Source organism: Streptomyces sp. NPDC005963, from assembly GCF_040638655.1.
Taxonomy (GTDB): domain Bacteria; phylum Actinomycetota; class Actinomycetes; order Streptomycetales; family Streptomycetaceae; genus Streptomyces.
In genome coordinates, this window is sequence record NZ_JBEXVD010000006.1 from 1 (window position 1) to 115343 (window position 115343).

Here is a 115343-nt window from a genome sequence, read left to right on the forward strand (position 1 = left end):
CCTGGGGTGTGGGGTGGTCGGGTGGTGGGGGTGTGGGTGTGGGTGGGTGGGGGGAGTTGGGTGTGGTCGATTTTGCCGTTGATGGTGGTGGGGAGGGTGGGGAGGGTGATGATGTGGGTGGGGATCATGTAGTCGGGGAGGGTTTGGGTGAGGGTGTTGCGGAGTGTGGTGGGGTTGGCTGTTCCGGTGATGTAGGCGGTGAGTTGGGTGGTGTGGGGGTTGGGTTGGTGGGTGGTGATGGTGGCGGTGGTGACGCCTGGTTGGTTGGTGAGGGTGGTTTCGATTTCGGCGGGTTCGATGCGGTAGCCGCGGATTTTGATTTGGTGGTCGGTGCGGCCGAGGTATTCGATGTGGCCGTTGGGTTGTTGGCGTGCGAGGTCGCCGGTGCGGTACATGCGGGTGCCGGGTGGGCCGTGGGGGTTGGCGATGAAGCGTTCGGCGGTGAGGGTGTGGCGGTTGTGGTAGCCGCGGGCGAGTTGGGGTCCTGCGAGGTAGAGCTCGCCTGTGGTGCCGGGGGGTACGGGTTGGAGGTGGTGGTCGAGGATGTGTGTGTGGGTGTTGTCGAGGGGGTGGCCGATGATGGGGGTGGTGCTGTGGGTGGTGTTGGCGGTGAGGGCGTCGACGGTGAATTCGGTGGGTCCGTAGTAGTTGATGACGTGGGTGTGGGGGTGGTTGGTGCGGAGTTCTTGCCAGAGGGGGGTGGGGATGGCTTCTCCGCCGAGGAGGAGGAGGGGGAGGGGGTTGGGTGTGTTGAGGAGTCCGGTGTCGAGGAGTTGGCGGGCGTAGGAGGGGGTGATGTCGAGGGTGTGGATGTGGTGTTGGTGGACGTATTGGGTGACGGTGTGGGCGTCGCGTCGGTCGTGTTCGTCGAGGATGTGGAGTTCGTGTCCGGCGATGAGCCAGAGGAGTTGTTCCCAGGAGGAGTCGAAGGAGAGGGATGCGGTGTGGAGGGCGCGGATGCGGTGGCCGAGTTTTTGGGTGGTGGGGTGGTAGAGGTGTCGTTCGTGGTCGCGGTAGAGGTGGGTGAGTCCGCGGTGGTGGAGGACGACTCCCTTGGGGTGTCCGGTGGAGCCTGATGTGTAGATCAGGTAGGCGGCTTGGTCGGGCAGTATCTCGGCCAGTGGGCCTTCGGCGAGGGTGGCAAGTTGGTTGAGGGTTTCTTCTGTGTCGAGGACGATGTGGGGGATGTGGAGGGTGGTTGGTATGTGGTGGTTGGTTGTGGTGGTGGTGAGGATGTGGGTGGGGTTGGCGTCGGTGAGGAGGTAGTGGAGTCGTTCGGTGGGGTAGTCGAGGTCGAGGGGGAGGTAGGCGCCGCCGGCTTTGAGGACGGCGAAGGTGGCGATGATGGCGTTGGTGTTGCGGGGGAGTGCGAGGGCGACGATGGATTCGCGGGTGACGCCTTGGGCGATGAGGAGTCGGGCGAGTTGGTCGGTTGCGGTGCCGAGTTCGGCGAAGGTCATGCGGGTGGTGCCGGCGACGATGGCGGTTTCGTTGGGGGTGGCGGTGATTTGGTCGGTGAGGATGTCGAGGATGGTTCCGGGTGGGACGGGGTGTTCGGTGGTGTTCCACTCGGTGAGGAGCGCGTGTTCCTCTGGGCTGAGGAGTTTGAAGTCGGCGACCCGCTGGCCCGGGTCGGCCACAGCCTGCTCCAGCAGTCGTAGCAACCGCTCCGCCAACCCCACCACCGACGACCGATCAAACAGATCCGAGGCGTAGAACACCTCAAGGTCCAGTTCGTCGCCGTGGGCGGAGTCGGAGAATGTGATGTCAAGATCGAACTTGGTGACACCCGGGTCCACCCGGTCCACCGTCGTGTCGAGACCGAACAGCCGTTGGACGTCCTGGGTGACCGTGCTGTGCGACACCATGGTCTGGAACAGCGGGTGCCGGGTGAGCGAACGCTCCGGGTTCAGCGCTTCCACCACACGGTCGAACGGCAGATCGGTGTGATCGAGCGCCGCCAGATCGGTGGCACGGACCCGGTCGAGGAGTTCGGTGAACGTCGGGGTGCCGGTCAGGTCCGTGCGAAGGACGACCGTGTTGACGAAGAAGCCGACGAGCCCGTCGAGCGCCTCGTCCCCGCGACCCGCGACCGGGCTGCCGAGGGGGATGTCGTCACCCGCGCCGAGCCGGTGCAACAGCGCCGCCACCGCGGCGTGCACCACCATGAAGACGCTGCTGCCGCTTTCCCGGGCCAACTTCCGCACCCCGGCCGCGAGCTCCGCCGGAACCGCCCGGTGCACCATGCCGCCCGCGTTCGTCGCTACTGCGGGCCGGGCGCGGTCGGTGGGAAGCGTCAACTCCGTGGGTATTCCGTTGAGTTGTGCGCGCCAGTACGTCGCTTGCCTGGCTGCCAACGACAGGTCGTTCGTCGGATCGCCGAGGAGGTTCCGCTGCCACACCGCATAGTCGGCGTACTGCACCGGCAGGGCGGGGGCGTTCGGCGTCCCACCGGCGACTCCGGCCGCGTATGCGTGTTCCAGACCGCTCAGGAACGGCCCCATCGACCATTCGTCGCTGGCGATGTGGTGCATCAGGACCACCAGGGCGTACGCCCCGGCCTCGGGGTCCCGCAGCAGGGTGACGCGCAGGGGCGGTCCCGCCGACAGGTCGAACAGGTGGTTGAGCGCGCTGCGCGACTCCTCGTCGAACCGGGCGGCCGGCGTCTCCACCACCCGCAGTTCGATCGCGGCCTCCGCCATGGAGAGCACGCGCTGCCGGGGTTCGCCGTTCACGTCGACGATGACCGTGCGGAGGGATTCATGGCGTGACACCACGTCCCACAGGGCCGCGTTCAGCGCAACGGCGTTCACCGGTTCGTCGAAGCGGGCCACGAAGGGGATGTTGTAGGTGGCGCTGGGGCCCTCCATCTGGTCGAGGAACCACAGCCGCTGCTGTGCGTAGGACAGGGGCGGCAGCTCCGGACGGTCGGCGGCGGCCGTCAGCGCGGGGCGTCCGGCGGTGGAGCGCTCCCCCAGTCGTAGGGCCAGGGCCGCCACCGTACGCGCCTCGAACACATCGCGGATGGTGCAGTCGGCACCCAGGGTGGTCCGCACCCGCGCGATCACCCGGGCGGCGAGCAGCGAGTGGCCGCCGAGGGAGAAGAAGTCGTCCTCGGGGCCGACGCCCTCCACGCCGAGTACGTCCGCGAAGATCCCGGCGAGGATCTCCTCCCGTGCGCCGCGCGGCCCGCGGCCCGTGGCGCTCGTCAACCCCTCCAGATCGGGCGCCGGGAGCGCTCGGCGGTCGATCTTGCCGTTGGCGGTGAGCGGGAAGGCGTCGAGGACGACCACTGCGGAGGGCACCATGTACTCGGGCAGTCGATCGGCCACCACCCGGCGCAGTGCGGCTGGTTCCAGGGCCGAGCCGTCGACGGCCGTCACGTATCCCACGAGATGGTGCACTCCGGGGCGGTCCTCGCGCACCAGGACCACGGCGCGTCCCACCGAGTCCGGGGAACCGAGTGCGCTCTCGATCTCGCCGAGTTCGATCCGGAAGCCCCGGACCTTCACCTGGTCGTCAGCGCGGCCGAGGAAGTCGATGTGACCGTCGGGGCGTCGGCGCACCAGGTCACCGGTGCGGTACATCCGGCTGCCCGGCTGCCCGTACGGGTCGGCGACGAAGCGCTCGGAGGTGAGCGCGTACCGTCCGAGGTAGCCGCGGGCCAACTGGGCGCCGGCGAGGTAGAGCTCCCCGGGGCGGCCGACGGGTGAGGGGCGCAGTGCGCCGTCGAGGACGTACGCGCGGGTGTTCCAGAACGGGGTGCCGATGTCGGGTACGCCCGTGTGTTCCGGGTCGAGCGTGCGGGAGGTGGCCCAGATGGTGACTTCGGTGGGGCCGTAGACGTTGGTGACCGAACGGGCGGACCGGGCCAACCGTTCGGCGAGGTCGGCGGGCAGCGCTTCGCCGCCGACGAGGACCGTGATGCGGTCCAGCGAGGTGGGGCCGCCGTCTTCGAGCAGGGCGTGCCACAGCGAGGGAGTGGCCTGTACGACGGTCGGGCGGTGGGCGTCGATCAACGAGGACAGGGCGGCGGGGTCGCGAACGGTGTCCCGGTCGGCGAGGACCACGCTGGCACCGTTGATGAGGGGGGTGTAGATCTCCAGGGCGGCGATGTCGAAGGAGATGGTGGTGACGGCGACCAGTCGGTCGCCCGCGACCATGGCCAGTTCCTCGGCCTGCATCTGGAGGAAGTTGGTCAGCGCCCCGTGCGGGACGACGACGCCCTTGGGGCGTCCGGTGGATCCCGAGGTGTAGATGACGTACGCGGGACGGTCGCCGTGGACCTGCCTGCCGGGTGCGGGGTTCAGGTCGGCGAGCTCGGCGAGGGTGTCGGGCGCGTCCAGGACCACGGTGTCCACGCCCCGTACGTCGGGGGCGGCTGCTGCGGAGTCGAGGGTGGTCAGCACGCACACGGGGTGGGCGTCCTCGACCATGAACTCCAGCCGGTCGGCCGGGTAGTCGAGATCCAGTGGAAGGTAGGCACCGCCCGCCTTGAGGACGGCGAGGACGGCGACCAACAGATCGGCGCTGCGTGGCAGTGCGAGTCCCACGATGGACTCGGGGCCCACGCCCCGGGCGGCGAGCAGCGAGGCCAGCCGTCCCGCACGGTCGTTGAGTTCGGCGTAGGTGAGGGTGGTGTCCCCGGCGATGACGGCCGGTAGTTCGCCGTGGGCGACGACCTGTTCCTCGAAGGCGTCGACCACGGTGCGTTCGACGGTGGGGTGTGCGGTGGCGTTCCACTCGTCGATGACCCGGGTCCGCGTGGCGGCGGGCACCAGGTCATGGCTGCCGATGGGTGCGTCCGCGGGTACGGCGGCGACCTCGTCGAGGAAGTGGGCGAACTCGGCGCAGCGTGCGGCGAGGGCGGGTGCGTCGTACGCCTCGGGATTTCCGTCGAACTCGAAGCGTAGGCGCTGTTCGGCCGCGTCGTGGTAGAGGCCGAGAGTGAGGTCGTCGACGGGTCCGGCGGCCACGTTGTGGACCGTGCCTGGGGTGCCGGCGAAGTCGAGGGCGTTGTCGAACGCCTTGACGTTGACCATGGGGCCGAGGAGCCCCCGCTCCCGGCCGACGAGTCCGAGGTCGCGGTGGATGTCTTCGGCGCGGTAGCGCTGGTGGCGGCGGAGCGCCCGGACGTCCGCGGCGACTTGGGAGACGAGGGTGGTCAGCGGGGCGTCGGGACGGACGGAGATCCGCAGCGGCAGCACGTTGACGACCATCGCGGGCACCTTGAGCGCGACGGAGCCCAGACGGGCCATCGCGGGCAGCGACAGCAGGACGTCACGGCTGCCCGTGGCACGGTGCAGATAGGCCGCGAAGGCCGCGGTGACCACGTCGGCCCAGCTGGACCGGGCCGCGCGGGCGATGGCGAACACACCGGCGGTGGTTTCGGCGGAGAGGGTGGCGGTCTCCCGGCGGAAGGCGTGGGAGGCGGGGAAGGTGGCTCCGCTGAGGGGCTCCGGTTCGGGGCGGTCCGCGAGGCGGGTGTGCCAGTACGCGCGGTCCTGTTCCCACTGGGCGGAGTTCCGGTAGGCGTGCTCCTCCTCGATGACGGAGGTGAGCGGGCCGAAGGGACTCGGTGCCGGCTCGTCGCCGCACACCAGTGCCGTGTAGATCTCCGCAGTGCGGCGGCTGAACAGGGAGAAGCCATAGGCGTCCAGGGCGATGTGGTGGACGCGCTGGTACCACCAGGTGCGGTCGGGGCCGATGCGGTGGAGCGCGAAGTGGAACAGGGGTTCGGTCGCCGGGTCCGTCGGTGTGTCCATGTCGGCGCGCATCGAGGCCAGCGCCGCGGCCACGGGGTCCGCGGCGTGCGTGTGGTCGACGATCTCCAGCCCGTGCCAGTCGTAGTCGGTCTGCGGCAACTGGTGCGGTTCGCCGTCCTCGCCGTGCTCCTCGAACCGTACGGTCAACGCGGTGGTCTCGGAGATCGTCCGGCGGACCGCGTGTTCGAAGAGCGTGGTGTCGATGGTGCCGTCGATCTCGATGTACTGACCGACGTTGTAGACGGGGGAGAGGGCGTCGAGCCGCTGGCCGTACCAGACGCCGGTCTGGGCCCCGGTGAGAGGAAGACGCTGGGAAGCACGCTCGGTCATGGGATCTTGCTCCAGGGGTCGGACGCGGCGGGGTCGGTGGGGCGGCCGGTGATGGCCGACGGGGGCGATGGGCACGGGCTGGCCCCGTGGGGGCGGAGGTGCGTCGACCGTCCGGAGCGACGCACCCCCACCCGGTCTACGGGCGGTGCTTCTGGGCCTGTTCGAACGTGTCGTCCGCGGAATCGTCGTCGTCCTCGTCGTCCCACGCTTCCTTGGGGAGCGTGGCCTTGCGCAACCCCGGCACGGTGACGGCGATCGCAACGGCGGTGACCGCGCAGACCACACCGTTGACGACGGCGGCGCCCGAGGGACTGAACCACTTCGCGATCAGGGCGACTTCGGCGTCGCCGACGATGTCCCCGGTGGTGTCCTGGGTCGTGCTGACGCTGACGATGCGCCCGCGCAGCCGATCCGGGGTGTTGTGTTGGACCAGGGCGTATTCGAGGATCTCGTACACCGTGCCCGCGCCGCCGCAGATGGCGAGCATCACCACGGCGACGACGATGTTGCCGCTGAGCCCGAAGCCGATCATCGAGAGTCCACCGACGAACGCCGAGATCAGCAGCAGTCGGCCCGGCCTGGCGGCCCGGGTGAGCCATCCGCTGGTGGCGGAGACGACGACGGATCCGACCGCGGACGCGGTGTAGAGGACGCCGAGCATCACGTCGCCGCCCCCGAACTCCTTGTCGACCATGGCGGGGAACACCACGACCGGCATGGTGAACAGGGCCGTCACCCCACCGAGGGTGAGCAGTCCTCCCACGACCTTGTTGCGCCAGGCGTACTTGAACGCCACCAGCAGCGATCCGGAATCCGCCTCGGCGCCGTCCGTGCCGTCTTCCCCCTCTGCGTCGTCTGCGTCGTCCCGTACGGGCGGCAGTGGCCGGATGCGGGAGATGAGGAAGGTGGTGACGGCGGTGGTGGCGGCGGCGAACGCGAACACCGGGCCCGGCCCCCACAGCGCCAGCAGCACACCACCAAGTAGCGGGGCTGCGATGGAGCCGATCTCGCCCGTGAGCGAGATCAGGGCGCCCGCGGCGGGCAGTTGATCGGGACGGACGAGCGTGGGCGCGACGGCCATCAGGGCCGTCACGCTGACACCGGTTGCGAGGCCGTCCCAGGCCACGCAGAGGAAGATCACCCACACCTTGGGGTCCGGTGACAGGGCGTTCCAGGCCAGTCCGGCGAATGCGAAGGCAGCGGCGCCCCGGGCGTAGACGATGAGCCGCTTGCGGTCCATCCGGTCGGCCATCACCCCGCCCCACAGGGAGCCGATCAACACCGTGACGCTCATGATCATGCTGGTCACGGCGATCTGGAAGATGGACTCGGTCAGGTCGTAGACCTGGGCGGCGAGCGCCACGCTGGCCATGCCGAGCCCGAACAGTGAGACGACACGGGCGATGAAGATGGAGCGGAAGTCGGCGCTGGAGCGCAGGGGTTCGACATCGATGAGGTAGTCACGCACGGGCACGGGGGTCTCCCGTCGCGGTGTCTCTCGTCGAACCGGCGTCAGCGCGGCGGTCGGGGGCGTGGTCCATGGGCTTGTCCGTGATCTCGGTGGAGGCGTCGGTCGAAGGGCGCAGCGCGGCCGGTCGCATCGGTCGCCGTCGAACCGTCCGGCCCGGGGGCAGCACCAATGGGGTGTCCGTCTCGGGGTCGCTGACGATCCGGCAGCGCACCCCGAAGACGTCGTCGACGAGGTCGGCGGTGACGATGTCGGCCGGCGGGCCCTGGGCGACGACCCTGCCGTTTTGCAGGGCGATCACCTGGGTGGCGTAGCGGCAGGCCTGGTTGAGGTCCAGTGCGTGCAGCAGAGTCGACTTGCCGCTGCCGTGCGGGCCGACGATCGCCGTCAGTGCCCCCTCGGGGATGCTGACGCCGAGCCGTTCGGCTGCGGCACTCGGGTCGTACGCCGGCGTCAGGCCGCCGGCCCGGAGCCTCTCACCCATGATCTGTCTTTCCTCCGTCGATTCCCTGCGGTGGGCCCGGCCGTTCGGGCGCGAGCCCGGGCGCTCCCGTGCGAGGGGAGCAGCCGTGCCGCTCGGGATGCTCGAAAGCCTGGTGCAGGCGGCTTGCCGTCCGCGGTGGTCGGCGAACGACGGTCGGGCCGACCGGTTCTGTCAGGTTCGGCGCTGAATCTGACGGTCGGTACTGCGCGTGGTGCGCTCGATGTCCCCAGCGGACGTCGGTGAGCGAGCCGTCAGGCTCCGCCACCGAGGAGGACGGCCCATTCTTTGAGCGTCGGTCGCTCGGCGAGCTCGACGAAGCTGATCCGGGCGCCGTCGGCACGCCAGGTTTCGACGAGCGTCATGAGCCTGATGGAGTCGAGTCCCTGGTCGAGGAGGCTCTCGTCGACCAGTACGTCTTCCGTCTCGACGTACAGCATCTCGGCGACATCGCGCACCAGGCGCTCCAGGGCGAAGGTGCTCTCTCCGGAAGCCTGCGGTCCGGAAGTCTCTGGATGGGCCGTGTCGGCCATCGTCGGTGTTCCTCTCCCTGGCTGGACTCCGCAACCCATCAGCAGAGTTTAGGTTAGGCTTACCTAACTACTTCCGGTCATCCTAAGTCAAGCCGACGGTTCGCGCGAACGGCGACGGTGTACGACCAACTCCCCCTGCTTGTCAGGGTGGTGGGGCGACCGTGATCGTCATGTCGTACTGTGGCTGAATATTAGGCAAGCCTTGCCTAAGTGTCACCGGTCTGTGGGTGACGTGTCCACGGGTGCGCACGGCGCGGCTCGGGCGTTCCGCAGGACCGAGGAGAGGGAACCCATTGACCACGGCTCCGCCGCGTCCCGCCGCCCAACTCTCGTCCCCCGTCGTACGGCAGGCGAACGCTCTGGACGCCGCAGCCCTGCACGCCCTGTCCCGGCAGTTCTTCCGCTGCGGTGCCCTACGGGAGCGCCCAGCGGGCCACTACGCCGCCGAGGCCGCCGACTTCCTGGTCGCCGAACTGCCCGGGGACGCCCCGGCAGGCTGTCTCGGCCTGCGCACCCATCCCGATGAGCCCCACGGGCCGGCAGCGGTGCTCTACAACTTCTGCGTCTCACCGGGCAGTCAAGGCCGTGGAGTGGGATCCGCACTGCTGCGGTCCGCGCTCGCCCAGGCCGCCGCCCGCTCCCTTCGAGCGGTGTTCACGGCCACCACCGGCAGCGGGGAACTCTTCCTGCGCCACGGTTTCACCCCGATCGCCCTCGAACTGGCCCCCCTCACCTGGGTGAACGCCCTCGATCCGCGGCGCGGATCCACCGTGCTCGCCCGCACGCTGAACTGACGACGGACCCCGGGTGCGGACTCCACACCCTCCTGGGGTCCGCTCGTGCCCGGGGTCCACTGTTGCCCGGAAAGAGGTCATGCCGATCGGCCGGCCCTGACGGAATCCATCAGGACCGGCCGGCGGCGGGTGGATCAGGACCGGGCGACCAGACTCGCCGGGCGCATGTCCGTCCAGTGCGTGTCCACGTACTGGGCGCACCCCTCCTTGGTGTCCTCGCCGTGCACCACGGTCCAGCCGGGCGGAACCGCCGCGAACGCGGGCCACAGCGAATGCTGGTTCTCCTCGTTCACCAGCACGAAGTAGCTTCCGTCCGGGTCTTCGAAGGGGTTGGTGGCGGTCATCGTGACATCTCCTCGCTTTTCAGTGTGTTCAGCTGTTTCGGTGTGTTTCAGGGCTGTACGGGTGGATGGAGGTGTGGCTTGAGGTGGTGAAGGTGGTGATCAACTCGGTCAGCTCGGCCGTCAACCGACGGGCCTCCTCCTCGTTGAACACGTGCGCGGCCCAGCGCCAGCGCAATTCGACGCTCGCTCCGATGGTCGGGCCACCGCCCGTGACGACCGTGAGCTCCAAGGGCCCCGTCAAGGTGGGTCCGGCCCCGGGGAGAGCAGCCAGCGCAGCCCGGAGCGCCGCGGCCTCGGCCGTCGGAGCGGGTTTCCAACCGGGCGTGCCGGCCGTGGTGCCCGCGCGCACCCGATGGATCACACGTACTGCGCTGCGTGTCCCCCCGGCCAGCAACGGCGCCGTCTGCGCATTGAGGTGCCGCAGTTGTTGGTGCCCCCGCCCGCCGTCGGGTACGCGGGCCAGGGCCTCGGCCGTACGGGACAACGCCTGCTCCGCCCGTACGTCGGCGGGGGAGGCCCCTGCTGGGGGCACGCGGAACGGATGGACGACGGTGAACCCACCCGCCGTCCGCGCCGGACGGGCCGGGTCGGCGAACTCCCGCTCCACGACGAGCCCGGGGTCGGCATCGCCGCCGTGCAGCCGCGGTTCGTCGTGCGCGGCGACGGCGAGCGCGGTGAGGACCGCGACCTCCCAGCCGTGGGCGTCCGCACCACGGCGAGCGGCACCCGCGACGGTGACCTCGGTGGTCAGCTCGCCGTGCCAGCCGGCCGCTCCACCGATGGACGCAGCGGGCGCCCCGTCGTCCGCGTGCGCGGACAGGGTCGACCACAGGGGCAGTTCCGACATCCGTTCGGGGCCGTTGGCCTCGGCCAACAGCGTTCGCGTCCAGCCGCGCAGACTCTCCACGGCCGGCCCGTCCGTACGTACCCGGTCCGCGAGCAGTGCCTGGTAGGACGAGGCGAGTTCGGGGACGATCACTTGCCAGGAAGCGTCGTCCACCGCCGTCACATGTGCCGTCAGCAGCAGCCGCCCCGACACCCCGGGGCCCGAGTCGAACCACACCAGACGCAGTACGGTGCCCGTCCAGGGGTCGAGCGCCAGGGCGGCCCGCCGCGCCTCTCCGGCGATCAGCGCGGACAGCCGGTCGCCCGTCGCCCGCCCGGTGACCACCCGCCGTACCGTCTCCGGGTCGATCACGGCCGGGGCCAATGCGGACGCCAACACCTCCTGCGTCCACACCTCACCGGCGGCCCCACCGAGACGGTGCAGCCTCAGGCGCAGCGCAGGCTGGGAGCGGGCCAGGTGTGCCACCGCGCGGCGCAACACCACCGGGGAGAGTCCCGCGGGAACCTCCCACAGCGCCGACTCCTGCCGCCGCTCGACGGCGGTGCCCGACTCCCGGAGCCGGTGGGCCACGGGCAGCAGGGGCAACCCGCCCTGTTCCTCGGATGCCGCGTTCCGCTGCGGCGGGCTCTCGGCCACCGCCAACACCGCCCCGGACGGGCGCGGTGCGACCGCCTCGACGGCGTCGGGAGTACGGAGGGCCGACAGCGACCGCCCCGGCTCGCGGCAGAGCTGGTGCAGCAACTCCACCTGCCGATCTGCGTGTTCGGCGAGCGCCGGCACGTCGTACAGCGCCGGATTGCCGTCGAAGTCGAGCCTCAACCGCCCGTCCGCGTACCGCACGGCGGAGATCGACAGGCCGTCCACCGGTCCGGATGCGAGGGTCACGATGTGTCCGGGCACGCCCGCGAAGTCGACCTCGGTGTCGAACGGCCGCAGATTGAGCAGCGGTCCCGGCCAGTGGGGGTCCATGCGGCCGGGCCACAGCTCGCCCACGATCTCCTCGCCGCGGAAGCGCTGGTGGGTGCGGACGGCCGTGAATTCGGCGGCCGTGCGTTCCAACACGGTGGCGAAGGTGTCGTCCCCGCCCAACGCCACCCGTATGGGCAGGACGTTCACCGCCATCCCCGGCACCCGCAGCGCCCCGGGCGCCGAGCGGGCCATGGCGTACATCGCCAGCACCGCATCGCGCGTACCGGTTTCGCGGTGCAGTTGTACAGCGACGGCGGCGGCGATGGCCTCGGCCCAGGTGCAGCGCGACGCCCGGGCCGTGGACAGCACCGCGGCGGCCGTCTGCCGGTCGAGGACCACCGTACGGCGCAGGGCGGTGTCGGACGGCGGCGCGGAGCCTTGGCGGACCGGGGTGAGCGGCGGACCGTCGCCGTACCGTCCCGCCCAGTGGGCCCGATCGCGTGCGTACTGCGCCGACGCCGTGTAGCGGGACTCCGCCTCCACCAGGGTGGACACGGGCGCGAACGGAGAGGCGGGCAGGGGCGTGCCCCGCACCACGGCCGTGTAGACCTCGGCGATGCGGCGGGTCAGCAGGGTCACTCCGTAGCCGTCGACCGCCAACTGGTGGAAGTACTGGAAGAGGAGGTGGTGCCCGGGCCCGACGCGCACCAGGACCGCGCCCGTCAGCGCAGGCGCGCCCTCGCCGGTGCCGAACAGGAGGTCCAGCCGCGGCGGACAGGCGAGCTGCTCGCGCACCAACTCCACGGCAGCCGCCGTCGGGTCGGCCGCTCCCGTCGTGTCCAGCCGCGGCAGCCGCCAGTTCGCCGCGTCGAAGGGGACCGGCTCCTGGAGGAGTCGCCCGTCCTCCTCCCGAATCCGGAAGTGCAGCCCCGGCGCCTCGGCCAGGGTGTGCCGCAGCGCGTCCTGGAGCGCGTCGATGTCGACGGGGCCGATCAACTCGACGTACTGGCCGACGTTGTAGCCGGCGTGATCGGGGTCGGCGCGCTGTGCGGACAGGACGTGTGACTGCGCGGCCGTGAGTTCCTGCGGGCGGGCCGGGGTGAGCGTCGCGTGAGACATCTCGCCTTCCTGGGGAGTCGTCCGAGCGGGTGGGGTCAACGGCCGGGGGCGACGCCGGCCGCCTCGGCTCCCCTGCCTGCCAACGCCTCGTCGTCGAGGAGCGCGGCTGCCTCCGTCCGGGCGTCCACCGGCGGCGCGGCGGGCCCACTGCTCAGGAGCGCGTCACGGATCTCGCCGGAGCGCACGGCCAGCGTCGACAACAGGGACGAGGTGATTCCGTGGGTGTGCTCGGTGACCGCACCCTGGAGGAACACCCCGGCCGATATCCGCTCGTCGGTCACCAAGCGGTGGTTGCGGTCGATGCGCAACCGCCCCTGGCCGTCGGTCAGACAGTGGTCGGCCAGCGGACCGAGCAGTTCCCGCGGGTCGTTCGGGCGGTAGCCGGTGGCGAGCACCACCGCATCGGAGTCCAGGGTGAAGCGCTCGCCGGTGGTCAACGAGGTCACCACGGCCCGCGCACCGTTGGCCATCTCCTCGACACCGGTCAGCGCGGTCGTCCGCAGGATGCGCAACCGCTCGGTGCCCGAGACCTTCTCCTGGTAGACCGTCCGGTAGAGCTGATCGATCAACTCGCCGTCCACCACCGAGTAGTTGGTGTTCCCGTGGTATTCGAGCAGGGCGCGCTTCACCCCCTCGGGCGCGTCGTAGAAGTCGTCCACCGCGGACGGATCGAAGATCCGGTTGGCGAAGGGGCTGTCGTCGGCGGGGCTGTAGCCGTAGCGCGTGAACACCGCGCACACCTCGGCGTCCGGGAAGGTGCGGTAGAGGTACTCGGCGGTCTCGGCAGCCGACTGCCCCGCACCCACGACGGTGAACCGCCGGTGCGGGCGCTCCTTCAACTCCTGCGTACGGAAGAGGAGGTCACGGTTGTGCCAGACATGCTCGCCCAACGTCACGCCCTCGGGTATCTGCGGACGCAGCCCGGTGCCGAGCACCACATTGCGGGTGCGCACCGAGCCCTCGGTGTCGCCCGCAGCACCACCGACCGTCCGCAGCGCCACGTCGAAGTGGCCGACGCGACCGTCCTGGGCCACCGGTCGCAGGGCCAACGCCTCACAGCCGTACGACACCTGGTCGTTGAAGCCGGCCGCACACCAGGCGAGGTAGTCGTGGAACTCGACCCGGGTGGGGAAGAAGCTCTTCTGGTTGATGAAGTCGACGAGGCGTTCTCGCTCGTGGAGGTAGCGCAGGAAGGTGTAGCGGCTCCCAGGATCGCGCATCGTGACCAGATCCTTGAGGAACGACACCTGCATGGTCGCCCCTTCGATGAGCATCCCGCGGTGCCAGCCGAATCCGGCCTGTCGCTCAAGGAACGTCGACCGCAGCAGCTGCTCCGGGGCACAGCGTTCGTTGTGTTCCTGGACGGCGATGGCCAGGGCGAGATTGGCCGGGCCGAAGCCGATGCCCACCACATCGTGGATGGGGGTCTTCCGCTGTGCGTTGCTCGCGTGACCTGCCGGCATGATCGTCCTCACTCGTGGTGGCCTGTGGGTATGGGGGGTTCGGCGGTGTTCGTTGGAGGGACCGCGGGAGTCAGCCGAGGACGGCGGGGAACGCCGCCACGAGTGCGTCGACGTCGTCGGCACCCACGGTCAGTGCCGGTGCCAGCCGCACGGTCACCGGATTCACGGCGTTCACCAGGAATCCCGCCTCCCGGGCCGCCTGTTGCACCCGCGCTGCCACGGGCTCCGTCAACACGACGGCGAGGAGCAGCCCGGCGCCCCGCACCTCGCGCACCAGGGGGTGCCCGATGGCCTCGATGCCGTGCCGCAACCGTGCGCCCGTGCTGCGGGCACGGGCCAGGAGACCTTCGTCCTCGATGGTGTCCAGCACGGCGAGGGCCGCCGCGCACGCCACCGGGTTGCCGCCGAAGGTCGAGCCGTGCTGTCCCGGTGTCAACAGGTCCGCCGCCGCGCCGAAGGCGAGGGTGGCGCCGATGGGCAGCCCACCGCCGAGCCCCTTCGCCAGCGTCACCACATCGGGATCCACGCCGGGGTGTGCCTGGTGGGCGAACCAGTGCCCGGTGCGTCCGGTACCGGTCTGCACCTCGTCCAGCATCAGCAGTGAGCCGTTGGCACGGGTGATGTCCCGGGCGGTCCGCAGATAGCCGTCCGGAGCTGGCAGTACCCCCGATTCGCCCTGGACCGGTTCGATCAGGACCGCGGCGGTCTCCTCGGTGACCGCGGCCCGCAGGGCGTCCGGGTCGCCGAACGGCACGTGCGTCACCCTGCCCGGCAGGGGGAGGAAGGGCCCACGCTTGTCCGGCTGTCCGGTGAGCGCCAGCGCTCCCATGGTCCGTCCGTGGAAGCCGCCGTCGGTCGCCACCAGATGGGGGCGGCCCGTCCTGCGGGCGATCTTGAACGCGGCCTCGTTGGCTTCGGCGCCCGAGTTGGAGAAGAACACCCGCCCGGCGCGGCCGTCGAGCCGCAGCAGCCGTTCCGCCAGCGCCACCGGGGGTTCCGCCACGAAGAGGTTCGACACATGGCCCAGCCGGGCGACCTGGGTGCTCACCGCACGCACGATCGCCGGATGGGCGTGGCCCAGCGCGTTCACCGCGATGCCGCCGGTGAAGTCGAGGTACGCGGAGCCGTCCGCGTCCCACACCACGCTGCCCTCACCGCGCACCAGGGCCATCGCGGGCGTCCCGTAGGTGTCCATCATCACGGCACGCCAGCGCCCGGTGAGCGCCGCCGTGCCACTGCCGTGTGACACGTCGTCGGTGTCGTGCGCTCCGGGCGTCGTGTCCGCCGTCATCGGTCGTCCTTCGTCTTCACATCGTCCGGCAGGGTGTCGGGGACGCCGTTCCTCGGGCCTTTGGCGGCCTTGCGCCCCGGGTGGCCTTCTTCGTCGGGGACCACGGTGGTTCCGGTGGTGTGATCGGCGAACACCTCCCGCAGGAGGCAGTGCGGCACCCGTCCGTCCAGTACGTGTGCCCTGCGCACCCCCGCGCGCACCGCCTGGAGACAGCCCTCCATCTTGGGCACCATCCCGCTCGCCAGCGAGGGCAACAGCCGCTCCAGCGCGCCGGCCGTCAGTTCGTCGATGACCTCGGTGCTGTGCGGCCAATTCGCGTACAGGCCCTCGACATCGGTGAGCATCACCAACTTCTCCGCGTCCAGCGCGACGGCCAGCGCGGACGCTGCAAGATCGGCGTTGATGTTGTAGATCTGGCCGTCGTCGCCCCGGGCGACGGGGGAGACCACGGGGATCCGTCCCCGATCGAGGAGCGCCCGGAGCGTGTCGGGGTCGACGCGGACCACATCGCCGACGAGACCGATGTCGACCGGTTCGCCGTCCACCTGCGCCAGCCGTCGTACCGCCGTCAGGGTGTGGGCGTCCTCGCCGGTCATTCCGACGGCGAACGGGCCGTGGGCGTTGATGAGCCCCACGATCTCCCGCTGCACCCGGCCCGCCAGCACCATCCGGACCACGTCCATGACTTCGGGCGTCGTCACCCGCAGACCGGCCGCGAACCGTACCTCCAGATCGAGCCGGCCCAGCAGCGAACTGATCTGCGGGCCGCCGCCGTGGACCACCACCGGCCGCAGCCCCGCGTAGCGCAACGCGACCACGTCCTGGGCGAAGGCGCGTTTCAACCCCTCGTCCACCATGGCGTTGCCACCGAACTTGATGACGACGACCTTGCCCTGGAACGTCTCCAACCAGGGCAGCGCCTCGATCACCGTACGGGCCCGCGGGGGCGTTGTGCGTACGGGGGGAGGTGAGGGGAGCTTCGCCGGATCGGTCGCCGCGGCCGTCGTACCCGCTGCGCTCATGAGCTGTACGCGCTGTTCTCGTGGACGTATGCGGCGGTGAGGTCGTTGGTCCAGATCACCGCGGACTCCTGTCCGCTGCGCAGATCGACGGTCAGGGTGATCTGGCGCCCGGAGAGGTCGACCTTCTCACGCGATTCGCCCGCTGCTCCGTCGCGGCACACCCAGACGCCGTTGATCGCCACGTCGAGCCGGTCGGGGTCGAACACGGCGTCGGTGGTGCCGATTGCCGAGAGCACCCGGCCCCAGTTGGCGTCCTCGCCGTGCAGTGCGCACTTCAGGAGGTTGTTCCGGGCGATCGAGCGGCCCACGGCGACGGCGTCGCCCTCACTGGCCGCGCCCACCACCTCCACCTCGATCTCCTTGCCGGCGCCCTCGGCGTCGGCGATGAGCTGTCGGGCCAGGTCGAGGCAGACGGTGTGCACCGCCCGTGTGAAGTCGTCCGCTTCGGGGGTGATGCCGGACGCCCCCGAAGCCAGCAGCAGCACCGTGTCGTTGGTGGAGGTGCAGCCGTCCGAGTCGACCCGGTCGAAGGTCGTGCGGACCGCCTCCCGCAGGCTCGTGTCCAGGGCGTCGGCGTCAACGTCGGCGTCAGTGGTGAGCACCACCAGCATGGTGGCCAGCGAGGGGGCGAGCATTCCGGCGCCCTTGGCCATTCCGCCGACCGTCCAGCCGTCCCGGGACACCTGCGCCGTCTTCTCCACGGAGTCGGTGGTCCGAATCGCGACGGCGGCAGCACGACCGCCCTGCGCCGTCAACTGCTCGGTGGCCTCGGCGATGCCGGTGGCCATCCGCTCCATCGGCAGTCGGACGCCGATCAGACCGGTGGAGCAGACCGCCACGTCGTCGGTGCGCAGCCCGAGGGCCTGTGCGGTCAACTCGGCGCTGCGCCGGGTGTCGTCGTCACCCGCCCGGCCCGTACAGGCATTGGCGCCACCGGAGTTGAGGACGACTGCCGCCGTCCGGCCGCGGCGCAGCACCCTGCGGGACCACCGCACGGGTGCGGCCTGCACCCGGTTGCGGGTGAAGACCCCGGCCGCCGCGTACGACGGGCCGCCGTTCACCACCAGCGCCAGGTCCAACGCTCCGGACTCCTTGATCCCGGCGGCGATTCCGCTCGCGAGGAATCCTTGGGCAGCGGTCACACTCACGGGGCGACTCCATTCAGGGGCAGTCCCAGGGTCTCCGGCAGCCCCAGGGCGACGTTCATGCTCTGCACCGCACCACCTGCGGTGCCCTTGGTGAGGTTGTCGATCGCGCTGACGGCTATGAGTCGGTCGGTGTTCTCGTCCAACGCCACTTGTACGTGGGCGCAGTTGGAGCCCACGACGGATGCGGTGGAGGGCCACCGTCCGGGGGCGAGGAGACGGACGAACGGTTCTTCCGCGAACGCCTCCTCGTAGGCGGTGCGCAGTTGGCCGGCCGTCGTCCCGGGGCGGACCCGGGCGGAGCAGGTGGCGAGGATCCCGCGGGCCATCGGGGCGAGTGTCGGCGTGAACGAGACCGCCACCGCTTCACCCGCCGCATCGGAGAGGTTCTGCGCCAGTTCGGGCGTGTGCCGGTGCCCTCCGCCCACATCGTAGGGGGTCATGGACCCGATCACCTCGGAGCCGAGCAGATGGGGCTTGAGCGTCTTCCCGGCACCCGATGTGCCGCTCGCCGCGACGATCACGGCCTCGGGCTCCAGCAGCCCGGCGGCGTAGCCGGGGAAGAGCGCCAGGGTGGCCGCGGTCGGATAACACCCGGGCACGGCGATCCGTCTGGTCTGCCACAACGCCGCGCGTGACCCCGGTAGTTCGGGGAGCCCATAGGGCCAGACGCCCGGATGGTCAGTGCCGTAGAACCGCTTCCAGTCGTCGGGGTCACGCAGTCGGAAGTCCGCACCGCAGTCCACGATGAGCGCGACCGGCCCCAGGGAGTTCGCGAGGGCGGTCGACTGTCCGTGGGGGAGGGCGAGGAAGACCACGTCATGCCCGGCGAGCGTCTGGGCCGAGGTCTCTTCGATCACCCGGTCGCCGAGGGAGTGCAGGTGGGGCTGTACGTCGCCGAGTCGCTTGCCCGCGCTGCTGTGCGCGGTGAGGGCACCGATCTCCACGCTCGGGTGGGCGGTCAGCAGTCGCAGGACCTCACCCCCGGCATATCCACTCGCGCCTGCCACAGCCACGCGGAACGTCATCTCAGGAGTCTTCTCTTCCGATCGCTGGTGACACGGTGTGCACGCCAGCTCCGCCGACGGGAACTTAGCTTAGCCTAACCTAATGTTCCCGCCGGTGGTTCGAGGCGGCACCGCCGAAGGCTCAAGAAGACCTGCGCAGCGGGGTGCCATTCATCACCGCCAGCCCCTGGGCCCCGACGCCTTCAACGCGCCCACCTGGTGTTTTCCTCTACTCCTGGGCTGTCGGTCGGCCCGCACGCCGTCCCGCCTGGTACCCGCCGCAGGTGCGGGGCGAGTGGCCGACCCGCCCCTCCCGCGACGGACTTCACCGCCGGCGCGACCACGCCCCCGTTCAGCGGTTGCACACCCCCGACCGGGTGCAGTTCACACACCCGTCGCCCCACCCCAGTGCTTCTCGCACACAAAGACGCAGCACACGGCCATGCGACACCCATGTGAATCGCACATCCCCACTCATGCGCAACTGGTGACAGCAGCAACTGTCCGGCCGCCCTGGGCGCATGACACCTTCAGTCACGTCAAGCCGAGCCCCACCGGGACGAGCGGGCCCACCGAGACGAGCGGGAAGGAGTACGCATGAACCCCGAGTACGCCACGTACTGTCAGGCGGATCGTGATTTCTACGACGTGCCCCACCGCTCCTCCAACGGCTCCGAGGTCAACGACTCCCAGGCCAATGGTTCGGCCGCCAACGGTTCCCAGGCCAACGGCTCGGCTGCCAACGGTTCCGGCAGCCCGACCGGCTTCTACGGCCCGGCCCGGGAGCCCGCCCCCGAAGGGTGGGAGCGGTCCCGGCGCGGTGATTGGCTCTCGTACAGCCCCCGCGGGCTCCGACTGCCCCAGCAGGGCTGGAAGATCCATATCTCCGCCACCCTGGACAACGCCGAGTCGGTCCTGCGACGCGTCCTCGACTACTGCGTCCCCCGCCGCCTCCCGGTGAAGTTCATTCCCTCACCGCCGCTGCTGCTCCTGCGCAACGCCAAGTACGCGGACCGGGCCGGCAGCGGCAAGTTCCTCACCGTCTATCCGCACTCGGAGGAGAGCTTCCCCGAGGTCTGCGGCGAACTGATGGAACTCCTCGACGGCGAACCCGGGCCGTACATCCTCAGCGACCTGCGCTGCGGCGACGGACCGGTGCACGTGCGGTACGGGGCCTTCGCCCCGCGCTTCTGCCCCGGCCCCGACGGCAGACTCGTACCCGCCGTCGCCGACCCCACGGGCACCCTGGTCCCCGACCCCCGCGGCCCGTCCCTGCGCATACCCGACTGGGTGACGCCCCCGGCGTTCCTCCAGCCGCACATCGAAGCCCGCACCACCGTCGGCATGGACCAGATGCCGTACGAGATCACCGGCGCGCTCCACTTCTCCAACGGCGGCGGGGTCTACAAGGCCCGCGACCCCCGCACCGGCGAGAACGTCGTCCTCAAGGAGGCCCGGCCGCACGCCGGTCTGGCCGCCGACGGAGCCGACGCCGTCGCCCGACTCGAACGCGAGCGCACCGCCCTGGAGCAACTCGCCGGACTGGACTGCGTACCGCAGGTCCGCGGCACCTTCGAGGTCGGCGGACACCACTTCCTGGCCCTGGAACACGTGCCGGGAACCACCCTGAACACCGTCTTCGCCAGGCGTTTCCCCCTCTCCGCAACGCAGCCGGGCGCCGAACAGCTCGCCGAGCACGCCGCATGGGCCAGGAAGATGCACGCCCTGGTGACGGACGCCGTCCACGCGGTGCACGAGCGGGGTGTGGTCATCAGCGACCTCCATATGAGCAACGTCATGGTCTCCGAGGACGAAGAGAAAGTCGTCCTCCTCGACTTCGAGGCCGCCTCACGCATCGCCGACCGGTGCCGCCAGGTCGTGGCCAACCCGGCGTTCGTCGCCCCCGCCGACAGACGAGGCGTGGAGATCGACCGATATGCCCTCGCCTGTCTGCGCCTCGCGCTGCTCCTCCCGCTGACCACGCTCTTCGCCATCGACCGAGCAAAGGCCACCGAACTCGCCCGGGGAACGACACGGATCTTCCCCGTCACGGAGGACGAACTCCGACCCTCGGTGGACGAGATCCTGTGCGACGCCGAGCAGGACGCCAGCGCCCCCGCCACCCGTCGGCAGATATCCGACGGCCCCGCGCACGCGAACACCCCCGAACCCACCGGCCACCCGGTCACCCCCGGCTCCTCGCGCATACCCGACCCGGGCGACTGGCCCCTCAGCCGCGACTCCATGGCACGAGCCATCCTCGCCTCCTGTACCCCTGAACGTGAAGACCGATGTTTTCCGGGCGATATCGCCCAATTCGCCTCCCCGGCCGGCGGTCAATCCCTCGGCTACGGCGCCGCCGGAATCCTCTACGCACTCCATGAAACCGGCGCGCCGACCAGCCCCGAAGCCGAAGAGTGGCTGCTCGCCCGAGTCAAGGAGCCGGCACCCGGCACCCCCATCGGGCTGTACGACGGCCTCGCCGGCATCGCCTGGACACTGCGCCGCATCGGTCACCCCGAGCAGGCCGCCGAAATCGCCCAACTGATCGCCCGCCAGCCCGTCGAAGGGCTCACGGCCGACCTCCACGGCGGACACGCCGGCATCGCCCTGGCCCTCGACGACCTCGCCCGCACCGCCACCGGTACGGAAGCCGCAGCCCTCGCCGCCACCGCCGACCGCTGCACGGCACTCGCCGCACGCGCCCTGCTCAGCGGCCCGCCCTCACCCCGGACCGGGCTGCTCCACGGCGCCACCGGACTCGCGCTCCTGTTCATCAGACGCTACGAGTCGACCGGCGACCCCCAATTCCTCGACCTCGCGGCCACCGCGCTCCACCGCGACCTGGCCCGCTGCCGCCCCGGAGCCGAAGACGCCCTGCTGGTCGTCGAAGGCAAACGGACCATGCCGTACCTGGGAGCGGGCAGCGCAGGGCTCGCCCTGGTGCTCGACGAGTACCTCGTCCAGCGCCCCGACGACGCCTTCGCCACGGCACGGCGGGCGATGCTCCCGGCCTTCTGCTCCGCCTTCTACGTCCAACCGGGACTCTTCCGGGGCGTCGCCGGGCTGATCCTCCAGCTCAGCCGCACCCCCGTCGGCGAACCCGAGCTCAAGCAGCGGACCATCCGCCGCCACATCGACCTCCTCGGGCTGCACGCCGTGCCCTACGCCGGCGAACTGGCCTTCCCCGGCGAGCAGATGATGCGCCGATCCATGGATCTGGCCACCGGCACCGCAGGGTGCCTGCTCGCCCTCGGCAGCGCACTCGGGGACACCCCCGCGGCCCTGCCGTTCCTCCCGCCGCCACCGCGGCCCACAGACCGGTCCCAGCCAGGGACCGTGCACCAATGAGAAAACAACCGTCCCCACGGAAGGAAATCATCATGGCGCTTCTCGACCTTCAGGCCCTGGAGACCCCGCAGGAAGAGGCGTACGGCGACGTCGCCACCGGAAGCCAGGTCAGCCTGCTGGTGTGTGAGTACAGCTCCCTGAGCGTCGTTCTCTGCACCCCGTGACCCCAGGCCGGAGGGCAGGGCGGTAACCGCATTCCGCTCACTGCTCGGCCTCCGGCACTCCGTACGGTCCCGTGGCCCCCAGGCCCGGGACCGTACGTGCGGGCCGGTGCCCGGCGAGAAGCGGAAGGGACTCAACGTGACAGGTAGTCGGCCAGCGGTGCCATCCCCGCCGTCGGCGACGTCCGTACGGTTCCTGGGCACTGGCCGGCTCCCGCTCGCGGCCGTCGCCGTCTGCTCGGCACTCGCCGCACTCGCTGCGGTCGCCCTGCCCGCGGCCCTCGGCACCGCAGTCGACGAACTCGTCACCGAAGGCCGCATTCCCTGGTCCGCCCTGCTGCTGTGCGCCGGGCTCACCGCGGCCGAGGTCGTCCTCGACGCGCTCGTCGCCCTGCTCGGCGGCACCACCACCGCCGCCCTCACCGCCCGACTCCGCACCCTCGTCCTCGATCGAGTGGTGCGCACCGAGCCGCGCCGCGGCGGTGCCGTTCCGGCCGGTGATCTGACCACCCGGCTCACCGCCAACGCCGCGGACGCGGCAGCCGTGCCCGTCACGGCGGCCACCGCCGTCGCTGGAGTGCTCCTCCCTCTCGGCGGGATCGTCGGGCTCTTCCTCATCGACCCCTGGACCGGACTCGCCCTCCTCATCGGCGCCCCTTCGTTCGTGCTCCTGCTGCGCACGCTGATCCGTCGCACCGCGGACGCCGCAGCCGACTACCAGCGCGAACAGGCCCTGATCGCCACCCGACTCACCGAGGCACTGGACGGCGCGGCCACCCTGCGCGCCGCACACACCGCCACCCGTGAACACGCGCGCATCACCGAACCCCTCACGGACCTCGCCGCACACGGCCGGCGGACCTGGCAGATCCACGGCAGCGCCGCGGGCACCAGTGCCGTCCTCCTACCGCTGCTCTCCCTGCTGGTGCTGGCCGTGGCCGGACTGAGGCTCGCCGCCGGGGCGATCAGCGTCGGCGATCTGCTCGCCGTCTCCCGCTACGCGGTCCTCGCCGTCGGTCTCGGCTCCCTGACGGGAGCCCTCGGCGCGATCGCACGGGGAAAGAGCGCCGCAGCCCGGCTGGAACCCCTGCTGACCCTGCCCCCCGTGCCCCATCTCTCCCGATCCCTGCCCGCCGACGGCCCCGGCACCCTGGAACTGCGCGACGTCGACGTGGTGCAGGACGGCCAATACCTGCTGCGCGGCGTCACCTTCAGCGTGCCCGGCGGCACCTCGCTGGCCGTCGTCGGTCGATCCGGGTCCGGGAAGTCTCTCGTGGCAGCCGTCGCGGGCCGACTCATCGATCCCGACAGCGGCACCGTCAGTCTCGACGGGGTGCCCCTGGACACCGTCGACCCGGAGCTGCTGCGGCACGAGGTCGGCTATGCCTTCGCCCGTCCTGCACTGTGGGGCGAGACCGTCGAGGACAGCATCGCGGCCGGCGCCACCCGCCCGACCGACACCCAGATCCGTACCGCAGCCCGGGCCGCATCCGCCGACGGCTTCATCCGACTACTCCCCCTCGGCTACCGAACCCCGCTCGACCGGGCCCCGCTCTCCGGCGGTGAGCGTCAACGTCTGGGCCTGGCACGGGCCTTCGCGCGATCCGGTCGACTGCTGATCCTCGACGACGCCACCTCCAGCCTCGACACCGTCACCGAACGCCAGGTCCAGCAGGCCCTGGCGAGCCACACCGGCCGCAGTACGCGGATCGTGGTCGCCCACCGCATCTCATCGGCCCTCCAAGCCGACCGGGTGCTGTGGTTGGAGGACGGTGAGGTGCGGGCGGTGGGACGGCACGGCGACCTCTGGGCGGACCCCGCGTACCGTCAGGTCTTCCATCTCGCCGCCGTGCCGCCCGCCCCCGCCCCGCCCGCCCCCGGCGCGACCGAACCGCCCGCCTACACCGAAGCGCACTTCAGCGCGGTCCCGGCGAGCCGCCCGCCCGCTGAGAACCACACATCACCCCACCCACAGCGGCGATCCGACCGGGAGGCACCATGACGCCCGATCCGGCGCCCACGGCGTCCGAGCCCGAGCAGGTCAGAGGGGCTCTGCGCAGGGTGATGCGCGAGGGCGTGCCCTTTCTCAGGGCCCGTACCGGTGCCGCGCGCCGGCTCGCCGGCTGGTCGCTGTTGGAGTTCGCCCAGACCTTCATCAGCGGATACGCCGTCGCCCACGCCATCGACCGGGGCTTCCTCTCCGACGCCCCCGCCACCGGACTGCTCTGGCTCGCCGTCGCCGCGCTCGCCACCCTCCCCGCCGCGCTCGCCACCCGCAGACTGTTCGGCGGACTCGCCGACCTGGTCGAACCGTTGCGCGACGGACTGGTACGGCGCTCAACGGCCCGCGCCCTGGCCGGGGCACTGACCGCGGCCACCCCCGCCACCACCCGTTCGCTGTCGCAGGTCACCCACCAGAGCGAGATCGCCCGCGACGGCTGGGCCGGTCTCGTCCTGTCCCTGCGCTCCTTCGTCTTCACCTCACTCGGCGCGCTCGCCGGACTGGCCGCGCTCTCGCCCCGACTGCTCCTGATCGTCCTACCGCCGCTGGTGCTCGGACTGGGGCTCTTCCTGGCCACGCTGATCCCCATGGCCGCACGCCAGAACGCCTACCTCGGATCCGACGAAGCCTTCGCCGCCCACGCGGGCCACACCGCGTCCGCACTGCGGGACATCGCAGCGACGGGCGCGGTGCGACCGACCCTCGCCCGCGCCCACCAACTCGCAGACGAACAGGCCGCCGCGGCGCGGTCGCTCGCCCGCTGGGCCGCCGTCCGCATCGTCGCCCTCGCCGTGTGCTCGCGCATCCCGCCGCTCCTGCTGCTGCTCACCGCACCCTGGTTGATGCGACACGGGCTCACCAGCGGTGCGCTCGTGGGGGCGTTCACCTATCTCACCGCATCGCTGGCCCCCGCCCTGCACGCCCTGCTCAGTGTGCTCGGCACCGCGGGCGGGCGGCTGGTGGTGGTGCTGGACCGCTTCACCGGGGCCGTGGCACTTCCCGAGCCGCCGGCCGGTGCACCGCCGAGCCACGCGGTGTCCGCGGCCACGGCCGAACTGTGCGCCGTGAGCTTCGCGTACGGCCCGGGCGCCCGGCCCGTACTGGACCGATTGGACCTCACGCTCCGACCTGGTGAGCACCTCGCGGTCGTCGGGCCGAGCGGCAGCGGCAAGTCGACGCTCGCGGCCATCCTCGCCGGTGTGGTGTCTCCCACCGGGGGAGAAGTGCGCTGGCTGGGTCGTGCCACCGGTGCATGGGAACCCACCGCCCTGCGCACCCTGCTGCCCCAGCAGGCGTACGTGTTCACCGGCACACTGCGCGACAACCTCCGCTATCTGCGGCTGACGGCAGACGACGGCGCGCTCGTCGCAGCGGTGGAGGCCATCGGCGCGACGCCCCTGCTACGGCGTCTCGGGGGACTGGACGCCGCCGTCGACCCCCAGCAGCTCTCGCCTGCGGAGCGCCAACTGATCGCCCTGTGTCGGGCCCATGTGACCACCACGCCCCTGTTGATCCTGGACGAGGCGACCAGCCATCTCGACGCGGCTGCCGAGGCACGCGCAGAGGGGGCACTGGCCGGGCGGGGAAGGACCCTGGTGGTCATAGCCCACCGGCTGTCATCGGCTGCCCGCGCCACTCGGGTCCTGGTGATGGACGGTACGCACACGGTCTGCGGGACGCCGGCCGAACTGCCCGCCCGGTCGGCGCTGTACCGCGATCTGATGGGGCACTGGTCCCCGACCCCCGAGACCCCCGCGCCCGCGTCCTACGAACCGGATGCACCGGAGCATTCCGTGAGCCCCGTGCGGCAGGGGTGAACCCCGGCAGCTCGTGCCGTACGTCCCTGCGGAAGCGCGATGTGGAGTGGCCCGGGGGCGTCCGCCCGGTGCGCCGGAGCGGGTTGGTCGTCGCCGCCCGGGACGTCACCTTCGGCGGAACCCGGGAACCGGACCCACCGCGTCGAGCTGATCTGGAACCGAACCGGCAGGATCCGGAAGAGGGACCCTAGAGCCAGCCGAATTCCTTCGAGAGTCTTATGGCGTCCAGTCTGTTCCGTGCGCCCGTCTTCCGTATCGCCGCCGCCAGGTAGTTGCGCACGGTACCGCTGGCCAGATGGAGCGCGTTGGCGATGGACGACACCGACTCGCCCTCGGCGGCCATCGCCAGTACGTGCAACTCCCTGGGTGACAAGGGCACTTCCGTAGCCTGTAACAGCCCGAAGGCCAAGGACTGGTCGATATGTCGACCGCCTGCCGCCACCTTGCGCACCACGTCGCAGAGGTTGTCCACGGGGCCGAACTTGTCTATGTACCCTCTGGCACCCGCGTCCGAGGCTCTGCGTAAATCACCGGCCCGATCCCCGCGCGCGAGGACCACCAGCGCCGTCTGCCGGGCGGCGGAACGCCGCAGCGACTCGGAAAGAGTGAGGACTTCCACGGAATCCGGACAGTCGAGGTCCGTCAGCAGTATGTCCGCGGGTTTCTCGTTCATGGCCGCCCGCACGCCCCCCTTGTCGGTCGTGTGCACCTGAATGCCGTGGTGCTTGCTGAGCAGGCAGGCCAACGATGCACGCCATAGGGATACCGCGTGTACTAGCAGAACCGTCGTCATGTGGTGCTCCTTCAGCTGTCAACGTGTACGTACGCTGCGTACGTTCGGTGGGCAACTATCACCAGTTCACCGCAGCCGAGCGCCGCGACACTGACGATCTGCCTAATACCCTCGAAGGGAGGACGTGAGGGGGGCGTGAGAGCGCACGAAGACCTTCGGATGTGCGCCCCTGCTGCGTGTGCCCGCGCCTGTGATGACGACACCGGGCGGACGATCGGGCCGGGGGCGGAACCGCGCCAATTTTCCCGGCTGGTCGACACGGCTCACGACGTCGTCGATCCTCGCGCCGACCTGTGCCACCGGCACATTCCATCTGATGCACGGGGGCGCTCGACGCCGGCGCCACATGCGAGGACGTCGATGGCCGCACCTCCAGCACACCGTTTCGCCACCCCGGACACTGGCGAGAGCCGCCCCGAGGGCCGTTGCCGCCCGCGCAGGGGCGACGTCCGGTCCACGCGGCCCCTGAGCGGGGACGTCGGCTCGCTCCGGGCCCGTGGTCAGGGGGACGGGTGATGGCACCGGGAGATGGCGGGATATGTACCCCTGGTTCCCCCGACTGCGGGCCCTACGCACCCGAAATCCTGCCTCCGGACCTTCTCCGGACCTTCTGGGTCGGTGTGTCGGTACGTATCGTCCGCCCCACCCACCACAGAGAGTTGAGGACGAAGGCTGTCCGCAACTCTGGCTACGGTGAAGCCATGGCCATCGCGAAGCAGCCTCCCGTGCTCACCGCCCGCGCGCTCAACCGCGCCACCCTCGACCGCCAACTCCTGCTGCGCCGTTCACCGCGGGCGCAGCTGTCGGCCCTCGGCGCGGTCGAGCACCTCGTCGGCCTCCAGGCCCAGAACGTCAAACCCCCCTACGTCGCCCTCGCGGCCCGACTCGCGGACTTCGACCCCCGGGAGCTGTCCGATGCGATGGCCACGCGCAAGGCGGCGCGACTGGTCACGATGAGATCCACCATCCACACCCACTCGGCGGCTGACTGCCTGGCCCTGCGCCCCCTGGTGCAGAACGGCGGCCCCGCCCGTGAGCTGCGCATGTTCCGTGCCGGGCTCCAGGGCGTCGACCTCGACCAACTGGCCGCACTCGCGCGCGAACTCGTCGAGGAGGAACCCCGGACCATGAAGCAGCTCCGTGAAGCGCTCCTCGTCCGATGGCCGGACGCCGACCCCCAGTCCCTGTCCGTCGCCGCCCGCTGTCTGCTTCCGTTGGTGCAGATCACCCCCCGCGGCCTCTGGGGCAGCAGCGGCCAGGTCGCGTTGACCACCGCGGAGCACTGGTTCGGGCGGCCGGCGGGACCCGCGGCCACCGCCGATGACGTGGTGCTGCGCTATCTCCGCGCCTTCGGACCCGCTTCCGTCAAGGACATGCAGACCTGGTCCGGACTGACCCGGATGCGGGACGTCTTCGCTCGGCTGCGCCCCCGGCTGCTGGTCTTCAGGGACGAGAGGGGCGTCGAGCTCTTCGACCTGCCCGATGCACCCCGCCCCGACCCGGGCACCCCGGCCCCGGCCCGCTTTCTGCCCGAGTTCGACAACCTCCTGCTTTCGCACGCCGACCGTGGCCGGGTCGTCGCCCGGGACGACCACAAGGCGCTGACCTGGCGCGGCAACCAGGCGTACCCCACCGTGCTGGTGGACGGTTTCCTCGCCGGGATCTGGCAGCTCGCCGAGACCGAGGGGGAGGCGACCCTCACCGTGCAGACCTTCGCCCCGCTCACCGCGTCACAGCGGGTCGAGGTGGCCGAGGAGGGCGAACGGACGCTCACCGCGCTGTCCTCGGCGACGAGTCACGACATCAGGTTCGGCCGCTTCCTGGACTGATCGGGGTGCGCCCGCCCCCCTCGGGCCCGCGGGCGCACCCCGATCCACCGGACCGAGGGGGCACGTACACCTGAGACATCAGGCCCGCGGGCGTGCGGTCTCACCGACGGCGGACGAGGCACGCAAGGCCCCTTCCGCCGGCAGGCTCTCCTCGGTGGCGCCGGTGAGCCGACGGACACAGACCGGTGCCAGGGACGGCACCGCAGCCGCGGTCCGTGCGGGCCCCGGGGCCGTCAGCTGGGGATCGACGATCAGGCTCAGCACCCCCAAGGGCTCGGCGAGCGCACGTACGACCGGCTCGGCGAGCCTGATCCACGCCTGTTCCTCGCCGAGGACCCCGGAGAGTCGCTCACGGCTGGTGAACCCCACGGCCGTCCGCACGCCGAGAGGTGTCCGGAGAAAGCACAGATGGTGGCCCGACACCCGGCCGAGCCGCACCGGGACGTAGAGGGCTCCCGTCGGTCCAGGGCGCTCGCCCTCGCCGCTCTCCGCTGTGTACATGGTTCTCCCTGTCCGTTCTGGATCACGCCGCGGACGAATCCGGCCGAGCAGCCCCGCCGCCGCGCCGTTTCCGTGCCGCCGTTTCGCTCCTCCGACGGATCGCGCAGGAACGTCGACCGCCGGAACTGCGACGCTAGGCCGGATCGGAAGCCCCGGACGCACCCCTGGTACACCCCTGACGCGGCGCTGACGCCCTGGGCCCGATCTTTGACGCCTTCCCAGCGTATGGGAGCAGAGGACCGGCCGTACGACGTCCTCGTACGGCCGGTCTCGGTCTCGGTCCCTCGATCTGCGACGGCGGCTCGATCCGTCGGCTACGGCAGCACTCCTGCCCGCCGCGCCGCCACCACCGCCTCCAACCGGGTGTGCGCCCCCAGTTTCCGCATGGCCGCGCGCAGATAGCCCTTCACCGTCTCCGGCCTCAGCCCGAGCCGCTCGGCCGCTGCGGCGTTCGTCGCCCCCGCGGCGACGCAAGCCAGCACGTCGACCTCGCGGGGAGCGAGCGTCACCGACTGTGGAGGACGCCGGGTGCGGCCGTCCGCTGCGGTGTCCGACCGCACCCCCGCTTCGGCCAGCCGCCCGCAGACCGCAAGCAGCGTCTGGCGCAGTTCCGGGTCGGCCACCTTCGGAGCCAGCGCCCGCAGTTCGCCGTGCACCTCACGGACCTCCTCCCACGCCCCGCGCCCCGCCACCGGCTCCCTGGCCACGGCCAACAGCCCCTGGACCTCGTCGCGGACCACGAGGGCCTGCTCCACGTCACGGGCGGCGGCGACCGCCGCGTCAAAGGTCCGATCACCGAGCGGAACCGGTCTGCGCAGCGCCCCGTACAACACCCCCCGGACGCGTCGGCGGACGACGACCGGCACGGCGAGGACCGAGCGCAGGCCCTCCGTCGACACCGCCGAGTCGTACTCGTGACTGATGTGCCGGGCCTCGCGGTAGTCGGTCACCGCACAGGGCCGGGACAGGGCCATGGACTTGCCGCCCAGACCATTGCCCGTGCAGATCGACAACCCGTGCAGCGCGCTCGTCTGCGCTCCGCTCAGCTGGGCGATCCGCAGTCGTTGGGCATCGTGCAGCAGTCCACCGAAGGCGATCGGCAGACCCGTCGCGCGGCGCAGACGCACCAGCGCCGCCCGCATCTCCACCGCCTCGGTCGGCTCGGACAACACCGTTCCACTCCCTCTGTTTCCGTCTCACCACCCCCGATCGGGGGTGGTGAGACGTAGGTCACTGCTAACACGATGCTACTGAGTGGTGTGGCAATGAGGAGGGCACATGGCTGCAAGCAGCACGACCGAGGAGTTCCGGGTGGCCCGGGACTTCCTGCTGCGGCACCGGGAGGAGTATCGGCACGCGTACGACGGCTTCGTCTGGCCCCGGCCCGAGCAGTTCAACTGGGCCCTCGACTGGTTCGACGCTATCGCACGGGGCAACGACCGGACCGCGCTCCACATCGTGGAGGAGGACGGCACGGAGACCCGCCTCTCCTTCGCCGAACTCTCCGTCCGTTCCGCCCGCACCGCGAACTGGCTGCGGGACCAGGGCATCCGGGCCGGTGAGCGGATCGTCGTCATGCTGGGGAACCAGTACGAGCTGTGGGAAGTGGCCCTCGCGGCCATGAAGCTGCGGGCCGTCGTCATCCCCGCCACCCCCCTGTTGGGCGCCGCCGACCTCCGCGACCGCGTCGAGCGCGGTCGGGCCAAGCATGTGCTCGTGCGCTCCGAGGACACCGAGAAGTTCGCCGACGTCCCCGGCGCATACACCCGCATCGCGGTCGGGGCGACCGTCGACGGTTGGCTCTCCTACGGGGAGGCGAGCTCCGCGGACCCCGTCTTCGAGCCCGACGGCATCACCCGATCCGATGACACGCTGATGCTCTACTTCACGTCCGGCACCACCGCCCGCCCCAAACTGGTGGAGCACACCCACACCTCGTACCCCATCGGCCATCTCGCAACGATGTACTGGATCGGGCTCCAACCCGGCGACGTACACCTCAACATCTCGTCCCCGGGTTGGGCCAAGCACGCCTGGTCCAACCTGTTCGCCCCCTGGAACGCCGAAGCCACCGTCTTCATCCACAACTACACGCGCTTCGACCCCGCTCGGTTGATGTCCGAGATGGACCGGGCCGGCGTCACCAGCTTCTGCGCTCCGCCCACCGTCTGGCGGATGTTGATCCAAGCCGACCTCACCCGCCTGGAGAACCCGCCCCGCGAGGTCGTCGCGGCGGGCGAGCCGCTCAACCCCGAGGTGATCGAGACCGTCCGCAGGGAGTGGGGGGTCACCGTGCGGGACGGCTTCGGACAGACCGAGACCGCCGTACAGGTCTCCAACAGCCCCGGCCAACTCCTCAAGGCCGGGTCGATGGGCCGACCGAGCCCCGGCTACCGGGTGGAGTTGCTCGACCCCGTCACCGGTGCACCGGGCGCAGCGGAGGGCGAGATCGCCCTGGACCTCACCGCCGCGCCCGTCGGGCTGATGGCGGGCTACCACGGCGACCCCGAACTCACCGGGCAGGCCATGTCGGGCGGCTACTACCGCACCGGAGACATCGGCGCACGCGACGTCGACGGGTACATCACCTACATCGGTCGTTCGGACGACGTCTTCAAGGCGTCCGACTACAAGATCTCCCCCTTCGAGTTGGAGAGCGCCCTCCTGGAACACCCGGCGGTGGCGGAAGCGGCCGTCGTCCCCGCCCCCGACCCGCTGCGGCTCGCCGTTCCCAAGGCGTACGTGGTGCTGGCCGACGGCTGGAAGCCCGGCCCGGAGACGGCGAAAGTCCTCTTCGCCCACTCCCGTTCCGTCCTCTCCCCATACAAGCGGGTGCGGCGACTGGAGTTCGCAGAACTGCCCAAGACCGTCTCCGGCAAGATCCGCCGCATCGAACTGCGCGAGCGCACGGCGAAAGGTTCCATCACCACCGAGTACGACGAGGGAGAGTTCCGATGAGTCTCACGGAGGCACCCCCCAGGGAGCGGGGCGTTCCTGGCGCCCCGCTCTCGTACGCCCACGGCACCGGAGTGACCCCGTTGCTCGGGGAGACCGTCGGCCAGCGGCTCGACCGGGCCGTCGCCGCCCATCCGGACCGGGAGGCACTGGTGGACCTCACCAGCGGCACCCGTTACAGCTACGCCGAGTTGGGCACGGCGGTCGACCTGCTCGCGCGTGCCCTCATCGGCATCGGCGTCACCAAGGGCGACCGGATCGGCATCTGGGCCGTCAACTGCTCCGAGTGGGTCCTGGTGCAGTACGCCTCCGCCCGTGTCGGGGCGATCATGGTGAACATCAATCCGGCGTACCGCGCACACGAACTGGAGTACGTCCTCCAGCACGCAGGGATATCCGTGTTGTGCGCATCGCAGCGCCATCGGAACAGCGACTACCGAGCACTCGTCGGCGCGGTCCGTGACCGCTGCCCGGAACTGCGCGCGGTCCACTTCATCGGCGACGGCTCCTGGAGCGCCCTGCTGGCGGCGGCCGGGGCGGTGACTGCCGAGCAACTGGCCCTGCGTGAGTCCGAGTTGTCCTGCGACGACCCCATCAACATCCAGTACACCTCGGGCACCACCGGATTCCCCAAGGGCGCCACCCTCTCCCACCACAACATCGTGAACAACGGCTACTCGGTGGGCGAGACCCTCGGCTGCACCGAGCGGGACCGGATATGCCTCCCCGTCCCCTTCTACCACTGCTTCGGCATGGTGATGGGCAATCTGGCGGCCCTGACCCACGGCGCGTGCATAGTGATTCCCGCGCCCTCCTTCGACCCCGGGGCGACCTTGCGGGCCGTGGCCTCGGAGCGCTGCACCGCCCTGTACGGGGTCCCGACGATGTTCATCGCCGAACTCAACCTCCCCGACTTCGCCTCGTACGACCTCACCTCCCTGCGCACCGGCATCATGGCCGGGTCGCCCTGCCCGGTGGAGGTGATGCGCCGGGTGGTCCACGAGATGCACATGGACGAGGTGTCCATCTGCTACGGCATGACCGAGACCTCCCCGGTATCCACCCAGACCCGCCGCGACGACGACCTGGAGCGGCGTACGGGCACGGTCGGGCGGGTGATGCCGCACATCGAGGTCAAGATCGTCGATCCGGTGACCGGGACGACCCTGCCCCGGGGCGAGGCCGGTGAGCTCTGCACCCGCGGCTACAGCGTGATGCTGGGCTACTGGGGCGAACCGGAACGGACGGCCGAAGCCGTCGACCCGGGCCGCTGGATGCACACCGGGGACCTCGCCGTGATGCGCGGCGACGGCTACGTACAGATCGTGGGACGGATCAAGGACATGATCATCCGCGGTGGCGAGAACGTCTACCCCCGGGAGATCGAGGAGTTCCTCCACACCCATCCGAAGGTCGCCGACGTACAGGTCGTGGGAGTCCCGGACCAGCGGTACGGGGAGGAGATCCTGGCCTGCGTCATCCCCTGTGACCCCGCCGATCCGCCCTCCTTGGACGAACTCACCGCCCACTGCCGCGACCGGCTCGCGCACTACAAGATCCCCCGCCGACTCCGCATCCTGGACGGCTTCCCGATGACCGTCAGCGGCAAGGTGCGCAAGGTGGAACTGCGGGAGCGGTACGGCAGCCCGGAGTCCGCCGACCGGTGAGTGCGGGTGGTTCAGAGCGACCGGCGCATGCACACCCTGGGCCAGCGGTCGAGCCCGAGTTCCGCCTCGTGACGTCTGATCCGCCGTAGTCCCTCGGTCAGTTCCGCGTCCCCGAGTGTGCGAAACCCGAGCCGGGCGTAGTACGGGGCGTTCCACGGGACCTCGGCGAAGGTCGTCAGGGTCAGCGCGGTCAACCCTTCGGCGGCGGCCCGGTCGGCCAGCGCGTCGATCAACAGGCGTCCGAGCCCCCGCCGTGCGGCCGACGGATGGACGGACACCTGCTCGATGTGGGCGGCGCCGTCCACCACCTCGTCCAGGAGGTACCCCAGGGGCGGGCCCTCGTTCGCGACGGCGACCCAGGCGCGCCCGGCCCTTCGATGACCCTCCAACGCTTCGAGCGTCGGGGGGTCGTCGTCGGCGATCTCCACCATCCCGAGGGCGCGGAACGGCTCTCCCGCCGCCCTCTCGATGTCCTGGAGGCGGGGGAGCTCATCGGCCGTGGCGGGGCGGATACGCATGGGCCAAGTATCGCCGAGCGCGGTGGCGGGCCCGCGGGCGGTGGCGGACCCGCGGGCGGTGCGGGTCCGAACCGTCCGCACTGCCGCGCGGCAGCCCCCACAGGCGACGGGACTTTGAAGACCCGACCTAAACCCCGGTGGAGACCAACTCAGCCGCCTGGGTGTTGACCGGTTGGGGGCTCCCGGTGAGGTCCATGCTGAAGAGGGCGACCCCCAGATCGTCCGCGCGGGTGCGCGCGTCGCCCGCGTACCCGGCGAGGGAGAAGTACACGGTGGTCGCCGCTGCCGCGGTCAGCCCCGTCAACCAGAGGCACTCCACGTCGCGCGGTGCGGCGGGCTGGGTGGACGGATTGACCTGTGCCGTCAGCCCGGGGCCGCGGAGGTCTATGGCCGGTGCGAGCGGGACGTCAACGGGGGGTTCGGGCCGGGCCTCGGGGAGGTGGACGTCCTGTTGGACCACTTCGCGAAAGCCCAGCCACTTCAGGTAGAGCTCGGCCATGGTCACCGCGTCGCGCGCCGTGCGGATGGCGATCGGGCGGAACGCGGGCCGGGGCGAGTTCGCCGTCCTCGGCAGCGGTATGTGGGACGGCTGGGGAGCACTCTGGGGCGCCTCGGACGGCCCTGTGTCGACGACGTCTTCCGCGGATTGCACGGGGATGCGCAACAGCGTTCCGCAGGGGCAGCCCAGTTCCGGTTGCGGCCAGTGGTCGAGCCGTCCGCAGTGCCCGCAGCGGACCTGCACCCAGTCCTCGGCCCAGGTGCGGCGGAGGAACCGTTCGGGCACTGCGCCCTGCACCAGGGGCGGTGAGAGGGCGAAGCCGCAGACACAGGGGTAGACCGGCGCCGCGAACTGGTGGTCCCGCAGACACGACGGACAGCGCACCCGCAGTGATTCGGCCATCGAATTGCCCCCAGATCCTGGCTCATCCCGGCAGTTGCCCTGCAATGTGCCCGTCCATCGTCCACTAGGAGGGGGTATTTGGGGAGGGTCTCGGCCATCCCTTGACTCAGAAGCAACCGCATTCTTACGTTGCTGCCCGGATGGCGCGGCTTTTCTGTCGTATGTCTGACTGATGGTGAGGGCCGGCGACCCGGGGGCGCCACGGGCTGGCGGTGGCCCTTCCCCGGACGACGGCCGCGCTCCGCGGACGCTTCGCCCGGATGCACCCACGGCGGCCGGGGAGGCCCCGGTGGTGCGCTCCCGCGGCCGCGCTGCTCGCCGAGGTGATTCCGTTAGGGTCGTACGCGAACACCCCGGGCGCACCGTTGCCGTGACGGCTCGACCGTCCGTGAGCACCCTCCGCCCGCGATCTGCGGGACGGGCTCGCAGATCGTCCCGCCGGGCGACACCCGGGGAGCGGGGAAGCCAGTGAGGGAACGGGTGGTCGGTGTGGACGCGATGGGGGCACTGTGCGACTGAGGGCGGAGTTCACGACCGAACCCTTCGATCTGGACCAGCCGCCCGCTCATGCGGCGGTGGCCCGTGAGGTCATCGAAGCGGCACCGCTGGACGCGGTGGAGGTCGGCCCGTTCGGCAATACGGTGGAAGGCGGCGCCGACGCCGTCCTCGCCGTGCTCGACGCCGTACTGCGCCGCACGTTGGAAGCGGGTGCCACGCGGGTTTCCTTGCAGCTCAACGTCGTGCAGGAGGCCGGCGAATGACGGAGCCGGCCGAGCATCCCCTGCTGGCCGCGGTACGGCCCCTCGTCGACGCCCTGGGCGCCGAGTTCATCGCCCCCGCACGGGCCGGGGTCGACGATGTGCGCCTCGCCTGGGAGGGTGAGGACGTCATCGCCGTACGGCTGCCGGGGCTGTCCGAATCGCTCGATCGGATCCTGGCCGGTCTGGAGCGCCACCACGGAAGGCCCCTGTCCGAGTTGGACCGCAAGGCCAAACAGGACGTGGTGCGGACCTTGGAGATGCGGGGCGCCTTCTCCGTGCGTCACGGAGTGGAGACCGTGGCGAGTGCGCTCGGCGTCAGCCGCTTCACCATCTACAACTACGTCAACCACGCCAATGAGCAGCGGGCCAAAGCGCGGGTGGTGGAGGAGACCCCGCCGCAGGGCGACTGATCGTACGCGCACGAGTTCCCGCCCGGCCGTGGGTACGGGCAGCGACGGGAGGGGCGCGGTCGCGGACGCTGCGCCGCCGCCCGTCCTCCACCGCCGCCGCTTTTTCAACAAACTGTTGACGCCCGTCGGTCGGAGGCGTTAGCTGTGCGCAGGCCGGTTCAAACGCTCTTGCGAACGACGTCCAGGGAGACCTCGTGCCATCGAGCCCACAGCGCCCTCCGGAGGGAGCGGCGACCAGGCAACTTCCGGGACTCACCCGGTTGAACACCCTGGCGAGGCCCGCGGTGCTCGCCCTTCTGCACGAGGTGTGCGCCAGCCCCGGTTGGGCGAGCGCCATCATCGCCCGGCGCCCCTACCAGGACGTCGAAGAACTGCTGGCCGCGAACGATGTGACCACTGCGGCCCTGAGCGCCGAGGACCTGTCGGACGCCCTGGCCGGACACCCGCCCATCGGCCGGCCCCGGGCCGCCGATCCGGTGTCCTCGCGGGAGCAGAAGGGCATGGGCGAGTCGAGCGACGACCTCAAGGCCGAGATGGTAGAGCTCAATCTCCGCTATCAGGAGCGGTTCGGTCATGTGTTCCTGATCTGCGCCACCGGGCTGAGCGGCGCACGGATGAGGGACGCCCTGCGGGCACGGTTGCCCAACAGCCCGGAACGAGAACGAGACGTCGTCCGCTTCGAGTTGGGGCGGATCAACGGCATTCGCCTCCGCGGGCTTGCGGAAGGGCCGTAGGGTCATCCGCCGACCGTTTCAGTCCCCCCGGCCGGGCTTCGGACCCACCGCGGCGGTGCTGACGATCCCCGGGCGGGCACTTCCATCACCCACGGAATGAGGGGCGTTGAGTAGCGAAACCACTGCGTCGGTGTCCACGCACATCTTGGACACCACCCTCGGGCGTCCCGCGCGGGGCGTCCCCGTGCTGCTGGCGGTACGTTCGTCGACGGACGCCCCTTGGCGGGTGTTGGGCGGTGCCACGACCGACGGCGACGGCCGCTGTCAGGACCTCCCCGTCCCACCGGTGGGCACGACGCACGTACGCCTGGAGTTCGCGACCGAGGCGTACCACACGGGTCACGCGGGTGACGGTACCCCCGCATCGGCGTCCGGGGCCGTTCGTGAGGAGGCGGCGTTCTTCCCGGAAGTGACGGTGGCCTTCGCCGTCCGTGCCGGACAGCACTATCACGTACCCCTGCTGCTCAATCCGTTCTCCTACTCCGTGTATCGAGGGAGCTAGCACCCATGCCCGTTCTCGGCCAGAACCAGTACGGAAAGGCGGAGGTCCGAGTCGTCCGCGTGGCGCGGGAAGGTGCCGTCCACCATCTGAAGGACCTCAATGTCTCCATAGCGCTCTCCGGGGACATGGCGGACGTCCACCACTTCGGCGCCAACACCCATGTGCTGCCCACGGACACCGCGAAGAACACGGTCTACGCCTTCGCCAAGGAGTACGGGATCGAATCGGCCGAGCAGTTCGGCATCCATCTCGCGCGCCATTTCGTGAGCTCCCAACCACCCATACACCGCGCCCGAATCCGCATCGAGGAGTACGGCTGGGAGCGCATCAGCGCTGCGGACACCGGTGATGACACGACGGGCGGACACTCCTTCGTCCGCCGCGGTGGCGAGACCAGGCTCTGTGAGATCACCCATGACGGCGAGCGCTGGCAGGTCGTCTCCGGTCTCCGGGACCTGACGGTCATGAATGCGACGGACTCCGAGTTCTGGGGATACGCCAAGGACAAGTACACGACCCTCCAGGAGGCATACGACCGCATACTCGCCACCGACGTGTCCGCTCGTTGGCGCCATGCATGGGAATCCGACGACCAGGCCGCGCCCTCGTGGGACGGCTCGTACGAGAGGGTGAAGAAGAGCATTCTCCGTGCCTTCTGCGCGACCTACTCCTATTCGCTGCAACAGACCCTGTACGCCATGGGTGCCTCGGTCATAGAAGAGAGCCCCGGCATAGAGGAAATACGATTCTCACTACCGAACAAGCATCATTTCCTGGTCGATTTGGAAGCATTCGGTCTCAGCAATGACCGTGAGGTCTACGTTGCGGCGGATCGTCCCTACGGACTGATCGAGGCCACGGTTCTCAGGAACGGGGCCGTCGCGGCGATCCCGGTCGATCTGACAAACGTGTGACGCAACTGGACGCATCCGTTCACGAGGTTCGGGAGAGCCGGCCGGGTCTGCACCGAGGACCGGGGTGCGGGTGGGTTCACCGCCCCCCGGACCGCCCCGATGCACCCCGGCCGCCCCGCCCCGTATCACCGCCCCGATGCACGCCGATCGCTCCCGTTCGAGGGCGCGAACCGGGGAAGAACCGCAGCAGAGAGGACGAGACCCACATGTCGGATTTCCGCATCGTCATCGAGAACTGTGCCATCGCCACGGTGGATCCGACCGACACCGAACACCCGAAGGGCCACATCGTGGTCGCGGGCAACCGCATCGAGGCGGTCGGGCCCGGCCCGGCACCGACCGGACTGCGCGATGTCGTCCGCCGCATCGACGCCACCGGCCATCTCGCAACACCGGGCCTCGTCAACACCCACCACCACTTCTACCAGTGGATCACCCGAGGTCTGGCCACCGACCACAACCTCTTCGACTGGCTGGTCGCCCTCTACCCGACCTGGGCGCGCATCGACGAACCGATGGTGCGTGCCGCCGCCCGGGGCTCGCTGGCCATGATGGCGCGGGGCGGAGTCACCACCGCCATGGACCACCACTACATCTACCCCCGCGGCTGCGGCGACCTGTCCGGTGCGATCATCGGCGCCGCCCGGGAGACGGGCGTCCGGTTCACCCTGGCCCGGGGGTCGATGGACCGCGGCACATCGGCCGGCGGACTGCCCCCGGACTTCGCCGTGGAGACGCTCGACGCCGCACTGGCGGCCACCGAGGAGACCATCGACGTCCACCACGACCCCTCCGCCGACGCCATGACCCAGATCGCCGTCGCCCCCTGCTCGCCGTTCTCCGTCTCCACCGACCTCCTGCGCGAAGGCGCGAGCCTCGCCCGGAGCAAGGGCGTGCGCCTGCACACCCACGGCTCGGAAACACTGGAAGAAGAACGCTTCTGCAAAGAGCTCTTCGGAATGGGGCCCACGGACTACTTCGAGTCCACCGGCTGGCTCGGGCCGGACGTCTGGATGGCGCACTGCGTGCACATGGCCGATGCGGATATCGCGGCCTTCGCCCGTACTGGCACCGGAGTGGCGCACTGCCCGTCCTCGAACGCCCGCCTCGCCGCCGGAATAGCGCGGGTGCCCGACATGCTGGCGGCGGGCATCGCCGTGGGCCTCGGCGTGGACGGGACCGCGTCCAACGAATCGGGCGAACTACACACCGAACTGCGCAACGCACTGCTGATCAACCGTCTCGGCCGCCACGGCGAAACCGCCATGACCGCCCGTCAGGCCCTGCGTCTGGGGACCCACGGCGGTGCCCGCGTCCTCGGGCGCGCGGGACAGATCGGCTCCCTGGAAGTGGGGAAGCTCGCCGATCTGGTGCTGTGGAAGATGGACACGCTCGCCCATGCCTCGATCGCCGATCCGGTGACCGCCCTGGTCTTCGGCGCCGCGGCTCCCGTGACGCTGTCGCTCGTCAATGGAAGGGCCGTCGTCGAGGACAACCGGCTGACCACGGTGGACGAAGAGGAGATCGCGCGGACCACCCGTGCCGAGGCGCAACGTCTGACGGGCATCGCCGGATCCCGGTGAGCCGCAGTGGACCGTCAGCGCCCGGGGGCCGTTCGGCACCACATCGGCGCCCGGGACCGTTCGGCGCCCGCCGTTCGACCGGGCGGCTACCGCACGGAGCCGCATTGTCAGACCCCCGTGCCATGCTCAAGGCATGGATCTTGAACGGGTTTTCGCAGATCTGGACGGCGTGCCCTGGGCCGATCTGGACCATGCCTACGGGCAGGCGGATGACCTACCGGACCTGCTGCGCGCCCTCACCGGCGACGAGGAGCAGGCCACCGAGGCAATCGGGGAACTGTGGGCCAGCATCCTCCACCAGGGCACGGTGTACGCGGCCACCGTGGCGGCCGTGCCCTTCCTGGCGCGCCTTGCCGCGGCTGACGTGCGCGCCGCCGAGATGCTGGTGCTGCTCGGCGGAATAGCCGAGAGCGAGGACGAGTTCGACCTACCCGCCCCCGGCGCCTGCCGGGCGGCCGTCGTAGAGCAGTTGCCGCTGGTCCTCGACCTGCTGACCTCCGATGACGCCGAGGTGCGCCAGGAGGCGGCCTGGGCGGCCGGCCGGGCGGGCTGCGCCTCGGCACTGCCCGGGCTGCGGCGACTGTGGACCGACCGGGAGGAGAAGCACCCCGGCGTCCGGGTGGAAGCACTGGCGGCCCTGGCCCAGCTGGACCCGGAAGGCACCCGGCCGGACCTGCTGACGGCCCTTGCGGAGGAGGAGCCACCGGAGCTGCGGGTCATCGCCGTGATGGCCGCAGTCGACGCCGGAATGCCTTTTACGACCGACCATCACACCACCCTGCTGTCCCTGCTCCCCGCCGCGCCGCACGTCGCCGACCGCAGCGACCAGGAGCGGACCGAACCCCTGCGCCACGTGGTCGACGCACTACTGCGGCGCGACACCGACCGGGACCGTGCCGCCGTCCACGCCCTGCTGGAAGCGGCGCTCGGGCTGACGGAGCCCACTGCTCGGGAAGAGGCGCTGTGGGCCGCCGAGCACGCCTGCGCCATCTCGCGCAGCGCCCCGGCGCGGCTCGCCCCCGCGCTGGTTCCGCTGCTGGGCGACCCCTCGTTTCACCGGGTCGCGTCCCTGCTGCCCATCCTGGACCAACTCGGCAGCCATGCCGCACCGGCGGCACCCGCACTGGCGGTGCTCGCCGCGACGGACGGCGAACTCGGGGACCGGGCGCTGGCGGTGCTGGCCAGGATCGCCCCGGAGCAGGCCGCTCGGCTGCTCGCCCGGGGCCTGGAGGACCGCTCGATCACCCTCGCGTCCGTGACGGGGGCCCGTGGCCCCCGTCCGGGGCTGCTTCTGCCCTATGCACCCGAGTTGTTGAACGCGATCCGCATCAGCCTGTCCCACCTGGCCGCGGCGGACGAGCCACCGAGCCGCGCACCTGTTGAACTCGTCGCACTACTGGCGAGTTGGGGGACAAGGGCCGCCGCCGCCCTACCGGAACTGACCCGGGCCCTGGCTGCCTTCCCCGCTCTGGTTCCGTCCGCGCTCGTCGCGATCTGTCCGCCGAACCACACCGAAGAGGTCGCCGAGCTGCTGCGTGGAGCGGCCCGGGCCGGTGCCGTTGAGGACCGTTGCGCCGCGGCGGAGGCACTCTGGCGGCTGACCGGTGAAACGGACCTTCTGGTCGTCGCCCTCCAGGCCGCCTTGCGCGAGGGCAGCCCCGCAGCGCATCTGGTGGAGACCGCCGGACGGCTGGGGGCGGCGGCCGGGGGGCTCGTCGCCGAGCTGCGGTCCGCGTTGACCCCCGCGGGCGGCGGGCGGACCGTCTACAAGATGAATGCGGACCTCCAGATAGCCCTGGCGCTCTGGCGGCTCACGGGCGACGACGACCAGCCGGTCCGTGTGCTCGGAGCCGTCCTGGCCGAGGCCGCGGAAGGCATGTGGACCCGCTGGCCGCGGGCGAACGCGGCGCGTGCCGCAGCCGAGATCGGGCCCGCGGCCAGGGCGCTCACCCCCGCGCTGGAGGCGCTGCTCAGCGACCCCGTACAGGTGCCCGGGGCGGTGCTGGCGCTGCAGGCCGTGGGCAGCCCCCTCGACGAGACCCGGGCGGCCGAGCTCCTGGTGACCTCAGCCGAGCTGGACGCGGACCCGATGGGAGCCCTGGAAGCCCTTCGGGCACTGGGGCCCGGAGCCCTCGCTCCCGAGGTCATCAGCCGTCTCACGACGCTCGCCGAAGGCGATCTCAGGGTGGTGGGTTCGGGTTCCGCAGCGGACCGCGTCGCCGCCGACGAACGGATGCGGAGCTCGGCGCGCACACTGCTCCTTTCCTGACGTGCCGTTGCACCCTGACCCGGTCGGGGAAGGGGCGCCCGACGTCCACCCCCGTACCCATGGGCGTCGTCGACGCTCATGGGTACGGGGACGGGCGCTCGCCACCCGGTTGGAGCCCGCCCGGTCTGCCCCGTGCCGGACCGGACGGGAGAACGATCCCCTCGCGGTGAGGGGAAGCACGGCCGGGGTGCCGCCAACATCCCGGCCGGGCGGTCACCCCTGCGGATGCCAGTCGGGGCGCCGACCGCTGCGCCCCACCACCCGGTCCAACAGGGGCGCCCCTTCGGGCACGTCGACCACCGGGCCGAAGATCGACCCCCGACCGGGGTCGTCGTCGACGGGCTCCAGCAGCGCGTACGACACGCGCAAACTCGCCTCGTCAGGGGCATACGGTTGGTCGGTCGCCCGGGCCAGGTCCCAGCCGTGCACCACCAGCTCGTTCAGCGCCACCTGACCGGCGAGGGCAGCGGGCAGGTCGATCCCTCCGGCCCGGGTCTGCCCCTCCCAAGCCTCGGGCCGGGACCAGGCGCGGGTCAGCTCGTCGAGCCTGGGTGGCAGCGCGCTCCGCCAGTCGCCCGGCAGCGAGGGCAGCGCCGTCTGGGGGTCGGTGTCGGTCGTGGGGCCGAGTTCCTTGCGCCCGGCATCGCGGAAGGCGCCCGCCAGCCCCACCAGATGGCCCAGCAGCTCCCTGACGGCGTAGTCCGGACAGGGGGTCGGATCGTCGAGACGTGCGTCGTCGACGCCTTCCGCGAGCCCTGCGACCGCATCGGCCGCAGGGCGCAGATCGAGCAGGGGGTTCGCCGGATTCGTGTTCATGCAGACATGACTGCCCGCGCCGCCCGAACTCATCGCGTGGGCGCCGATCGACCGGTCGCCCCACGCTGACGTGCGAGGTCGCCGCCCCTGTGATCCATTGAGTTCCGGTACCCGCACTCCATCGACCGGCCGCGGGGCCCGGACGGAGACGGGGCTGAGCGATGAGGTCGCACACCACAACCGACGCCCCCGACGCCCGTGACGTCCCTCGGGCCCGGGCTCCGCGATGAGTACGTCCGCCGCACGGGAGGCTTCCGCGGAGCCGCCCGAAGGGCCCGGGCCGAAGCGGCGATTCGTCTTCCCGAGCGCACTCACCGTCCTGGCCGTGGTCACCATCGCGGTCTGGGCGCTGGCCTTCGTCATCCCGCCGGGAGCCTATGACCGCAATGACGAGGGCGCGCCCATCGAGGGCACCTACCACCGCGTCGACGGCGGCCAGAGCTTCGTCGACCGTCTCAACGACCTGTTCCTCGCCCCCGTCAACGGCCTCTACGGCATCCAGGACCAGTCGACCGGTGTCGTCGGCCCCGATCTCGCGGGCGAGTTGTACGGCAGCGCCGGAGTGTTCCTCTTTGTGCTGGCCATCGGCGCCTTCATCACGGTCGTCTTCGCGACCGGGGCGCTGGACCGGGGCATCGCCCGGCTGGCCCACCGGCTGCGGGACCGAGGAGCCCTCCTGATCGCCGCGGTCATGCTCGTCTTCTCCCTGCTCGGCACGGTCGAGGGCTTCGCAGAGGAGACCCTGGGGTTCTACGGGCTGATCGTCCCCCTGATGCTGGCCCTGGGATACGACCGGATGACCGCCACCGGAACGATCATTCTCGGCGCCGGTGTCGGAGTGCTCTGTTCCACCGTGAACCCGTTCGCGACGGGGGTCGCCTCCTCGGCCGCGGACATCTCCCTGGGCGACGGCATCGCCCTGCGGGCCGTGATGTGGCTGGTTCTCACCGCGGTGACCATCGCCTACGTCATCCGCTATGCGCGGCGGGTGCGCCGGGACCCGGGCCGATCGCTCTCCGGATTCCTGCCCGGCGACCGAGAACGGGCGACGGCCGAGACCGCGGCCCCACCGGACCTGACCGCCCTCCACAAGGCCGTCCTGGTGGTCGTCACCCTGGTCTTCACCTTCATGATCTTCTCCGTCGTGCCCTGGTCGAGCGCACTCACCGGAGATGCGCAGGCCACTCCGTACGGTTTCGAGCTCGGGTGGTCGTTCCCGGAACTCGCGGCGATGTTCCTGGTCGCCGCGGTACTCGTCGGGGTGGTGGCCCGGATGGGGGAGCAGCGGCTCAGCGCCACGATCACCCAGGGAGCCGCGGACTTCATCTCGCCGGCGCTGGTGATCGTGCTGGCCCGCGGAGTCACCGTGATCATGAACAATTCGATGGTCACCGACACCGTGCTGCACTCCATCGAGGGCGTCGTGCGGGGCACGTCGTCCGGTGCCTTCGCCGTGATCGTGTTCCTGGTGAACCTGCCCCTGGCCTTCCTGATCCCGTCCACTTCGGGCCATGCCACCCTCGCCATGCCGATCCTGGCTCCCCTGGCCGACTTCGCCGGGGTCTCCCGTGCCGTGGTGGTGACGGCCTGGCAGTCCGCGAGCGGTTGGATGAACCTCTGGGTGCCCACCACGGCGGTCACCATCGGTGGTGTAGCGCTCGCCAAGGTCGGCTACGACCGTTACCTTCGCTTCGTCTGGCCGTTGCTCGCCGTCCTGGCGGTACTGATTTGCGGGTTCCTGGTGGCCGGTGCGGCACTGACCTGATCGAGGGCCATCGCCGTGCGCAGGGCGGGCGCAGCGCCGGTGCCTCGGCGAAGCGGAAGCGATCCCACCGGGTGTCGGCCACCCAGCCGGGCGGACATAGCCGGACCGATGCCCTGCAAGTCCCTCAGACTGCGCGGGGGCAGTTCCCGTTGAACGTCAATCGGACTTGAAAACGACCTCTCACCATGCACTATGGGTCTGGACCAATCCGTCTCCTTGCGGAGGTTAGACCGTGCAACGTCCCCCCACACTCCCCGCGTTGGTCTGCGCGGCGGCACTCGTCCTCACCGCCTGCGCCGGCGAGGACAAGGACAACAAGGCCCCCACCACGCCCTCCGGCGTGACCGCGCAGGCGAGCAGCGCCACGTCCGTCCACGTCATGTGGGAGAACTCCTCCGATGACAAGGCCGTCACCGGTTACGAGGTGTTCCAGGGCGGCAAACGGGTCAAGACGCTGCCCGCGGCCAAGAACATGGTGGACATCAACCGCCTCACCCCCAAGACCGCCTACAGCTTCACCGTCCGTGCCCGCGACGCCGCGGGCAACCTTTCCGAGCCGAGCCCTGCCATAGGCGTCAGTACCCCCGAGCCGACCCCCGAGGACAAGCAACCCCCCACCCGTCCCGGTCGGCTCACAGGGGCACTCGACGGCAAGACCCAGGTCCGGTTGAGCTGGGAGGCCGCCACCGACAACACCAAGGTGACCTCCTACGACATCTACCAGGAGGACTCCCGCATCCACAGCGTGTCCGGCACCGAGACCAAGGCCCTGGTCACCGGCTTGCGGCCGGGCACCGTCTACTCCTTCACCGTGCGGGCGCGCGACGCCGGGGAGAACTCCTCGCCGGACAGCAACACCGTCGACCTCACCACGGCGGCGGCACCCGGTAAGGGCGCCAACACGGCACCGACCGATCTGAAGTTCACCGTCCGCAAGGGCGCCGTCGATCTGAGCTGGATGCCCCCGCAGGCCAACGGGCCGATCGAGACGCATGAACTCCACATCAACGGCACGTTGGCGACGACCATCGTCTGGGGCGTCATACCCGAGGGGAAGACGGTGACGCACGAGATGATCGTTCCGGACCCGCCCGGCACCCGGCTCAGCATCAAACTGCGGGCCAAGCTCCCCGACGGCAAGTGGGGTGACTTCTCGGCCCAACGGACCGTGGTCGTGCGCTGACGCGCGCCGTCAGCTCGCACCCTTGTCTCGACGGGGTGTTCGAACGAACCGTGCTCCGACTTCCAGGAGCTCGACAGCACCCCGTCCATCGCCTTCCGTACGGCGCGCCGCCCGCCAGCTGAGCGGTGCGTCGTACGCGAGGCCCTGTTCCCTTGACGGCGACCTCGCCGTCAAGCCGGAGCCCGCCCGGGTGGCCCGGCCCCACGGTCGCCGCTCCGCCCGTTCAGCCCCGCGCGGCGAACGTCACGAAGGCCGCCCAACCCTCGGGGGAGAGCGAGAGGACCGGACCGGTGGCGTCCTTGGAGTCCCGCACGCAGACCGTTCCGGAGCAGGCGGCCACCTCCACGCACTCCCCACCACTACCGGCGCTGTGACTGCTCTTGAACCACAGCGGACGGATCACGGTGCACACAGTCGCTTGGACATCCATCTCTCCCCCAGCAACTTCTCCAGAAAGGCCAGAGATTCGCCCGGGCTGAGCGCCTGGGCTCGCAGCAGTCCGTATTGCTCTTCGAACTCCCGGACCGCCTTGCGCTCCGAGTGGATGCGGCTGTCGGGATACGCCTCGACGTAGGCCACCCGGTTTCCTTCCCTTGCCCCGATCAGATTGAAGGGACCGCCCAATCCGGCGTGTTCCTCCCGGTCCGTCGGCATCACCTGGATCTCCACGTGACGTTCGCGACCGCGACGCAGAATCTGTTCCAACTGGCCCCGCAGCGCCTCCACCCCGCCCAAGGGTCTGCGCAGGACGGCTTCCTCGATCACGAAGCTGACCGTGGGGAGGGGGAGGCGGGAGAAGAGTTCCTGCCTGGCGAGGCGGGCCGAGACCCGCTGTTCGATCACCTCTTCGCCCAGGAGCGGGCGCCACATGGCGAACACGGCCCGGGCGTAGTCCTCCGTCTGGAGCAGACCGGGAACGGCGTGTGTGGCGTATACATGCAGATCGGCCGCCTGCGCCTCAAGGCGGGCCGCGTCTCGGAAGAACGCCGGATACTGCGCCCGCGCGACTTCGTCCTTGCTGGCTTTGAGGACTCCACCCGCATTGAGCACTTCATCGGCTCGGTCGATGAACTTCCCGGGCGGAATGCGCCGGCCCTGCTCAAAGGAGGCGATGGTGGAAGCCGAGTATCCGGTCAGCCTGCCCAATTCCGGTCGCTCAAGCCCTTCTCGTACCCGGAGCAGTTTCAGCTGCTGTCCGAAGACGCACAGGATTCCGGCTCCCGGCTCGCACTCGGAATCGCGTTCCGGCTGCTGATCGTTCATGACCCCCGAACCTCCCGCCCGGAGCCGGTACCGCTCCGCGTCGCTCACAACGGCGTTCCCGACGGGTACGGCCCGTGCCTGCCGGGGCGTCCCCGGGGCCAAGGTACGCACGCACCAGGGGGGTTTTCCGTATGAAGCGAGCAATTCCCCCTACCGGGGGCGTCCCGTACATATGGCAGCTCCCCGGTATTCGTCGGCTGCCCGTGCAGACGCACGAGCAGCCGGCCTTGCCGGCCCTGGAACGCTCGTCACCGCACCCTCCGTCAGGTGTTCCGGGGGCAGGGCGCCGGCGCGTCCCGAGCCCATCGGGGCGGTTGAGCCGTTCGATACCTCATACCCGCCACAGTGGCAGGAAAGTGCCCACATCCCCGTTTGCTGGAAACGATCGTCTTCCTGGACGGTGAGCGATCTTCCCCGTAGACGCCCGACTCGTCCCGATGCCCGATGCCCGATGCCCGATGCCCGATGCCGGGTACCGGGTGGCGCGGGGCAGCGTTCCGGGCGTCGGGACCGTGGAGGACCGTTCGGCTCTCCCTACCCTGTCGTGAGCCGGCGTCCCCCGAACGCCCCCGCCGCATCCGCCTGCCGCCACCACGCGTCGAGTTCGTCCCCGCTCAGCGCGCCCCACTCGGGGGTGTCCTCGACCAGTGCCCGCCCCAGCCGTCTGCCCAGGTCCACCATGCTCCGGCCCGAGGCCGAGCGTGCCGCGTCGTAGCCGCTCAGAGCGGCGGACACGTCACCGTCTGCCGCCCGGAGGGCCGCCTCCAGCAGACTGGCGTCCTGAAGGGCCTTCACCGCGCCCGCGCCGGTGTGCGGACGGGCGACGGTCGCCGCATCCCCCAGCAGGACCAAGCCGCCGCGCACCCCCGGAGCCGCGGTGAAGTCGTACATCGGTTGGACGAACAACTCCTCGGGACGGGTGAGGGTGATCAGGGTCGCCCAGAACGGCGGGAGCCCGGTCTCCACCAGTCGGTACAACTGGGTGCGCGCCGGCCCGTCCAGGGCTCCGGGCGGAACGGAGGCCGGGTCGTCGCCTCGGACGCCCGGGCTGATGGGCGCCGTGGTGTAGAGGACCCAGTTGACGCGCACGTCCCCGTTCGCCCCCGGAATGCGGTAGATGACGACATGGCCACCGCTGAAGACGACGTAGGCGCAGGAGTGCCGCGGCCAGAGCCCGGAGTCGGGAAGCCGGCTCTCCGGGTACGCCCCGCGCCAGGCGAGGTAGCCGGCGTACCGGGGCTTCTCCTCGGGACAGACCGCCGCACGGACCACCGATCGATGGCCGTCGGCGCCGATCACCAGATCGTGCTGCTCGGTCCCGCCCCCGGTGCGGACGGCCACCCCGTCGGCCGATTCGGCGACCGAGAGCACGGGCGTTCCGGTACGGAAGCGCACCCCCTCCGGAATCCTCGAACGCAGTTCACGCCAGAGCGGGCCCCAGTTGTAGGTGCGGAAGGGAAAGGCGTTGCTGCCCAGCACCCTGCCGAGAGGGGCGCGCTCGCCGCGCACGTACCAGTGGCGCTCGGTCAGGGGGATCCACGGGATCGAGGCGTCGAGATAGCCGGCCGCCTCCAGTTCGTCGTAGCGGGCCGCATGTACGGCGACGCCCACTCCGCGGTCGGCGAGAGCACCCGTGGTGCGTTCGTACACGGTGGTGCTCCGACAACCGGCCCGGTGCAGTGCCAGGGCAGCCGCGCACCCCCCGATGCTGCCGCCGACCACGGCGGCGCGTAATCCCCCGAGTGCGTTCGATCCGCTCATGCCGCACATCATGGCAGCGCACCCGCCGTCGGGTGCGCTGCGACTCAGCCGGTCAGCTGCTCGTACGCGGGCAGGGTCAGGAAGTCCGCGTAGCTCTCGTCCAGGGCGACGTGGAGCAGGAGGTCGTGTGCTTGTTGCCAGCGTCCGGCACGGAAGGCGTCGTCGCCCAACTCGTCCTGTATGCGGAGTAGTTCCGCTGCGGCAACTTCGCGCACGAGCGCCGCGGTTGCCGTCTCTCCGTTGTCGAAGACGACTTCGGCATTGATCCACTGCCATATCTGGGAGCGGGATATCTCGGCGGTGGCCGCGTCCTCCATCAGATGGAAGATCGCCACCGCGCCCAGGCCCCCGAGCCATGCCTCGATGTACCGGATGCCGACCTGGACCGCATGGCGCAGTCCGTCGAACGTGGGGGCGGCCTCCAGGGAGTCGATGGCGAGGAGATCGGCGGCCGTCACCGAGACCTCTTCGCGCAACCGGTCCTTCTGGTGGGGGCGATCGCCGAGCACGGCGTCGAAGGAGGCCAACGCGACGGGCACCAGATCGGGATGGGCGACCCAGGACCCGTCGAATCCGTCACCGGCCTCGCGGTCCTTGTCCGCGGTGACCTTCTCCAGGGCGATCCGATTGACCTCCGGATCGCGTCGGGACGGGATGAAGGCCGCCATCCCGCCGATGGCGTGCGCACCCCGCCGGTGGCAGGTGGCGACGAGCAGTTCGGTGTACGCGCGCATGAAGGGCGCGGTCATCGTCACCGCGTTGCGATCGGGCAGGACAAACCGTGCGCCGCCGTCACGGAAGTTCTTGACGATGGAGAAGAGGTAGTCCCAACGGCCGGCGTTCAGCCCGGAGGCGTGGTCGCGCAACTCGTAGAGGATCTCCTCCATCTCGAAGGCGGCGGTGATGGTCTCGATCAGGACAGTGGCCCGGACCGTGCCCTGTGGGATGCCGCAGTAGTCCTGGGCGAAGACGAAGACGTCGTTCCAGAGGCGGGCTTCGAGATGCGACTCGGTCTTCGGGAGGTAGAAGTAGGGGCCCTTGCCGAGGTCCAGCAGACGTCGGGCGTTGTGGAAGAAGTAGAGCCCGAAGTCGACGAGGGCACCGGGCACCCGCCCGCCCTCGGTGTCCTTCAGGTGGCGCTCCGGCAGGTGCCAGCCGCGCGGGCGCATCACCACGGTGGCCAACTCCGCGGCCGGGCGGAGCGCATAGCTCTTACCGCTGCGTTCGTCGGTGAAGTCGATCCGGCGCGTATAGGCGTCGATCAGGTTCAGTTGGCCGCCGATGACGTTCGCCCAGGTGGGTGCGGAGGCGTCCTCGAAGTCGGCGAGCCAGACGCGGGCTCCCGAGTTGAGGGCGTTGACGGTCATCTTGCGGTCGGTGGGACCGGTGATCTCCACCCGTCGATCGTCGAGCGCCGCCGGCGCGGGGGCGACCCGCCAGGAGCGGTCCGCACGGATCGCCGCCGTTTCGGGGAGGAAGTCCAGCGTTCCGGTACGGGCGGTCTCCGCGCGCCGCTGTGTCCGGAGGGCGAGCAGTTCGTCCCTGCGGGGAGTGAAGCGGCGATGCAGTTCGGCGAGGAAGGCGAGGGCGGCCTCGGTGAGGACCTCGTCCTGCCGCGGCACGGGCTCGGCGTCGACGACGGCCAGCGGGGATGTCGCTGGTGTGGACATCGGCTGTCACTTCCTTCAGCGAGGTGGCCCGAGCACGGGCGGAGTTCTCGGGAGAACCAGTGGGCGAGGCTTTTTCTGGATAGTAGTTTCCTCATCGTGGAAGTACAAGATTGTTCTGCCCTACCGGTGCGGATGTCACTCCAGTCGGAACAGGTCAGCCGCCGTGTCGATGTCCGCCGGGTCTGCCACATCGCCGCACTCCACCAGGGTGAGGGTGGATGCATGGGCGGCCAAGTAGCTGCGCGCGCCCTGATCTCCCCGGGCGTCCGCTGCCGCGGCAGCCCAGTGGGCGGCCCCGAGGAGTACCGGATGCCCGCGCCGTCCGCCGTACGTCGCAGTCGCCAGGGTCTCGTGCGAGCCGTACGCCGACCGCACTCGTGCCACGGCGGCCCCGCCGATGCCGGGTTGGTCCACCAACTGGACCAGTACGGCATCGGCGCCCGAGTCCGTCAGGGATGCGAGCCCCGCCCTCAGTGAGGAGCCCATGCCCTCTGCCCAGTCCCCGTTGTCGATCGTCGTGCAGCCGCCGAGAGCGGCTTCGGTGTGCACCCGGGCCCCCGCCGCACCCAGCACCACATGAATCGGTGCACAGCCCCCCTGGTGCAGTGCCGCCACCGCATGGTCGACCAGTGGGCGTCCGCGGTGGCGCAGCAGGGCCTTCGGGCGTCCGCCCAGCCGCCGCCCCCCTCCGGCGGCCAGCAGGAGTCCGGCGATGACGGGTGGGTTCCGCGGCGGCTTCATGGCGACTGCATACCGCATTCCGGCCTTCACCGTGCCCCACCGGCCCCTCCGGATACAGGTGCCCCGGGCGGGCCCCACGAAGGAATCGGATGGTGTTGTGACCCTTTTGCGCCATGTCGTGGGGCAGTTGCAGCCTGATTCACCAATTCGACGCCCCGGGTGGCGCGCATGGCGCGCCATGGCGTTAACTTGCCCGCAACTCTGGGTGGTTGACCGCGGACTGACCGTTGTCAGATCGGTCCCGGAGGGTACGAGGGGGGAGCACTGTGTTGCGGAGTGTGGAGCAGTCACAGATGGCCGTACGTGAAGAGGATCCGCGGGTTTCTGCGCTGGGCGCGGCCGTGTCGCGATTGCGCCGTGAGCTCGCCGGTCATCCGGCGCAGTTCTCGGACCGGGACATCGCGGAGGCCGAGTTGGCGGTCCTGGCGGCGATGGTCGCCGAGCACCGGCCGGACGTGGCCCGGATGCGGCGGTCCCTCCTGCTGATCGCCGGGGCGATCGGTTCGGTCAGCGCGCTCGGCCCTGCCCTGATGGAGGTGCGTTCGGCGGTGGACCTCTTCGGCGGGGTGCCTCGGTAGTGCCGTGAGCCGGCGGGTTCCATGGGGTTCCTCGCGGCCCGATGGCGAGGAACGCCATGCCGTTCTAGCGTGGAGGAATCGTGTCAAAAGCGACTACCTACCACCACAGGGAAACCGATATGGCCGACAAGCCGACTGTCGTTCTCGTACACGGGTTCTGGGGCGGTGCCGCCCACTGGGGGAAGGCCATCGTCGAACTGCGCAACCGTGGCTACGGTTCGCTGCGCGCGGTGGAGAACCCGCTCACCTCGCTGGCCGACGACGCCGAACGCACCCGCAAGATGGTCAAGCAGGTGGACGGGCCCGTACTCCTGGTGGGCCACTCCTACGGCGGTGCGGTCATCACCGAAGCCGGGGACCTGCCCAATGTCGTCGGCTTGGTGTACGTCGCGGCGTTCGCGCCCGATGCGGGTGAGAGCCCCGGACAGATCAGCCAGGAACTGCCTCCGGACGCGTTCGAGAACCTCGCCCCGGATTCGGACGGCTACCTCTGGGTCAAGCAGGACAAGTTCCACTGGAGCTTCGGCCAGGACCTCGACGACGACGAAGCCCTCGTGATGGCGGTCACCCAGAAGGCGCCGCTCGCCTCGACCTTCGGTGACAACGTGACCGACCCGGCCTGGCGGAAGAAGCCCAGTTGGTACCAGGTCTCGACGCAGGACCGGATGATCCATCCGGACAATGAGCGCCGGATGGCCGAACGCATGTCCCCGCGCAAGATCATCGAGTTGGACGCCAGTCATGCATCGCTCGCTTCGCAGCCCAAGGCGATCGCCGATCTGATCGACGAGGCGGCGAACGAGTCCGCTTAGTGCTCCCGCGTCGTGCTGCTGCTGCGCCCTGCCGGACCGTCCCGGCGGGGCGCACCCGGGTTTCGAGACCCGCCAGGGGGCGTGCGCTCGCCAGGGGCCGGTGTCAGCCGGTGGTTCCGGAGGCGGCCAGGGCCTTGGACAGGTCTTCGGCCACCTGCTGGAGCACGGGCACGATCCGCTCGGTTGCGGCTTCGGTCACCCGCCCCGCCGGCCCGGAGATGGAAATGGCCGCCGCGGTCGGGGAGTTGGGGATCGAAACGGCCAGACAGCGCACCCCGATCTCCTGCTCGTTGTCGTCCATGGCGTAGCCCTCGCTCCGCACCCGCTCCAGGGCGGCGAGGAAGCCCTCGGGCGTGGTGATGGTCTTCTCGGTCGCCGCGGGCATTCCCGTCCGGGCGAGCAGTGCCCGCACCTCGTCGGGGGGAGTGTGGGCCAGCAGGGCCTTGCCGACGCCCGTGGAGTGCGGCAGCACCCGCCGACCGACCTCGGTGAACATCCGCATCGAATGCTTGGACGGCACCTGGGCCACGTACACGATCTCATCGCCGTCGAGGAGCGCCATATTGGCGGTCTCCCCGGTTTCCTCGACCAGTCGGGCCAGATGGGGGCGCGCCCAGGTGCCCAGCAGTCGGGACGCCGACTCGCCGAGGCGGATCAGCCGGGGGCCGAGGGCGTAGCGACGGTTCGGCTGCTGACGTACATAGCCACAGGCCACCAGGGTGCGCATCAGCCGGTGGATCGTGGGCAGCGGCAGGCCGCTGCTCACGGAGAGCTCGCTCAGCCCTACCTCGCCCCCCGCGTCGGCCATTCTTTCGAGCAGATCGAAAGCGCGCTCCAGGGACTGGACGCCCCCGCTGCTCGCGGTCTTGACGGCGTCGTTGGTGCTGGCGCTGGACGTCGGCACGGGTGGCGGTCCTTTCGGGCAGACGGGCAAGTGAGCAGCCTACCGGGCTGATCCGGCCGGACGGGTCGCTGTTCGCGCGGCTTCGGGGCCGGTCAGGGGCGTGCGGGGGCGCCCGGGGCGCGGCCGGCGTCGGTCGGCCGTCATCGGGTGTTGTGGGGGATCGCCGCCGTCTTCCCCCGTCGTACGAGCGGTCCTTGAGGGGTGTGCCGGTTCCGCGTCCGGCCGTCGCCCTCGCAGCGGTCGGCGCCCGGGCGTCCCGGACGGCCCCTCTCCACCCGGCGATGCCAGGAGCCTTGACGATCGAGATCTCCCCCCTGAGGATTCATTCAACATTTTGTTGAAGCTCGCCAGGGGGGATGAGCATGAACGATGGGGACGTCGATCTGGTGCTGCGCTCGACGCGGGTGCTCACCCCCGAGGCGGTGCGACCCGCGACGGTGGCCGTGGCCCGGGGCACGATCGTGCGCGTGCTGCCCCACGACGCCCCGGTCCCGCCCGGCGTGCGGAGCGAGGACTTCGGCGACGACGTCCTGCTGCCCGGCCTCGTCGACACCCACGTCCATGTGAACGACCCAGGCCGCAGCGAGTGGGAGGGCTTCGCGACCGCCACCCGCGCCGCGGCGGCCGGCGGCATCACCACCCTGCTCGACATGCCGCTCAACTCGATACCGCCCACCACCACCGTCGCCCATCTGCGGACCAAGCAACGCACCGCGCACGCCCTGGCCCATGTCGACGTCGGATTCTGGGGCGGTGCGATTCCGGACAACACGGCCGACCTGAAAGAGCTCCACGCCGCGGGCGTCTTCGGCTTCAAGTGCTTCCTCTCGCCCTCCGGCGTGGAGGAGTTCCCCGAACTCGACGAAGGGCAGTTCGCCCGGGCCCTGGCCGAAACAGCAGCCCTGGAAGCACTGTTGATCGTCCACGCCGAGGACCCCGGTGTCCTGGCAGCCGCTCCGCAGCGGGGCGGCCACCGCTACACCGACTTCCTCGCCTCCCGTCCCCGTACCGCGGAGAACGCCGCCATCGCCACCGTGATCGCGCACGCGCGGCGTCTTGACGCACGGGTGCACGTCCTCCACGTGTCCTCCGCGAGTGCCCTTCCGCTGATCGCCGCGGCGAAGGAGGACGGGGTCAGGATCACCGCCGAGTCCTGCCCCCACTTCCTCACCCTCACCGCCGAGGAAATCCCCGACGGGGCGACCGAGTTCAAATGCTGTCCGCCGATCCGGGAGGTAGCCAATCGGGACGCGCTCTGGGCCGGTCTGTCCGACGGCACCATCGACTGCGTTGTCTCTGACCACTCACCGTGTACCGAGGGCCTCAAATCTCAGGACTTCGCCACCGCCTGGGGCGGAATCTCCTCCCTCCAACTGGGGCTGCCCGCCATGTGGACCGAGGCCCGCCAGCGCGGCCACACCCTCTCCGAGGTCATCCGCTGGATGTCCGCGGGCCCCGCCGCACTGGCCGGACTCCACCGCAAGGGAGCCGTCGCCGAAGGCAAGGACGCCGACTTCACGGTCTTCGCACCCGACGAGACCTTCACCGTCGATCCCGAACGGCTCCACCACCGCAACCCGGTCACCGCCTACGCGGGCCGCACCCTCGCCGGAGTGGTCCGCTCCACCTGGCTGCGCGGTCACCGCATCGCCATCGGATCGACACCGGGCCCGCCCTCGGGACGACTGCTCGTCCGCGCCGACCCGGTGTGAAGCGCGGTGCTGCTGCGCGCCGAGCGCACCCCGGCTGAGAACGGCCCGACCACCACGGACCCCAGCCACCGCAGAAGGGACCCGGAACATGTCCGATTCGTCCTCCCGGCCTCCGGAGCAGCCGCTCCCCGCGTACACTGGTGCCGCCGCCCCCTTTGGGGGTGGTGACCCCTACGCCGACTACCGCACGGCCGACCTGCCCTTCCTCCACCATCCCGACCTGGCCGCCCGTGAACTCGGGGCCGCCGTCATCGCCGCCAACGACGAGTTCTTCGCCGAACGGGAGAACCTGCTCAACCCCGGCCCGGCCGAGTTCGACCCCGCCCGCTTCGGCCACAAGGGCAAGGTCATGGACGGATGGGAGACCCGCCGTCGTCGCGGCCCCGACGCCGAGCACCCGCATCCCACCGCGGACGACCACGACTGGGCACTCATACGGCTCGGTTCCCCCGGAACCGTCCACGGGATCGTCGTGGACACCGCCCACTTCCGGGGCAACCACCCCCGGGCGGTCAGCGTCGAGGCGACCGCCGTCACGGGCTGCCCCACACCCACGGAACTCCTCGCCGACGGGGTGGACTGGACCGAACTCGTCCCCCTCACGCCTGTCGGCGGACATGCGGCGAACGCCTTTCGGGTCCGCCCCCTGCCGCACGTTGAACGGCGCTTCACCCATCTGCGGCTGAGGCAGTACCCCGACGGTGGCATCGCACGACTGCGCGTGTACGGAGAAGTCGTCCCCGACCCCGCCTGGCTCGGCGCGCTCGGCACCTTCGACGTCGTCGCCCTCGAACACGGCGGCCGGATCGAGGACGCGTCCGACCGCTTCTACTCGCCGCCCGACCACACCATCCGTCCCGGACGGTCCCGCAAGATGGACGACGGCTGGGAGACCCGCAGACGCCGCGACGACGGCCACGACTGGATCCGCTACCGACTCGTCGAACAGGCAGAGGTGCGGGCCGTGGAGATCGACACCGCCTACCTCAAGGGCAACAGCGCGGGGTGGGCCGAACTCTTCGTGCAGGACGCCCCCGACGGGCCGTGGACCGTGCTCCTGCCCCGCACCCGCCTCCAACCCGACACCAACCACCGATTCGTCCTGGCCCACGCCATGGTCGGCCGGCGGGTCCGGCTCGACATCCATCCCGACGGCGGGATCTCCCGACTGCGGCTGCACGGCACCCTCACCACCGACGGCGCCGCCCGTCTGCTCGCCTGCCACCGGGAGACCGGCGGCTGAGTCGAGCCGGTGGCCCCGGCGGCCGGGCCGTCCACGCGGCCCCGCCCCGGGGGCGCACCCGTTCGGGTTCCGCGTGCTGTCGGAAGGAGACCAGCGATGAATTTCGGGCACGTATCCGGTCTCCTTCGATGACCACGTCACCGCCGGCACCGCCGGACGCACCAGGGAAGCAGGCACACGCCATGGCCAAGCTCTCGATCACCGCCTTCCTCACCCTCGACGGCGTCGTCCAGGCCCCAGGGGGGCCAAGCGAAGACCCCAGCGGCGGCTTCGACCTCGGCGGTTGGTCCGTCCCCTACGGCGACGAGGACTTCGGCCGCTTCATGAACGACGTCTTCGACCGCTCCGGCGCCTTCCTTCTCGGCCGCCGCACCTACGACATCTTCGCCGGGTACTGGCCCAAGATGACCGACCCGAACGACCCGGTGGCCTCCCGGCTCAACTCCCTGCCGAAGTACGTCGCCTCCACCACGCTGGAGCACGCCGACTGGGCCGGCACCACCATCATCGGAAAGGACCTCGCCCATGAGGTCGCCGACATCAAGCAGCACACCGAGGGAGAGCTACAGATCCACGGCAGCGGCACCCTCGCCCAGAGCCTGATGGCCCACGATCTGATCGACACCTTCCACCTGCTGGTCTTCCCCGTGGTCCTGGGCAAGGGGCGGCGGTTCTTCGCGGACGGCGCGGTCCCCACCGCACTGCGCCACACCGACGCCCGGACCACCAGCACCGGAGTCGTCATCCACACCTACGAACTCGCGGGCCGCCCCACCTACGGCACCTACGAAGCCTGACCCGCTGGCACCGCGCGGCGCCCCCGCCGTCCACCGGGGCCGTTGCTCCCGGGCGATCGGCATGATGGGGTGGCCCGGGAGGCACCCGGAGCGCTGGAGGCGGACCACGACCGTGCACGGACTGGGCTTCTACATACCTGCCGTCGTCGGAATCGCGATCTTCGCCTTCAAACTGCCCGACCTGCTCCGGGCCCGGCACGACCCCCTGTTACGCGCGGTCGAGGCACTCCTGCTGGTCGCGAGTGCCGTATGGGCCTTCGCAGCACCCCCCACCATCGCCGCGGTGAACCGCCTCACCGGCATCCCCAACTTCTCCGCCCCCCTCGTCTACTGCACCCTCACCGCGTTCTGTGCCTCCTGTCTGATCCTGCTGATCACCTGGCGCGGTGAGGACCCCGAGCGGACCCGACGGGCGACACGGTGGGTCTTCGGCGTCTACTCGACGGTGATCGTGGTCCTGCTGGTGCTCTTCGCCCTCGCGGACGCACCCGTCGAGCGGTTGCGGGACCTGGACACGTACTACGCCACCACGCCGTTCATGCGCGAGATGATCGTGCTCTACCTCCTGGCCCACACCGCGGCAGTCGTCATCACCACGGTCATGTGCTGGCGCTGGTCCAAACGGGTGCAGGGCTGGTTGCGCGCCGGACTCGTGCTGATCGTCATCGGGTACTTCGGCAACATCGGCTACGACGTGGCCAAGTTCGGTGCCGTCGCCGCCCGCTGGAGCGGTCGGGACCGGGACTGGCTCAGCACCGACCTCGCTCCGCCGCTCGCCTTCGTCTCCGCCCTCTTCATCGGCGCCGGATTCCTGCTGCCGCTGATCGGCCAGCGCCTCCAGGCGCGCTGGAGGGACGAGCACACCTACCGTCGACTCGGCCCGCTGCTGCGCGAGTTGCGCACGGCCACCCCCGAACGGGACGCACCCGAGATGGTTCCGGCCTGGGCCCGCGCGGAACTCCGCCTCACCTATCGCGAGGCGGGCATCCACGACCACATCCTGTTGCTGAACCCCTACTTCGACCGGGCGGTCCGTGAGCAGACCGCCCGGGCCGCGCGACTCCAACGCCTGTCCGGCGATCAGGTGTGGGCGATCGGAACGGCCGCGATGCTCGTCGACGCCGTGGGAGCCAGGATCGCCGACCCCGAGGGGCGGGTGTTGGGAGCCGCCGAGGCGTACGGGCCCGAGTCGATCGAGCGGCTCGATGACCTCGTCCGTGTCTCCCACGCCTTGCGGCACCCCCTCGTCAGCGCCGTCCGACGCACCCGCCCCCACCGCAGAACGCCCACGCCCCACCCCCGATAGGGTGCCGGCCTTCCCCGTGTCCCGTACGGCACCACTGGTCTGGCAGCCCGTGCACGGGCGGGTGGGCGGAGGTCGGCCCCTGCTGGGACCGCCCTACTTCAGCCGCTCGGCCATCATGCACATCGCGAACCCCACCACAGCGATCACCAGGTTCGCGAACACCGCCTGATCATCGAGGAACCCCACGTTCTCCGTCAGCAGACGGGTGACGGCCATCAGATCGAACCAGCCCGTCAGCTCGTGCAGGACCCCGCACCCGCCGAGGAACACCAGGAGCCCGCCGACGCCATCGAGAGTCTTCTTCATGCCCACGATCGTGGGCGCGCGCACGAAGCGCCCGCATCGGTCCCCGGGATCACACCGCCCACCCAAAGTCCCTTCCCCGTGCAACTTTGGTCGCTGCTGCGCCCCGCCCCCTCCGCACCCCGCGTCCGCCTGCGTAGATTCACCGACATGACACGCACGGAATACCGCTGGCTGCTCCCCTCCGCCATGGCGGGCGGCCTCGATACGGAGCTGGCGGGCGAACAGTTTGGCCCCGGCTCCGGGCGGCGGCCGGCCAGACCCCGGCGCACCGTGCGCGACTGGATCGTCGATACCGCCCTGTTCGTGCTTGCGGCACTCGTCGGCATGGCCGCGGCGGACGTCAGCGATCAGATCAACGACTCCGAACTCGTGGTGCTGGTCGACCAACTCGCCGGCATCGCCGCCTGCTGCGCCCTGTGGCTGCGCCGCCGCTGGCCCGGACCGCTCGCCCTCGCCCTGACCCTGGTGTGCCTTGTGACCCCGGTGGTCGGCGGGGCCGTCCTCGTCAGCCTGTTCAGCCTCGCCGTGCACCGCCCCTTCCGACCGGCGGCCGTGATCGGGCTGCTCTCGCTCGTCAGCGCCTGCGCCAGCCCCGTCATCCGCCCGGATCCGACGACCGACCTCTGGGCCTCCGTCATCGGCGGGGCCGTCTTCGTCCTGTTGGCGCTCGGCTGGGGGATGCTCGTCCGCTCCCGCCGGCAACTCTTCGTCGTCCTCCAGGAGCGCGCCCACCGTGCGGAGACCGAAGCCGAACTCCGGGCCGAACAGGCCCAACGGCTGGCGCGCGAGGCCATCGCCCGGGAGATGCACGACGTCCTGGCCCATCGACTGACCCTGCTCAGCGTCCACGCCGGCGCCCTGGAGTTCCGCCCCGACGCACCGCCCGCCGAGGTGGCCCGAGCCGCCGGGGTGATCCGCGACAGCGCCCACGAAGCCCTCCAGGACCTGCGCCAGATCATCGGGGTGCTGCGCACACCGGGCGACCACGAGTCGGGTGACCGTCCCCAGCCGACCCTCGCCAGCCTCGACGCCCTCGTCCACGAATCCCGCGAGGCGGGGATGAAGGTCCACCTGGACAGCAGCATCGTCGAGCCCGTCGCCGTGCCCCCAGCGCTCGGCCGCACCGTCTACCGAATAGCTCAGGAGGCCCTCACCAACGCCCGCAAGCACGCACCCGGCGCCGAAGTGACCCTCGCCCTCGGTGGTGCACCCGGCGACGGCCTCACCGTCGCCGTGGACAACCCCGCAGCCCCAACACCGCGTCCGATCACCGCCGTACCCGGCTCCGGGCAGGGGCTGATCGGACTGGGTGAGCGCGCCATGCTCGCGGGCGGCACCCTGGAGCACGGAAAGACGGGGGACGGCGGCTTCCACGTACGGGCGTGGCTACCGTGGGCGGCATGACAATCCGGCTGCTCGTCGTCGACGACGACCCCCTGGTCCGCGCCGGCCTCGCCCTCATGCTGGGCGGGGCCCACGATCTGGACATCGTGGGGGAGGGCAGCGACGGCAGCGAAGTCCCCGAACTGGTCGCCCGACTCGATCCCGACGTGGTCCTGATGGACATCCGGATGGAGCGGGTGGACGGGCTCACCGCCACCGAGGAGTTGCGGCGCAGGCCCGGGGCGCCCGAGGTTCTCGTCCTCACCACCTTCCACGCCGATGAACAGGTGGTGCGCGCGCTGGGTGCGGGTGCGGCCGGTTTCGTCCTCAAGGACACCCCTCCCGCCGAGATCGTCGCCGCCGTCCGCCGGGTGGCCGGCGGTGATCCGGTGCTTTCGCCCGCGGTGACCCGTCAGCTGATGGCCAAGGTCGCCGACCAGCGCCACGAGCGGGGCGCCGACCCCCGCAGGAGGGCGGCCATCGCCCGGATCGACACCCTCGCCGAGCGGGAGCGGGAGGTGGTGGTCGCCGTCGGCCGGGGCCAGTCCAACGCCGAGATCGCAGGCGCCCTGTTTCTGAGCGTCCCCACGGTCAAGACCCATGTCTCGCGCGTGCTGGCCAAACTCGGGCTGAACAACCGGGTACAGATCGCCCTTCTCGCCCATGACGCCGGGCTGTTGGACGACACGCCGTAGGGGCCTCGCACTCCGGCCGGCACCCTTGCGTGCCGTGTCACGTCCTGCGCCGGGCCGGCGGTGACGGAACGGCCCCGACAACCCGAGACCAGCGCCCCCTTCGAATGCGCCGCGGAAACCTCGGACGGGGCCTTGAAGTTTTCGTACCCGGTTCGGCCGACCGGGTAGCGGCTTCGGCCACCCGGGGGTTCCGCGGCGCTGCCCCGGACGACCGTCCCGCCCGGATCAATCGATGCGGATCTCCTCGATGCGCACCGGCCGGCGCTCGCGCCGCGACAGCTCGCACGCCTCGGCGATCCGCAAGGCCGCCAGCGCCTCCCGCCCGTCGCACGGGTTCTCCCCCTCGCCCACCACCATCCGCAGGAAGGCGTCCAACTCCGCCTCGTACGCGGGGGCGAACCGCTCCAGGAACCCGGGCCACGGCCGGGACGCGGCCCGCGGACCCTTCGGCTCGGTCGAACTGATCGGCGTACGGTCGTCCAGACCGACCGTCACCTGGTCGAGCTCCCCGGCCAGCTCCATCCGGACGTCATAGCCCGCGCCGTTGCAGCGCGTCGCCGTCGCCGTCGCCAGTACGCCGTCCTCCAGGGTCAACACGGCGGCCGCGGTGTCCACGTCACCCGCGGCGCGGAACATGTCGGGGCCGGCGTCCGAACCCGTCGCGTACACCTCCACCACCTCGCGCCCGGTCACCCAGCGCAGCATGTCGAAGTCGTGGACCAGACAGTCGCGGTAGAGGCCGCCGGAGAGCGGTAGGTACTCCGGGGCCGGTGGTGCCGGGTCCGATGTCATGGCGCGCACCGTGTGCAGCCTGCCCAACCGTCCGGATTCCACCAGCTCCCTGGCGGCTCGGTAACCGGCGTCGAAGCGGCGCATAAAGCCCAGCTGGAGTTGGGTGCCGGCGGCTTCGACCTCGTGGAGCGCGGCGAGCGTCCCCGGGACGTCCGCAGCTATCGGCTTCTCGCAGAAGGCGGGCAGCCCCGATCGTGCCGCCCGGGTGATCAACTCGGCGTGCGACGCGGTCGCGGAGGCGATCACCAGGGCGTCCACTCCCCAGGTGAAGATCTCCCGAGCGCTGGGCGCCGCGGTGGACCCGGTGCGTTCGGCCACCGCAGCCGCCCGCGCCGGATCGGCGTCCGCCACCACGAGCGCCCCCACCTCTCGGTGGCGACTGAGCACCCTCGCGTGGAAGGTGCCGATACGTCCCGTACCGATGAGTCCGATGCGCATGGGGAAAAAATGGGGGTGCCCCCGCCACCCTGTCAAGGCTTTGTCCTGACAACCGGACGTTCTCGTGTTCCGTCCCTTCCCGTGCCCGAGGCCCGGCGACTACGCTCGGCCCGTGCCCAAGCAGCCCAGACCCGGGACGGACGTCGTCCCGTCCCTCCAGCTGAGCGTGGACCGCACCAGTCCGGTTCCGCTCTACTTCCAGCTCTCCCAGCAGTTGGAAGCAGCGATCGAACAGGGGGTGCTCACCCCCGGCACACTGCTCGGCAACGAGATCGAACTCGCGGGCCGGCTGGGGCTCTCCCGGCCCACCGTCCGCCAAGCCATCCACGCCCTGGTCGACAAGGGTCTGCTGGTGCGCCGCCGAGGCGTCGGCACCCAGGTCGTGCACAGCCAGGTGCGCAGACAACTGGAGCTCAGCAGCCTCTACGACGATCTGGAGGCGGCCGGCCAGCGCCCCGCCACCACGGTCCTGCGGATATCCACCGGCACCGCCGCCCCCGCGGTCGCCGACGCCCTCGGTCTCGACGAAGGCGCCGAAGTCCAACGGATCGAACGCGTCCGGTACGCCCACGGGGAACCCATGGCGCTGCTCACCAACCATCTGCCCGTCGGGCTGCTGGACTGCGGCAGCGCCGAACTGGAGGCGACCGGCCTCTACCGGATGATGCGGGCCGCCGGGATCACGCTGCACAGCGCACGCCAGTCGGTCGGTGCCCGGGCCGCCACCGCCGCCGAGGCCGAACTCCTCGCCGAACGCCCTGGCGGTCCGGTGCTCACCATGGAACGCACCACCTTCGACGACACCGGACGCACCGTCGAGCTCGGCTCTCATCTGTACCGTGCCTCGCGCTACGCCTTCGAGTTCCAACTCCTCGTCCGCCCCTGACCACCGTCCGCCCCGGGCCGCGGCACGGACACCCGTCTGAAACCAGCCGGCCCGCCGCCCCGGACCCGATCACAGCCTTGACGGGCCGCGGAGCCCGCCGTACGACTCCCCGAGGTCGCCCACCGCACGGCCCGCGGCCCGCATCGCCATCCGCGGCCCAGCCGGCACCAGGAGTGTCCGATGACCTACCCGGCGTACCCGATGCCCACCCTCCGACCAGCCGTGACCCATACTTGGGCGGCCGGGACGCGTCATTCCGCTTCCCGGCCACCGCGAGAATCAGCAAGGCAAGAAGGACAGGGGCACGGCGTCGTGGCAAGGGCAAGGACAGGGGTACGCGTCATCGGCGCGGTGCTGGCGGCAGTGCTCGGGGCCTCCCTGGTGGGATGCAGCAGCACCGGCGGCAAGCGAGCCGAGGACGCCCGCAAGGCCCAGGCCGCCGCCGGAAAGGCAGCCGTCAGCACACCCCGCTGGACCTTCGCCATGGTCACCCACTCGGGCGACGGGGACACCTTCTGGGACATCGTCCAAAAGGGCGCCAGGGAAGCCGCGGCCAAGGACAACATCAACTTCCTCTACTCCAAGAGCGACGAAGGACAGCAGCAGGCGCAGCTGGTCCAGGCCGCCATCGACAAGAAGGTCGACGGGCTGATCGTCACCCTGGCCAAGCCGGACGCCATGAAGGCCGTCGTCACCAAGGCCGTCGCGGCGGGCATCCCCGTCGTCACCGTCAACTCCGGATCCGAACAGTCGAAGGCGTACGGGGCGCTCACCCACATCGGCCAGGACGAGACCATCGCCGGTCAGGCGGTCGGCGAGGAGCTCAACGAACGCGGCCGGAAGAAGGCGCTCTGCGTCCTGCACGAACAGGGCAACGTTGGCCACGAGCAGCGCTGCGCCGGAGCGAAGAGCACCTTCGACGGCGACATGCAGAACCTGTACGTCGACGGCACCAACATGCCCGACGTCCAGGCGACCATCGAGGCGAAGCTCCAGACGGACCGCTCGGTGGACGCCGTCGTCACCCTGGGCGCTCCCTTCGCCGCCACCGCGGTCAAGGCGAAGCGGACCGCGGGCAGCAAGGCCGAGATCGACACGTTCGACCTCAACGCCAAGGTCGTCGCGGGACTGGAGGACGACTCGCTGGGCTTCGCCGTCGACCAGCAGCCCTACCTCCAGGGTTACGAGGCAGTCGACCTCCTCTGGCTCTACCGCTACAACGCGAACGTGCTCGGCGGCGGAAAGCCCGTGCTGACCGGTCCGCAGATCATCACCAAGGAAGACGCCGCCGAGCTGGAGGACTACACCAGGCGGGGGACCCGATGAGCGCGACCGCACCCTCCGCCCCCACCCGGGAACCGGGCGCGCCCGACGAACGCCTGCTGCACAACTCGATGCTGCGGACCCTGATGGGCCGGCCCGAACTGGGCTCGATCGTCGGAGCCCTTGCGGTCTTCGTCTTCTTCTCCCTGGTCGCCGACTCGTTCCTCCAGGCGTCCAGCCTCTCCACCGTGCTCTACGCCTCCTCCGTCATCGGCATCATGGCGGTGCCGGTCGCGCTGTTGATGATCGGCGGCGAGTTCGATCTGTCGGCCGGGGTGCTAGTCACGAGCTCGGCCCTGGTCTCGTCGATGTTCAGCTATCAGATGACGGCGAACGTCTGGGTCGGGGTGTTCGTATCGCTCCTGGTCACCCTGGCCGTGGGAGTCTTCAACGGGGCGATGCTCACCCGGACCAAGCTGCCCAGCTTCATCATCACGCTGGGCACGTTCCTGATGCTGACCGGTCTCAACCTCGGCTTCACCAAACTGATCAGCGGCACGGTCTCCACCAAGTCGATCGCCGACATGGAGGGATTCACCTCGGCCAAGGCCGTCTTCGCCCATGAGTTCGTCATCGGTGACGTCACGATCAAGGTCACCATCCTGTGGTGGATCGCCCTCATCGCGGTCGCGACCTGGGTCCTCCTCCGTACCCGTTTCGGCAACTGGATCTTCGCGGTCGGTGGCGGGGAGCACGCGGCCCGTGCCGTCGGCGTACCAGTCACACGAACCAAGATCGGCCTCTACATGGGGGTGGCCTTCGCCGCCTGGATCTGCGGCCAGCACCTGTTGTTCTCCTTCGACGTGGTGCAGTCCGGCGAAGGCGTGGGCAATGAGTTGATCTACATCATCGCGGCGGTCATCGGCGGGTGCCTGATCACCGGCGGGTACGGGTCCGCGATCGGGTCCGCGATCGGTGCGCTGATCTTCGGCATGACCAGCAAGGGAATCGTGTACGCGGAGTGGGACCCGGACTGGTTCAAGTTCTTCCTCGGGGCGATGCTGCTGCTGGCGACCCTGCTCAACGCCTGGGTCCGCAAGAGGGCGGAGGCGACACGATGACGGGGTCCCCGCTGGTCGAACTGGACGACGTCAGCAAGTTCTACGGGAACATCCGCGCGCTGGAGGGGGTGTCCCTGACCGTGCACTCCGGTGAGATCACCTGTGTGCTCGGCGACAACGGCGCGGGGAAGTCCACCCTCATCAAGATCATTGCAGGGCTGCACCGGCATGACAGCGGAGCCTTCTCGATCGAGGGCGAGCCGACCCGTCTGTCGAGCCCCCGGGAGGCGCTCGACCGGGGCATCGCCACCGTCTACCAGGACCTCGCCGTCGTGCCGCTGATGCCGGTGTGGCGCAACTTCTTCCTCGGCTCGGAGCCCACCGTGGGCAAGGGGCCCCTCCGACGGCTCGACGTCCGGCGGATGCGTGAGACCACCCGTTCCGAACTGCTGCGGATGGGGATCGACCTGCGCGACGTGGACCAGCCGATCGGCACCCTCTCCGGTGGTGAACGGCAGTGCGTGGCGATCGCCCGCGCGGTCCACTTCGGTGCCAAGGTGCTCGTCCTGGACGAACCCACGGCTGCTCTGGGCGTCAAGCAGTCCGGGGTCGTCCTCAAGTACGTCGCCGCGGCTCGGGACGCCGGTCTCGGCGTGGTGCTGATCACGCACAATCCGCACCACGCCTATCTGGTGGGGAACCGGTTCGTCCTCCTCAAGCGGGGCGTGATGGCGGCCAGCCACACGAAGGACTCCGTCACCCTGGACGAACTCACCCGTCAGATGGCGGGCGGCAGCGAACTCGACGACCTCCGCCACGAGTTGGAGCGGGCACCGAACCCGCCCGGACTCGACCCCTCCTGAAGGGCCCGGCTCCGCCACCGCGCCGGCGTGGCCGAGCCGTCGACCCGGAGCCCGGCGTGGGCCCGGGACCGGGTGCGCGCGCTGGAGCGACTTCCGCAGCGACTCCCGCCGGGTGCGGCGTCAGGCCCCGACCGTGTCGGAGAGCGGTCGGGGGCCGGCTGCGGTACGGGTGACTTTGCCCCCGGCGTCCACGAGGACCGTCGTGGGCGTGACCGAGATCCGAAAGGCCCCGGACAGCTCGCCGGGGGAGGGTTCGACCACCACGCTCGCCACCCCGGCCAGCGGTTCCGTCAGTTCCCTGGCAGTCGCTTCGTCGCCGGCGATCACCACGACCATCCGGTCCGCCGTCAGGCCGGTGGATCGGGCGTGCTTCACCAGCTGGGGCACGAGAGCGGGGCAGACAGGGCAGCCGGTGGACAGGAAGGCGAGCACCACGGGCCGACCCACGAGGTCCGCCCGACCGATGGTGCGCCCCGAGAGGGTGGTGGCCGAGAAATCAGGCATCTGCCGGCCGGGTTTGGGTCCGCTGCGCGGCTGCCCTGGTCGGCGCAGCCTCCGTATGAACCCGGTCAGCAGCGCGAGGTTCACCAAGCCGAGCACTCCGACGAGGACGAGGCCGGCAATGACGAGAGCCATGTCTCAACTCCAGTTGGGGTCGTGGGTGCGACGGCACCCGGGACGGGAGGGGGAGGGGCTCCCCCTCTCGGGGCATGCATCTCCCGGGGTGTGGATTCCGCGGGCCGTGCGGGGAGGGTCAGCCGCCGGGTCTGTTGTGCCGGGTGCGGAGAGCCGCGGCGACCGCGGGGGAGGAACCGACCGTGCTGTCGCTCAGTCCGATGGAGGCGCCCCAGGGCCGGGGCGAGTGGGCGCGGCGTTGAACAGTCTTCGCAACTGCATCAAGGTGGAGGCCGTACGGAATGCGCCGTACAGCCCGGGGGCCGAAGGGGGAGTCGGGCCCCTGCGCCGCAGCCGAAGGGCGGGCGCCGGGCGACATCGCACAGGTGAGAGGTGCACCACCGGGGCAGGTGGTGCATTCCGCTTCTAGGCGCCCGGGTTCACCCGGCGTTGGTGCCGAACTGGTTCACCGCCGCCCGAAGCTCCCCGGCAACCGGTCCGCACACCGCCCCGCGTACTGCCGCCCCCTCCGGGAAATCCGGGTGCCTGAGCAACGGCGGCCCGTCCGGCCGAGAAGGCGGTTGTCGATGTGTCGCCCGTTCGTACATCGGCCGGCGCCACAACCCTCGACCGTGGCCTCCGTTTGTGGCCCGTCCTCGCTCGGCAGCCCATCGCCGACCTTCCGTAGCACGTTCATGGGGTCCTCCCCTTGGATACGGAGCGTGCGTAGTCGATCACTGGACTAGACCTATTTGCAATGTGCTTCTGCGATGTGTGACTCGGGTCACATGGGGTGTGTGGGTGGATATCGGCCACCCTCGCTCCCCGTGTCGCCGCCGCCCTCAGATGGCAGAATCGGCCACGGCGGGCGACGTCCGCCGCCGGGCCCGGGGTGAAGCAGCTCATCGCGTGCCGACCGGCCCCCACGACACCAGGAACGATGCGACCCGTGCGAGCACCTGCCCCCATCCGCTCGACACCACAAGGCGGCGCCCGGTGAGCACCTACCGAGACTTCGCCCACCGCGGCTCGGCCCGCGCCACCGTCCTGCGGACCGTCGGCACCCGCGAACGCCGCTCCCATCTGACCGCGCCCCGCGTGCCCACGGTGGGCATCGACATCGGCGGTACGAAGGTGATGGCGGGGGTCGTCGACGCCGACGGGGTCATCCTGGAGAAGATCCGCACCGAAACCCCCGACAAGTCCAAGAGCCCCAAGGTCGTCGAGGACACCATCTGCGAACTCGTCCTCGACCTCTCGGACCGGCACGATGTGCACGCCGTCGGGATCGGCGCCGCCGGCTGGGTGGACGCGGACCGGTCCAAGGTCCTCTTCGCACCCCATCTCGCCTGGCGCAACGAACCTCTGCGCGATGCCCTCTCCGCCCGGCTCGCGGTCCCCGTGCTCGTGGACAACGACGCCAACACCGCGGCCTGGGCCGAGTGGCGCTTCGGCGCCGGCCGGGGCGAGGACCATCTGGTGATGATCACCCTCGGGACCGGCATCGGCGGCGCGATCCTGGAGGACGGCCAGGTCAAGCGGGGCAAGTACGGGGTTGCCGGTGAGTTCGGGCACATGCAGGTGGTGCCCGGTGGCCATCGCTGTCCCTGTGGCAACCGCGGCTGCTGGGAGCAGTACAGCTCCGGCAACGCCCTGGTGCGCGAGGCCCGCGAACTGGCCGCGGCCGACTCGCCCGTCGCGCACTGTCTGATCGACCGCGTCGGCGGGAACATCGGGGACATCACCGGCCCCCTCATCACCGAGTTGGCCCGCGAGGGCGACGCCATGTGTGTCGAACTGTTCCAGGACATCGGCCAGTGGCTCGGGGTCGGCATCGCCAACCTGGCCGCGGCCCTCGACCCCTCCTGCTTCGTGATCGGCGGGGGCGTCAGCGCCGCCGACGACCTTCTCATCGGGCCCGCCCGCGACGCCTTCCGGCGCCATCTCACCGGCCGTGGCTACCGTCCCGAGGCACGCATCGCCAAGGCCCAGTTGGGGCCCGAGGCCGGGATGGTCGGGGCCGCCGATCTGGCCCGGCTCGTCGCCCGTCGCTTCCGTCGCGCCAACCGCCGGCGCGTGGAGCGCCACGAGCGGTACGAGCGCTATGCACAGGTGCTGCGCAACTCCGCCTCGGTGCGCCCCACCGAGGACCACTGAGGGCGACTGGGGACCACGCGGGACCGCGGAGAGCCACTGAGGTGTGGGGGAAGCTCAGGCCGCCGGGGGGCGCCCCCGGACCGGCCCCAGCGCACAAAGTTCAAGCCTGCGGAGCCGTGCGGGGCGCGAGGAGGTGTGGCGGCCCGCCGCCGCTCGGGAACCTCCGGAAGCTTCGGCGCATTCGTCGTACCGGGGTGCTCACGCGGACGCCCGCTCGCTCGATCGGACGGTTCTGTGACGCTGCCCCCCGCCCCGCGATGTCGTGTCCGCCGCGGTCCCGTACACCCCAGTCCTCTGGGAACCGAAGAGTCCGCTTCCGAGCCCGGCCGTTCCGGGACCGTACACTTCAGTTCCGACCGAGCCCCGTCCAGGAACCGACTTTCATGACCGTGCCCCGCCAGCCCACGTCCCCGGACGAGAGCTTCCGGCCCCCCGAGGGCAGGCGGCACATGATCCTTCGCCGCTGGTTGACGGCGATCATCATCGTGCTCCTCGTCGGAATCCCCGCCGGCTATCTGGTGATCTCCGCCGAGCAGAGCCGCGACAGCGGGCGCGACAAGGCAGCCGAGTCATCGGCCCGTGGGCTGCGCGACAGCTGGCCCTCCCAGATGAAGCGCCGCATCTTCGAGGTGCCGATTCCGCCGAAGTCCTCCAAGGTCGCCTACTTTGAAACCAGCAACTGGAAGACCAGCCGGTTGTACGTGCAGTTCCGGACCACGTCGGAGGGGCTCGACCTGTTCCTGGAAGAGGTCGGCACCAGCCGTTCCGAACTCATGTACGGGCAGGTCGCCATCGGTGCCAAGGACGCCCGCACGGTCGGTTGGGAGTTCACGTCCGAAAAGATCTGGGCAGGCACCAGCCACCCGGGCACGCGCCCCAGACCCAGTCAGGACATCACCGTCGACATGACCGATTCCACCCGCCCCAGGGTGTATGTCGTGTCCAGAACGACTCCCTGACCCTCCTCGAACGGACTACGTGTGGGGGGACCGCACTTTCCACGCGGCGAACTCACTACCGTGGAGCGGGTGAGTGAGACACAGACTCCCCCCGACGAGCAGACCCCCACCGGTGAGCAGACCCCTGCCGCGCCCTGGACAGCGGACGGCGGACGGACTCCCCTCGACGGACCGATCCCGGTGGCCGAACAGGCGCCCTCCCCAGTCCCGCCCGGCATACCCGCCGAGAACCCACCCCCGCAGACCCTTCAGTACCGCATGGACGGGCCGGACGACGCCCCGGTCCTGATCCTGGGTCCCTCCCTCGGTACCACATGGCATATGTGGGATCGACAGATCGAGGAACTCTCCCGCGAATGGCGCGTGCTGCGCTACGACCTGCCCGGTCACGGGGGCGCTCCGGCCCAGCCCGCCGCCTCTATCGGCGAACTCGCCGAACGCCTCCTCGCCACCCTCGACGGGCTGGGCATCCAGCGCTTCGGCTACACCGGCTGTTCCATCGGGGGTGCGATCGGCATCGAATTGGCACTCGGCCATCCGCACCGCGTCGCCTCGCTCGCGCTCGTCGCGGCCTCGCCCCGCTTCGGCACCGCCGACGAGTTCCGGCGGCGCGGCGTCGTGGTCCGCACCAACGGTCTGGAGCCGATGGCCCGCAGCGCGCCCGAGAGCTGGTTCACCCAGGGCTTCGCCGCCGCCCAGCCGGCGATCGTCGAGTGGGCCGTCCAGATGGTCCGCACCACGGACCCCGGCTGCTACATCGCCGCCTGTGAAGCGCTGGCCGCCTTCGACGCCCGTACGGAACTGGGCCGCATAGGCGTCCCCACCCTGGTGCTCGTCGGCTCCGAGGACCAGATCACCGGTCCCGCCGAGGCGCGCACCCTGGTCGCGGGGATCCCGGACGCGCGGCTCGCGCTGGTGCCGGGAGCCTCCCACCTGGCGCCCGTCGAGCAGCCGGCCGCGGTGACGGATCTTCTCGTCCGCCACTTCGCCGGAGTCGCCCAGGACACCCTGTCCGCGATCCCCGCACCGCAACTCGCGCCCGCGGCCTCGGCTCCGGTCGTGCCCGCGGCCGAGGTCGCACCGGTGGTCGAACCGGCGTTTCCGGGCCGTGCCGATCCGTATGAGCCGGGGGTGAAGGTCCGCCGCGAGGTCCTCGGCGACGCCCACGTCGACGAGGTGACCGCGCGGGCCGACGCCTTCGGCGACGACTTCCAGGAGTTGGTCACCCGGTACGCCTGGGGCGAGGTCTGGAGTCGGGACGGCATCGACCGACGAACACGCAGTGTCATCACCCTGACGGCATTGGTGGCAGGGGGTTATCGGGAGGAGCTGGCGACCCACACCAGGGCCGCGCTCCGCAATGGGCTGACTCCGCAGGAGATCAAGGAGATCCTGCTCCACACCGCCGTGTACTGCGGCGTTCCGGCGGCGAACTCCGCTTTTTCCGTGGCCCGTGAAGTCATTCGGCAGGAGACGACACCGGGTCCGTAGCAGGATGTGCCCATGGAGCTGACGAAGAAGAAGCACGCCTGCATCCGTTTGGAGAAGGACGGGGCGGTCCTGGTGATCGACCCCGGCGCCTTCAGCGAGCAGGACGCCGCCGACGGCGCTGACGCCGTACTGATCACCCATGAGCACCTCGACCACTTCGACGAGGGGCGGCTGCGCTCCGCCCTCGCCTCCGGGGCCGAGGTGTGGACGCTGCGGAGCGTCGCCGAACAGCTGTCGGCGGCCTATCCCGGTCGCGTCCACACCGTCGGCCACGGCGACACGTTCTCCGTGGCCGGATTTAATGTGCAGGTGCACGGGGAGCTCCATGCCGTGATCCACCCGGACCTCCCGCGGGTGACGAACGTCGGCTATCTGGTGGACGGCTCCGTCTTCCACCCCGGTGACGCCCTCACCGTGCCGGAGGTAGCCGTCGAGACCTTGATGCTGCCCGTCCACGCGCCGTGGAACAAGATCGCCGAGGTCATCGACTACGTACGCGAGGTGAAGCCGCGACGGGCCGTCGATGTCCACGACGCCCTGCTCACGGACCTCGCCCGGCCGGTCTACGACACGCACATCGGCAATCTGGGCGGGGCCGAGCACACGCGACTGGGTGCCGGCGAGAGCATCGCCGTGTGATGGGGTTCCTTTTCGGTCATTCACTCGACGAACGCCCGACCGGCCGGCTGCCCCGCCGAGCCCGGAGTGTCACACCCCGGCATTAGGCTTTCCCCATGCGCATCGCCACATGGAACGTCAACTCGATCACCGCTCGGCTGCCGCGGTTGCTCGCCTGGCTGGAGAGCAGCGGCACGGATGTGCTCTGCATCCAGGAGACCAAGTGCACCGAGGAGCAGTTCCCGGCCGCGGAGCTGCGGGAGATCGGCTATGAGTCCGCCATCCACGCGGACGGCCGGTGGAACGGCGTGGCGCTGCTCTCCAAGGTCGGTCTGTCCGATGTGGTCAAGGGGCTGCCGGGCGGCCCGGAGTACGGGGGCGTCCAGGAGCCCCGTTCGATCTCCGCCACCTGCGGCCCGGTGCGCGTGTGGTCGGTCTACGTGCCCAATGGCCGAGAGGTTTCACACGATCACTACGCCTACAAGCTGAGCTGGCTGGCCGCGCTGAAGACCGCGGTCGCCGAGGACGCGGCGGGGGAGCGGCCCTTTGCCGTCCTGGGCGACTTCAACATCGCGCCCACGGACGACGACGTCTGGGACCGGGCGGCCTTCGAGGGCAGCACGCACGTCACTGAGCCCGAGCGGGCCGCGCTCGCCGCTCTGCGGGAGACGGGTCTGGCCGATGTGGTGCCGCGGCCACTCAAGTACGATCATCCGTTCACCTACTGGGACTACCGTCAGTTGTGCTTCCCGAAGAACCGCGGCATGCGCATCGACCTCGTCTATGGCAACGAGCCGTTCAGGGAATCAGTCAAGGACGGCTACGTCGACCGTGAGGAGCGCAAGGGCAAGGGAGCATCGGACCATGCCCCGGTCGTGGTCGACGTCACCGTCTGACTATCGGCCACCGATCGACCGACGTCGTCCGACGACACCGATGACCGCCGTCGCGTGCCTTGTGGTGCGGCTGGCGGCGGGAATGCGAGGGTGAGTGGTGTGAACATCCCTTTCTTGGACCATTGGCTCAAACGTCACGGCGCTGACCAGGAGGACCAGCGGGCCGCAGCGGAGAGCGACCCGGAGCGGGCGGCGGCCATCGCCGAGTTGCTCTCGGAGTGCGAGCTCCTTCGTGTCCGGGCCGAGCGGCTGGGGCTCGAACTGGATGACAGCCCGGATTCATTGGCCGCGCTCGACCAGCTTCCGCCGCGCTGGCGGGACGATCCCGAGGAACTGCCCTGGGTGGGCAATGACGCGGGCCTCTACCTCGGTACGGTCATCGTGCGCACGGTTCCCGGGGCCGTCTGGCACATCTGGCCGGGTGGTCACCCTGTGGTGCGGCTTGCCTCGGGTCGGGAGATCAGCGTGGTCGAGGCGGGCCTGGACTGGGCGGTTCACGGCGCGCCCGAGTTGGCGCAGGTCTATGCGGAGGCGGCCGAGGCGTAGCCCCTGCCGGATTCGCCCGTCATCCACCGACCGCGGCGACCCGGGCGCCCGGAAGTCCGCTGAGATAAATACGGCTTATGCCCTATTTATGCGTGTCGCGCGTGAAGTCCCTTATCGGGATGGATAGTTTGCGCTGACCTCGACACAGCGATGAGTGGGTAGGGCAGCGTATGGCCGTCGTCGATCCGTTGATCGAGCTGCGGGACGTCAATAAGTACTACGGGCAGTTGCACGTTCTCCAGGACATCAACCTCACCGTCGGGCGCGGGGAGGTGGTGGTGGTCATCGGGCCGTCGGGCTCGGGGAAGTCGACCCTCTGCCGGACCATGAACCGGCTGGAGACCATCGAGTCGGGCACGATCACCATCGACGGCGAACCCCTGCCGGAGGAAGGCAAAGGGCTCGCCAGGCTGCGGGCCGACGTCGGGATGGTCTTCCAGTCCTTCAACCTCTTCGCCCACAAGACCGTTCTGGCCAATGTCTCCCTGGCTCCGATCAAGGTCCGCGGCCGGAAGAAGGAAGAAGCGGAGAGACGCTCGCGGGAACTGCTGGATCGAGTGGGGCTGGCCTCGCAGGCCGACAAGTACCCGGCGCAACTCTCCGGCGGACAGCAGCAGCGCGTGGCCATCGCACGAGCGCTCGCCATGGAACCCAAGGTCATGCTGTTCGACGAGCCGACCTCGGCCCTCGACCCCGAGATGATCAACGAGGTCCTTGAGGTGATGCAGCAACTCGCCCGGGACGGAATGACCATGGTCGTCGTCACCCATGAGATGGGCTTCGCCCGGTCGGCCGCCAATCGCGTCATCTTCATGGCCGACGGCCGCTGCATCGAGGACCGGACCCCCGAGGACTTCTTCACCCATCCGGAGAGCGAGCGCGCCAAGGACTTCCTCTCCAAGATCCTCAAGCACTGACGGGGCCGACACATGCGGATCAGACGTGCCCTGACGGCACTGGTGCTCGCGGCCCTCGCCGCCACGGCCTGCGGCAAGGAGGGCAGCCCCCCGGTCAAGGGACCACAGCCGGACCAACTGCCCGAGTACCAGGTCAACACGGCCTTCCAGTTGGAGGAATCACCGACCTGGCGCAAGGCGAAGCGACGCGGCCACTTCGTGGTGGGGGCCAAGGAGGACCAGCCCTACCTCGGTGAGAAGGACCCCGCCACCGGTCTGTACTCGGGTTTCGACATCGAGATCGCGCGGATGGTGTCCGCCTCGCTCGGGCTCGATCCACAGAAGATCGCCTTCCGTACGATCGCCTCCGCCAACCGGGAGACGGCCCTCCAGAACGGTCAGATCGACTACTACGTCGGCACCTACACCATCAACGACAACCGCAAGAAGCTCGTCGGCTTCGCAGGCCCGTACTACATGGCCGGTCAGGACCTGTTGGTCCGCGCGGACGAGGAGGACATCAAGGGCCCCGAAGACCTCGCCGGCAAGAGGGTCTGCTCGGCCTCCGGATCGACGCCCTACCAGCGCATCCAGGCCGACTACCCGAAGGCCGACCTCGTCGCCTACGACACGTACTCCATCTGCGTCGACAACCTCCTGACCTATCAGGTCGATGCGGTCACCACGGACAACGCCATCCTCACCGGATACGCGGCCAAGGCGCCGGACGAGTTGAAGGTCGTCGGCAAGCCCTTCTCCGAGGAGCCCTACGGGATCGGAGTGCCCCGCAAGGACAACGCCCTGCGCTTCGCCATCGACGACGCCCTGGAGGCCAACGAGAAGAACGGCAACTGGAAGAAGGCGTACAACGCCACGCTCGGTCTCTCGGGCGTCCCCGCACCCGAGCCGCCCCCGATCGACCGCTACCCGGCGAGCTGAGGACCGAAGTGAACGTACTGACCGACAACTTCTCCACCTACGGAGAAGGCTTCCTCGGTACCGTCGAACTGACGGTCTACTCCTCGCTCCTCGCGCTCGTCCTCGGTTTTCTGATGGCCTCCTTCCGGGTGGCGCCCGTGGGCTCCTTCCGGGTGATCGGCACGGTCTGGGTCACCGTGCTCCGCAACACCCCCCTGACCCTGCTGTTCTTCGCCGTCCTCCTCGGGCTGCCCCGGTTCGGCCTGGTCCTGCCCTTCAAGGTGTTCGCGGTCCTGGCCCTCGGCTGCTACACCTCCGCCTTCATCTGCGAGGCGCTGCGCTCGGGCATCAACACCGTCCCCAAGGGGCAGGGCGAAGCGGCCCGCAGCCTGGGCATGACCTTCAGCCAGACCCTCAACAACGTGGTGCTGCCCCAGGCGTTCCGCAGCGTCATCCCGCCGGTCGGTTCGACGATCATCGCGCTGGCGAAGAACTCCGCGATCGCCGGCGCGTTCAGCGTCACCGAACTCCTCGGCACCTACAAGACGCTCAGCGAACTCGGCTACAACATTATCTGGACCTTCGTCTGGATCGCCGTCGGCTATCTGATCATCACCCTGTCCATCAGTGCGCTGTTCAACGTGCTGGAGAAGCGCTATGGAGTCGCCCGATGACCGATTCCACCGCCCTCTACGACATCCCGGGGCCCAAGACCCGTCAGCGGCACCGCCTCTACGGGATCGTCTCGACCGTCGCCATCGCCGCCCTGCTCGGCTGGATCCTCTATCTGCTCTTCGACACCGGGCAGTTCACCGCCGCCAAGTGGACGCCCTTCGAGTACCAGGGCATTCAGGAACTGCTGTTGCGCGGTCTGGGCAACACCCTCAAGGCGTTCGCGTACGCCGCGGTGCTGTCCCTGGTCCTCGGCACCGTGCTGGCCTGCGGACGGCTCTCGGACCACGCGCCGGTGCGCTGGCTGTCCACCCTGCTCGTGGAGTTCTTCCGGGCGATGCCGGTCCTGGTGATGATCTTCTTCATCTTCGTCGCGCTGAAGGTCCAGCCCCTTCCCGCTCTGGTCGCGGGCCTCACCCTCTACAACGGCTCGGTCCTCGCCGAGGTCTTCCGCGCCGGCGTCAACTCGGTGGACCGCGGCCAGCGCGAGGCCGCGTACGCGCTGGGGATGCGCAAGACCCAGGTCATGACCCATGTGCTGGTGCCCCAGGCCGTCCGCGCCATGCTGCCGACGATCATCAGTCAGCTCGTGGTGGCACTGAAGGACACCTCGCTCGGCTATTTGATCACCTACGAGGAATTCCTCCACGCGGGCAAGCTCATCGCCTCGAACCTCGACTACGATCTGCCCTTCATCCCCGTGGTGATGGTGATCTCGCCGATCTACATCGGGATGTGTATGTTGCTCTCCTGGTTCGCGAACTGGGTGGCCAGGCGGCAGCGTCGCAATCCAAAGACGGAGGCCGTGGAGATCACCCCGGCCGATCCAGGGACGCTGCTGTCCGGGGGTCCCCCCAAGCCGTAGGAGGCAGGGCAGCAGTACATGGGGCATGACCCGGAGCCCCCCGACGGGGCTCCGGCCGCAGCCGGTGATCACTTCTGGCGTCGCGACACCCACGGATGGTGAGGGGCGGTCGCGGACGAGGAGAAGGTCAGCTGCGCCGGCAGGGTCGTGCTCGATGGAGAGAGCAGGTCGAGGGCGTCCACGACCACGGTGACACGGGTGCGGTCCGGCACTTCACCGGCGTGGAGGACCGCTCCGCGTCACGGTGCACGGCCCACCAGGGGTCAGCCCGTGGCGTACCGGGCGCCGGGTCGACCCGCTTGCCGAGGCCGAGCGGGCCCGCGTCGAAGCGCCACACGACGGGGGCGCCGCTCTCCTTGGTCGTCCGTCCAGGAAGGTGCCGCACGATCCGGAGCGCGCACCCTGGTGCCGTCCGGGCACCGGCTCGCCTCATCCGGTGGCGGTCCGCGGGGCGCCACCGGAGGGCAGCGGTGTCCTCGCCGCGACCGTCACGTCCGCGACCACCTCGACGACGTCGGGACCGTACGCCTGCGAGTTGACCACCTTCAGCAGCAGGCAGAACGAGTTCCGTCCGTGCTTGCGCGCCAGCCCCTCGTGGTGCCGGGCGAGATAGCGGGTGGCCGCCTGGTTGGTGATGGCGCGCTGACCACAGAAGAGGAAGACCGGCCGGGCGTCCTGATGGGCGGTCAATCGAGCCAGGAGTACGTATTCCGCCACTCCCGCCTCCAACCGGTAGCGATCCGCACCTATCTGGAACGCGCCCTGGTCCGGGCCCGGCTGGGGATCGACGTTGATGCGCACCCCGGGGAGCAAATGGTGCAGATGCGCCGCCATCCGCCGATTTGAGTACGGCCCGCCCACGCAGAACTCCGTACGCTCCCCGAAGCCCTGTCGGGCGATGTCGTGCCAGACGATCTCGGCCTGTGCCTCGCAGTCCTTGATGAGCGCGGACAACTCCAGCAGGGCGAACACGTCAAAGCGGTGCACCGACCCGTCCCGGCCTGCTTCCCGGTTGACGACCAGCAAGGACTCCGAGTTCGAGGGCAGTCCGAAGAAGGTCTGCTTGCGCAGCAGCTTGCGTCGCAGGAGGTAGGTACGGGCGAGCCAACCGAGCGTGGCGCTGATCCCGGCGGCCACCACACCGAGCACGATGTTGCGTACGTCGTCGTTCATGGGCGCGCAGCCTATCGCTGCCGTCGCACCGCCGTTCGATGCAGTCCCGGCCAGGTGTCCTGCCGACCCCGGCCGGGTGAAGTTACAGTGCGCGGACGCATGTTGACTGGAGGTATCCACATGGGCCGAACCGCCGCCCGCAACGCGACCGTTCTGACCGTCGCGGCAGCTATGGTCTCGCTGGGGGCCGCCGCGCCCTCGCAGACCACGCCCTTACTGAAGACACCCGCGAAGTCACCGGTGGCCGTCGGTCACGGTGGCGCCGTGGCCAGCGTCGATCCGGACGCCTCGGCCGCCGGCATCGAGGTGCTCAAACGAGGGGGCAATGCCGTGGACGCGGCGATCGCCACCGCTGCTGCCCTGGGCGTCACCGAGCCGTACTCGGCGGGCATCGGCGGCGGTGGCTTCTTCGTCCACTACGACGCCAGGACCCGTACGGTCCACACCATCGACGGTCGGGAGACCGCGCCGCGCTCCGCGGGCCCCGACCTCTTCCAGGAGAAGGGCCAGCCGATCCCGTTCGCCGAGGGCCAGACCAGCGGACTGGGCGTGGGCACCCCCGGTACGCCGGCCACTTGGGACAGCGCGCTCGACAGTTGGGGCAGCAAGCCCCTGGACGAGTTGCTGAAGCCCGCGGAGCGGTTGGCGCGCGACGGATTCATCGTGGACGCCACCTTCCGCTCCCAGACCGAGGCCAATCAGGAGCGCTTCGCCGACTTCCCGGCCAGCGCCGAACTCTTCCTCCCCCGGGGGAAGCTGCCCGTGGTCGGTACCGTCTTCAAGAACCCCGATCTCGCCCGCACCTACAAGACGATCGGACGGGAGGGCGTCAAGGCGCTCTACCGGGGTGACATCGCCACGGACATCGTGCGCACGGTCCGCAAACCGCCCGTCGGGGACGGGGTGACCCGCAAGGTCAGGCCCGGTGACCTCACCACCAAGGACCTGCGGACCTACGACACCATCCGGCGTGCACCCACGAAGATCTCCTACCGGGGCCTGGACGTCTACGGCATGGGTCCGTCGTCCTCGGGCGGCACCAGCGTGGGCGAGGCGCTGAACATCCTGGAGCGCACCGATCTCGCGGACGTCACCAAGACCCAGTACCTGCACCGTTTCATCGAGGCCAGCCGGATCGCGTTCGCCGACCGGGGCCGCTGGGTGGGTGACCCCGCCTTCGAGGACGTTCCCGTCAAGGAACTCCTCTCCCAGCGGTTCGCCGACTCACGGGGCTGCCTGATCAAGGACGATGCGGTGCTCACCAGCCCGCTCGCCCCGGGTGACCCTCGCAAGCCCGTTGCTTGCGCCAACAAGGGCAAGACCGCACCGACCACCTTCGAGGGGGAGAACACCACCCATCTGACGACGGCCGACAAGTGGGGCAACGTCGTCGCATACACCTTGACGATCGAGTCCACGGGGGGCAGCGGGATCACCGTGCCGAACCGGGGCTTCCTGCTGAACAACGAGTTGACGGACTTCTCCTTCGCGCCGGCGAGCCCGGCCGTGCACGACCCGAACCTGCCGGGTCCGAGCAAGCGTCCGCGTTCGTCCATCTCGCCCACGATCGTCCTCGACGAGGGGCGGCCGGTGCTGGCACTGGGCTCTCCGGGCGGTGCGACGATCATCACCACCGTGCTCCAGACCCTGACGGGCCGTCTGGACCGTGGACTGCCCCTGGTGGAGGCGATCGCAGCCCCGCGGGCCAGCCAGCGCAACCAGACCACGACCGAGTTGGAGCCGGGGCTCTGGGACAGCACCCTGCGGACGCGGCTGGAGAAGATCGGCCACCGCTTCCGTCTCAATGCGGAGATCGGGGCCGCAACGGGGATCGAGCGGCTCCCCGACGGGCGATGGCTCGCCGCGGCGGAGAAGGTGCGTCGGGGCGGCGGCTCGGCCATGGTGGTGCGGCCCAGCGGCAACCCGTAGCGAGGTTCCGGCCGGCATTTTGGACCGCGCCGCCGTTCGGGCGGGCGTACTCCGTCCGGCCCCTCGTTCACCCGCGGCCCGTTCGGCATCAACTGCCGGACGGGCCGCTGTTGTTGTATGAACGTCTGCCCCGACGCCGGCGACGGCGGGGGATCGGTTCTGTGCGGGAGCGGGTAAGGACGCATTTCCGCACAGAAAGGTGATCTTCCCATGCGTTCATCCACTCTGGTCCCCGCACTCGTCGCCGCGCTCGCGGGGGCGGCCCTGCTCGGCTCCGCCGCCCTGCCTGCCGAGGCGCAGCCGATTCAGCGGGTCGTCACCCCCGATGCGTACGGCGTGCGCGAGGGCACCGTAGGGGCGGCGGAACTGCTGGCCAGGACGGGGACCTGTACGCAGATCTCCAGCGGGAAGTACGCCAAGGACGCCGGAGGAACCAAGTCCGTCCCGGTCTGCGGCACCGACGAGGCGGTGTTCTGGACGGCCGATCTGGACATCGACTGCGACGGTCGGGCCACCACCCGGTGCAATGCCCAGACCGACCCCTGGTTCCTCCCCGATACCGCCTTCCATCAGTCGGACGGCAGACCGCTGAGCGCGGAGGAACTGCCGTTCATCGTGGTGCCCAGCCCCAGTTCGACCTGGCGCTACACCGACTTCGGGATCAAGGGCGGGTCGGTGGTGGCGGTGGTCTACGACGGCAAGGTCCGGTACGGAGTCGTCGGGGACACAGGGCCCACCGGGATCATCGGTGAGGCGTCCTACGCCATGGCCGAGTCCCTCGGCATCGACCCCGACCCGGCCACGGGCGGGGTTGCCTCGGGCGTCACCTACATCCTCTTCAAGAACTCCAAGGCGTCCCCGATCGAGAGCCACAGCGCCGCGGTGACGCTCGGGGACTCGCTGGCCAAGCAGTTCGTCGCGAACGGCTGACGGGGTCGGGCCGGCCGATTCACAGGACGGTGAGCACGCGCGGTCCGTCATCGGTGATGGCCACGGTGTGCTCCGCGTGGGCGGCCCGGCTGCCGTCGATCGTACGGACCGTCCAGCCGTCCTTGGCGGTGTAGTGGTCGTCCGTGCCGCCCGCGATCACCATGGGCTCGATGGCCAGCACCATGCCGTGGCGCAGCACCATGCCCCGCCCGGGCCGGCCCTCGTTGGGGACGCCGGGGTCCTCGTGCATCCGTCGGCCGATGCCGTGGCCTCCGTAACCGTCCGGAATGCCGTAGCCGGCCGAGCGGCACACGCGGCCGATGGCATGGGCGATGTCGCCGATCCTGCTGCCGACGACGGCCGCCGCGATACCGGCTTCAAGAGCGGCTTCGACGGTCTCGATGAGCCGGAGGTCAAAGGGCCTGGCGCGCCCCACGGTGAAGCTCACCGCTGCGTCACCCACCCAGCCGGCGAGCGTTGCGCCGCAGTCCAGGCTCAGCAGGTCGCCGTCGCGCAGCCGGTAGTCGTCCGGGATGCCGTGGACGATCGTGTCGTTGACCGACGCGCAGACGACGGCGGGGAAGGGGACGGGGGCCCAGGACGGGTGATAGCCGAGGAAGGGCGACAGGGCGTCGGCCTCGGCGAGGACGGCCCGCGCTGCGGCGTCCACCTCCCGCAGGGTCACTCCCACGGCCGCGACCTCACGGGCCGCGGTCAAAGCACCGGCCACGATCCGCCCGGCCTCGCGCATCGCTTCGATCGACTGATCGGTTTTGATCTCTACCATGCCAATTACTATACCGGTCCTGGCGGTATTCGAATACCGGCATTAGAATAACGCCATGGTTCGCACACCCCTCACCCCCGAAGAGCGCGAACGCGGCGAGCGACTCGGTCGCATGTTGCGCACGGCGCGAGGCGATCGCAGCATGGTCGAGGTCGCCATGGTCGCCGGGATCTCCCCCGAGACCCTTCGCAAGATCGAGACCGGCCGCGCCCCCACACCGGCGTTCTTCACCGTGGCCGCCCTGGCCTCCGCACTCGGACTCTCCATGGATGAGCTGGTGGTCCGCTGCGCCCTGGTGCCCGCAGCCTGAGCGTGCCCAGCAAGATCCGAAGGAAAGGCCCTAGGCTCGTGCCCGTGACCGCCACCGACTTCGCCGCCGCCCGGTACTTGAGCGTGACCACCTTCCGCAAGAACGGCACCGGGGTCGCCACGCCCGTGTGGTTCGCCGAGGACGGCGGAAAGCTCTACGCCTGGACCCGTACCGACTCCTGGAAGGTCAAGCGGCTGCGCAACGACCCCCGGGTCGTCGTCTCCGTCTGCGACGCCCGCGGGCGGATCGCGGAGGGCGCCCCCACTGCCGAGGGCACCGCCGAACTGCTGGATGCGCAAGGCACGGCCCGGGTGCGCTCCCTGCTCGCCCGCAAGTACACCTGGCAGTTCTGGCTCGTCGACTGGCCGGCGATGGTGGTCCGGCGCGGGAAGCGCCCCCACACTGGCATCGCGGTGACCCTCTGACCCTCTGACGGTTGGACGGGCCGAAGGCTGCGGGACGTTCGCGTCGTCGGCCGCTTCCGCCACGCCGTCACCGGCTCGATGATCTGTCGAACCGTCATGTCTCGTGCCCCGAGGACGCCCTGAGGTGCGCTCGGGTGCAACTGGAGCCGGCTGAGCCGGTTGAGTCGGCTGGGAACCCTGTTGCTGCCGGGCTCGTCGTCCGCTCGGGTGAAACAAGATCGATTCTGCGGGTTGACTCCGATGGTCTTGCCCCGATGTGTGACGGGGCTTACGTTCTCCCTCTACGCACCGCGTCTACGTGCGTAGAGGCTCGCTGACGCCCGGCCGAAGGAGCAGCCCATGGCCACTGTCGTACGCGCCGCACTGGTCCAGGCGACCTGGACAGGCGACACCGAATCCATGATTGCCAAGCACGAGGAACACGCTCGTGAGGCAGCCCGACAGGGCGCGCGGGTGATCGGATTCCAGGAAGTCTTCAACGCCCCCTACTTCTGCCAGGTCCAGGACTCCGAGCACTACCGCTGGGCCGAGCCCGTCCCGGACGGGCCCACCGTCCTGCGGATGCAGGAACTGGCCCGCGAGACCGGGATGGTGATCGTCGTCCCCGTCTTCGAGGTCGAGGGCGCCGGCTTCTACTACAACACCGCGGCCGTGATCGACGCCGACGGCTCCTATCTGGGGAAGTACCGCAAACACCACATCCCGCAGGTCAAGGGCTTCTGGGAGAAGTTCTACTTCCGCCCGGGCAACGCCGGCTGGCCCGTGTTCGACACCGCCGTCGGCAGGGTCGGCGTCTACATCTGCTACGACCGCCACTTCCCCGAGGGCTGGCGCCAACTCGGCCTCAACGGCGCCCAACTGGTGTACAACCCGTCCGCCACCTCCCGGGGTCTGTCCGCCTACCTCTGGCAGTTGGAACAACCTGCGGCAGCCGTCGCCAACGAGTACTTCGTCGCCGCGATCAACCGCGTCGGTCAAGAGGAGTACGGCGACAACGATTTCTACGGCACCAGCTACTTCGTCGATCCCCGCGGCCAGTTCGTCGGCGACCCGGCCAGCGACAAGGCGGAACAACTCCTCGTCCGGGATCTCGACTTCGATCTGATCGACACCGTCCGACAACAGTGGGCGTTCTACCGCGATCGCCGCCCGGACGCCTACGAAGGGCTGGTGCAGCCGTGACCCTCCACGACCGGCACCGGGCCGTCATCCCCGACTGGGTCGCCCTCTACTACCGGCAGCCCATCGAACTCTCCCACGGCGAGGGCCGATACATCTGGGACGCCGAAGGCAACCGCTACCTCGACTTCTTCGGCGGCATCCTCACCACCATGACCGCCCACGCCCTGCCCGAGGTCACCAAGGCGGTGGCCGAACAGGCCGCACGGATCATCCACTCCTCCACGCTCTACCTCAACCGGCCCATGGTCGAACTCGCCGAACGCATCGCCGCCCTGTCCGGCATCCCCGACGCACGGGTCTTCTTCACCACCTCCGGCACCGAGGCCAACGACACCGCCCTGCTGCTCGCCACCGCCCACCGCCGCTCCAACCAGGTGTTGGCCATGCGCAACAGCTACCACGGCCGTTCGTTCTCGGCCGTCTCGCTCACCGGCAACCGCGCCTGGACCACCACCACGCTCTCCCCGGTCCAACCCCTGTACGTCCATGGGGGAGTGCGCACCAGGGGCCCCTACGCCGAACTGTCCGACGAGCGGTTCATCCGCGCCTGCGTCGCCGATCTGGAAGACCTCCTCGGCCACACCCGCGACGTGGCTGCGCTGATCGCCGAACCCATCCAGGGCGTCGGCGGATTCACCTCACCGCCGGACGGCCTCTACGCGGCCTTCCGCGAGGTCCTCGACCGGCACGGCATCCTCTGGATCGCCGACGAGGTCCAGACCGGCTGGGGACGGACCGGGGACCACTTCTGGGGATGGCAGGCACACGCGGAGAACGGGCCGCCGGACATCATCACCTTCGCGAAGGGCATCGGCAACGGCATGTCCATCGGCGGAGTCGTCGCCCCCGCCGCCATCATGAACTCCCTGGACGCCAACTCCATCTCCACCTTCGGCGGTTCCCCGATCACCATGGCCGCGGGCAACGCCAACCTGAACCACCTGCTGGAGCACGACCTCCAGGGCAATGCGCGCCGGGTGGGCGGACTGCTGATCGAACGACTGCGGGCGGTCAGCGCCCAGGTCCCCTCGGTACGGGAGGTACGTGGCCGGGGGCTGATGATCGGGATCGAGCTGGTCAAACCCGGCACCGACGAGGCCGATCCGCAGGCCGCGTCGAACGTGCTGGAGGCGGCCCGCGAGAACGGCCTGTTGATCGGGAAGGGCGGCGGCCACAACACCAGCGCGCTGAGGATCGCACCGCCGCTCTCCCTGACCATCGCGGAAGCGGAAGAAGGCGCGGCGATCATGGCGCACGCGCTGCGCGCCGCGTAGAGGGGGTCTGCGACGGGCTGCACGGGACCGCGTCCCGGGCGGCCGACCCGATGTCGGCCCCGGTCCATGAGACGGGCCCGCAGTCGGGCGGGACCCTTCACCCCTTCACCCACGCGGAGGACGCCCGCCGGACGCACCCCCTGGTGCTGCCGGCACACCGAAGGCGGGGCGGGGCACGCACCGACCACGTACCCACCAGTAGGGAGCGCAGCAGCACATGAGCAGCACTCGCACTCTCATCCGCGGCGGTCTCGTCATCACCGCGGCGGACGAGACCCACGCCGACGTACTCATCGAGGACGGCAGGATCGTCGCACTCGCCGCACACGGCTCCGCCATCGCCGAGTCCTGGACCGCCGACCGCACCATCGATGCGGCCAACCGCTATGTCATCCCGGGCGGAGTCGACGCCCACACCCACATGGAACTGCCCTTCGGGGGCACCTTCGCCTCCGACACCTTCGAAACCGGGACCCGGGCCGCCGCCTGGGGCGGCACCACCACCATCATCGACTTCGCGGTGCAGTCCGTCGGACACCGACTGCGCGAAGGGCTCGACGCCTGGTACGCCAAGGCGGACGGCAACTGCGCGATCGACTACGGCTTCCATATGATCCTCTCCGACGTCAACGAGTCGTCCTTGCGCGAGCTGGATCGGTTGGTGCAGGAAGGGGTCACCTCCTTCAAGCTGTTCATGGCCTATCCCGGCGTCTTCTACAGCGACGACGGCCAGATCCTGCGCGCCATGCAGCGATCCGCCGACAACGGCGGACTGATCATGATGCACGCGGAGAACGGCATCGCCATCGACGTCCTCGTCGAACAGGCCCTCGCCGCAGGTCGCACCGACCCCCGGTATCACGGGGAGGTCCGCAAGGCCCTGCTGGAGGCCGAGGCCACCCATCGGGCGATCCAACTCGCCAGGGTCGCCGGCGCACCCCTGTACGTCGTCCACGTATCGGCCGAGGAAGCCCTCGACGAGATCGCCGTCGCACGAGACAAGGGTCTGAACGTCTTCGGCGAGACCTGTCCGCAGTACCTCTTCCTCTCCACCGACGACCTCGCCGAACCGGACTTCGAAGGCGCGAAGTACGTGTGCAGCACGCCGCTGCGACCCCGGGAACATCAGACGGCGCTCTGGCGCGGACTGCGCACCAACGACCTCCAGGTCGTCTCCACCGACCACTGTCCGTTCTGCTTCACCGGTCAGAAGGAGTTGGGACGCGGTGACTTCTCCAAGATTCCCAACGGACTGCCCGGGGTGGAGAACCGGATGGACCTCCTCCATCAGGCCGTGCTCGACGGACACATCACCCGTCGCCGTTGGATCGAGATCGCCTGCGCCACGCCGGCCAGGATGTTCGGCCTCTACCCCAAGAAGGGCACCATCGCCCCCGGGGCCGATGCGGACGTCGTCATCTACGATCCGCGGCAGCCGCAGACGCTGTCGGTCGAGACCCACCACATGAACGTCGACTACTCGGCGTACGAGGGCAAGGACATCACCGGTCAGGTGGAGACCGTGCTGTCGCGCGGCGAGGTGGTCATCGACCGGCGCGAGTTCACCGGCCGCGCCGGGCACGGCCAGTACGTCCCGCGGGGCACCTGCCAGTACCTCGGCTGATCGGCGCCCGATCGGCCACTTCAGCCACGGACCGCGAGCACCGCGGAGCAAGGAGCCCCGACACATGGACTTCGGACTCGTCCTCCAGACGGACCCGCCGGCATCGGCCGTCGTCGATCTGATGCGGCGTGCGGAACGCCAGGGGTTCACCTACGGCTGGACCTTCGACTCCGCGGTGCTCTGGCAGGAGCCCTTCGTCATCTACAGCCGCATCCTCGAACACACCGAACGCCTGGTCGTCGGACCGATGGTCACCAACCCTGGCACCAGGACCTGGGAGGTCACCGCCTCCACCTTCGCCACGCTCAACGACATGTACGGTCCCCGCACGGTGTGCGGCATCGGGCGCGGCGACTCCGCGATGCGGGTCGCCGGACGCAAACCCAACACGCTCGCCCGCCTCGGCGAGGCCATCGACGTCATCCGGGACTTGGCCGAGGGGCGCGAGACCGAGGTCGACGGACAGCTGTTGCGGATTCCCTGGGTGAAGGACGGGAAGCTGCCCGTGTGGATGGCCGCGTACGGACCGAAGGCACTCGCCCTCGCAGGTCAGAAGGCCGACGGCTTCATCCTCCAACTGGCCGACCCGTATCTGACGGAGTGGATGGTGAAGGCCGTGCGCACGGCAGCCGTCGAGGCCGGACGCGACCCGGCGTCCATCACGGTGTGCGTGGCGGCCCCCGCGTACGTCGGCGATGACCTTGCGCACGCCCGCGACCAGTGCCGTTGGTTCGGCGGGATGGTCGGCAACCACGTGGCCGATCTGGTCTCCCGCTACGGCGAGCACTCCGATGTGATTCCCGAGGCTCTGACCGCGTACATCAGGGAGCGGCACGGCTACGACTACAGTCACCACGGCCGTGCCGGGAACCCGTCCACGGACTTCGTCCCCGACGACATCGTGGACCGCTTCTGTCTGCTGGGCCCGGTCGAGGCCCACATCGAGAAGCTGAAGACCCTGCGGGAACTGGGCGTCGACCAGTTCGCGGTCTACGACATGCACGACGCGAAGGAAGCCACGATCGACGCGTACGGTCAGCACATCATCCCGGCACTGCGGGACTGACCCGTGAACCTGCTCCCGGCCACGCCCTACAGACCGGGCGGAGGATGAACCGGTCGCGTCACCAGTCCCAACGCCCACCAGCTCCGGCATTTCTGACGAGCTGGTAGGGCGTCTCCCGGAGTGTGGGTCAGATCTTGATCGTGGGGCTGTAGTAGGTGTCCGCGGTGATCTGCCATCCGAAGGCGTAGTCCCTCAACCCGCTGGGGCAGGTGATCGTGCCGGAGAGGTATCCGCCACGCGCCGTGAGGTTCTTCTTCAGCTCGTAGACGCGCTGGCCGGAGCTCCCCTGGCACGTCAGGCCGAACCGCCCCTTGACGGCCTTGTTCGTCTTGTTGACGAAGTTCACCCGAACCTTGTTCGCGGCGACCTTCTCAATGCACCGCGAGATCTTGGCACCTGAGCAGTGCCATACTCCGGAGGCGGCAGCTGCGCGCGGTACGACCTGGGCCTCGGCAACGGTGACGGACGCTCCCAGCAACGCTATTGCGGCGGCACCCGTGGTCATCATTCGCGTGGTGGTCCTCATGATTCCCCGTACTTCCTCAGTGAACAGCACAGCTCTGGTGGGAGATTCCGCACCGGACCCGAACCGACATGTTCAGGCCGGACCGAGTTAATCATGGCGGTTGACCTGCCAGCGATCGTGATTCGGTGCCCGGGCCAGCTCCGACCAACAGACCGGCAGGGTGCTTCGGGGCGCCGACGACCAGTCGTGCCCCTTTCCGAACGTGGCTTGAACGCATCTCGCTCGAAGGGGTTGTTCGGGGAAGGATGACCGGGTCGACATCGCATGACCGTTCGACCCAACGGGCGGGGGTAACGGGGGACTGACGGACATCGGATACGACCTCTCCGGTACGTGGGCAGTGTGATCGCGGTGAGGGCGGTGGAACCGTGTTCCGCCCTCATGTCCACCGTCCCGTGCCCGGATGGTGGTCGACAGCCCTGCTGATTCCCCCTGGGGCGACCAGCACGATCGTGAGCGGCCGTGAGGGGCCGGTCCGACGGGCCGGATGCTCCATGAGCAGGCGGGATGCAGCAGCCACTTCGTGCGCAGCGGCCTGTTCACCGTGGCCCCGAACAGGGGCCACGGGGCATGTGCCGATCACTCCCGGCTGTCGCCGTCCGGACCGGAACGGAGTGCCCTGCCGGCCGACCTCCCATGCAGGTCGATCAGGCGCGCCGTTCGGCTTCCGTGGTGCAGCGGACACAACTCCGTTCGTACCGAGCCGTACCAGCACCGTGATGGCACAACCCGCACGACCCGTCACGCCTCGTCCGAGCCCTGCGCACCGCCGGCCCGCACCCGTAGCACGGGATCCACCAACCCCAGGGAGTCGCTGACCCCATGCCCCGTACCACCACCCCACGAGAGCTTCCCACCGCTGGTTCCCGGGACCTGCTCGGAGGAGCCCTCGCCTTCAAACGCGATCAATTGGGATTCCTCGCCGACAACGTCGGCCGTCACGGGGACCTCTTCCGGTTCCGGCCGTTGGGCCTCCCCATGGTTCTAGCGAACCATCCCGATCACATCCAACACATCCTGGTCGACGGCGAACAGCGCTACGACAAGAACGCAACCATCTTCAAAGTGGTCAGACCGGTGCTCCGTGAGGGGCTGATCGCCGTCGCCGACAAAGAGCGGTGGAGTCGCCAACGGCGCATGATGGCACCCCTCTTCACACCCCGCACCATCGCGGGATTCACCGAGAACATGACGCACGAGACGGTGGAGATGTTGGACCGTTGGGGCCGTCGCCCGTCTCCCGACGCACTGGTCGACATCACCGACGAGATCGGTCAGTTGGCCTTGCGTATCGTCAACCGATCGCTGTTCAGCGCCGATGTGAGCGTCGCGGCCCAGTCCTTCGAGCGCGCCTTCGCCACCGCCAACGACGTGCTCGGCTCCTTCTTCCGATTTCCGTTCCCGCCGCTCAGCTGGCCGACTCCGCGTCGTCGACGACTGCAACGCGCCATCGACGACATGGATCGCTTCGTCTCCGGTGTGATTCGCCAACGGACCGAAGCCCCCGCCCCCGACCCGTCGTCATCACCGGACCTGTTGACACTGCTGATGCACAGCACCGACGACGACGGCAGTGGCATGGATCCGGAGCAACTCCATCACGAGGTCCTCAACCTCTGTATCGGGGCCTTCGAAACCACCACCAACACGCTGTCCTGGGCCTTCTACCTGCTGGCACGGCACCCGCAGACCGAAGCGCGGCTGCACGAGGAGGTGGATCGGGTGCTCGCCGGGCGGGTGCCGCGGTTCGAAGACCTGCCGCAGCTCGTCTACACCCGGATGATCATCGATGAGACGCTGCGCATCTACTCGCCCGCGTACCAGACCATGCGGCACGTGTGCGAGGAGGACGTCGTGGGGGGCTACCGCATCCCTGCGGGCAGCAACGTCCTCATCAACAGCTATCTGCTCCACCGGCACCCCGAGTTCTGGCCGAATCCGGAGACCTTCGAACCGGAGAACTTCACGCCCGAACGGGTGGCCGCCCGGCCCAAGCACGCGTACATCCCCTTTGGTAGCGGTCGGCGCGTGTGCATCGGCAAGCACTTCGCGCTGGCCGAGCTCACCCTGGCACTGGCCACGGTGGCACGTGGCCATCGACTGCTCTCGCCCCCCGGTGCACCGGCCGTGACGCCGGAACCACTGATCACACTGCATCCGCGGGGCGGCATCCACCTCCGTCTCGCCTGTCGCTGACCCACCCACCCCGGGAGCCCCTTTGATCGACACGGCCTGTCCGTTTCCCTTCGCCGTCAGTCCGCACGTGCACCGGGCCCGTCAACGCCTGGCCGTCTGGACTCGGGACCACGGTCTGATACGCAGTCCCCAGGCTCGTGAGCGCTTCGAACGCGCCGACTTCGCCTGGTTCGCCGGGCTCGTCCATCCGACGGCCCACGCCGAGGCACTCGATCTGATGGCGGAGTGGTTCGCCTGGCTCTTCCTGGTCGACGACCAACTGGACGACGGTCCCCTCGGACGCTCCCCGGAACGCATGACGCAGGCGGTCGCGCTGATGCGGGACATCCTGGACGACGGCACCGCCTTATCGGCGACGGGTGATGCACTGGCCTCGCCCGTCGCCTCCGCGCTGGCGGACCTCTGGCACCGCACGGCCGGCCGCATGTCCGCGGCCTGGCGCCGAAGGTTCGTCCACCACCTGGAGCAGTGTCTGACCACGGCCACGGTCTGGGAGGCCCAGAACCGCGTCAGCGGCGCCGTACCGTCCGAGGAGACCTACATCGCCAACCGGCGTCACACCGGTGCCATCTACGTCTGCATGGATCTCGTCGAGTTCGTCGCCGGCGTCGAAGTCCCCGCCGAGTGCCACCGCTCGCCGGCCTTCCGCACCGCCCTGGATGCCGCCTGCGATGTCGTGTGTTGGGTCAACGACGTGTACTCGTACGCCAAGGAACGTGCGTTGGGCGAGGTCCACAACCTGGTGCACGTCGTGGGACACCACCGCAGCTGGGACGAACACAGGGCGAGGAAGGAAGTGTGCGCCGCCGTCTCCGCACGTACGGACGCGTTCTTGACCGCCGAGGAGGCACTGCGGCGCAACCATCCGGGAGGCGCACCGTGGATGGAACCCTGCCTTGCGGGGATGCGGTCGTGGATGCGGGGCAACCTCGACTGGTCGCGAAGAACCGAGCGCTATACGAGCGGAATCCGGGAGAGTGGCGCGAGCGCCCATGTGGAGCCGGCGCTCATGGAAGCGGGCCGGTGAGCGTCCTCGACCAGGGGGCGCGTGCGCTCGCCCCGCTCGCTCTCGTGGTCACGCACCGCCGTCGGTGAGCTGAGCGAGGGCTTCCAGTGGAGGGGTGCCCTGCGGTGCGGTCATTGCCACACCGTGGGGCGCCGTCGCTCACTTGCTGAGTTCGTCCGCCGGCTCCGGCTCCCACGCGGCGATCTCCTGCAAGGCAGCGATATGACCGGTGAACGCGGTACGGCCCTTGCGGGTGAGGGAGAGCCAGGTGCGGGCGCGCTTGCCGACGAACGCCTTGCGGACCTTCACGTACTCCGCCTGCTCCAACAGCGCGATCTGTTTGGACAGGGCGGAGTCCGTGACCTCGATGGTGTCCCGGAGCGTCCTGAAGTCGGCTTCGTCGACCGAAGCGAGCGTCGCGGCGATGGAGAAGCGCACCGGGGCGTGGATGAACGTGTCGAGGGACTTGCGCGGATGCGTCACGGTCCGGCCACGGGGGTGCGGGTGACCTGGCGGTCCAGGACGCCGATCACGAAGAAGGGGGCGGCGCACAACACCGCGCCGGGCACCCACCACAGCGGTTCACCGGAGAAGAAGGCCGAACCGAGGGTGATGGTGAGCGAGTAGACGGCCGCCCCGATCCCGGTCGTGGTGGCGTACTTGATCCGGTGGTGGCGCGGCAGCACCGGACGGGTCGCCGTGTAGACGACGAGGGCGAAGAACGGCACGAGCAGCACCGCCGGCACGGCGTACGGATAGGAGGGCTGGACGAGTAGGCCGTACGCGGCCGTCATCACCAGCATGGCCAGGCCGAGGAGGAACACGATCAGCCCCGGACGCGGGCGCTTCTCCTGCATCCGGCTGGCCAGCACATCCGCGGAGGCAAGGGATTCCCGTGCTTCCCTCTCATTCATCGTGGCACCCTCCTCGCGGGACAGGAACAAGAGCATACGGTCGCCCGGCGGTGCTCATGCCGCCTCGCCCTGATCCCACTTGAAGGTGCGGACGGCGAGTACGACCACCACGGCGGTCGTGGCGACGACGACCAGGATGGACAGCCATGCCGGGTGCACCGGATCGCCCTCCGACATCTGCGTCAGCATGAGGTCCGCGAAGAACGAGGTGGGCAACATGCTCAGGGTCGTACGGACGGTGTCGGGCATGAGCTCCAGGGGGAACGCAAGGCCGCTGAGGAACAGTGCCGCCAATTGCACGAGTGTTCCGACGTTCGTTGCGGCGTCCGGCGATGACAGACGCCCTCCGATCAGATAGCCGATGCCGCCGAACATGGCGAGGCCGAGCAGGGCGATGCCGAAGAGCGCGGGCAGTCGGCTCAACTCCACCTTGCCGAGGGCGACCGCCAGGGTGAGGAGGACTGCCGCCTGGGCGGTGACCATCAGAATCCTGGCGATCATGTGCGTGTAGATGAGCCGGGCCCGCCCCACGGGTGTGGTGCCCAACAGTCTGAGGGTGCCCTTGGTGCGCAGGCTCGCGAGCGGTCCGGCGGTGACGGTCAGGGCTGCGCTGGTCACCGCCAGGAAGATCGACATCGGGAAGACCAGTTGGAGGAAGTCCGGTGCATCGGGGTCGTCCGGCATGGCCAGTCCGAGACTGAGGAAGATGGCCAGCATCCCGAAGGGGAAGAACAGGGCGAAGTAGAAGTACTTGGGGTCGCGCACGAGTTCCCGGCCGTGCATCAGGGCCAACTCGCGCGAGGGCGAAGACATCATGCCAGCACTCCTTCGGTCTCCGTGGGCTGCGAGCCGTCGTGCGCCGCCGATGGGTCCGTGTCGCCGGCCTCGTGGAAGTCGACCCCGGTGAGGATGCGGAAGACCGCTTCGAGACCGGCCTCCTTGATCTGGATGTGGCGGGCCCCGAGCGGGCCGGCCAGCAGTCCGAACGCCGCGTCCGAGTCACTCGTGCGCACCACGACCCTGGTGTCCGTGCCGGTGTCGTGGGCCTCGACGTGTGACACGCCCGGGGTGGCGCGCAGCTGCGCGAGGTCGGTGCGGGCCGGGACCGTGAAGTGCACCTCACGGTCGGGTGCATGGGTGTTGATCAGGTCCTGCGGTGTTCCGCAGGCGGCGACCCGGCCCTTGTGCAGCACGGCGACCCGGTCGCAGAGCATCTCGGCCTCTTCCATCGAGTGGGTCGACAGCAGTACGGTGCCGCCCGATCCGCGGTGGGTGCGCACCGCGTCCCACAGTTCCTGTCGGGCGTTGGGGTCCATGCCCGTCGACGGTTCGTCGAGCACCAGCAGGCGTGGGCGCGAGATGAGGGCCGTGCCCACCAACAGGCGCTGGCGTTGGCCGCCGGAGAGCTTCGACACCCGGACATCGCGCGATGCCGTCAGCCCCATCATGTCGATGATGGCGTCGGGCGACGCGGGGTCGGGGTAGAGGGACGCCCAGACCCTGAGCAGTTCCGCCACCGTCTGCTGTTCGAACACGGCGGCGTGTTGTGGCTGGATCGCCACGTACTTGCGGATCTGGTCGCGTTCGGTCACGGGGTCGTGGCCGAGGACGCGGACCGTGCCGCTCGTGGGGCGACGCAGACCGGCGAGGGTTTCGATCGTGGTGGTCTTGCCGGCTCCGTTGGGGCCGAGGAGGCCGAAGATCTCCCCCTGGTGCACGGAGAGGTCGATGCCGGCGAGGGCTTCGATGTCTCCATGGGGCCCCGGGTAGCGCTTGATGACCTGTTGGAGCAGGATCGCCGCCTCGTGGGACGGGCTCTGTTCAGCCATTCCGCATCTGCCTCTCATCGGATACCGCCGAGATCTGACCATGCGCACTGCCGTCCATTTGAGATGTCATCCTGGCATCCACTTTCCAAGTCGTCAAGTAGATGCCGAACGGGTAAGTTGCGGCTATGGCAAGGCAGTTGAGCGGCAGTGAGACAAGGCAAAGCGGCGCCCGCGCGCGGCCCAAGCAAGCGGGTGCGGGCGCCACATCCACCGGGTCCGTTCGGCTACTCCGCGGACGCGAGCACTCCGAGCAGGCTCTCCTCGGCGGGCACGAATCCCCAGCGGTTGAGGTCCATGTGCAGATAGTTGAGGAGCAGGGACTCCCGCGGCACCGGGTTCCCGTCCAGCGCCGCCGCTTCGAGGGTCCCCACGACCGTCTCGACCTGTCTCTCCATGCTCTCCCGGAGCGGTGCGTCGAGCCGGTGCGCGGCCTCCCCCGTGCCCTTCGCCGCGCGGGAGAGTAGCGCCCGCAGCTCCTCCTGGACGGGTGCCGCCATCCTCAACTGCCGTCCCCACTGGCGGCGATGGACGGTCCAGAAGGCCGTCCGTGCCGAGGCGTCCGGCAGGGCTGCCCCGATCAGCGTCCTCATGTACGAGACGGCCAGCGCCGCCCGTTCGTACAGCGGTGCCAGGGAGCCGATCCGCTGGTCGTGGTACCACCGGCAGGAGGCGGTGAAGAGGTGCTCGGCCCTGGCCACCCCCTGCGCTCCTCCGTACTTGGCCAGCTCCGGCGCGTACAGACAGCAACTGGCCTGTTTGATCCGGGGGAGTCCCTGGGGCACCGAGCCCGGGACGAGGCGTTCGGCCGGGCCGGGTCTGTCCAGGGTGTGCAGGAGCGCGACGAGTTCGGGCAGGCGCTCGTGGATGCGGTCGATCCCGTCGGCCGAGCACTGGATGCGCAGCCGCAGATGATGGCCGCCCATGTCCCAGTAGCGGGTGAAGAACCACGCTGAGGCGTCCTCGTCGGACGCCCGGTCGGCCAGCCAGGGGAGCAGCACCCGGGTGGCCTCGTCCATGGAGTCCTGGTCGCCGGGATAGGCGCGGACGTACCACCAGTCGGTCTGTTGTGCCTCGCCCATGCGTCCGGCCCGGTCCTGGGTCAGGGTCATCGGTTCTCCTCCGGCCAGGCCAGCAGGGCCACGTGCTCGGTGACCCGGGGCCGGCCGAGGACGTCGCGCTGGGTGTGCAGGGAACGCTCGGGGAGCACCTCCACGAGCCGTAGGTGGCTGGTCTGCGGGCTGAGCCAGTGGTGCAGGACCCCCACCGAGAGCGGGGAGGCCATGGAGACCCACAGTGGCTTTCGGTCGGCCATCATCCCGAGTGCGCCACCGGGGCTGCCGAGTTGGTGGACGAAGACCTCCTCGGGTATGCCGTGTTCGCGCCGGAAGGCGTCGAGCCGGACGGCTAGGGCCGCCTCGTCCACATCACCGCCCTCCGGGCCCGGGATCGCCGACGCCGGCACGATCCAGGACGCCCTGCGGGTGATCAACCGGCCGCCGGGGCCGTCGGTGATGCGCGGCAGTTCCCCCACGCCGTCGCCGCAGAGCGGTCCCAGCTCGTGCGCCTTCGTCATCGTGTAGTCGGAGTGCGGCGAACCGTTGACCCAGGGGTCGGCGAGTATCGCGAGCAGTCGGACGTACGACTGGAGCAGGTGTTGGGGGATGAGCCCCAGATAGGCGAGTCCGACCGGGTCGCCGTTGCGGTCGAAGAGGGACAGTGTGTCGGTGCGGGCGTCGTGGACGAGCGCGAGCTCGTCCAGGGTGGTCCCGTTCCGGGCCTCGACCTCGCCCGGCAACACCAACGGGGGCAGGAGCCCGCCGCACTCCGACTGCACGGTGTTGCAGTCGGTCCACACCACCATTTCGCGGCAGGACACATCGGGCCAGCAGCGCTGGAGGTAACCGGTGAGACGGTCGCGGAACCCGTCGCCCAGCAGCCCGCTGAAGCGGCTGAACAGGGCACCGGTGCCGGCCCCGTACTGGTTGACGACGAGCCGGTGGCGACCCGCCTCGGCATCCGTCCGGCTCGCGGCCTCGATCTGGAAGAAGACACCCGCGTTCGGTGGGGCGCTGGTGGGCCCGACCGGGAGCCAGGCGCGGTCCCCAGGGTTCTGACGGCTCGTCATATCGGCGAACAGTGCCCGTTCCAACGGTGGATTGGAGTCCCGGTCGACGGTGAGTCGCATCAGGAATCCCAACGGATCGCGGCAGACCCCGCCGGCGCCGAACTCCGCGGTGAAGCTCTCCAGCAGGAAGTCGTAGAGGTGGGACCGGAAGAGGTGGGGACGCACCCGCTCGCCCAGGGCCGCGAGGTCCTCCCGGACCTCGGGCACGCCCAACGGGTCGGGCAGGTCGAGACCGCTCTCCCGGTCCTCGTAGATCAGGCCGCTCGGTTTGCGCTCACCCCGGTCCCGGTGGTCGTTCCAGTCGGCGGTGAGGTCCCGCAGTTCGTTGGCTGCGACGATCCGGCCCTCGGTGTCCGCCCTGCTCGCCCCCTCGCCGAGGCGGTGCGCCAGCGACAGGTCGTGGTGCGGGATCGGGGAGATGGTCTCGCCGTCCGCCAACAACGCGGCCAGTGCTGTGAACGGCGGCTCGCCCTTGGCCCAGGGCGGCACGGGTTGGAGGATGCCGGCGTCGAGCAGCCGGAGGAACCGGGTGAAGGGTCGTTCGCCGCCGACGGCTTCGAGGAGTTCGGCAAACGTGGTGGCGGACGCGAGCCCGGTCAACGGCGACAGCGCGTGGTCCGCTTCGACCACCCGGTCGTTGCGCCACACGACGCCCTCGGTGATGGTCACCTCGCTGTGGAGGAGGAGCCCATCGGGTTCGGTGGCGGTACCGGGATGGACCGGCGCGACCCGGTAGCGCAGCAGACCGGCCGTCGCCGGGTCGTGCGCCAGTCGGCGCAGTGCCAGATAGGCCGTGGTAGCGGAGGTGCGGCTCAGCCCACGGCCCTGCCCCTGAGTCCCCGCTTCACCGACGCTCGTCAGACCGGAGAAGGGGCTCGTCTTGACGGCGGCGCGCGCGACGTACGAGTACAGCGTCTTGAGCTTCTTCGCCGACCGTGCCTTGCGGTCGCGGTGGCGGACCCAGTCCGGGGCGGCGATCGCCAGGGATTCGGCGAACCCGCACCCCTCCACGCCGCCCGCGGGGTCCCCGCCCGGTACGAGGGCCCGGTGCAGCGCCTCGACCGCTTGCTCCCGGTCCTGGGCGAGCTGAGCCCCCAACTGCCTTATCAAAGCGTGCTGTTCGTCGACGAGTCGGCACCAGTCGTCCAGCAGCCGGGCGGAGTCGACCGTCAGCCGCTCGGCCACGCGCCGTCGTACGTCCGCGTCCCACGGCAGTGGGTCCAGACGGTTGACCGACCGCTTGGCGGCGAGGACCTTCCGGCGCAGCGGTACGTCGTCGTCGAGCCCGGGGACCAGCGCGAACAGTACGTCGGTGAGTTCGGGCGCGAGGGTGCCCAGGCGTTCCGCTGCGGTGCCGTGCTCGGCCAACAGCTTGCGGGTGGCGGGGGTGACCAGATCGAGCGCCTCGGACGGCAGGCCCGCCACCCGGGTCAGCACCAATGGGGAGACGATGAAGGAGGTCATCGGCCCACCGCCGAGAGGGAGAGGTCCACGGTCACCGGGACGGCGTGGAACATGGCGTACGCGAGGAGGCACACGTAGACCACGGAGAACACCCCGTACGTCATATGGCCGCGCCGGGCGGCCGTGCTGAGATGGGCGAGGTGCGCGGGGAGTTCCTGACGACGAACGGCGTGGCGCAGCAGCGAGAACGCGCGGCCCCTGGCGTTGGTGAGACCGGTGGCCGCTTCGATCGCGGTGTAACCGTCGCTCGGCATCAACGGGTTGAGGTTGACGATCAGCATCAGCAGTTGCATCCCCAACAACAGTGCGGCGGTGTCCCGCAGCAGCCCGTCGGAGTTCAGGGCGACCACGCCCGAGAGTCCGCAGAACACCCCGTCGCTGAGGATCCCGGCCATGGCCAGGACGACCCGGCCCGCGCGCCCACGGAAGCGATAGGCGTCCGTCCGGTCGACGTAGGCGACCGGCATGAAGTAGAAGAGCAGCGCGACTCCCAGCCCGCGCACCGGTGTTCCCAGTATCTGGGCGACCAGGGCGTGGGCGGTCTCGTGCAGGAACACGCACAGGAGCATCACGCCGGTGGCGATCAGGAACGCGGGCCCTGCGATGTCCTTCGCCGGTGGCATGGCCGTGAAGAGGGTGTGGAAGCCGAACGAGTACCCCACGAGTGCGAGGAGGCTGGTGATCAGGACCAGCAGCTTCGCGGGCACCGCCCGCAGGACGACGGCCACGGGTTCGAGCAGCCGGGGCAGCGAGCGGGTGAGGACGATCCGGGGCATCAGCATCGAGGTGCGGACGCGCCCGGTGTCCTGGGGCTTGTCGGGGGGTGCGGAGCCTTCGAGGAGTCCGCTCTTGTCCAGGGCGGCGAGGAAGGTGTCGATCTGCCGGGACAACGCCTCGGCACGGGCCTCGTCGGCGCGGGACAGGAGGGCGACCAGGTCCTCACGGGTACGGGTGCCGTCCAGATAGGTGAGCACCACTTCGCCGGCGCGCGTGATGCGATGGTAGTTCCCGGTGACCGGATCGAAGATCAGCGGGATGTCGTCCATTCCGCGGATGACCTCCAGCTCGTCTCGGAGCTTGGGTGGCGAACTGATCACTTTCTCTACCTCTCCTGTACTCCTGGACGCCGCGGGCCCGACCTGGGCGCAGCGCGCCGCGAGACGTTGACCCCGGGCCCTTCGTGCACGATGCTTCGAAATGCGTTGGCCGCCTTCCAGCGGCGCCGGTGAAGGCGCCGCTGGAAGGGAGGAACCGAGCCCGGCGGGCGGGTGCCGAAACGGTGTCAGCCCTGATGGCACCGCCTGCCGGGTCCGGTCACCCGTACGTCGAAGCCGTGGTGGCGCTGCTGGCCGAGCTGACCGGACAGGACAGACACGCGGCGGACGTCGCCGTGGAGAACGAGCCGAGGGCGTTGCCCTGCGGCAGCTCCTCGACGGACAGTTCGCCCTCCAGGGCGTACAGGTCGAACACGTACGGCTCGACTTGCAGTTCGTTCATGAGGTGTCACCTCTTCCGTGGGTTCGAAGTGGACGGAACGGATCAGCCGACGCAGGAGGCCGTGGTGGCGCTGCTGGCCGAGCTGACCGGGCAGGAGAAGGAGCTCGCCGATGTGGCGGTGGAGAAGGAGCCGAGGGCGTTGCCCTGCGGCAGTTCTTCCACGAGGAGCTCGTCTTCCGTGACGTACAGGTCGATGACCTTTTCGGTGGTGTTCTCGCCCATGGAGGACGTCCCTTCTTCAGAGCGGTCGTGACCGTGTGAGGACGGTCAGCCGAAGGTCGAGGCGGTACCGACGCAGGAGGCCGAGGTCGCCGGGCAGGAGGCCGTCGAAGCCGTGGCGGCGGTGAACCAGCAGCCCAGGGCGTTGCCCTGCGGCAGCTCCTCGACGGTCATGTCGCCGTCCAGGGCGTAGAGGTCGAATGCGTCCTCGTTGTGGTCCATGGATCGTCTTCCCTTCGAACGGGGTGCTGGATGGGAGGCGCGGCACGGCCGCGCCGGGCCTGTCAGGTGTAGGTGGAGAAGGAGGTGAAGGAGGAGGCGGTGGTCACCGGGCAGGACGCCGAGCTGGCCGTTCCCGCCGTGGAGACCGACGCGAGGGCGTTGCCCTCCGCCAGCGTCTCCAGCTCCAAGGAGTCGTCGAGGATGTCGTCGAGGACGTAGAGCTCAAGTTCGGGCATGGTCTGCTTCCGTTCTTCCGGGCGGGCCGGTCTCAGCCCGCGGAGGCGGCGGTCATGACGGTCGACGCGCTGCTGATGGGGCAGCTGGCCGTGGTCGCGCTGGAGGTGGTGCTGTAGGTGGCCAGCGCCACGCCTTCGGGGACGTACTCGACGGACAGGTCGTCGCCCAGGTCGACGCTGTGGAGGTCGAGTTCCCACGCGTTGGCGTCGGTCATCGGATCACTTCCTTCTACTGCCTTGGTACTTGGATCACCGGTCGCCGGTCGGCTCCGGAGCTATAGGGGGCGGTACGGGCGCACCGCCCAGGGCCAGGGCGAAGAGCTGGTGCCTGCTGGCCCCGTCACTGCGCAGCGGCAGTCGTACGGAGGCGGGGATGAACCCCGCGAAGACGGTCCCGACGAGCCCGAGGGCCACGGCGTCGAGCCACATCGTGTAGGCGGCTGCCGAGGTTCGGGTCATCAGGGTTCGATAGCCGTGGGCGCCGTAGAGGTCGCTGGCCAGGTCGAGGTCGGCGGCGAGGGAGATGATGGCCGCTGAGTCGCAGAACTCCCGCTGCACGGTCATGCTGTGCAGGTCTTCGCCCTCCGGCAGCGGTGCGACCGGGACGAAAGAGCGCGCCGCCCCGCTGACCGTGTCCAGGCCGTACATGCCGGGCTCAAGACCGGCGAGCCTGAAGGCCACGACGTTCACCTGGAGCGGTAGCCGTTGTGACTCCTCCGGCCAGGTCCTGCGGTCCGCCTCGATGCCCCGTGCGGTCACGTCCGCCACGAGCGGGGCTTCGATCGCCCCGGGGTCGAAGAACCGGATGGAACGCCGCTGCTGCAACACGTTGAGCAGCGGTGCCCTGTCCCGACGCCCGGCGGCGAAGCGGACGGGCGGCCCCAACGGTACGGGCGGCAGGGGTTCGGGGCGCCCGGGAGCGGGCGCGTCCACGGTGGCGGGGGCCGGTGCCCGGAAGGCGGTGAGGAGTTCCGCAGCGAGGTCGTGCGGGCTGCTCATGGGGCGCCTCCCAGATCGATGACGGCCGTGATCGGTTCCATGTCGGGGTTGATGCCGAGGCTCGCCGCGATGGAGTCGTCGTCCCAGCGCGGACGCAGCGCGAAGCCGATGCCGAGGACGTGCGCGGCCTCGCGGGCGGTGGCCTGGGCGCATCCGCTGTCGAGCAGCACGATCCGCAGTGCGAACGCGGAGTACTTGCGGGCGACCTTCGGGAAGTCGCCGGTCAACACGATGCTGAGCGGCCGGTCACCGGGGATCGCATCGGCGCGCGAGGAGAGCCGGGCGAGCCGGTGCTCGGCCGGGACGTAGCCGTAGATGCCGGGGACGATGCCCGGTACGTCACGGACGACGGCGTACGCGGTCACCGAGCCGATGTTGCCGCCGCTCGCCGTCCAACGGGCCACCTTGTCGGGGTAGTCGGCCTTGATCCCAGCGGTGACCGACAGCAGCAATGACAGGGTGTCGAGCCCGGGAGCGGTCTGCGGTGGTGCGCCCGAGGCGCCGAGCCGGTCGTGGTCCGGCTGCGGAAGGGCGATGGCGGGGGCAACCGGCCAGGTGCGCGACACCCGCTGGAGCGCCAGGTTCGACGGCTTGTAGTGCATCTGGTGCGCCTTGATGTCGGCGAACTCCTTCGGCGGCATGGCGACCGACGCCTCGAACCGCGTGGCCGGCGCGGCTTGTTCCACCGGCGGCCCTTGTGACACGGAGCAGCGTCGACAGCCGGGCCGGGTCGCCGATGAGGTGTCCCGCTGGCTGAGGGTTTCCAGGTCCAGCAGTCGCCAGCGCATCGGGAGCGGGGAGGGTGTGGTCCGGGAGACCACGGAGAACACATCGCGGGCGAACAGGGAGGCGGCGAGATGGCGGTCACCGTCGACGGGGGCACGGTCGTCGTCCCCCTGCTCGTCGACGGCGGTGAGGCAGTCGAGGCAGGGCGTTGACCTGGGGTCGACCAGGGGACCGAGGGCTGCGCGCCGACCGTGCACGCCCAGTCGCAACAAGGGGACGCCCTTGTCCCAACAGTGGTCGGCGAGGACATGCCGTTCGCTGCCGGCAGCACTCCTGTCCCCACCGGCGTCGGCCCAGACCACGAGGGTCGCCCGTTCGGTGGGGGCGCTGCCGATGCCCAGGGCGACCGGCATGGAACCGCCGAGTTCGGCCCGCAGCAGGGCGCACAGCGTCGGGTCGCCGAAGAGCTCGATGTGGGCGTGGTGCAGCCGGGCGGCGGCCTGCTCCCAACACGGGTTCACCTCGGTTGCGCTGCCCACCCGGGACAGATAGTCGGCGAGGCGGTCGTCGATGTCCGTGACGGCTTCCGCCGGCGCATCCCGGGGTGGGCCTTCTTCGATCACACCGCAGGTCCACAGTAGCGAGAGCGCCTTGAACACGACTTCTTCGGGCATTCCGAGCTCTGTCGCCAACACACCGTGGGTGCGTTCGCCGTCGAGGAGGTCGAGCAGCCGGGGCAGCATCTCGGTGGCGGATCTCCCGCGGAACAACTGCTTCTTGGGTGGGCCCGTCACCACCACCTGGTCGGCCTCGGCACTCACCACGAGGCCCCTGCGCAACCGCGGCCGATGGGGAATCCGCAGCTGGGGGTCGAACCGGGCGGCGGAGCCCACGGTCTCGGCCGTCATCATGGATCGGTCGTTCACACTGTCCGCCCTTCGTCGATCGCGGCGAGCCGACTCCAGAGGTCGGTGCTGGTTGCCGCGGTACGACATCGCGTACATCGATTGACCGCGGTGACGGTGGTCCTGCTGGTGGCACCGGATATCTGGTCGAACTTCCGCACGGTCGCGCCGATCGCCTCCTCGTCCTCCGGCGGGCGCAGTGCCTCGTCGACCGCCTGCCGGGCGAAGGCGGCGGCCACTCCCACGTGGTGCACCGGATAGCCGGTCGGATGGCGGTCGCCCGGGTCCGCGGTGCTGTGCTCGGTCCGCTTGTGCTGGTCGCGTCGCCGCTCGTAGCACTGGTGGCAGGCCGTCCGACCGGGAATCACCACGGGTCCGCACACCACCTCGGTTGAGGTGGTGTGCACCCCGAACCAGGGGGTGCCCCAGGCGAACGCCGCCCGGTCCGTGGCCTCGTTGATGCGGGGTCGCTCCTGGGCGGTCGCCACCACGATCAGATCGGCGCGTGGCCAGAGGCTCGGATGCGTTCCGTTGTCGATCTCCACCACGGTCACGTGGTGCGGGTATGCCTCCGAGCCGCTTTCGAAGCGTTGTGCGACGTCCTTGCCGAACGCGCCCGAGGCAAGGAGAAGGAGTTGACGGTTCATGACACCCACCTCAGGCGAAGGGCTGCGGATTGGGATTGATGCCGGCCTCGTCGTGCACCGGGTGCCCCATGGCGCGAGGGGCGTCGTAGAGCCGGGGATGACCGAGGTAGCGGGCCCGGTGGGCGAAGGAGAGGGGCATCAACTGGGGCACCATCACCCGTACGACGGTCGCCCCCACCTGGCGGGCTTCGTCGGTCGTGATGTCGACGACCACGGTTTCGCACCCCGCCCGGGAGAGCCGTTCCAACAGCCAGGGCAGCTCTTCCGCGCCCGGTCGGGGCCGCGGAAGATCGGCGAAGCGCCGTACGGGGCGTTCGCCTTCCAACAGGAAGTCAAAGCGTCCGCGCTGTGCGGGCTTGCCGGCGAGCAGGGCTCCGCCGATCACACTGACGATGTCGTGCTGGTCGGCCGGGTTCGTGTGGCGGCTCGCGTGGGAGCGGAGCGCGATGCGCAGTGAGGCGGCTTCGCGGTGCAGCTTGGCGATGGCCTTGCCGGGGTCGGTGTCACAGGTGGCGACGACGAGTTGGGCGAGGTCCGCGTCGTGGTCGGCGAGTTGCACACCGTAGATGACCGGGATGCCCAGATCCGTGGTGGCGTCGAAGAGGAGCGTGCGGATGTTCTCGTTGGCCGCCCGCTCGACGAACGCCCGATGCTCAGGGGCGAGGTCCGAGGCTTTGAACTCGATGCGGGGAAGCCGTAGTTGTTGGAGCCAGGTCAGCGCGATCGAGTCCCGTTCGACGACCTCCGTCAAGCCGTTGGCCACCGCGGCCAGCGGGTCCGCGTGGGTGGCGCAGCCCGTGGAGACGGGGTGCACGAAGCGTTCGGAGATCGACTCCGGTGTGCACTTCAAATAGACCAGGACCGCCGGTACGTACACCTTCCGGCCGCGTGCGAAGGACCAGCCCTCCACCCAGCGCAGTGGCATCCGCGGGTCGGTGGGCACCAGCCCGCACCGGGGATCGGCGAGTTCGGTGGGCGAGAGGTTCGGCCATTCCCAGGGGGGAATGGCGTCCTCGCCGAGTTCCTCGGCGGTCGCCCAGATCATGTCCTCGGGAGACCAGGCGCAGGACGAGTACCGTTCCAGCGATTCCGCGGTCGCGAGGTGCGCCGCCGTCTCGCGGTCGAGGGCGCCGCCGGCCCCGTCGAAGTTGCCGGAGGAGGCTTCGTGCTTCCACTCCGTCTGTGTGGCGAAGACGGCTCCCGGGTTGCCGAGCGACCCCGTGTAGACCGCGAAGTCGGGTTCCCCCTCGGTGACCGGCAGCCAGGTGAGCCGTGACACCAGCCCGTACGGCGACACCAGTTGTCCGATCCGGCGCAGGGAGTCGGGAACCGCGCTCCCCTGCGGCGTCGACTGGAGTGTCGTCATTCCTCACCCTCCTCGGTGATCGGAAATCCGGCCGGGTCGCCGAGACCTCTTTCAATTCGCATCTGTTGAGACCGCAACAGGAAATCCCTTGTTCTGGACGGTGTAACTCCGCTTCGCACCATGGCTGGAACATTTGCAAAACATGTTGCTTTGGGACCACTAGCGAGAGTGCAGACGACGTGTTTGACTCCGTTGGGCGCCGCGCGGGCCCGGATTTCCGACCCTTACGATCGCCTCCAGACCTCTACACGTGTTGGAAGGGTCAGGACGCTGTTCGTTGAGACGAAGGAACTTTTTTCAACGGGGGTGAACGGATTGGACGAGGCGTGTAAGGAAGGCTTCGCACGGTACGTCGTGGGGGCTCGCCCGACACTGAGACGCAACGCCTTTGTGCTGGTGGGGGACTGGTTTGCCGCAGACGATCTTGTGCAGCAGACGTTGATCGCCCTCTACCGGAGCTGGGAGCGGCTGGAACGCCACGACGCTCTGTGTACCTACACCCGCACGGTGATGGTGCGGTTGTTCATCGATGAACGACGCAGACACCGCTGGACCCGCGAGCTGCTCCAGGACTCCGTGCCCGAACCGGTGCCGGAACCGGAGGACACAACACGGGTCGGGGACCGGCTGGTCCTCCTGAAGGCGTTGTCAGCCCTGTCCGTCCGGCAGCGCAGCCTTGTTTACTTACGCTACTGGGAGGACCTCAGCATCGAGGACGTCGCGCGGATCATGGACTGCTCCGCCGCCACCGTCCGAAGTTCCACCTCGCGAGCGCTCCGGATCCTCCGTGACCGGCTCGGTGGCCTCGGCGCCCCCTTGCGAGAGGACGGCTCGGGTTGAGCCTTCGCCCCCGGCCGCGGGTAACGTCCCGCACCTCCTGAGCACGCCGGTGTCACCTGGCAAAGCCTTGGGGTGATGCGATCGGCACCCTCGGTACGGCAGCGGCAGTTGATCTGGAGACCGTGCCTCCTCCCTTCGTCGGATGGCGGATCGCCCACCCGGTGCAGTCGTATGCGGTCGACCACGGCGTCGTGGTCGACCGTTGCCACGTCCGGTGCAGGAGTCCGTCGAGCCCGATCGCCGTGCCGAATCCGGTCAGCCACGGAGGCGTCGGACGGCGGGCTTCAACCCCCGACGACCCAACGGCGGACGGAAGGACCCGCCCAGCGGTCGGGGCCTAACCGGAGGTGAGGGAAAGGGTGTGTTCTGTCCCTTTTCCCTTCTGAGTTCAGGGTTCGCCACGTAAACGGGCGAGCAATACGAAATTGAGGCGAGGAGATCAGCGGCGGGTGAGATCAGATGACACCCTTGCCAAAGATCGGGTCGGCCGGCAATCTTGGCGGGGCACGGGCGGCGTCACCTCTGCGGTATTTACCAGAAGATATCCAAAGGGAACCTTGCCAGGGTGCAAGTGAGGCTCAATGAGTTCTGCATATGCTTGTCGAGCCAACCTGTTCTGCACCGTTATCCGCATGGGGCTGAGTCATGAGTGAAGTCGGGCGAGACCACGCTTCGGAAAACGACCGGGATGCTTCCGAATCACTTCGTGACGCGCTCCACACACTCCTGGGCTCAGCTCCGGCCCCACCCCCTCAATTGAGCGACGAGGAACTCATCAAAGAGATACGCGAGGCCGCCGACAGGGCGCCGGAGGGTTTCGACTGACGTCAGGAGCGGGCTACCCGCGCTCCGCTCGGTGCGGGCCCTCCGAGCAGACCCGGCGTCGAGACCTCCAGCGCTCATGCTTAGCTGGTCCTATGATCGATGATTTTCTCGCTGGGGACCTGTCCGTTGTCGAAGAGGCGATTCGCAAGGCCGCGGCTGCCGAGATCATGCCGCGTTACCGGCAGCTCGCCACACACGAGATCGTCGAGAAGAACGGTCCGCACGACCTCGTGACGGTCGCCGACCGCAACGCCGAAGAACATCTGACGGCCTCCCTCACCGCGATCCTGCCCGGCTCCGTCGTCGTCGGTGAGGAAGCCGTGCACGCCGACCCGACGGTGTACGAAGCCCTCCACGGTGACGCTCCCGTGTGGATCGTCGATCCGGTCGACGGAACCCGCCAGTTCGTCCGCGGGGAGCCCGGGTTCTGCACCCTGGTCGCCCTCGCCGTCCGCGGTGAAGTGTTCGCCTCCTGGACCTTTGCACCCGTGCGCGAGGAGCTGGCGATCGCGGTACGAGGGCGGGGCGCCCGGCTCAACGGCGTGGCCCTGAGCCCGGGCGAGCCTGCACCCGGTGCCGCGCTCCGGGTGGCCACGTCCCACCCCGACTACACCAACGACGTCCAGAAGCGGGCGCTCCTCGGCCTGTACACCGAAGGCGTCGAGGCTCGACCGTGCGGCTCGGCAGGACTGGAGTATCTGGCGGTGGCCCGCGGAGACCTCGACGCCGTGGCCTTCTCCTGGGAGCAGGCGTGGGACCACGCGGCAGGGCTGCTGCTGGTGGAGGAGGCGGGGGGAGCGCATCTGACCCTTGCGGGCGAGCGGTTCAGGATCGGCGGAAGCAACGTCCTGCCCTTCACCGCCGCACGGTCCGCCGCGGTCGCGGAGCGGGTCCGCGGTCTCCTGGCATCGGGGTAGCACCGAAGTCGAACGATCCTTCGACAACACGCCGTGGCCGGATCGCCGCACCGCGTCGAAATCCGGTTGACCGCCCCGCGACGACTACCGAGGCTTGTGCACCACCCCCACCAGCCCGGGAGAACGAGTGTCGACGGTCATCCCTGCCATGTTCACCTGCCCGATCGGTCGCGACGCGGCGCTGATACCGCGTACGGTCGCGATCGCGGAGGCTCACCAGGCCCTGCTGATGGCCAACTACGAGCGCCTCGCGCAGTGGGACCCGGACTTCGACGCCGAGAACCCGACGACGCTCGACGAGACGCGCGCACGCCTGGAGCGCCAAGGCCGTGCATGGGCCGAGGGAACGCGGTTGCCCCTCTCCATCGCGGTGCGGGCGGGCCGAGACTGGCAACTGGTCGGAGTGGTCAGCTTGAACTTCGACACGGCCATGAAGACCGGCGAGATCGGCTACTGGATCGACGCCGCCTTCGAAGGCCGGGGGCTGGTCACCAGAGCCGCCACCGCCGTCCTGGACCAGGCGTTCGGCCACATCGGCCTGGACCGTGTCGAACTGCGGACCGGCACCGACAATGCGCGCAGCCGCGCCGTAGCCCATCGGCTGGGGTTCACCGAGGAGGGCTTGCTGCGCGAAGCAGTGATCTTCCCCAACGGAACACGCGACGACGACGTCGTCTACGGACTCCTCGCGCGCGAGTGGCACAAGTCCCGTGAGCAAGACGGTCCGTCGCCGTCATAGGAGGTGACCGAGGCGGGCCACCTTCTCCCCTCGTGGGCAACCGCACCGAAGCACCTGGAAGGCCCTGTGGTGCCGGCCCGGATGAGCCCTCCCCGCAGCGCCGGTGACCGACGTCAGCAGCCCGCCGCGTACCGGTCCCCGACCGTCGACCCCCGGCGGAATACCCTGGTGGCCTGCCGTCGTCTGACGAAGGAGCCCTAACGTGCCGTCGATGCTCGATGCCGTGGTCGTGGGGGCGGGCCCCAACGGACTGACCGCCGCCGTCGAACTGGCCCGCCGAGGATTCTCCGTCGAGGTCTTCGAAGCCCGGGACACCGTGGGGGGCGGTGCCCGCACCGAAGAGCTGACCCTGCCCGGATTCCGGCACGACCCGTGTTCGGCGGTGCATCCGCTCGGCATCGGGTCCCCGGCCTTCGGGCGGATGCCCCTGGCACGGTACGGGCTGGAGTGGCTGCACCCCGAACTGCCGATGGCACACCCCTTCGACGACGGCACCGCCGCCGTGCTCTCCCGTTCCGTCGCCGAGACGGCCGCGTCGTTCGGCCCGCGCGACGCGGGAACGTACCGCCGACTCATGGCCCCCTTCCTCGGGCGTTGGGACACGCTGGCCCAGGACTTCATGGCCCTGCCGCTGACCACGCTGCCGCGCCACCCCCTCCACCTGGCCCGGTTCGGCAGTGTGGGTCTCACCCCGTACACCTGGCTGATGCGGCGCTTCCAGGACGACCGTGCGCGGGCGCTGATCGCGGGCCTGGTGGCCCATGTCATCGCCCCGCTGAACGGCGTGGCCACCAGCGGTGTGGGCCTGCTGTTCGCCCTCGCCGCACACGACAGGGGTTGGCCACTGGCGCGGGGCGGCTCGCAATCCATCTCCGATGCGCTCACGGCCTATCTCGAAGACCTCGGTGGCACGGTACACACCGGCTTCGAGGTCAAGCGGCTCGACGACCTGCCTCCCGCCCGGGCGTACGTCTTCGACACCTCGCCCACCGCACTGGCACGCATCGCAGGGCTGGGCCGCGCCTTCGACCGGTACCGGTACGGCGCCGGAGCCTTCAAGATCGACTACGCCCTGGACGGGCCGGTGCCGTGGACCGCGCAGGAGCCACGCCGAGCGGGCACCGTACAGATCGGCCCGTCCAGCGCCGAGATCGGGGGCGCGCTGAACCAGGCCGTGAGCGGAACCCCACCGCGTACACCGTTCCTGATCACCGCACAGCCCAGCCTGGTCGACCCGTCCCGCGCCCCGGAGGGCCGACAGGTGTTCTGGGCGTACGGTCATGTCCCCCACGGTTGGGACGGGGACCTCACGGACGCGGTCGAGCGGCAGATCGAGCGCTTCGCACCGGGGTTCCGCGACCGGGTGCTGGCCCGGGCCACCGCCGGACCGCCGCAACTCGCTGCGCGCAACGCCAACTACGTCGGCGGCGACATCGCCTGTGGCACCACGGGCGGACTGGGGCTGCTGCTGCGCCCGGGACCCACCCTCTTCCCCTACGCCACCCGGCATCCGGCGGTGTTCCTGTGCTCGTCGGCGACCTGGCCCGGCCCCGGTGTCCATGGCATGTCGGGTCACAACGCCGCCAAGGCGGTGTGGCGCACACTGCGCCGCTGACGACCGTGCCGGTGCCGGTCACGGTGCCGGTCACGTTGTCAATGCGGGTCGGGAAGGGCGAAGGGCAGCGGCCGGGCATGGACGATGTGCAGCCGCGATACCGCACGGGTCACCACCACGTAGAGGCGTTGCAGTCCGCGTTGTTCTGCCGCCGCGATGGCGGCCGGTTCGACCACCACCACATGGTCGTACTCCATCCCCTTGACCGCCGAGGCCGACAGCAGGCTCACCCTGGCCGACCGCGCACCGGGTTGTGCCACGAGAACACCGGCCGCCATGAGCGCCCGGTGCACCGCACCCACCTCGGCGTCCGCCGCGATGACGGCGATGGAACCCTCCCGGAGCAGCGCAGTTCGTACGGCCTCCACCGTGGCGCCCAGGGTGGTCTCGCCGGTCTTGCCGGTCTCGGTGTGATGGGTGCGCTCGATCCGCACCTCGCCGTCCCGACGCAGCGAGCGGATGGGTGGCACCGCCACATCGAGCCGTGTGAGCAGGAGGTTCGCGAGTTCGGCGACCGCCCGGGGGACCCGGAACCCGGTGTTCAGCACCACCAGTTGGGCGTGCGGTCGTCCCAGATGGGTCAGGGTGCTGCTCCAGTCGCGGGCAGCCCACACGGTGGTGCCCTGGGCGAGGTCGCCGAGCACGGTCAGCGAGCCGAAGGCACACCGGCGGGCGATGGCGCGGCACTCCATGGGGGACAGGTCCTGGGCCTCGTCGACGACGATGTGCCCATAGCCCCGGGGACGTTCGATCAGGCCGGCGAGCTCGTCGAGGAGCACCGCGTCCGCTTCGGACCAGCGCGCCGACCCGGCCGAACGCGGGGGGTGCGCCCAGCGGAGTGCGTCTCGTTCCTCCTGGTTCAGAAGGTCATCAGCTGCCCGCTCCAGTGCCGTCGGCGAGCTCAGCAACTCGGCGAGCACCGTTTCAGGCCGGGCCGTGGGCCACACCGCGTCGAGGAGCGCGGTGAGGGCACGTGATCTGGTCGCCTTCTGCACCCATGCGGAAGTGCGGGGCCCACCGCGTCGCTCCGCCTGTTGCTGTACGTGGTGCACGATTCGCGTCCGCACCCGTTCCCGTCCCGCGGCGTAGGGGAGTTCCTCGGACAGGGTGTCCCGCACACAGTGCGCCACGTCCTCCGGTGCGACGCGCCACCGGGCCGAGCCGTCCGTCAGCACCAGGCCATCGGAGCGCTCGGGCCGGACCCGGGAGTACAGCGCGCGCCGCAGGACGGACGCCATGCGGACGTCGTGCTTGACGACCGCCGCCGCTTCGGTGTCGTGGGCGCGTACCGGACCGCGGGCGATCTCGTCCGTGAGCGTGGAGTGCCGCACCTCGTGTTCGCCGAGTGCGGGCAACACCTCGCGCACGTGGTCGAGGAACGCGGGATGGGGACCGAGCACGAGCATTCCGCCGCGCTGGATGCGCTGTGGGTAGGTGTAGAGCAGATAGGCGGCGCGGTGGAGTCCCACGGCGGTCTTCCCGGTGCCGGGCGCGCCTTGCACACACAGGGACGCGCCGAGTTCCCGCCGTACGAGGTGGTCCTGTTCGGGCTGGATGGTGGCGGCGATGTCCCGCATCGGCCCGATCCGGGGGCGCTCGATCTCCTCGGTGAGCAGGGTGCTCGTACGCGTGTCACCGGCGAGCAGGCGCTCGTCCTCCCAGCCGGTCAGATCGGTGGATTCCCCCAGGCTTCCGGGGCGCCAACCGAACCTCCTGCGGACGGCGACGCCCTGAGCATCGTGCGGACCTGCCTGGTAGAAGGCGCGTGAGACGGGTGCGCGCCAGTCCAGGACCAGGGGCGGTTCGCCGGGGTGGGGGGCGATGCGCAGTCGGCCGATGTGGTAGCTCTGGCCGGCGTGTTCGCCCGCCGTGGAGGTCGCTCGGGCGAAGTCGAGGCGCCCGAAGAACAGCGGCCCCGGTGGAACGGCCCGCAGCTCTTGGACCCTGGTCCGCAGTTGATATCCGAGCACCTCGGCGTCCGCACCGGATGCCGAGGCGTTCTCACCGATGACCACCTGTTGGTGGGCGTGGTCGGTCATCGCGCCGAGCGCGGCGCGGCACCGGTCGTGGTGGGCGCGCTCCCGGTCGAGGGGGTCGGGGTCGGCTGCGTCGGGATGCGTCATCCCGGCAGCGTAGTCCACAAAAGTTAACTGGGTAACATTTTTAACCTGGTTAAGTCGTATGCCCACTCGATGGGCGGTCACTCAAGATGGGCCAAGCCGCTCTCCAACTGGGTGAACGCCGCATCGGCGGCGGCCACCGCCTCGGGCCGGAGCTCGTCCGCGCTCGCCCCCGCCAAGATCCGCCGCCAGTTCTCCTGGGCCAGGATGCGACGGACCGCCACGATCTGCCCCGCCGCCAGGTGCCGTGGAAGACCCGCGGGCCCTCCGTTCAGGGCGGCGGCCAGAGCGGCCTCGTCCCGCTCCACATGGGCATGGAGTCGGGCCAGCAGCGACGGCGTCCCGTAGAGCAGCCGGTGGAAGGCGAGCACCTCGGGAGCATCGTTCAGACCGGTCACCGGGTCGCGCCGTTCCAATCCCGCCAGGAAGTGCTCGCGCAGCGCCTCCAGTGCCGAACTGCCCGCCCCCCGACCCGCCACCACCCGGGCGGCCTCCCCCTCGTGGTCGGCCAGCCGATGCAGCACCAGGTCCTCCTTCGTCGGGAAGTACCGGAACAGGGTCGGCTTGGAGACCTCGACGACCGCCGCCACTTCGGCGACGGTCACCCCCTCGAAGCCGCGCTCCACGAAGAGGGCGATGGCGGTGTCCGAGAGCCGCCGGTACATCTGCTGCTTCTTGCGCTCCCGCAGACCGCCCGCATCGGCCGTGGGTACCGTGTCAACCATGGGAAGGAGCGTACGCCCGGGCCCTTCGCGTACGGGCGCTCCCTGCGCCCGCAGCAACCGACCCCGCCAGCGCGTACGACAGCGGAACACGGGCCCGATGGCAGCGCTGTCCCAGGCAGTCGAAGGTCCATGTCGTTTTCTCGCCAGCCGCCGGCCCCTCCCGTGACCGATGCTGGAGTCATGCACACCGACACCGAGCGCTGCGTACGCGCCGTCCAGTCGAAGGACGCCCGCTTCGACGGCTGGTTCTTCACTGCCGTGCTCACCACCCGGATCTACTGCCGCCCCAGCTGCCCCGCCGTACCGCCGAAGGTCCAGAACATGACCTTCTACCCCAGCGCAGCCGCCTGTCAGCAGGCGGGATTCCGCGCCTGCAAGCGGTGCCGGCCCGACACCAGCCCCGGCTCGCCCGAATGGAACGCCCGCGCCGACACCGTCGCCCGCGCCATGCGCCTGATCGGCGACGGCGTCGTGGACCGCGAGGGCGTACCGGGGCTCGCGACCCGGCTCGGCTACTCCACCCGCCAGATCGAGCGGCAACTCAACGCCGAACTCGGCGCGGGCCCCCTCGCACTCGCCCGGGCGCAACGCGCCCAGACCGCACGCGTGCTGATCGAGACCACCGCCCTCCCCATGGCGGAGGTCGCCTTCGCCGCCGGATTCGCCTCCATCCGCTCCTTCAACGACACCGTGCGCGAGGTCTTCGCCCTCACACCGGGAGAGCTGCGCACGCGCGCCGTCCGACGTGCCGGTGATGCCCGCGGGGCCTCCCCCACCCCCGGAGTGATTTCCCTACGGCTGCCGTTCCGCGCCCCCCTCAACCCCGACAACCTCTTCGGCCACCTCGCCGCAACCGCCGTCCCCGGCGTGGAAGAGTGGCGGGACGGGGCCTATCGGCGCACCCTGCGCCTGCCCCACGGCCAGGGCATCGTCTCCCTGTCGCCCCGCCCCGACCACATCGCCTGCCGGCTCTCCCTCACCGACTCCCGCGATCTGAGGATCGCCATCAGCCGCTGCCGCTGGCTGCTGGACCTCGACGCGGACCCCGTCGCCGTCGACGACCAACTGCGTACCGATCCCGTTCTCGCCCCGCTCGTCGACAAGGCCCCGGGGCGGCGGGTGCCGCGGACCGTGGACGCGGCCGAGTTCGCGGTCCGAGCCGTGCTCGGACAGCAGGTGTCGACGGCCGCGGCCCGCACCCACGCGGCCCGGCTGGTCACCGCCCACGGCGAGCCGATCGAGGATCCCGAGGGCGGGCTGACCCACCTCTTTCCGACCCCCGAGGCCCTGGCCGGTCTCGACCCCGAAGCCCTCGCCCTGCCCCGCAGCAGGCGCACCACCCTCACCACACTCGTCGGAGCCCTGGTCGACGGCTCCCTCCGGCTGGGGATCGACAGCGACTGGGACGAGGCCCGAGCCCGGCTGTTCGCACTGCCCGGCTTCGGCCCCTGGACGGTCGAAGTGATCGCCATGCGCGCACTCGGCGATCCCGACGCCTTCCTCCCCGGCGACCTCGGGATGCGGCGGGCGGCTGCCGACCTCGGCCTGCCCGCCACCCCGGCGGCCCTCACCGCCCACGCCGCGGCCTGGCGTCCCTGGCGCGCCTACGCCGTCCAGTACCTCTGGGCCACCGACGACCACCCCATCAACCACCTCCCCACATGAGGCCCGCGAAGCCGCATGAGACGCGAAGCTGCGGGAGACGAACCACCGTGGAACACGAGGAAGACACCATGACCAGAGCGCACACGACCATCGACAGCCCCTACGGTCCGCTGACCCTGGTGGCGACCGACGGGGTGCTGAGCGGCCTGTACATGACCGAACAACGACACCGTCCCGCCCAGGAGACCTTCGGCGAACGCGATGACGAGCCCTTCGCCGAGACCATCCGGCAGCTGGAGGCGTACTTCGCCCGTGAACTCACCGAGTTCGACCTGCCGATGCACCTCAACGGAACGCCCTTCCAACGCAGTGTCTGGCAGCGGTTGTTGGCCATTCCGTACGGACAGACTCGTACCTACGGCGAACTGGCGGAGGAGTTGGGCAACGCCAACGCCTCGCGGGCCGTGGGTCTCGCCAACGGGAAGAACCCGGTCGGGATCATCGTGCCCTGTCATCGGGTGATCGGATCCACCGGGAACCTCACCGGCTACGGGGGCGGGCTCGGGCGCAAGCAACAGCTGTTGAACTTCGAGTCGGGCACCCCGGAGGACTCCCTCTTCTGACCTCGTGGGGCCGGCGATCCGCTCCGGCGGCCGATGCGGGCACCACCGGGTGCCCGCATCGGCCCCACGAGCAGCGGGCGATCAGCCCAACTGCTCCAGCAGCCGGGGGAGTGAGGTTCCGATCGGCTCGCGGATGACGTCGTGCGCCAACGCGTCGTACGGCGTCGGTTCGGCGTTCACGATCCACAGCCGCGCCCCGTGCTCGACGGCCAACCCGACCAGGGAGGCCGCCGGTTGCACCTGAAGCGTGGTGCCGACCGCGATGAACACCTCACTGGCCTTGGCGATGGCCATCGCCGCGGCCAACACCGAGGGGTCGAGGGACTGGCCGAACATCACTGTCGCGGACTTCAGGATCCCCCCACACGCCAGACACGCGGGATCCTCCTCGCCCGCGGCCACCCGCTCCAACGCCTGCGCCATCGTCGAACGCGCCCCACAGCGGGTGCAGACGACGGAACGCGCCGAACCGTGCAGCTCCAACACCTTGCGCTCTGGCGTTCCCGCCTGCTGGTGGAGACCGTCGACGTTCTGGGTGATCACCCGTACGGCGAGCCCGGGACGCCCCTCCATCCCGGCCACGGCCCGGTGCGCGACATTCGGCTTCGCCTGCCAGGTGCTGCTGTCGCGGCGCATCAACCAGGACCGCCTTCGGATCTCGGGGTCCGCCATGTACGAGTCGTACTCGACGAGCTTCTGG

At 69.9% G+C, this 115343-nt stretch carries 104 protein-coding genes (1 of these 104 running past the window's edge); 55 read left to right on the plus strand and 49 right to left on the minus strand.

Going from position 1 to position 115343, the window contains the following annotated elements; genetic code table 11:
- The 4 genes from ABZ348_RS11305 to ABZ348_RS11320 all read right to left on the minus strand — a co-directional run.
- A partial coding sequence (locus ABZ348_RS11305; protein ID WP_358931656.1) for an amino acid adenylation domain-containing protein occupies positions 1–6095 on the minus strand: 6095 nt, incomplete at its 3' end.
- Between the two features lie 136 nt (positions 6096–6231).
- Positions 6232–7569 carry an enterobactin transporter EntS gene (gene entS, locus ABZ348_RS11310; RefSeq protein ID WP_358931658.1) on the minus strand — a complete coding sequence of 446 codons (1338 nt, stop codon included), beginning with the start codon at positions 7567–7569 and terminating at the stop codon, positions 6232–6234.
- Positions 7556–8047 carry an ATP-binding cassette domain-containing protein gene (locus ABZ348_RS11315; RefSeq protein ID WP_358931660.1) on the minus strand — a complete coding sequence of 164 codons (492 nt, stop codon included), beginning with the start codon at positions 8045–8047 and terminating at the stop codon, positions 7556–7558. The genes entS and ABZ348_RS11315 overlap by 14 nt, the downstream gene beginning before the upstream one ends.
- A gap of 251 nt (positions 8048–8298) precedes the next feature.
- Positions 8299–8577, minus strand: a complete 279-nt coding sequence (locus tag ABZ348_RS11320) for a phosphopantetheine-binding protein (RefSeq protein ID WP_358931662.1) — start codon at positions 8575–8577, stop codon at positions 8299–8301.
- Between the two features lie 293 nt (positions 8578–8870).
- On the opposite strand from ABZ348_RS11320, the gene ABZ348_RS11325 reads away from it, so the two are divergent.
- On the plus strand, positions 8871–9371 hold the full coding sequence (locus tag ABZ348_RS11325; RefSeq protein WP_358931664.1) for a GNAT family N-acetyltransferase: 501 nt from the start codon (positions 8871–8873) through the stop codon (positions 9369–9371).
- Positions 9372–9505: 134 nt separating this feature from the next.
- Here the strand turns inward: ABZ348_RS11325 and ABZ348_RS11330 are convergent, their stop codons facing one another.
- From ABZ348_RS11330 to argC, 7 genes are all read right to left on the minus strand, one after another.
- The gene (locus ABZ348_RS11330; protein ID WP_358931666.1) at positions 9506–9715 is read right to left on the minus strand and encodes an MbtH family NRPS accessory protein; all 210 of its coding nucleotides are present in this window, start codon (positions 9713–9715) and stop codon (positions 9506–9508) included.
- 28 nt (positions 9716–9743) lie between these two features.
- A complete protein-coding gene (locus ABZ348_RS11335; protein ID WP_358931668.1) occupies positions 9744–12590 on the minus strand; it encodes a condensation domain-containing protein in 2847 nt (948 codons plus the stop codon).
- A gap of 35 nt (positions 12591–12625) precedes the next feature.
- On the minus strand, positions 12626–14053 hold the full coding sequence (locus tag ABZ348_RS11340) for a lysine N(6)-hydroxylase/L-ornithine N(5)-oxygenase family protein (RefSeq protein WP_358931670.1): 1428 nt from the start codon (positions 14051–14053) through the stop codon (positions 12626–12628).
- 70 nt (positions 14054–14123) lie between these two features.
- A complete protein-coding gene (locus ABZ348_RS11345; protein ID WP_358931672.1) occupies positions 14124–15344 on the minus strand; it encodes an acetylornithine transaminase in 1221 nt (406 codons plus the stop codon).
- Positions 15341–16366, minus strand: a complete 1026-nt coding sequence (argB, locus tag ABZ348_RS11350; protein WP_358931674.1) for an acetylglutamate kinase — start codon at positions 16364–16366, stop codon at positions 15341–15343. Before argB ends, ABZ348_RS11345 begins: the two co-directional genes overlap by 4 nt.
- Positions 16363–17514: a bifunctional glutamate N-acetyltransferase/amino-acid acetyltransferase ArgJ gene (gene argJ / locus ABZ348_RS11355; RefSeq protein WP_358931676.1), complete on the minus strand. Its 1152-nt coding sequence runs from the start codon at positions 17512–17514 to the stop codon at positions 16363–16365. Before argJ ends, argB begins: the two co-directional genes overlap by 4 nt.
- Entirely contained in the window at positions 17511–18539 is a 1029-nt protein-coding gene (gene argC, locus ABZ348_RS11360; protein WP_358931678.1) for an N-acetyl-gamma-glutamyl-phosphate reductase, read from the minus strand. The genes argJ and argC overlap by 4 nt, the downstream gene beginning before the upstream one ends.
- A 576-nt stretch (positions 18540–19115) precedes the next feature.
- Here argC and lanKC point away from each other — a divergent pair.
- From lanKC to ABZ348_RS11380, 4 genes are all read left to right on the plus strand, one after another.
- Entirely contained in the window at positions 19116–21869 is a 2754-nt protein-coding gene (gene lanKC, locus ABZ348_RS11365; protein WP_358931680.1) for a class III lanthionine synthetase LanKC, read from the plus strand.
- A 32-nt stretch (positions 21870–21901) separates the two neighbouring features.
- Complete coding sequence (locus tag ABZ348_RS11370) at positions 21902–22033, plus strand: SapB/AmfS family lanthipeptide (RefSeq protein ID WP_358931682.1); 132 nt, start codon at positions 21902–21904, stop codon at positions 22031–22033.
- Between the two features lie 157 nt (positions 22034–22190).
- Complete coding sequence (locus ABZ348_RS11375; protein WP_358931684.1) at positions 22191–24032, plus strand: ABC transporter ATP-binding protein; 1842 nt, start codon at positions 22191–22193, stop codon at positions 24030–24032.
- Positions 24029–25849 (plus strand): ABC transporter ATP-binding protein, encoded by a 1821-nt coding sequence (locus ABZ348_RS11380; RefSeq protein WP_358931686.1) that lies wholly within the window; start codon positions 24029–24031, stop codon positions 25847–25849. Before ABZ348_RS11375 ends, ABZ348_RS11380 begins: the two co-directional genes overlap by 4 nt.
- A 187-nt stretch (positions 25850–26036) precedes the next feature.
- On the opposite strand, the gene ABZ348_RS11385 is transcribed toward ABZ348_RS11380, so the two are convergent.
- Positions 26037–26642, minus strand: coding sequence for a response regulator transcription factor (locus ABZ348_RS11385; protein ID WP_358931688.1), 606 nt, complete (start codon positions 26640–26642; stop codon positions 26037–26039).
- A gap of 701 nt (positions 26643–27343) precedes the next feature.
- Between ABZ348_RS11385 and ABZ348_RS11390 the strand changes: the two genes are divergently transcribed.
- Complete coding sequence (locus tag ABZ348_RS11390; protein ID WP_358931689.1) at positions 27344–28471, plus strand: winged helix DNA-binding domain-containing protein; 1128 nt, start codon at positions 27344–27346, stop codon at positions 28469–28471.
- 78 nt (positions 28472–28549) lie between these two features.
- Here ABZ348_RS11390 and ABZ348_RS11395 read toward each other — a convergent pair whose 3' ends face one another.
- Entirely contained in the window at positions 28550–28972 is a 423-nt protein-coding gene (locus ABZ348_RS11395) for an SAV_915 family protein (RefSeq protein ID WP_358931690.1), read from the minus strand.
- 314 nt (positions 28973–29286) lie between these two features.
- A complete protein-coding gene (locus ABZ348_RS11400) occupies positions 29287–30141 on the minus strand; it encodes a helix-turn-helix transcriptional regulator (protein ID WP_358931692.1) in 855 nt (284 codons plus the stop codon).
- 109 nt (positions 30142–30250) lie between these two features.
- Between ABZ348_RS11400 and ABZ348_RS11405 the strand changes: the two genes are divergently transcribed.
- Both ABZ348_RS11405 and ABZ348_RS11410 read left to right on the plus strand, forming a co-directional pair.
- Positions 30251–31930, plus strand: coding sequence for an AMP-binding protein (locus tag ABZ348_RS11405; protein ID WP_358931694.1), 1680 nt, complete (start codon positions 30251–30253; stop codon positions 31928–31930).
- Positions 31927–33594 carry an AMP-binding protein gene (locus ABZ348_RS11410; protein WP_358931696.1) on the plus strand — a complete coding sequence of 556 codons (1668 nt, stop codon included), beginning with the start codon at positions 31927–31929 and terminating at the stop codon, positions 33592–33594. Before ABZ348_RS11405 ends, ABZ348_RS11410 begins: the two co-directional genes overlap by 4 nt.
- An 11-nt stretch (positions 33595–33605) precedes the next feature.
- Here the strand turns inward: ABZ348_RS11410 and ABZ348_RS11415 are convergent, their stop codons facing one another.
- Together ABZ348_RS11415 and ABZ348_RS11420 are read right to left on the minus strand one after the other, a co-directional pair.
- Positions 33606–34112 (minus strand): GNAT family N-acetyltransferase, encoded by a 507-nt coding sequence (locus ABZ348_RS11415; RefSeq protein ID WP_358931698.1) that lies wholly within the window; start codon positions 34110–34112, stop codon positions 33606–33608.
- Positions 34113–34239: 127 nt separating this feature from the next.
- The gene (locus ABZ348_RS11420) at positions 34240–35013 is read right to left on the minus strand and encodes a hypothetical protein (protein ID WP_358931700.1); all 774 of its coding nucleotides are present in this window, start codon (positions 35011–35013) and stop codon (positions 34240–34242) included.
- A 509-nt stretch (positions 35014–35522) separates the two neighbouring features.
- Between ABZ348_RS11420 and ABZ348_RS11425 the strand changes: the two genes are divergently transcribed.
- From ABZ348_RS11425 to ABZ348_RS11455, 7 genes are all read left to right on the plus strand, one after another.
- Positions 35523–35774 carry a thiamine-binding protein gene (locus ABZ348_RS11425; protein WP_358931702.1) on the plus strand — a complete coding sequence of 84 codons (252 nt, stop codon included), beginning with the start codon at positions 35523–35525 and terminating at the stop codon, positions 35772–35774.
- Positions 35771–36184 (plus strand): helix-turn-helix domain-containing protein, encoded by a 414-nt coding sequence (locus ABZ348_RS11430; protein WP_358931704.1) that lies wholly within the window; start codon positions 35771–35773, stop codon positions 36182–36184. The genes ABZ348_RS11425 and ABZ348_RS11430 overlap by 4 nt, the downstream gene beginning before the upstream one ends.
- Before the next feature lie 194 nt (positions 36185–36378).
- On the plus strand, positions 36379–36918 hold the full coding sequence (uraD, locus tag ABZ348_RS11435) for a 2-oxo-4-hydroxy-4-carboxy-5-ureidoimidazoline decarboxylase (RefSeq protein ID WP_358931706.1): 540 nt from the start codon (positions 36379–36381) through the stop codon (positions 36916–36918).
- Positions 36919–37024: 106 nt separating this feature from the next.
- Positions 37025–37420 (plus strand): hydroxyisourate hydrolase, encoded by a 396-nt coding sequence (uraH, locus tag ABZ348_RS11440; protein WP_358931708.1) that lies wholly within the window; start codon positions 37025–37027, stop codon positions 37418–37420.
- Between the two features lie 5 nt (positions 37421–37425).
- The gene (pucL, locus tag ABZ348_RS11445; protein ID WP_358931710.1) at positions 37426–38334 is read left to right on the plus strand and encodes a factor-independent urate hydroxylase; all 909 of its coding nucleotides are present in this window, start codon (positions 37426–37428) and stop codon (positions 38332–38334) included.
- Positions 38335–38540: 206 nt separating this feature from the next.
- Positions 38541–39917, plus strand: coding sequence for an 8-oxoguanine deaminase (locus tag ABZ348_RS11450; RefSeq protein ID WP_358931712.1), 1377 nt, complete (start codon positions 38541–38543; stop codon positions 39915–39917).
- 133 nt (positions 39918–40050) lie between these two features.
- Positions 40051–42186, plus strand: a complete 2136-nt coding sequence (locus ABZ348_RS11455; RefSeq protein WP_358931714.1) for a HEAT repeat domain-containing protein — start codon at positions 40051–40053, stop codon at positions 42184–42186.
- 213 nt (positions 42187–42399) lie between these two features.
- On the opposite strand, the gene ABZ348_RS11460 is transcribed toward ABZ348_RS11455, so the two are convergent.
- The gene (locus ABZ348_RS11460; protein ID WP_358931716.1) at positions 42400–43002 is read right to left on the minus strand and encodes a TIGR03086 family metal-binding protein; all 603 of its coding nucleotides are present in this window, start codon (positions 43000–43002) and stop codon (positions 42400–42402) included.
- Positions 43003–43228: 226 nt separating this feature from the next.
- Between ABZ348_RS11460 and ABZ348_RS11465 the strand changes: the two genes are divergently transcribed.
- Together ABZ348_RS11465 and ABZ348_RS11470 are read left to right on the plus strand one after the other, a co-directional pair.
- Entirely contained in the window at positions 43229–44767 is a 1539-nt protein-coding gene (locus ABZ348_RS11465; protein ID WP_358931718.1) for a YfcC family protein, read from the plus strand.
- A 232-nt stretch (positions 44768–44999) separates the two neighbouring features.
- On the plus strand, positions 45000–45950 hold the full coding sequence (locus ABZ348_RS11470) for a fibronectin type III domain-containing protein (protein WP_358931720.1): 951 nt from the start codon (positions 45000–45002) through the stop codon (positions 45948–45950).
- A 223-nt stretch (positions 45951–46173) separates the two neighbouring features.
- Here the strand turns inward: ABZ348_RS11470 and ABZ348_RS11475 are convergent, their stop codons facing one another.
- The 5 genes from ABZ348_RS11475 to ABZ348_RS11495 all read right to left on the minus strand — a co-directional run bounded on the left by ABZ348_RS11475 (position 46174) and on the right by ABZ348_RS11495 (position 51385).
- Positions 46174–46353, minus strand: coding sequence for a DUF397 domain-containing protein (locus ABZ348_RS11475; protein ID WP_358931722.1), 180 nt, complete (start codon positions 46351–46353; stop codon positions 46174–46176).
- Positions 46350–47213, minus strand: a complete 864-nt coding sequence (locus ABZ348_RS11480) for a helix-turn-helix transcriptional regulator (RefSeq protein ID WP_358931724.1) — start codon at positions 47211–47213, stop codon at positions 46350–46352. The genes ABZ348_RS11475 and ABZ348_RS11480 overlap by 4 nt, the downstream gene beginning before the upstream one ends.
- 534 nt (positions 47214–47747) lie before the next feature.
- Positions 47748–48974, minus strand: coding sequence for an FAD-dependent monooxygenase (locus ABZ348_RS11485; RefSeq protein ID WP_358931726.1), 1227 nt, complete (start codon positions 48972–48974; stop codon positions 47748–47750).
- Positions 48975–49018: 44 nt separating this feature from the next.
- Positions 49019–50644 carry a malate synthase A gene (gene aceB / locus ABZ348_RS11490; protein WP_358931728.1) on the minus strand — a complete coding sequence of 542 codons (1626 nt, stop codon included), beginning with the start codon at positions 50642–50644 and terminating at the stop codon, positions 49019–49021.
- A gap of 135 nt (positions 50645–50779) precedes the next feature.
- Positions 50780–51385 (minus strand): nucleotidyltransferase family protein, encoded by a 606-nt coding sequence (locus tag ABZ348_RS11495; RefSeq protein ID WP_358931730.1) that lies wholly within the window; start codon positions 51383–51385, stop codon positions 50780–50782.
- Between the two features lie 293 nt (positions 51386–51678).
- Here ABZ348_RS11495 and ABZ348_RS11500 point away from each other — a divergent pair, with 293 nt between their 5' ends.
- Together ABZ348_RS11500 and ABZ348_RS11505 are read left to right on the plus strand one after the other, a co-directional pair.
- Positions 51679–51963 carry a DUF5955 family protein gene (locus ABZ348_RS11500; protein WP_358931732.1) on the plus strand — a complete coding sequence of 95 codons (285 nt, stop codon included), beginning with the start codon at positions 51679–51681 and terminating at the stop codon, positions 51961–51963.
- 119 nt (positions 51964–52082) lie between these two features.
- Positions 52083–52775, plus strand: coding sequence for an alpha/beta hydrolase (locus tag ABZ348_RS11505; protein WP_358931734.1), 693 nt, complete (start codon positions 52083–52085; stop codon positions 52773–52775).
- Positions 52776–52878: 103 nt separating this feature from the next.
- Here the strand turns inward: ABZ348_RS11505 and ABZ348_RS11510 are convergent, their stop codons facing one another.
- On the minus strand, positions 52879–53679 hold the full coding sequence (locus tag ABZ348_RS11510) for an IclR family transcriptional regulator (protein ID WP_358931736.1): 801 nt from the start codon (positions 53677–53679) through the stop codon (positions 52879–52881).
- A gap of 362 nt (positions 53680–54041) precedes the next feature.
- Between ABZ348_RS11510 and allB the strand changes: the two genes are divergently transcribed.
- The 4 genes from allB (at position 54042) to ABZ348_RS11530 (ending at position 58737) form a co-directional block, all read left to right on the plus strand.
- Positions 54042–55391: an allantoinase AllB gene (allB, locus tag ABZ348_RS11515; RefSeq protein WP_358931738.1), complete on the plus strand. Its 1350-nt coding sequence runs from the start codon at positions 54042–54044 to the stop codon at positions 55389–55391.
- A gap of 88 nt (positions 55392–55479) precedes the next feature.
- Positions 55480–56634 (plus strand): allantoicase, encoded by a 1155-nt coding sequence (gene alc / locus ABZ348_RS11520; RefSeq protein WP_358931740.1) that lies wholly within the window; start codon positions 55480–55482, stop codon positions 56632–56634.
- Between the two features lie 182 nt (positions 56635–56816).
- Positions 56817–57431 (plus strand): dihydrofolate reductase family protein, encoded by a 615-nt coding sequence (locus ABZ348_RS11525; RefSeq protein ID WP_358932215.1) that lies wholly within the window; start codon positions 56817–56819, stop codon positions 57429–57431.
- Positions 57432–57543: 112 nt separating this feature from the next.
- Positions 57544–58737 carry an MAB_1171c family putative transporter gene (locus tag ABZ348_RS11530; protein ID WP_358931742.1) on the plus strand — a complete coding sequence of 398 codons (1194 nt, stop codon included), beginning with the start codon at positions 57544–57546 and terminating at the stop codon, positions 58735–58737.
- Between the two features lie 93 nt (positions 58738–58830).
- Here the strand turns inward: ABZ348_RS11530 and ABZ348_RS11535 are convergent, their stop codons facing one another.
- A complete protein-coding gene (locus ABZ348_RS11535) occupies positions 58831–59043 on the minus strand; it encodes a hypothetical protein (protein ID WP_358931744.1) in 213 nt (70 codons plus the stop codon).
- A gap of 147 nt (positions 59044–59190) precedes the next feature.
- Between ABZ348_RS11535 and ABZ348_RS11540 the strand changes: the two genes are divergently transcribed.
- The gene (locus tag ABZ348_RS11540; RefSeq protein ID WP_358931746.1) at positions 59191–60447 is read left to right on the plus strand and encodes a histidine kinase; all 1257 of its coding nucleotides are present in this window, start codon (positions 59191–59193) and stop codon (positions 60445–60447) included.
- Positions 60444–61121, plus strand: a complete 678-nt coding sequence (locus ABZ348_RS11545; RefSeq protein ID WP_358931748.1) for a response regulator transcription factor — start codon at positions 60444–60446, stop codon at positions 61119–61121. Before ABZ348_RS11540 ends, ABZ348_RS11545 begins: the two co-directional genes overlap by 4 nt.
- Before the next feature lie 225 nt (positions 61122–61346).
- Here the strand turns inward: ABZ348_RS11545 and ABZ348_RS11550 are convergent, their stop codons facing one another.
- A complete protein-coding gene (locus ABZ348_RS11550; RefSeq protein ID WP_358931750.1) occupies positions 61347–62351 on the minus strand; it encodes a Gfo/Idh/MocA family oxidoreductase in 1005 nt (334 codons plus the stop codon).
- Positions 62352–62463: 112 nt separating this feature from the next.
- On the opposite strand from ABZ348_RS11550, the gene ABZ348_RS11555 reads away from it, so the two are divergent.
- The 4 genes from ABZ348_RS11555 to ABZ348_RS11570 all read left to right on the plus strand — a co-directional run bounded on the left by ABZ348_RS11555 (position 62464) and on the right by ABZ348_RS11570 (position 66424).
- Positions 62464–63237: a GntR family transcriptional regulator gene (locus ABZ348_RS11555; RefSeq protein ID WP_358931752.1), complete on the plus strand. Its 774-nt coding sequence runs from the start codon at positions 62464–62466 to the stop codon at positions 63235–63237.
- Positions 63238–63549: 312 nt separating this feature from the next.
- Complete coding sequence (locus ABZ348_RS11560) at positions 63550–64563, plus strand: sugar ABC transporter substrate-binding protein (protein WP_358931754.1); 1014 nt, start codon at positions 63550–63552, stop codon at positions 64561–64563.
- Positions 64560–65621 carry an ABC transporter permease gene (locus tag ABZ348_RS11565; protein WP_358931756.1) on the plus strand — a complete coding sequence of 354 codons (1062 nt, stop codon included), beginning with the start codon at positions 64560–64562 and terminating at the stop codon, positions 65619–65621. Before ABZ348_RS11560 ends, ABZ348_RS11565 begins: the two co-directional genes overlap by 4 nt.
- Positions 65618–66424 carry an ATP-binding cassette domain-containing protein gene (locus tag ABZ348_RS11570; protein ID WP_358931758.1) on the plus strand — a complete coding sequence of 269 codons (807 nt, stop codon included), beginning with the start codon at positions 65618–65620 and terminating at the stop codon, positions 66422–66424. Before ABZ348_RS11565 ends, ABZ348_RS11570 begins: the two co-directional genes overlap by 4 nt.
- A 120-nt stretch (positions 66425–66544) precedes the next feature.
- Here ABZ348_RS11570 and ABZ348_RS11575 read toward each other — a convergent pair whose 3' ends face one another.
- Positions 66545–67060, minus strand: a complete 516-nt coding sequence (locus ABZ348_RS11575; RefSeq protein ID WP_358931760.1) for a TlpA disulfide reductase family protein — start codon at positions 67058–67060, stop codon at positions 66545–66547.
- A gap of 975 nt (positions 67061–68035) precedes the next feature.
- Here ABZ348_RS11575 and ABZ348_RS11580 point away from each other — a divergent pair.
- From ABZ348_RS11580 to ABZ348_RS11625, 10 genes are all read left to right on the plus strand, one after another.
- On the plus strand, positions 68036–69196 hold the full coding sequence (locus ABZ348_RS11580) for an ROK family glucokinase (protein ID WP_358931762.1): 1161 nt from the start codon (positions 68036–68038) through the stop codon (positions 69194–69196).
- Between the two features lie 383 nt (positions 69197–69579).
- Positions 69580–70155 carry a hypothetical protein gene (locus ABZ348_RS11585; RefSeq protein ID WP_358931764.1) on the plus strand — a complete coding sequence of 192 codons (576 nt, stop codon included), beginning with the start codon at positions 69580–69582 and terminating at the stop codon, positions 70153–70155.
- Positions 70156–70413: 258 nt separating this feature from the next.
- Positions 70414–71646 (plus strand): 4-carboxymuconolactone decarboxylase, encoded by a 1233-nt coding sequence (gene pcaC, locus ABZ348_RS11590; RefSeq protein ID WP_358932217.1) that lies wholly within the window; start codon positions 70414–70416, stop codon positions 71644–71646.
- A 12-nt stretch (positions 71647–71658) separates the two neighbouring features.
- Positions 71659–72285, plus strand: coding sequence for an MBL fold metallo-hydrolase (locus ABZ348_RS11595; protein ID WP_358931766.1), 627 nt, complete (start codon positions 71659–71661; stop codon positions 72283–72285).
- Between the two features lie 95 nt (positions 72286–72380).
- Entirely contained in the window at positions 72381–73160 is a 780-nt protein-coding gene (locus tag ABZ348_RS11600) for an exodeoxyribonuclease III (RefSeq protein WP_358931768.1), read from the plus strand.
- Between the two features lie 99 nt (positions 73161–73259).
- Complete coding sequence (locus ABZ348_RS11605) at positions 73260–73706, plus strand: DUF6278 family protein (RefSeq protein ID WP_358931770.1); 447 nt, start codon at positions 73260–73262, stop codon at positions 73704–73706.
- 170 nt (positions 73707–73876) lie between these two features.
- Positions 73877–74623 (plus strand): amino acid ABC transporter ATP-binding protein, encoded by a 747-nt coding sequence (locus ABZ348_RS11610; protein WP_358931772.1) that lies wholly within the window; start codon positions 73877–73879, stop codon positions 74621–74623.
- A gap of 12 nt (positions 74624–74635) precedes the next feature.
- A complete protein-coding gene (locus ABZ348_RS11615; RefSeq protein ID WP_358931774.1) occupies positions 74636–75541 on the plus strand; it encodes a glutamate ABC transporter substrate-binding protein in 906 nt (301 codons plus the stop codon).
- A gap of 8 nt (positions 75542–75549) precedes the next feature.
- The gene (locus ABZ348_RS11620) at positions 75550–76194 is read left to right on the plus strand and encodes an amino acid ABC transporter permease (RefSeq protein WP_358931776.1); all 645 of its coding nucleotides are present in this window, start codon (positions 75550–75552) and stop codon (positions 76192–76194) included.
- A complete protein-coding gene (locus tag ABZ348_RS11625) occupies positions 76191–77057 on the plus strand; it encodes an amino acid ABC transporter permease (RefSeq protein WP_358931778.1) in 867 nt (288 codons plus the stop codon). The genes ABZ348_RS11620 and ABZ348_RS11625 overlap by 4 nt, the downstream gene beginning before the upstream one ends.
- A 68-nt stretch (positions 77058–77125) precedes the next feature.
- Here ABZ348_RS11625 and ABZ348_RS11630 read toward each other — a convergent pair whose 3' ends face one another.
- Positions 77126–77269, minus strand: coding sequence for a hypothetical protein (locus tag ABZ348_RS11630; RefSeq protein WP_358931780.1), 144 nt, complete (start codon positions 77267–77269; stop codon positions 77126–77128).
- Between the two features lie 217 nt (positions 77270–77486).
- Positions 77487–78230: a hypothetical protein gene (locus ABZ348_RS11635; protein WP_358931782.1), complete on the minus strand. Its 744-nt coding sequence runs from the start codon at positions 78228–78230 to the stop codon at positions 77487–77489.
- Positions 78231–78350: 120 nt separating this feature from the next.
- Here ABZ348_RS11635 and ggt point away from each other — a divergent pair, with 120 nt between their 5' ends.
- Both ggt and ABZ348_RS11645 read left to right on the plus strand, forming a co-directional pair.
- Complete coding sequence (gene ggt / locus ABZ348_RS11640) at positions 78351–80159, plus strand: gamma-glutamyltransferase (RefSeq protein ID WP_358931784.1); 1809 nt, start codon at positions 78351–78353, stop codon at positions 80157–80159.
- Positions 80160–80369: 210 nt separating this feature from the next.
- Positions 80370–81089 carry a glycoside hydrolase family 75 protein gene (locus ABZ348_RS11645; RefSeq protein WP_358931786.1) on the plus strand — a complete coding sequence of 240 codons (720 nt, stop codon included), beginning with the start codon at positions 80370–80372 and terminating at the stop codon, positions 81087–81089.
- Positions 81090–81108: 19 nt separating this feature from the next.
- On the opposite strand, the gene map is transcribed toward ABZ348_RS11645, so the two are convergent.
- The gene (gene map / locus ABZ348_RS11650) at positions 81109–81876 is read right to left on the minus strand and encodes a type I methionyl aminopeptidase (protein WP_358931788.1); all 768 of its coding nucleotides are present in this window, start codon (positions 81874–81876) and stop codon (positions 81109–81111) included.
- Positions 81877–81931: 55 nt separating this feature from the next.
- Here map and ABZ348_RS11655 point away from each other — a divergent pair, with 55 nt between their 5' ends.
- The 6 genes from ABZ348_RS11655 (at position 81932) to ABZ348_RS11680 (ending at position 87757) form a co-directional block, all read left to right on the plus strand.
- Positions 81932–82186, plus strand: a complete 255-nt coding sequence (locus tag ABZ348_RS11655; RefSeq protein WP_358931790.1) for a helix-turn-helix transcriptional regulator — start codon at positions 81932–81934, stop codon at positions 82184–82186.
- Between the two features lie 44 nt (positions 82187–82230).
- The gene (locus tag ABZ348_RS11660; RefSeq protein WP_358931792.1) at positions 82231–82611 is read left to right on the plus strand and encodes a PPOX class F420-dependent oxidoreductase; all 381 of its coding nucleotides are present in this window, start codon (positions 82231–82233) and stop codon (positions 82609–82611) included.
- Between the two features lie 339 nt (positions 82612–82950).
- Positions 82951–83793: a nitrilase-related carbon-nitrogen hydrolase gene (locus ABZ348_RS11665; RefSeq protein ID WP_358931794.1), complete on the plus strand. Its 843-nt coding sequence runs from the start codon at positions 82951–82953 to the stop codon at positions 83791–83793.
- Positions 83790–85067: an aspartate aminotransferase family protein gene (locus tag ABZ348_RS11670; protein ID WP_358931795.1), complete on the plus strand. Its 1278-nt coding sequence runs from the start codon at positions 83790–83792 to the stop codon at positions 85065–85067. The genes ABZ348_RS11665 and ABZ348_RS11670 overlap by 4 nt, the downstream gene beginning before the upstream one ends.
- Positions 85068–85284: 217 nt before the next feature.
- On the plus strand, positions 85285–86691 hold the full coding sequence (hydA, locus tag ABZ348_RS11675; protein ID WP_358931797.1) for a dihydropyrimidinase: 1407 nt from the start codon (positions 85285–85287) through the stop codon (positions 86689–86691).
- Positions 86692–86755: 64 nt separating this feature from the next.
- The gene (locus ABZ348_RS11680) at positions 86756–87757 is read left to right on the plus strand and encodes a TIGR03842 family LLM class F420-dependent oxidoreductase (protein ID WP_358931799.1); all 1002 of its coding nucleotides are present in this window, start codon (positions 86756–86758) and stop codon (positions 87755–87757) included.
- Positions 87758–87884: 127 nt separating this feature from the next.
- Here the strand turns inward: ABZ348_RS11680 and ABZ348_RS11685 are convergent, their stop codons facing one another.
- Positions 87885–88283 carry a hypothetical protein gene (locus ABZ348_RS11685; RefSeq protein ID WP_358931801.1) on the minus strand — a complete coding sequence of 133 codons (399 nt, stop codon included), beginning with the start codon at positions 88281–88283 and terminating at the stop codon, positions 87885–87887.
- Between the two features lie 822 nt (positions 88284–89105).
- Between ABZ348_RS11685 and ABZ348_RS11690 the strand changes: the two genes are divergently transcribed.
- Both ABZ348_RS11690 and ABZ348_RS11695 read left to right on the plus strand, forming a co-directional pair.
- Positions 89106–90479 (plus strand): cytochrome P450, encoded by a 1374-nt coding sequence (locus ABZ348_RS11690; protein ID WP_358931803.1) that lies wholly within the window; start codon positions 89106–89108, stop codon positions 90477–90479.
- 22 nt (positions 90480–90501) lie between these two features.
- A complete protein-coding gene (locus ABZ348_RS11695; protein WP_358931805.1) occupies positions 90502–91506 on the plus strand; it encodes a terpene cyclase in 1005 nt (334 codons plus the stop codon).
- A 138-nt stretch (positions 91507–91644) separates the two neighbouring features.
- Here the strand turns inward: ABZ348_RS11695 and ABZ348_RS11700 are convergent, their stop codons facing one another.
- The 16 genes from ABZ348_RS11700 to ABZ348_RS11775 all read right to left on the minus strand — a co-directional run bounded on the left by ABZ348_RS11700 (position 91645) and on the right by ABZ348_RS11775 (position 104634).
- Positions 91645–91968: a transcriptional regulator gene (locus tag ABZ348_RS11700; protein ID WP_358931807.1), complete on the minus strand. Its 324-nt coding sequence runs from the start codon at positions 91966–91968 to the stop codon at positions 91645–91647.
- Positions 91965–92399 (minus strand): hypothetical protein, encoded by a 435-nt coding sequence (locus ABZ348_RS11705; protein ID WP_358931809.1) that lies wholly within the window; start codon positions 92397–92399, stop codon positions 91965–91967. Before ABZ348_RS11705 ends, ABZ348_RS11700 begins: the two co-directional genes overlap by 4 nt.
- A gap of 54 nt (positions 92400–92453) precedes the next feature.
- Positions 92454–93215, minus strand: coding sequence for an ABC transporter permease (locus ABZ348_RS11710; RefSeq protein WP_358931810.1), 762 nt, complete (start codon positions 93213–93215; stop codon positions 92454–92456).
- Positions 93212–94228 carry an ABC transporter ATP-binding protein gene (locus ABZ348_RS11715; RefSeq protein WP_358931812.1) on the minus strand — a complete coding sequence of 339 codons (1017 nt, stop codon included), beginning with the start codon at positions 94226–94228 and terminating at the stop codon, positions 93212–93214. The genes ABZ348_RS11710 and ABZ348_RS11715 overlap by 4 nt, the downstream gene beginning before the upstream one ends.
- 224 nt (positions 94229–94452) lie before the next feature.
- Complete coding sequence (locus tag ABZ348_RS11720; protein ID WP_358931814.1) at positions 94453–95337, minus strand: lantibiotic dehydratase C-terminal domain-containing protein; 885 nt, start codon at positions 95335–95337, stop codon at positions 94453–94455.
- A complete protein-coding gene (locus ABZ348_RS11725) occupies positions 95334–97817 on the minus strand; it encodes a hypothetical protein (protein WP_358931816.1) in 2484 nt (827 codons plus the stop codon). Before ABZ348_RS11725 ends, ABZ348_RS11720 begins: the two co-directional genes overlap by 4 nt.
- The gene (locus ABZ348_RS11730; protein ID WP_358931818.1) at positions 97814–98914 is read right to left on the minus strand and encodes a PqqD family peptide modification chaperone; all 1101 of its coding nucleotides are present in this window, start codon (positions 98912–98914) and stop codon (positions 97814–97816) included. The genes ABZ348_RS11725 and ABZ348_RS11730 overlap by 4 nt, the downstream gene beginning before the upstream one ends.
- Positions 98915–99131: 217 nt before the next feature.
- On the minus strand, positions 99132–99314 hold the full coding sequence (locus tag ABZ348_RS11735; protein WP_358931820.1) for a thiocillin family RiPP: 183 nt from the start codon (positions 99312–99314) through the stop codon (positions 99132–99134).
- A 42-nt stretch (positions 99315–99356) separates the two neighbouring features.
- Positions 99357–99536 (minus strand): thiocillin family RiPP, encoded by a 180-nt coding sequence (locus ABZ348_RS11740; protein ID WP_358931822.1) that lies wholly within the window; start codon positions 99534–99536, stop codon positions 99357–99359.
- Positions 99537–99581: 45 nt separating this feature from the next.
- Entirely contained in the window at positions 99582–99755 is a 174-nt protein-coding gene (locus ABZ348_RS11745; protein ID WP_358931824.1) for a thiocillin family RiPP, read from the minus strand.
- Positions 99756–99817: 62 nt separating this feature from the next.
- Entirely contained in the window at positions 99818–99991 is a 174-nt protein-coding gene (locus ABZ348_RS11750; protein ID WP_358931826.1) for a thiocillin family RiPP, read from the minus strand.
- 32 nt (positions 99992–100023) lie between these two features.
- Positions 100024–100206 (minus strand): thiocillin family RiPP, encoded by a 183-nt coding sequence (locus tag ABZ348_RS11755; RefSeq protein WP_358931828.1) that lies wholly within the window; start codon positions 100204–100206, stop codon positions 100024–100026.
- 34 nt (positions 100207–100240) lie between these two features.
- A complete protein-coding gene (locus ABZ348_RS11760) occupies positions 100241–100990 on the minus strand; it encodes a nitroreductase family protein (RefSeq protein WP_358931829.1) in 750 nt (249 codons plus the stop codon).
- Positions 100987–102642 carry a hypothetical protein gene (locus ABZ348_RS11765; protein WP_358931831.1) on the minus strand — a complete coding sequence of 552 codons (1656 nt, stop codon included), beginning with the start codon at positions 102640–102642 and terminating at the stop codon, positions 100987–100989. Before ABZ348_RS11765 ends, ABZ348_RS11760 begins: the two co-directional genes overlap by 4 nt.
- A complete protein-coding gene (locus ABZ348_RS11770; protein WP_358931833.1) occupies positions 102639–103268 on the minus strand; it encodes a TOMM precursor leader peptide-binding protein in 630 nt (209 codons plus the stop codon). Before ABZ348_RS11770 ends, ABZ348_RS11765 begins: the two co-directional genes overlap by 4 nt.
- Before the next feature lie 10 nt (positions 103269–103278).
- Complete coding sequence (locus ABZ348_RS11775) at positions 103279–104634, minus strand: YcaO-like family protein (protein WP_358931835.1); 1356 nt, start codon at positions 104632–104634, stop codon at positions 103279–103281.
- A gap of 315 nt (positions 104635–104949) precedes the next feature.
- On the opposite strand from ABZ348_RS11775, the gene ABZ348_RS11780 reads away from it, so the two are divergent.
- From ABZ348_RS11780 to ABZ348_RS11795, 4 genes are all read left to right on the plus strand, one after another.
- Positions 104950–105474 carry a SigE family RNA polymerase sigma factor gene (locus ABZ348_RS11780; RefSeq protein WP_358931837.1) on the plus strand — a complete coding sequence of 175 codons (525 nt, stop codon included), beginning with the start codon at positions 104950–104952 and terminating at the stop codon, positions 105472–105474.
- 917 nt (positions 105475–106391) lie between these two features.
- A complete protein-coding gene (locus ABZ348_RS11785) occupies positions 106392–107216 on the plus strand; it encodes an inositol monophosphatase family protein (protein WP_358931839.1) in 825 nt (274 codons plus the stop codon).
- A gap of 127 nt (positions 107217–107343) precedes the next feature.
- Positions 107344–107955, plus strand: a complete 612-nt coding sequence (locus tag ABZ348_RS11790) for a GNAT family protein (protein WP_358931841.1) — start codon at positions 107344–107346, stop codon at positions 107953–107955.
- A 202-nt stretch (positions 107956–108157) separates the two neighbouring features.
- Positions 108158–109570 (plus strand): NAD(P)/FAD-dependent oxidoreductase, encoded by a 1413-nt coding sequence (locus tag ABZ348_RS11795; RefSeq protein WP_358931843.1) that lies wholly within the window; start codon positions 108158–108160, stop codon positions 109568–109570.
- 38 nt (positions 109571–109608) lie between these two features.
- On the opposite strand, the gene ABZ348_RS11800 is transcribed toward ABZ348_RS11795, so the two are convergent.
- The gene (locus ABZ348_RS11800) at positions 109609–111693 is read right to left on the minus strand and encodes an AAA family ATPase (protein WP_358931845.1); all 2085 of its coding nucleotides are present in this window, start codon (positions 111691–111693) and stop codon (positions 109609–109611) included.
- 77 nt (positions 111694–111770) lie between these two features.
- Positions 111771–112415 carry a TetR family transcriptional regulator gene (locus ABZ348_RS11805; RefSeq protein ID WP_358931846.1) on the minus strand — a complete coding sequence of 215 codons (645 nt, stop codon included), beginning with the start codon at positions 112413–112415 and terminating at the stop codon, positions 111771–111773.
- Positions 112416–112595: 180 nt separating this feature from the next.
- Between ABZ348_RS11805 and ABZ348_RS11810 the strand changes: the two genes are divergently transcribed.
- On the plus strand, positions 112596–114080 hold the full coding sequence (locus ABZ348_RS11810) for an AlkA N-terminal domain-containing protein (RefSeq protein ID WP_358931848.1): 1485 nt from the start codon (positions 112596–112598) through the stop codon (positions 114078–114080).
- Positions 114081–114148: 68 nt separating this feature from the next.
- Entirely contained in the window at positions 114149–114643 is a 495-nt protein-coding gene (locus ABZ348_RS11815; protein WP_358931850.1) for a methylated-DNA--[protein]-cysteine S-methyltransferase, read from the plus strand.
- Positions 114644–114724: 81 nt separating this feature from the next.
- On the opposite strand, the gene ABZ348_RS11820 is transcribed toward ABZ348_RS11815, so the two are convergent.
- Positions 114725–115343 carry the 3' portion of a Sir2 family NAD-dependent protein deacetylase gene (locus ABZ348_RS11820; RefSeq protein ID WP_358931852.1) on the minus strand. The gene runs 101 nt beyond the window's last position, so the window shows 619 of its 720 coding nt (coding positions 102–720); its start codon lies beyond the right edge, outside the window — the gene reads right to left on this strand; the stop codon is at positions 114725–114727.

Bases quoted from the DNA above. Each gene is read 5' to 3' on its own strand.
- ABZ348_RS11745 (WP_358931824.1), bottom strand. From the start codon at position 99,755: ATGGACCACAACGAGGACGCATTCGACCTCTACGCCCTGGACGGCGAC.
- ABZ348_RS11525 (WP_358932215.1), top strand. From the start codon at position 56,817: ATGGCCAAGCTCTCGATCACCGCCTTCCTCACCCTCGACGGCGTCGTC.
- ABZ348_RS11395 (WP_358931690.1), bottom strand. From the start codon at position 28,972: ATGTACACAGCGGAGAGCGGCGAGGGCGAGCGCCCTGGACCGACGGGA.
- ABZ348_RS11585 (WP_358931764.1), top strand. From the start codon at position 69,580: ATGACCGTGCCCCGCCAGCCCACGTCCCCGGACGAGAGCTTCCGGCCC.
- ABZ348_RS11495 (WP_358931730.1), bottom strand. From the start codon at position 51,385: ATGAAGCCGCCGCGGAACCCACCCGTCATCGCCGGACTCCTGCTGGCC.
- ABZ348_RS11740 (WP_358931822.1), bottom strand. From the start codon at position 99,536: ATGGGCGAGAACACCACCGAAAAGGTCATCGACCTGTACGTCACGGAA.
- ABZ348_RS11625 (WP_358931778.1), top strand. From the start codon at position 76,191: ATGACCGATTCCACCGCCCTCTACGACATCCCGGGGCCCAAGACCCGT.
- ABZ348_RS11595 (WP_358931766.1), top strand. From the start codon at position 71,659: ATGGAGCTGACGAAGAAGAAGCACGCCTGCATCCGTTTGGAGAAGGAC.
- hydA (WP_358931797.1), top strand. From the start codon at position 85,285: ATGAGCAGCACTCGCACTCTCATCCGCGGCGGTCTCGTCATCACCGCG.
- ABZ348_RS11635 (WP_358931782.1), bottom strand. From the start codon at position 78,230: ATGAACGACGACGTACGCAACATCGTGCTCGGTGTGGTGGCCGCCGGG.
- ABZ348_RS11430 (WP_358931704.1), top strand. From the start codon at position 35,771: ATGACGGAGCCGGCCGAGCATCCCCTGCTGGCCGCGGTACGGCCCCTC.
- ABZ348_RS11410 (WP_358931696.1), top strand. From the start codon at position 31,927: ATGAGTCTCACGGAGGCACCCCCCAGGGAGCGGGGCGTTCCTGGCGCC.
- ABZ348_RS11345 (WP_358931672.1), bottom strand. From the start codon at position 15,344: ATGACGGCGGACACGACGCCCGGAGCGCACGACACCGACGACGTGTCA.
- ABZ348_RS11705 (WP_358931809.1), bottom strand. From the start codon at position 92,399: ATGAATGAGAGGGAAGCACGGGAATCCCTTGCCTCCGCGGATGTGCTG.
- ABZ348_RS11770 (WP_358931833.1), bottom strand. From the start codon at position 103,268: ATGAACCGTCAACTCCTTCTCCTTGCCTCGGGCGCGTTCGGCAAGGAC.
- ABZ348_RS11715 (WP_358931812.1), bottom strand. From the start codon at position 94,228: ATGGCTGAACAGAGCCCGTCCCACGAGGCGGCGATCCTGCTCCAACAG.
- ABZ348_RS11505 (WP_358931734.1), top strand. From the start codon at position 52,083: ATGGCCGACAAGCCGACTGTCGTTCTCGTACACGGGTTCTGGGGCGGT.
- alc (WP_358931740.1), top strand. From the start codon at position 55,480: ATGTCCGATTCGTCCTCCCGGCCTCCGGAGCAGCCGCTCCCCGCGTAC.
- ABZ348_RS11775 (WP_358931835.1), bottom strand. From the start codon at position 104,634: ATGACGACACTCCAGTCGACGCCGCAGGGGAGCGCGGTTCCCGACTCC.
- ggt (WP_358931784.1), top strand. From the start codon at position 78,351: ATGGGCCGAACCGCCGCCCGCAACGCGACCGTTCTGACCGTCGCGGCA.
- ABZ348_RS11710 (WP_358931810.1), bottom strand. From the start codon at position 93,215: ATGATGTCTTCGCCCTCGCGCGAGTTGGCCCTGATGCACGGCCGGGAA.
- ABZ348_RS11735 (WP_358931820.1), bottom strand. From the start codon at position 99,314: ATGAACGAACTGCAAGTCGAGCCGTACGTGTTCGACCTGTACGCCCTG.
- ABZ348_RS11665 (WP_358931794.1), top strand. From the start codon at position 82,951: ATGGCCACTGTCGTACGCGCCGCACTGGTCCAGGCGACCTGGACAGGC.
- ABZ348_RS11565 (WP_358931756.1), top strand. From the start codon at position 64,560: ATGAGCGCGACCGCACCCTCCGCCCCCACCCGGGAACCGGGCGCGCCC.
- allB (WP_358931738.1), top strand. From the start codon at position 54,042: ATGAACGATGGGGACGTCGATCTGGTGCTGCGCTCGACGCGGGTGCTC.
- ABZ348_RS11465 (WP_358931718.1), top strand. From the start codon at position 43,229: ATGAGTACGTCCGCCGCACGGGAGGCTTCCGCGGAGCCGCCCGAAGGG.
- ABZ348_RS11600 (WP_358931768.1), top strand. From the start codon at position 72,381: ATGCGCATCGCCACATGGAACGTCAACTCGATCACCGCTCGGCTGCCG.
- ABZ348_RS11480 (WP_358931724.1), bottom strand. From the start codon at position 47,213: ATGAACGATCAGCAGCCGGAACGCGATTCCGAGTGCGAGCCGGGAGCC.
- ABZ348_RS11550 (WP_358931750.1), bottom strand. From the start codon at position 62,351: ATGCGCATCGGACTCATCGGTACGGGACGTATCGGCACCTTCCACGCG.
- ABZ348_RS11500 (WP_358931732.1), top strand. From the start codon at position 51,679: ATGGCCGTACGTGAAGAGGATCCGCGGGTTTCTGCGCTGGGCGCGGCC.
- lanKC (WP_358931680.1), top strand. From the start codon at position 19,116: ATGAACCCCGAGTACGCCACGTACTGTCAGGCGGATCGTGATTTCTAC.
- ABZ348_RS11455 (WP_358931714.1), top strand. From the start codon at position 40,051: ATGGATCTTGAACGGGTTTTCGCAGATCTGGACGGCGTGCCCTGGGCC.
- pcaC (WP_358932217.1), top strand. From the start codon at position 70,414: ATGGACGGGCCGGACGACGCCCCGGTCCTGATCCTGGGTCCCTCCCTC.
- ABZ348_RS11815 (WP_358931850.1), top strand. From the start codon at position 114,149: ATGACCAGAGCGCACACGACCATCGACAGCCCCTACGGTCCGCTGACC.
- ABZ348_RS11685 (WP_358931801.1), bottom strand. From the start codon at position 88,283: ATGAGGACCACCACGCGAATGATGACCACGGGTGCCGCCGCAATAGCG.
- ABZ348_RS11390 (WP_358931689.1), top strand. From the start codon at position 27,344: ATGGCCATCGCGAAGCAGCCTCCCGTGCTCACCGCCCGCGCGCTCAAC.
- ABZ348_RS11810 (WP_358931848.1), top strand. From the start codon at position 112,596: ATGCACACCGACACCGAGCGCTGCGTACGCGCCGTCCAGTCGAAGGAC.
- ABZ348_RS11320 (WP_358931662.1), bottom strand. From the start codon at position 8,577: ATGGCCGACACGGCCCATCCAGAGACTTCCGGACCGCAGGCTTCCGGA.
- ABZ348_RS11720 (WP_358931814.1), bottom strand. From the start codon at position 95,337: ATGACCCTGACCCAGGACCGGGCCGGACGCATGGGCGAGGCACAACAG.
- ABZ348_RS11335 (WP_358931668.1), bottom strand. From the start codon at position 12,590: ATGTCTCACGCGACGCTCACCCCGGCCCGCCCGCAGGAACTCACGGCC.
- argC (WP_358931678.1), bottom strand. From the start codon at position 18,539: ATGACGTTCCGCGTGGCTGTGGCAGGCGCGAGTGGATATGCCGGGGGT.
- ABZ348_RS11785 (WP_358931839.1), top strand. From the start codon at position 106,392: ATGATCGATGATTTTCTCGCTGGGGACCTGTCCGTTGTCGAAGAGGCG.
- aceB (WP_358931728.1), bottom strand. From the start codon at position 50,644: ATGTCCACACCAGCGACATCCCCGCTGGCCGTCGTCGACGCCGAGCCC.
- pucL (WP_358931710.1), top strand. From the start codon at position 37,426: ATGCCCGTTCTCGGCCAGAACCAGTACGGAAAGGCGGAGGTCCGAGTC.
- ABZ348_RS11545 (WP_358931748.1), top strand. From the start codon at position 60,444: ATGACAATCCGGCTGCTCGTCGTCGACGACGACCCCCTGGTCCGCGCC.
- ABZ348_RS11750 (WP_358931826.1), bottom strand. From the start codon at position 99,991: ATGCCCGAACTTGAGCTCTACGTCCTCGACGACATCCTCGACGACTCC.
- ABZ348_RS11420 (WP_358931700.1), bottom strand. From the start codon at position 35,013: ATGGCCGAATCACTGCGGGTGCGCTGTCCGTCGTGTCTGCGGGACCAC.
- ABZ348_RS11380 (WP_358931686.1), top strand. From the start codon at position 24,029: ATGACGCCCGATCCGGCGCCCACGGCGTCCGAGCCCGAGCAGGTCAGA.
- ABZ348_RS11340 (WP_358931670.1), bottom strand. From the start codon at position 14,053: ATGCCGGCAGGTCACGCGAGCAACGCACAGCGGAAGACCCCCATCCAC.
- ABZ348_RS11805 (WP_358931846.1), bottom strand. From the start codon at position 112,415: ATGGTTGACACGGTACCCACGGCCGATGCGGGCGGTCTGCGGGAGCGC.
- ABZ348_RS11370 (WP_358931682.1), top strand. From the start codon at position 21,902: ATGGCGCTTCTCGACCTTCAGGCCCTGGAGACCCCGCAGGAAGAGGCG.
- ABZ348_RS11645 (WP_358931786.1), top strand. From the start codon at position 80,370: ATGCGTTCATCCACTCTGGTCCCCGCACTCGTCGCCGCGCTCGCGGGG.
- ABZ348_RS11800 (WP_358931845.1), bottom strand. From the start codon at position 111,693: ATGACGCATCCCGACGCAGCCGACCCCGACCCCCTCGACCGGGAGCGC.
- ABZ348_RS11415 (WP_358931698.1), bottom strand. From the start codon at position 34,112: ATGCGTATCCGCCCCGCCACGGCCGATGAGCTCCCCCGCCTCCAGGAC.
- ABZ348_RS11615 (WP_358931774.1), top strand. From the start codon at position 74,636: ATGCGGATCAGACGTGCCCTGACGGCACTGGTGCTCGCGGCCCTCGCC.
- ABZ348_RS11535 (WP_358931744.1), bottom strand. From the start codon at position 59,043: ATGAAGAAGACTCTCGATGGCGTCGGCGGGCTCCTGGTGTTCCTCGGC.
- ABZ348_RS11570 (WP_358931758.1), top strand. From the start codon at position 65,618: ATGACGGGGTCCCCGCTGGTCGAACTGGACGACGTCAGCAAGTTCTAC.
- ABZ348_RS11450 (WP_358931712.1), top strand. From the start codon at position 38,541: ATGTCGGATTTCCGCATCGTCATCGAGAACTGTGCCATCGCCACGGTG.
- ABZ348_RS11690 (WP_358931803.1), top strand. From the start codon at position 89,106: ATGCCCCGTACCACCACCCCACGAGAGCTTCCCACCGCTGGTTCCCGG.
- ABZ348_RS11760 (WP_358931829.1), bottom strand. From the start codon at position 100,990: ATGAGCAGCCCGCACGACCTCGCTGCGGAACTCCTCACCGCCTTCCGG.
- ABZ348_RS11680 (WP_358931799.1), top strand. From the start codon at position 86,756: ATGGACTTCGGACTCGTCCTCCAGACGGACCCGCCGGCATCGGCCGTC.
- ABZ348_RS11385 (WP_358931688.1), bottom strand. From the start codon at position 26,642: ATGACGACGGTTCTGCTAGTACACGCGGTATCCCTATGGCGTGCATCG.
- ABZ348_RS11725 (WP_358931816.1), bottom strand. From the start codon at position 97,817: ATGACCTCCTTCATCGTCTCCCCATTGGTGCTGACCCGGGTGGCGGGC.
- ABZ348_RS11540 (WP_358931746.1), top strand. From the start codon at position 59,191: ATGACACGCACGGAATACCGCTGGCTGCTCCCCTCCGCCATGGCGGGC.
- ABZ348_RS11575 (WP_358931760.1), bottom strand. From the start codon at position 67,060: ATGGCTCTCGTCATTGCCGGCCTCGTCCTCGTCGGAGTGCTCGGCTTG.
- ABZ348_RS11610 (WP_358931772.1), top strand. From the start codon at position 73,877: ATGGCCGTCGTCGATCCGTTGATCGAGCTGCGGGACGTCAATAAGTAC.
- ABZ348_RS11485 (WP_358931726.1), bottom strand. From the start codon at position 48,974: ATGAGCGGATCGAACGCACTCGGGGGATTACGCGCCGCCGTGGTCGGC.
- ABZ348_RS11655 (WP_358931790.1), top strand. From the start codon at position 81,932: ATGGTTCGCACACCCCTCACCCCCGAAGAGCGCGAACGCGGCGAGCGA.
- ABZ348_RS11755 (WP_358931828.1), bottom strand. From the start codon at position 100,206: ATGACCGACGCCAACGCGTGGGAACTCGACCTCCACAGCGTCGACCTG.
- ABZ348_RS11460 (WP_358931716.1), bottom strand. From the start codon at position 43,002: ATGAACACGAATCCGGCGAACCCCCTGCTCGATCTGCGCCCTGCGGCC.
- ABZ348_RS11315 (WP_358931660.1), bottom strand. From the start codon at position 8,047: ATGGGTGAGAGGCTCCGGGCCGGCGGCCTGACGCCGGCGTACGACCCG.
- ABZ348_RS11405 (WP_358931694.1), top strand. From the start codon at position 30,251: ATGGCTGCAAGCAGCACGACCGAGGAGTTCCGGGTGGCCCGGGACTTC.
- map (WP_358931788.1), bottom strand. From the start codon at position 81,876: ATGGTAGAGATCAAAACCGATCAGTCGATCGAAGCGATGCGCGAGGCC.
- ABZ348_RS11330 (WP_358931666.1), bottom strand. From the start codon at position 9,715: ATGACCGCCACCAACCCCTTCGAAGACCCGGACGGAAGCTACTTCGTG.
- argB (WP_358931674.1), bottom strand. From the start codon at position 16,366: ATGAGCGCAGCGGGTACGACGGCCGCGGCGACCGATCCGGCGAAGCTC.